The 115,343-nt window shown below is 61.4% G+C and carries 89 protein-coding genes and 3 tRNA genes; 47 read left to right on the top strand and 45 right to left on the bottom strand.

Going from position 1 to position 115,343, the window contains the following annotated elements; translation table 11 throughout:
• The 7 genes from HZC36_10270 to HZC36_10300 all read left to right on the top strand — a co-directional run.
• On the top strand, positions 1-2,439 hold a 2,439-nt coding region (locus HZC36_10270), incomplete at its 5' end, for a caspase family protein (protein MBI5707359.1).
• Positions 2,436-4,577 (top strand): caspase family protein, encoded by a 2,142-nt coding sequence (locus tag HZC36_10275; GenBank protein MBI5707360.1) that lies wholly within the window; start codon positions 2,436-2,438, stop codon positions 4,575-4,577. The genes HZC36_10270 and HZC36_10275, both read left to right, overlap by 4 nt.
• 4 nt (positions 4,578-4,581) lie before the next feature.
• The gene (locus tag HZC36_10280; GenBank protein MBI5707361.1) at positions 4,582-8,220 is read left to right on the top strand and encodes a caspase family protein; all 3,639 of its coding nucleotides are present in this window, start codon (positions 4,582-4,584) and stop codon (positions 8,218-8,220) included.
• A 616-nt stretch (positions 8,221-8,836) separates the two neighbouring features.
• A complete protein-coding gene (locus HZC36_10285; protein MBI5707362.1) occupies positions 8,837-9,484 on the top strand; it encodes an RNA polymerase sigma factor in 648 nt (215 codons plus the stop codon).
• Positions 9,481-12,744 carry a tetratricopeptide repeat protein gene (locus HZC36_10290; protein ID MBI5707363.1) on the top strand — a complete coding sequence of 1,088 codons (3,264 nt, stop codon included), beginning with the start codon at positions 9,481-9,483 and terminating at the stop codon, positions 12,742-12,744. Before HZC36_10285 ends, HZC36_10290 begins: the two co-directional genes overlap by 4 nt.
• A 136-nt stretch (positions 12,745-12,880) precedes the next feature.
• Positions 12,881-14,173: a PD40 domain-containing protein gene (locus HZC36_10295; GenBank protein ID MBI5707364.1), complete on the top strand. Its 1,293-nt coding sequence runs from the start codon at positions 12,881-12,883 to the stop codon at positions 14,171-14,173.
• A gap of 149 nt (positions 14,174-14,322) precedes the next feature.
• On the top strand, positions 14,323-16,623 hold the full coding sequence (locus HZC36_10300; protein ID MBI5707365.1) for a hypothetical protein: 2,301 nt from the start codon (positions 14,323-14,325) through the stop codon (positions 16,621-16,623).
• Positions 16,624-16,766: 143 nt separating this feature from the next.
• Here the strand turns inward: HZC36_10300 and HZC36_10305 are convergent.
• Positions 16,767-16,852: transfer RNA gene (locus HZC36_10305), tRNA-Ser, on the bottom strand.
• Positions 16,853-17,015: 163 nt separating this feature from the next.
• On the opposite strand from HZC36_10305, the gene HZC36_10310 reads away from it, so the two are divergent.
• Positions 17,016-19,427 carry a glycoside hydrolase family 95 protein gene (locus HZC36_10310; GenBank protein MBI5707366.1) on the top strand — a complete coding sequence of 804 codons (2,412 nt, stop codon included), beginning with the start codon at positions 17,016-17,018 and terminating at the stop codon, positions 19,425-19,427.
• 7 nt (positions 19,428-19,434) lie between these two features.
• Here the strand turns inward: HZC36_10310 and HZC36_10315 are convergent, their stop codons facing one another.
• A complete protein-coding gene (locus HZC36_10315; protein MBI5707367.1) occupies positions 19,435-21,369 on the bottom strand; it encodes a beta-N-acetylhexosaminidase in 1,935 nt (644 codons plus the stop codon).
• Between the two features lie 141 nt (positions 21,370-21,510).
• On the opposite strand from HZC36_10315, the gene HZC36_10320 reads away from it, so the two are divergent.
• From HZC36_10320 to HZC36_10330, 3 genes are all read left to right on the top strand, one after another.
• Positions 21,511-22,596 (top strand): GntR family transcriptional regulator, encoded by a 1,086-nt coding sequence (locus HZC36_10320; protein MBI5707368.1) that lies wholly within the window; start codon positions 21,511-21,513, stop codon positions 22,594-22,596.
• Positions 22,597-22,667: 71 nt separating this feature from the next.
• Positions 22,668-22,922, top strand: coding sequence for a hypothetical protein (locus tag HZC36_10325; protein MBI5707369.1), 255 nt, complete (start codon positions 22,668-22,670; stop codon positions 22,920-22,922).
• 146 nt (positions 22,923-23,068) lie between these two features.
• The gene (locus tag HZC36_10330; GenBank protein MBI5707370.1) at positions 23,069-24,013 is read left to right on the top strand and encodes a prepilin-type N-terminal cleavage/methylation domain-containing protein; all 945 of its coding nucleotides are present in this window, start codon (positions 23,069-23,071) and stop codon (positions 24,011-24,013) included.
• A gap of 316 nt (positions 24,014-24,329) precedes the next feature.
• On the opposite strand, the gene HZC36_10335 is transcribed toward HZC36_10330, so the two are convergent.
• Positions 24,330-25,307, bottom strand: a complete 978-nt coding sequence (locus HZC36_10335) for an aldo/keto reductase (protein ID MBI5707371.1) — start codon at positions 25,305-25,307, stop codon at positions 24,330-24,332.
• Between the two features lie 208 nt (positions 25,308-25,515).
• On the opposite strand from HZC36_10335, the gene HZC36_10340 reads away from it, so the two are divergent.
• Positions 25,516-26,541, top strand: a complete 1,026-nt coding sequence (locus tag HZC36_10340; protein MBI5707372.1) for a PD40 domain-containing protein — start codon at positions 25,516-25,518, stop codon at positions 26,539-26,541.
• A 336-nt stretch (positions 26,542-26,877) separates the two neighbouring features.
• Complete coding sequence (rplK, locus tag HZC36_10345; protein MBI5707373.1) at positions 26,878-27,303, top strand: 50S ribosomal protein L11; 426 nt, start codon at positions 26,878-26,880, stop codon at positions 27,301-27,303.
• A gap of 15 nt (positions 27,304-27,318) precedes the next feature.
• Here the strand turns inward: rplK and HZC36_10350 are convergent, their stop codons facing one another.
• The gene (locus tag HZC36_10350; GenBank protein MBI5707374.1) at positions 27,319-28,095 is read right to left on the bottom strand and encodes a rhomboid family intramembrane serine protease; all 777 of its coding nucleotides are present in this window, start codon (positions 28,093-28,095) and stop codon (positions 27,319-27,321) included.
• Positions 28,096-28,149: 54 nt separating this feature from the next.
• On the opposite strand from HZC36_10350, the gene HZC36_10355 reads away from it, so the two are divergent.
• From HZC36_10355 to HZC36_10365, 3 genes are read left to right on the top strand one after another with little or no spacing between them, the layout of a single operon-like run.
• Positions 28,150-28,683 carry a hypothetical protein gene (locus tag HZC36_10355; GenBank protein MBI5707375.1) on the top strand — a complete coding sequence of 178 codons (534 nt, stop codon included), beginning with the start codon at positions 28,150-28,152 and terminating at the stop codon, positions 28,681-28,683.
• Positions 28,684-28,724: 41 nt separating this feature from the next.
• Entirely contained in the window at positions 28,725-29,828 is a 1,104-nt protein-coding gene (locus HZC36_10360) for a Gfo/Idh/MocA family oxidoreductase (protein ID MBI5707376.1), read from the top strand.
• Positions 29,829-29,878: 50 nt separating this feature from the next.
• A complete protein-coding gene (locus HZC36_10365; GenBank protein ID MBI5707377.1) occupies positions 29,879-30,304 on the top strand; it encodes an OsmC family protein in 426 nt (141 codons plus the stop codon).
• Positions 30,305-30,339: 35 nt separating this feature from the next.
• On the opposite strand, the gene HZC36_10370 is transcribed toward HZC36_10365, so the two are convergent.
• The 3 genes from HZC36_10370 to HZC36_10380 form a co-directional block, all read right to left on the bottom strand.
• Positions 30,340-31,227 (bottom strand): polysaccharide export protein, encoded by an 888-nt coding sequence (locus tag HZC36_10370; GenBank protein ID MBI5707378.1) that lies wholly within the window; start codon positions 31,225-31,227, stop codon positions 30,340-30,342.
• Positions 31,228-31,325: 98 nt separating this feature from the next.
• Positions 31,326-32,024 (bottom strand): 16S rRNA (cytidine(1402)-2'-O)-methyltransferase, encoded by a 699-nt coding sequence (gene rsmI, locus HZC36_10375; GenBank protein MBI5707379.1) that lies wholly within the window; start codon positions 32,022-32,024, stop codon positions 31,326-31,328.
• Positions 32,025-32,039: 15 nt separating this feature from the next.
• Positions 32,040-34,052 (bottom strand): hypothetical protein, encoded by a 2,013-nt coding sequence (locus HZC36_10380; protein MBI5707380.1) that lies wholly within the window; start codon positions 34,050-34,052, stop codon positions 32,040-32,042.
• 92 nt (positions 34,053-34,144) lie between these two features.
• Between HZC36_10380 and HZC36_10385 the strand changes: the two genes are divergently transcribed.
• Together HZC36_10385 and HZC36_10390 are read left to right on the top strand one after the other, a co-directional pair.
• Positions 34,145-35,050, top strand: a complete 906-nt coding sequence (locus HZC36_10385; protein ID MBI5707381.1) for a formamidopyrimidine-DNA glycosylase — start codon at positions 34,145-34,147, stop codon at positions 35,048-35,050.
• A 5-nt stretch (positions 35,051-35,055) separates the two neighbouring features.
• On the top strand, positions 35,056-35,313 hold the full coding sequence (locus tag HZC36_10390; protein MBI5707382.1) for a hypothetical protein: 258 nt from the start codon (positions 35,056-35,058) through the stop codon (positions 35,311-35,313).
• A 43-nt stretch (positions 35,314-35,356) separates the two neighbouring features.
• Here the strand turns inward: HZC36_10390 and HZC36_10395 are convergent, their stop codons facing one another.
• From HZC36_10395 to HZC36_10405, 3 genes are all read right to left on the bottom strand, one after another.
• The gene (locus HZC36_10395) at positions 35,357-37,162 is read right to left on the bottom strand and encodes an L-fucose isomerase (protein ID MBI5707383.1); all 1,806 of its coding nucleotides are present in this window, start codon (positions 37,160-37,162) and stop codon (positions 35,357-35,359) included.
• 133 nt (positions 37,163-37,295) lie between these two features.
• Entirely contained in the window at positions 37,296-38,081 is a 786-nt protein-coding gene (locus tag HZC36_10400) for a PEP-CTERM sorting domain-containing protein (GenBank protein MBI5707384.1), read from the bottom strand.
• Positions 38,082-38,246: 165 nt separating this feature from the next.
• Complete coding sequence (locus HZC36_10405; GenBank protein MBI5707385.1) at positions 38,247-39,023, bottom strand: superoxide dismutase; 777 nt, start codon at positions 39,021-39,023, stop codon at positions 38,247-38,249.
• Positions 39,024-39,111: 88 nt separating this feature from the next.
• Here HZC36_10405 and HZC36_10410 point away from each other — a divergent pair, with 88 nt between their 5' ends.
• Entirely contained in the window at positions 39,112-39,585 is a 474-nt protein-coding gene (locus HZC36_10410) for a DinB family protein (GenBank protein ID MBI5707386.1), read from the top strand.
• Between the two features lie 195 nt (positions 39,586-39,780).
• Here HZC36_10410 and HZC36_10415 read toward each other — a convergent pair whose 3' ends face one another.
• The 3 genes from HZC36_10415 to HZC36_10425 form a co-directional block, all read right to left on the bottom strand.
• Positions 39,781-42,774, bottom strand: coding sequence for an indolepyruvate oxidoreductase subunit beta (locus HZC36_10415; GenBank protein MBI5707387.1), 2,994 nt, complete (start codon positions 42,772-42,774; stop codon positions 39,781-39,783).
• 3 nt (positions 42,775-42,777) lie between these two features.
• Positions 42,778-44,388: an indolepyruvate ferredoxin oxidoreductase gene (locus tag HZC36_10420; protein MBI5707388.1), complete on the bottom strand. Its 1,611-nt coding sequence runs from the start codon at positions 44,386-44,388 to the stop codon at positions 42,778-42,780.
• Between the two features lie 487 nt (positions 44,389-44,875).
• Positions 44,876-45,442 (bottom strand): PEP-CTERM sorting domain-containing protein, encoded by a 567-nt coding sequence (locus tag HZC36_10425; GenBank protein ID MBI5707389.1) that lies wholly within the window; start codon positions 45,440-45,442, stop codon positions 44,876-44,878.
• Positions 45,443-45,630: 188 nt separating this feature from the next.
• Between HZC36_10425 and typA the strand changes: the two genes are divergently transcribed.
• Complete coding sequence (gene typA, locus HZC36_10430; protein MBI5707390.1) at positions 45,631-47,454, top strand: translational GTPase TypA; 1,824 nt, start codon at positions 45,631-45,633, stop codon at positions 47,452-47,454.
• A 56-nt stretch (positions 47,455-47,510) separates the two neighbouring features.
• Here typA and HZC36_10435 read toward each other — a convergent pair whose 3' ends face one another.
• The 4 genes from HZC36_10435 to HZC36_10450 all read right to left on the bottom strand — a co-directional run bounded on the left by HZC36_10435 (position 47,511) and on the right by HZC36_10450 (position 50,752).
• Entirely contained in the window at positions 47,511-47,798 is a 288-nt protein-coding gene (locus HZC36_10435; GenBank protein ID MBI5707391.1) for a hypothetical protein, read from the bottom strand.
• A gap of 123 nt (positions 47,799-47,921) precedes the next feature.
• The gene (locus HZC36_10440; GenBank protein MBI5707392.1) at positions 47,922-49,418 is read right to left on the bottom strand and encodes an ABC-F family ATP-binding cassette domain-containing protein; all 1,497 of its coding nucleotides are present in this window, start codon (positions 49,416-49,418) and stop codon (positions 47,922-47,924) included.
• 222 nt (positions 49,419-49,640) lie between these two features.
• A complete protein-coding gene (locus HZC36_10445) occupies positions 49,641-50,201 on the bottom strand; it encodes a hypothetical protein (GenBank protein MBI5707393.1) in 561 nt (186 codons plus the stop codon).
• Between the two features lie 80 nt (positions 50,202-50,281).
• On the bottom strand, positions 50,282-50,752 hold the full coding sequence (locus tag HZC36_10450; GenBank protein MBI5707394.1) for a DinB family protein: 471 nt from the start codon (positions 50,750-50,752) through the stop codon (positions 50,282-50,284).
• A gap of 80 nt (positions 50,753-50,832) precedes the next feature.
• Here HZC36_10450 and HZC36_10455 point away from each other — a divergent pair, with 80 nt between their 5' ends.
• Entirely contained in the window at positions 50,833-52,689 is a 1,857-nt protein-coding gene (locus tag HZC36_10455; GenBank protein MBI5707395.1) for a CocE/NonD family hydrolase, read from the top strand.
• A gap of 60 nt (positions 52,690-52,749) precedes the next feature.
• On the top strand, positions 52,750-54,780 hold the full coding sequence (locus HZC36_10460) for a DUF5110 domain-containing protein (GenBank protein MBI5707396.1): 2,031 nt from the start codon (positions 52,750-52,752) through the stop codon (positions 54,778-54,780).
• A gap of 12 nt (positions 54,781-54,792) precedes the next feature.
• Here HZC36_10460 and HZC36_10465 read toward each other — a convergent pair whose 3' ends face one another.
• Positions 54,793-55,329: a GNAT family N-acetyltransferase gene (locus HZC36_10465; GenBank protein ID MBI5707397.1), complete on the bottom strand. Its 537-nt coding sequence runs from the start codon at positions 55,327-55,329 to the stop codon at positions 54,793-54,795.
• Here HZC36_10465 and HZC36_10470 point away from each other — a divergent pair.
• Positions 55,328-55,798, top strand: a complete 471-nt coding sequence (locus tag HZC36_10470; GenBank protein MBI5707398.1) for a VOC family protein — start codon at positions 55,328-55,330, stop codon at positions 55,796-55,798. The genes HZC36_10465 and HZC36_10470 overlap by 2 nt on opposite strands.
• On the opposite strand, the gene HZC36_10475 is transcribed toward HZC36_10470, so the two are convergent.
• On the bottom strand, positions 55,799-56,176 hold the full coding sequence (locus HZC36_10475; GenBank protein MBI5707399.1) for a hypothetical protein: 378 nt from the start codon (positions 56,174-56,176) through the stop codon (positions 55,799-55,801). It abuts the gene before it with no gap.
• A 24-nt stretch (positions 56,177-56,200) separates the two neighbouring features.
• Entirely contained in the window at positions 56,201-57,283 is a 1,083-nt protein-coding gene (locus tag HZC36_10480; GenBank protein ID MBI5707400.1) for a hypothetical protein, read from the bottom strand.
• A 173-nt stretch (positions 57,284-57,456) separates the two neighbouring features.
• Between HZC36_10480 and HZC36_10485 the strand changes: the two genes are divergently transcribed.
• The 3 genes from HZC36_10485 (at position 57,457) to HZC36_10495 (ending at position 59,790) form a co-directional block, all read left to right on the top strand.
• On the top strand, positions 57,457-57,972 hold the full coding sequence (locus HZC36_10485; protein MBI5707401.1) for a hypothetical protein: 516 nt from the start codon (positions 57,457-57,459) through the stop codon (positions 57,970-57,972).
• A 467-nt stretch (positions 57,973-58,439) separates the two neighbouring features.
• Entirely contained in the window at positions 58,440-58,781 is a 342-nt protein-coding gene (speD, locus tag HZC36_10490; GenBank protein MBI5707402.1) for an adenosylmethionine decarboxylase, read from the top strand.
• A 16-nt stretch (positions 58,782-58,797) separates the two neighbouring features.
• Positions 58,798-59,790, top strand: coding sequence for a spermidine synthase (locus HZC36_10495; GenBank protein MBI5707403.1), 993 nt, complete (start codon positions 58,798-58,800; stop codon positions 59,788-59,790).
• Between the two features lie 9 nt (positions 59,791-59,799).
• Here the strand turns inward: HZC36_10495 and HZC36_10500 are convergent, their stop codons facing one another.
• The 5 genes from HZC36_10500 to HZC36_10520 all read right to left on the bottom strand — a co-directional run bounded on the left by HZC36_10500 (position 59,800) and on the right by HZC36_10520 (position 68,421).
• Positions 59,800-63,207, bottom strand: coding sequence for a hypothetical protein (locus HZC36_10500; GenBank protein ID MBI5707404.1), 3,408 nt, complete (start codon positions 63,205-63,207; stop codon positions 59,800-59,802).
• 312 nt (positions 63,208-63,519) lie between these two features.
• On the bottom strand, positions 63,520-65,541 hold the full coding sequence (locus HZC36_10505; GenBank protein MBI5707405.1) for a hypothetical protein: 2,022 nt from the start codon (positions 65,539-65,541) through the stop codon (positions 63,520-63,522).
• A 33-nt stretch (positions 65,542-65,574) separates the two neighbouring features.
• Positions 65,575-66,015 (bottom strand): acyl-CoA thioesterase, encoded by a 441-nt coding sequence (locus tag HZC36_10510; GenBank protein MBI5707406.1) that lies wholly within the window; start codon positions 66,013-66,015, stop codon positions 65,575-65,577.
• Positions 66,016-66,121: 106 nt separating this feature from the next.
• Positions 66,122-67,687 (bottom strand): putative N-acetylmannosamine-6-phosphate 2-epimerase, encoded by a 1,566-nt coding sequence (locus HZC36_10515; protein ID MBI5707407.1) that lies wholly within the window; start codon positions 67,685-67,687, stop codon positions 66,122-66,124.
• On the bottom strand, positions 67,684-68,421 hold the full coding sequence (locus HZC36_10520) for a uracil-DNA glycosylase (protein ID MBI5707408.1): 738 nt from the start codon (positions 68,419-68,421) through the stop codon (positions 67,684-67,686). Before HZC36_10520 ends, HZC36_10515 begins: the two co-directional genes overlap by 4 nt.
• A 128-nt stretch (positions 68,422-68,549) precedes the next feature.
• On the opposite strand from HZC36_10520, the gene HZC36_10525 reads away from it, so the two are divergent.
• The 3 genes from HZC36_10525 to HZC36_10535 all read left to right on the top strand — a co-directional run bounded on the left by HZC36_10525 (position 68,550) and on the right by HZC36_10535 (position 71,518).
• A complete protein-coding gene (locus HZC36_10525) occupies positions 68,550-69,644 on the top strand; it encodes a GNAT family N-acetyltransferase (GenBank protein MBI5707409.1) in 1,095 nt (364 codons plus the stop codon).
• Positions 69,645-69,701: 57 nt separating this feature from the next.
• Positions 69,702-70,373: a glycosyltransferase family 2 protein gene (locus HZC36_10530; protein MBI5707410.1), complete on the top strand. Its 672-nt coding sequence runs from the start codon at positions 69,702-69,704 to the stop codon at positions 70,371-70,373.
• A gap of 92 nt (positions 70,374-70,465) precedes the next feature.
• Positions 70,466-71,518 carry a TIGR03790 family protein gene (locus tag HZC36_10535; GenBank protein MBI5707411.1) on the top strand — a complete coding sequence of 351 codons (1,053 nt, stop codon included), beginning with the start codon at positions 70,466-70,468 and terminating at the stop codon, positions 71,516-71,518.
• On the opposite strand, the gene HZC36_10540 is transcribed toward HZC36_10535, so the two are convergent.
• Positions 71,491-73,455: a hypothetical protein gene (locus tag HZC36_10540; protein MBI5707412.1), complete on the bottom strand. Its 1,965-nt coding sequence runs from the start codon at positions 73,453-73,455 to the stop codon at positions 71,491-71,493. The genes HZC36_10535 and HZC36_10540 overlap by 28 nt on opposite strands.
• A 69-nt stretch (positions 73,456-73,524) precedes the next feature.
• Positions 73,525-75,642 carry a glycine--tRNA ligase subunit beta gene (locus HZC36_10545; GenBank protein MBI5707413.1) on the bottom strand — a complete coding sequence of 706 codons (2,118 nt, stop codon included), beginning with the start codon at positions 75,640-75,642 and terminating at the stop codon, positions 73,525-73,527.
• 287 nt (positions 75,643-75,929) lie between these two features.
• Between HZC36_10545 and HZC36_10550 the strand changes: the two genes are divergently transcribed.
• Positions 75,930-76,364, top strand: a complete 435-nt coding sequence (locus HZC36_10550; GenBank protein MBI5707414.1) for a helix-turn-helix transcriptional regulator — start codon at positions 75,930-75,932, stop codon at positions 76,362-76,364.
• An 11-nt stretch (positions 76,365-76,375) separates the two neighbouring features.
• Here the strand turns inward: HZC36_10550 and HZC36_10555 are convergent, their stop codons facing one another.
• The 4 genes from HZC36_10555 to HZC36_10570 form a co-directional block, all read right to left on the bottom strand.
• Positions 76,376-77,383: a stage II sporulation protein M gene (locus HZC36_10555; GenBank protein ID MBI5707415.1), complete on the bottom strand. Its 1,008-nt coding sequence runs from the start codon at positions 77,381-77,383 to the stop codon at positions 76,376-76,378.
• Between the two features lie 70 nt (positions 77,384-77,453).
• On the bottom strand, positions 77,454-79,034 hold the full coding sequence (locus tag HZC36_10560) for a M28 family peptidase (GenBank protein ID MBI5707416.1): 1,581 nt from the start codon (positions 79,032-79,034) through the stop codon (positions 77,454-77,456).
• A gap of 186 nt (positions 79,035-79,220) precedes the next feature.
• A complete protein-coding gene (locus HZC36_10565; protein ID MBI5707417.1) occupies positions 79,221-79,706 on the bottom strand; it encodes an MgtC/SapB family protein in 486 nt (161 codons plus the stop codon).
• Positions 79,707-79,754: 48 nt separating this feature from the next.
• Positions 79,755-80,120, bottom strand: a complete 366-nt coding sequence (locus HZC36_10570; protein ID MBI5707418.1) for a VOC family protein — start codon at positions 80,118-80,120, stop codon at positions 79,755-79,757.
• Positions 80,121-80,246: 126 nt separating this feature from the next.
• Between HZC36_10570 and HZC36_10575 the strand changes: the two genes are divergently transcribed.
• Complete coding sequence (locus HZC36_10575) at positions 80,247-83,267, top strand: caspase family protein (GenBank protein ID MBI5707419.1); 3,021 nt, start codon at positions 80,247-80,249, stop codon at positions 83,265-83,267.
• A gap of 27 nt (positions 83,268-83,294) precedes the next feature.
• Here HZC36_10575 and lexA read toward each other — a convergent pair whose 3' ends face one another.
• The 4 genes from lexA to HZC36_10595 all read right to left on the bottom strand — a co-directional run bounded on the left by lexA (position 83,295) and on the right by HZC36_10595 (position 86,152).
• Positions 83,295-83,924 carry a transcriptional repressor LexA gene (lexA, locus tag HZC36_10580; protein MBI5707420.1) on the bottom strand — a complete coding sequence of 210 codons (630 nt, stop codon included), beginning with the start codon at positions 83,922-83,924 and terminating at the stop codon, positions 83,295-83,297.
• A 208-nt stretch (positions 83,925-84,132) separates the two neighbouring features.
• Positions 84,133-84,852, bottom strand: a complete 720-nt coding sequence (gene ccsA, locus HZC36_10585) for a cytochrome c biogenesis protein CcsA (protein ID MBI5707421.1) — start codon at positions 84,850-84,852, stop codon at positions 84,133-84,135.
• Positions 84,853-84,857: 5 nt separating this feature from the next.
• Positions 84,858-85,535 carry a heme exporter protein CcmB gene (locus HZC36_10590; protein ID MBI5707422.1) on the bottom strand — a complete coding sequence of 226 codons (678 nt, stop codon included), beginning with the start codon at positions 85,533-85,535 and terminating at the stop codon, positions 84,858-84,860.
• A gap of 38 nt (positions 85,536-85,573) precedes the next feature.
• Positions 85,574-86,152 carry an ABC transporter ATP-binding protein gene (locus HZC36_10595; GenBank protein ID MBI5707423.1) on the bottom strand — a complete coding sequence of 193 codons (579 nt, stop codon included), beginning with the start codon at positions 86,150-86,152 and terminating at the stop codon, positions 85,574-85,576.
• Between the two features lie 54 nt (positions 86,153-86,206).
• On the opposite strand from HZC36_10595, the gene tmk reads away from it, so the two are divergent.
• Genes tmk through HZC36_10610 form a run of 3 tightly spaced genes read left to right on the top strand, consistent with a single transcriptional unit; the run spans position 86,207 to position 88,427 of the window.
• Positions 86,207-86,818 (top strand): dTMP kinase, encoded by a 612-nt coding sequence (gene tmk, locus HZC36_10600; protein ID MBI5707424.1) that lies wholly within the window; start codon positions 86,207-86,209, stop codon positions 86,816-86,818.
• A gap of 50 nt (positions 86,819-86,868) precedes the next feature.
• The gene (locus tag HZC36_10605; GenBank protein MBI5707425.1) at positions 86,869-87,957 is read left to right on the top strand and encodes a hypothetical protein; all 1,089 of its coding nucleotides are present in this window, start codon (positions 86,869-86,871) and stop codon (positions 87,955-87,957) included.
• Positions 87,954-88,427: a 6,7-dimethyl-8-ribityllumazine synthase gene (locus HZC36_10610; GenBank protein ID MBI5707426.1), complete on the top strand. Its 474-nt coding sequence runs from the start codon at positions 87,954-87,956 to the stop codon at positions 88,425-88,427. The genes HZC36_10605 and HZC36_10610 overlap by 4 nt, the downstream gene beginning before the upstream one ends.
• Here the strand turns inward: HZC36_10610 and HZC36_10615 are convergent.
• Genes HZC36_10615 through HZC36_10625 form a run of 3 tightly spaced genes read right to left on the bottom strand, consistent with a single transcriptional unit; the run spans position 88,424 to position 92,837 of the window.
• Entirely contained in the window at positions 88,424-89,047 is a 624-nt protein-coding gene (locus HZC36_10615; GenBank protein MBI5707427.1) for a hypothetical protein, read from the bottom strand. The genes HZC36_10610 and HZC36_10615 overlap by 4 nt on opposite strands.
• Positions 89,048-89,093: 46 nt before the next feature.
• Positions 89,094-89,693: an HD domain-containing protein gene (locus HZC36_10620; protein MBI5707428.1), complete on the bottom strand. Its 600-nt coding sequence runs from the start codon at positions 89,691-89,693 to the stop codon at positions 89,094-89,096.
• Positions 89,694-89,744: 51 nt separating this feature from the next.
• A complete protein-coding gene (locus tag HZC36_10625; GenBank protein ID MBI5707429.1) occupies positions 89,745-92,837 on the bottom strand; it encodes an alpha-mannosidase in 3,093 nt (1,030 codons plus the stop codon).
• A gap of 120 nt (positions 92,838-92,957) precedes the next feature.
• Between HZC36_10625 and HZC36_10630 the strand changes: the two genes are divergently transcribed.
• A complete protein-coding gene (locus tag HZC36_10630) occupies positions 92,958-93,932 on the top strand; it encodes a DNA-processing protein DprA (GenBank protein MBI5707430.1) in 975 nt (324 codons plus the stop codon).
• Here HZC36_10630 and tdh read toward each other — a convergent pair.
• Positions 93,919-94,947, bottom strand: a complete 1,029-nt coding sequence (gene tdh / locus HZC36_10635) for an L-threonine 3-dehydrogenase (protein MBI5707431.1) — start codon at positions 94,945-94,947, stop codon at positions 93,919-93,921. The two genes, HZC36_10630 and tdh, sit on opposite strands and share 14 nt — an antisense overlap.
• Positions 94,948-95,194: 247 nt before the next feature.
• Positions 95,195-95,698 (bottom strand): DoxX family protein, encoded by a 504-nt coding sequence (locus HZC36_10640; GenBank protein MBI5707432.1) that lies wholly within the window; start codon positions 95,696-95,698, stop codon positions 95,195-95,197.
• A 109-nt stretch (positions 95,699-95,807) separates the two neighbouring features.
• On the opposite strand from HZC36_10640, the gene HZC36_10645 reads away from it, so the two are divergent.
• Entirely contained in the window at positions 95,808-96,275 is a 468-nt protein-coding gene (locus HZC36_10645) for a MarR family transcriptional regulator (GenBank protein ID MBI5707433.1), read from the top strand.
• Positions 96,276-96,500: 225 nt separating this feature from the next.
• Here the strand turns inward: HZC36_10645 and HZC36_10650 are convergent, their stop codons facing one another.
• The 3 genes from HZC36_10650 to HZC36_10660 all read right to left on the bottom strand — a co-directional run bounded on the left by HZC36_10650 (position 96,501) and on the right by HZC36_10660 (position 99,197).
• Positions 96,501-97,622 (bottom strand): hypothetical protein, encoded by a 1,122-nt coding sequence (locus HZC36_10650; protein MBI5707434.1) that lies wholly within the window; start codon positions 97,620-97,622, stop codon positions 96,501-96,503.
• A gap of 203 nt (positions 97,623-97,825) precedes the next feature.
• Positions 97,826-98,212 (bottom strand): SelB C-terminal domain-containing protein, encoded by a 387-nt coding sequence (locus HZC36_10655; protein MBI5707435.1) that lies wholly within the window; start codon positions 98,210-98,212, stop codon positions 97,826-97,828.
• A gap of 31 nt (positions 98,213-98,243) precedes the next feature.
• Positions 98,244-99,197 carry a N(4)-(beta-N-acetylglucosaminyl)-L-asparaginase gene (locus tag HZC36_10660; GenBank protein ID MBI5707436.1) on the bottom strand — a complete coding sequence of 318 codons (954 nt, stop codon included), beginning with the start codon at positions 99,195-99,197 and terminating at the stop codon, positions 98,244-98,246.
• 141 nt (positions 99,198-99,338) lie between these two features.
• Between HZC36_10660 and HZC36_10665 the strand changes: the two genes are divergently transcribed.
• The 7 genes from HZC36_10665 (at position 99,339) to HZC36_10695 (ending at position 106,136) form a co-directional block, all read left to right on the top strand.
• Complete coding sequence (locus tag HZC36_10665; GenBank protein ID MBI5707437.1) at positions 99,339-100,058, top strand: hypothetical protein; 720 nt, start codon at positions 99,339-99,341, stop codon at positions 100,056-100,058.
• A 50-nt stretch (positions 100,059-100,108) separates the two neighbouring features.
• Positions 100,109-100,831: a hypothetical protein gene (locus HZC36_10670; protein MBI5707438.1), complete on the top strand. Its 723-nt coding sequence runs from the start codon at positions 100,109-100,111 to the stop codon at positions 100,829-100,831.
• Positions 100,832-100,864: 33 nt separating this feature from the next.
• Positions 100,865-101,980 (top strand): beta-lactamase family protein, encoded by a 1,116-nt coding sequence (locus HZC36_10675; protein MBI5707439.1) that lies wholly within the window; start codon positions 100,865-100,867, stop codon positions 101,978-101,980.
• 11 nt (positions 101,981-101,991) lie between these two features.
• Positions 101,992-102,972 (top strand): ABC transporter ATP-binding protein, encoded by a 981-nt coding sequence (locus HZC36_10680; protein ID MBI5707440.1) that lies wholly within the window; start codon positions 101,992-101,994, stop codon positions 102,970-102,972.
• An 88-nt stretch (positions 102,973-103,060) separates the two neighbouring features.
• Positions 103,061-104,389, top strand: coding sequence for an ABC transporter substrate-binding protein (locus tag HZC36_10685; GenBank protein ID MBI5707441.1), 1,329 nt, complete (start codon positions 103,061-103,063; stop codon positions 104,387-104,389).
• Complete coding sequence (locus HZC36_10690; protein MBI5707442.1) at positions 104,341-105,267, top strand: sugar ABC transporter permease; 927 nt, start codon at positions 104,341-104,343, stop codon at positions 105,265-105,267. Before HZC36_10685 ends, HZC36_10690 begins: the two co-directional genes overlap by 49 nt.
• Positions 105,268-105,281: 14 nt before the next feature.
• On the top strand, positions 105,282-106,136 hold the full coding sequence (locus tag HZC36_10695) for a carbohydrate ABC transporter permease (protein ID MBI5707443.1): 855 nt from the start codon (positions 105,282-105,284) through the stop codon (positions 106,134-106,136).
• Between the two features lie 210 nt (positions 106,137-106,346).
• Here HZC36_10695 and HZC36_10700 read toward each other — a convergent pair whose 3' ends face one another.
• The gene (locus tag HZC36_10700; protein ID MBI5707444.1) at positions 106,347-107,780 is read right to left on the bottom strand and encodes an SLBB domain-containing protein; all 1,434 of its coding nucleotides are present in this window, start codon (positions 107,778-107,780) and stop codon (positions 106,347-106,349) included.
• A gap of 68 nt (positions 107,781-107,848) precedes the next feature.
• On the opposite strand from HZC36_10700, the gene HZC36_10705 reads away from it, so the two are divergent.
• The 4 genes from HZC36_10705 to HZC36_10720 all read left to right on the top strand — a co-directional run bounded on the left by HZC36_10705 (position 107,849) and on the right by HZC36_10720 (position 112,798).
• A tRNA-Gly gene (locus HZC36_10705) sits at positions 107,849-107,922 on the top strand.
• A 105-nt stretch (positions 107,923-108,027) separates the two neighbouring features.
• Positions 108,028-108,102: transfer RNA gene (locus HZC36_10710), tRNA-Gly, on the top strand.
• An 81-nt stretch (positions 108,103-108,183) separates the two neighbouring features.
• Complete coding sequence (locus HZC36_10715; GenBank protein MBI5707445.1) at positions 108,184-111,168, top strand: PSD1 domain-containing protein; 2,985 nt, start codon at positions 108,184-108,186, stop codon at positions 111,166-111,168.
• A 106-nt stretch (positions 111,169-111,274) separates the two neighbouring features.
• On the top strand, positions 111,275-112,798 hold the full coding sequence (locus HZC36_10720) for a DUF1501 domain-containing protein (protein MBI5707446.1): 1,524 nt from the start codon (positions 111,275-111,277) through the stop codon (positions 112,796-112,798).
• Positions 112,799-112,871: 73 nt separating this feature from the next.
• On the opposite strand, the gene HZC36_10725 is transcribed toward HZC36_10720, so the two are convergent.
• Positions 112,872-115,244, bottom strand: coding sequence for an arginine--tRNA ligase (locus HZC36_10725; protein ID MBI5707447.1), 2,373 nt, complete (start codon positions 115,242-115,244; stop codon positions 112,872-112,874).
• Between the last annotated feature and the right edge of the window lie 99 nt (positions 115,245-115,343).

Below are 115,343 nucleotides of genomic sequence, written 5' to 3' on the forward strand. Positions count from 1 at the left end.
GGTCATGCGTTTTCGGTAAGTTCCGCTGTTTATTCGGCTGACGGAAGGCGAATCCTGACTTCGGCCTGGGACCATACCGCCCGAGTCTGGGATGCCGGGACGGGCAGAGAGCTGATGAAGCTAGAGGGCCACTCCTGGGGCGTCCCTTCAGCTGTCTATTCGGCCGACGGAAGGCGAATCCTGACTTCGTCCTGGGACAAGACCGCCCGAGTCTGGGATGCAGGAACGGGCAGAGAGCTGATGAAGCTAGAGGGCCACTCCGACGATGTCAATTCCGCTGTCTATTCGGCTGACGGAAGGCGAATCCTAACTTCGTCCCGGGACAAGACCGCCCGAGTCTGGGATGCAGGAACGGGCAGAGAGCTGATGAAGCTAGAGGGCCACTCCGGGCGCGTCTTTTCCGCTGTCTATTCGGCCGACGGAAGGCGAATCCTAACATCGTCCTGGGACCATACCGCCCGAGTCTGGGATGCAGGAACGGGCAGAGAGCTGATGATGCTGGAGGGCCACTCCCACTTTGTCAGCTCCGCTGTCTATTCGGCCGACGGAAGGCGAATCCTGACTTCGTCCTGGGACCAGACCAGCCGCATTTGGGACTCAGTTACGGGTAAGCAACTCTGTTCCCTAATCTCCTTCACCGACGGCACCTGGGCCGTCGTGGACCCCGATGGCCGCTACGACGCCAGCAACGGAGGCGACATTCAGGGCCTTCATTGGGTGTATTCCGACCCCAAGAACCACATCCTCGAACCCATCGAGCTCAGCCAGTTCAAAGACCTCTACTACGATCCCGGTCTTCTGGCAAAGAAGCTAGGCTTCAGCCCAGAGAAGCCCCGGCAGGTGCCGGACATCAAGTCCGTTAAGCTCTTCCCAACGGCGAAAGCCACACTCAGTTCAAACCACCAAAGCGCCCACGTGGAGATCGCCGAGCAAGCCGGCGGAGGGATCGGCGCATACAAGGTCTTCCTGAACGGATCGCAGATCTTTGAAGGCAAGGCGCCGCCGGGAGTCAAGAAGCACACCCTCGACCTCGATCTCAGGCCCTATTCCAAGCGCCTTATCCCGAAGGACGACCTCGCCAAAGGCCAAAGCAACAAACTGGAGGTCTTCGCCTATAACGGCGCCAACTCGCTCTCCAGTCGAGGGGTCGAGGTAGAGGTCCCAGCTCCCGCAACCAAAGGCGGTCCCCCCAAGCTCTTTATCGTGGCTGCCGGGTGCTCGGACTATGAGGGTGAGGCCCTCGACCTCAAATACGCCGCCAAAGACGCCGTCGACTTCGCCAAAGCGCTCACGTTTGCCTCAACCAATCTTCTCGGCGCAGACCGCGTAGAGACCACGATCCTCGCCACCGGAAAGGCCGTCACCGGCTATGAGGAAGCCAGCAATGAGAACATTCGTTCATTGCTCACTGCCCTGAAGTCGAAGGCAAGCGCCACGGACACGGTCGTGCTCTACCTTTCGGGCCATGGCGTTGCCCGAGCCGGCGAGGACTCGGACTACTACTATCTGACCAAGGAATCGGGTCTTGCCAACCTCGACCGACCTGAAACCCGGTCCCAGCTTGCCATCTCGGGCAAGGAGCTCGCCGATTTGCTGGCTGCTATCCCCGCCAACAAGAAGGTCCTGATCCTGGACACCTGCGCGTCGGGCGCGGCCGCTCCCGACTTGACCAAAGGGCAGGATGTGGGATCGGACATCAAGCGCGCGTGGGAGCGGCTCAAGGACCATGCGGGCGTCTATGTCCTGGCGGGATGCGCTGCAAGCTCGGTCAGCTATGAGGCGACCAACGTGCGTCAAGGACTACTCACGTATAGCCTCCTGGAGCCTTTGAACAAAGTGGATCCCCAGGTGCTGAAACTCACGCCGGAGGGAAGCTACCAGCTCGAGGTTTTGCCATGGCTCAGCTACAGCGAGCAGCGCGTGGGAGAACTGATCCAACAGCTTCAGCTCAGCGGCAGCCAGAAACCGGAGCTCAAGCCGGCGGCGAGAGCCCAGTCGTTTCCGGTTGGGCAACTCTCAAAGTCGGACGCGGGGAAGATCACCTTGGAACAGCCCAAAAAGGTGGTCCTGATGCGGGACTTTGAGAATGCGGAACGCGAGGACCCCCTGAGGCTTTCTTTTGCCATGGATGAGGCCCTAACCAAAGCCAGCGCCGAAGGGGCCTACGGCATGATCTACTGGCCCACGGTCCGCGACCACCCGACCGCCCACGTCTTGCGAGGTGAGTATTTAGAAAAGGACGGGGTCGTCTCGCTCAAGGTGTTCGTGCAGGCCTATGTGACGGGTGCAGACGGCCAGAAGTCCCGCAAGACGGTGAAGGAGTTCAGCGTGGCCGGTTCAAAGGACAAGCTCGCCGAGCTATGCAAGACCGTACTTGCTCAGGCAGGAAAAGAGCTGTGGGCTCCGAATCCAACCGCATCCAAGGTGTCGCTTCGATGACGAAAACCTGCCTCTTGGCGGTTGCTGCCGCGATCACGGCCGGAGTGAGCCTGTTTGGCGGCTCCGCCGAAAATGCGCCCGTCGCAAACCGCTACGCGCTCCTCGTCGGGATCAGCGACTATTCCAAGGGCACGAACCCAAAGGACGGTTGGAGGAGCCTCAACACGGGTCCCGATCTGGTCCACCTAAGGCGCGTTCTGGAGGAGAGCTATGGGTTTCAAAACCTCCTGGTCCTCGAGAATTCGCAGGCGACTCAGGAGGAAATCAAGAAAGCGTTCCGGTCCCAACTGATCGAGAACGCGAAGAAGGCGGCTCCAGGCTCATCTTTTGTGTTCTATTACACCGGCCACGGGCACCAGGTCTGGAACCAGAAAGATGGAGAGCCGGGCCGTGACGCGGAGCCCGACGACAAGGATGAGTGCTTGGTGACCTGGGTGTCCGCTGCAGGTCAGAGCAAACCCGATGCCGAGCGCCTGAACGAGATGTACCTTCGCGACGACGATCTGAACGCGCTGCTTCGCGAACTCTCCGCCGCCACCGGTGGCAAAAGCAGCATCACTGTAATTCTGGACAGCTGTCATTCGGGCACGGGTGCCAAGGGATTCGCCGAGCAGAAGGGCAGAGCGTGGAGCGACGCATTCGATCCCCCAAGGCCACCGGAACTCGGTGCCGATCCTTCGGCCCACGGTCCCTTGGCCACGCCTCAAGGGTCGCAAGACGGCGAACAAAGCGGATGGAGCACGGAAGAGGGCCTCCCGAAAGGAGTCGTGTTCGTTTCCGGCTGTGAGAGCGGCCAGTTCTCCTACATGATGGACGACAAGGCTGAAGGCAGCGTCATGACCTACTTCCTCTGCCAAGCCCTTACGGAAGCGGCGATTCCGACTGCCGCAGCGTCAAATGCCCCGGCCTTGGACGAGGTGACTTACCGTTCGATCCACGAGTGGGTTCAGCCGAGGGTCACGGGCAAAATGCCTGCGCAATGGCCCCAGGTTGAGGGCCCGATCGACACGCCGATCTTCGGCGACGGGAAGCCCATCGCCTCCCGGCCCTATCTTTTGGCCACTAAGGCCACCGGGACCAACCCGATCACGCTGACGTTCGCATCGGGGAAGCTGCGAGGAGTGACCGAAGGTTCGACCTACACGCTTTTCAAGCCCGGCTCCAACGTTGATGCCCCTGCAAACCGCATCGCTGAAGTAAAGATCATCCCCGGGAGCGTAGGGATGTTCGAGTCCCAGGCTACGGTGGTCCGTTTCACTGGCCCACCACTGGAGGCGGCAAAGATGGTCAGCGCCAGGGCCATGCCCAAAGAAATTGCTCTGCCGTTGCGGCCCCTTGCCGTTTCGCTTGCCAAAAGCGACCCGAGGTTTGAGGCGATTGCCAACCTGCCTTTCGTTCGGGCAGAGACCACGGAAGGCAAAGGCGACGTCGCCTTGGCTTCCGTGGGCGGCAAAAAGGTCTGGCAGCGCTCGACTGGCATGACGCTGCTCGAGGATTCAGCAGATTTGGAAGCCATCACGGCTCGGCTGCTTGCCGAGTGGCGCTGGCAGGAGTTGACCCGGCTCGCATCTGGCCCCAATGCCCCAAGGGTCAAGGTACGGCTGGTGCGGGTGAAGCCGGGAATGCCCAGAGTCGAGACGGGTGAGGTCGTCGGCCCGGATCTCATTCTCCCAAGCAGTGCAGAGCCTGGGGGCGTCGAGACGCTCTTGGAGGGCGATGAAGCCTACGTGGTTTGCGAAAACCGCTCCTTCAAACCCCTTCATGTGGCGTTACTTTACTTGCTCGTCGATGGGAGCATTAGGGTGTATCCGGACCCTGCGCGCGGCGTGTTCGATATCCAGATCGAGGGCGATGGGAAGCCGCGCAGAATCGCATTCCTGCGTAACGCGGGGCACTACTTGACTCCAAACAAGGTGGACCGAGAGGTTTTCAAACTGATCGCGAGTGAGAAGTACATAGACCTCACTGGCGTTGCTTACGAAGCAAGCGAGCGCCCGAACACGAAGGGTGACAAGCACGGACTGCAGGACCTGCTTCTTGGCATCCGTGATGGCCGGTCGAAAGGTCCCGATGTGGAGTTCGATGCGGGAGCAAGCTTTGCCGTCTCGGATTTGACTCTGGTGACGAGGAGAAAATAGGGACTTGATACGAAGACATGTTCTGAAGATTGGTCTGGCCATTGCCGCGCTGTCGCCGCTCGGTGGCTCGCCGACAGCGGCGAAACAGACTGCACATCCCAAGCCAGAACAGGAACTGCGTCTCCTCGTTTCCGATATGCAGATTGTAATAGCCCTAGACGTGTCCCGGGACGGCAAGCGGGTGTTAACCGGGAGCACAGATTCTATCGTCAGGCTCTGGGACCTTGAATCCGAGAGCGAAGTGCTGAAGCTCGTTGGGCACACAGGCCAGGTGTGGTCGGTTGCCTTCGCATCGAATAAGACAATCGCCGTCACAGCGTGTGATGACGGGACCATCCGCAGATGGAGCTTAAAAACAGGCAAGGAGATCAGTAGGATCACGCTCAAGGGAGGCGCCGGCAAAGTCATCTCAGTGTCGCCGGATGGCAAGCGCTGCTTGGCAAATGGACTTCGCGGGACAGCCATTCTATGGGATCTTGAAACGGCCAAGGAACTAATGGTGCTTGATGTCCCCAATGATGCAGTGCACTCGGTCGCGCTCTCCCTGGATGGCACGAAGGCACTAACAGGCAGCGTTAGCGGTCCAGCCCACTTTTGGGACTTGAAGACTGGAGAGGAGCTCTTCAAACTCGATGGGCACAGGGGCCTATCCACGGTCGTCGCGTTCTCCCCGAACGGAAAACTGGCCCTAACCGGCAATTGGGACAAGACCGCATTGCTATGGGATCTGGTCGCGAAGAAGATCGTCTGGAGGCTCGCAGCACACACTCAGATGGTTACTTCGGTGTCCTTTTCCGATGACGGAACGAAGGTGCTGACAGGTTGTGCGGATGGAACTGCAAGAGTGTGGTCGGTCGCAACGGGCAAGGAGATCACCAGGTTTTCAACCAACAACAGGGGCGTTACCTGCGGGATGTTTTTGCCCGGCGGAACACAAGCTGCTACGGGCGGTTATGACAAGACAGTCCGAATCTGGTCGACCCAGACCGGAGCAGAGGTAAAGGCCTTGAGAGGCTACTGCGAGGGCGTGAGTTCCGTTGCCGTGGCAGATGGCGGCAAGCAAGTCGTAACGGGAGGCACCGAGGGCTACTTCCATCTTTGGGACTTCGGAGCCGGAATGGAACTGCCCAGACGCGGTTTGCGGGGTGAGGCAATCCCATCCATTGCCATTCTTCCCCAGGCCAGGCAAGTTCTTGCCGGCTATGCACGAGGTCCATCCAAGGTCTGGAACATAGACACTGGAGAGGTGATTCGAGAGCTGGCAGTCGGCGATCGCGGTGTCGTCAAGGTTGCTGTGTCACCGGACGGAACCAAGGCACTTACGGGTTATTGGGAAAAGTCCGTGGGCCTATGGGACCTCGCCTCAGGCAAGGAGTTGCTGAAGATCGACGGGCTCAAGTCGTGGGCCAGTGCAGTTGCGTTCTCTCCAGATGGAACGAAGGCCATTGTTGGGAGCCTCACGTCCGCTTACTTGATCGATCTTACGAATGGCGCCAAGGTTCAGACCCTAGATCAAGGCAGAAACCTTGTGCTCTCCTGCGTGTTCTTCCCCGATGGGAAGCGTGTCCTCATTAGTGGAAGCAGGGGAAGCTCTGTGATATGGGACCTCTCGACGGGAGCGACGAGCCATACCTTAAGCGCAAATCCTGACATCGTATTCTCCTCTGCAATCTCTCCCGATGGCGCCTTGGCATTAACAGGTGGACTGGATGGCGTCTTGCGTCTCTGGGATCTGGAGTCGGGGGGGCTGCGGCACCAGTTTCTTGGGCATACAGGACGCATCGATGCAGTTGCTTTCTCTAACGGGAGTAACTTCGCGGTCACCGTCAGTTCCGACAACTCCGCCCGACTCTGGGATCTCAGCACTGGCAAGCAGATCTGTGCTCTGTATTCCTTCGACGATGGCAATTGGGCGGTAATCGACCCTGAGGGCAGATTCGATTGCTCGGACGTTCAAAGCACAAAGGGCCTGCATTGGGTTTATGAAGACCAAGCGAAAGGGGTTCTGGAACCCATAGACTTAGCCCAGTTCGCGCCTTACTATCAAGAGCCCGGCCTGCTTCGGAAGATCTGGAAGGGCGAAAAGCTCGGACCAGTGCCGAAGATCGAGGACGTGTTGCTCTATCCCAAGGTCGAACAACTGAAAGTGGACAAGGGGATCGTGTCCTTCAGCCTAAAGGACCAGGGCGGCGGGATTGGGAAGAGCAGGGTTCTCGTCGATGGAATGGAGGTCAAGGAGTTTGGTCCGGGAGCAAAGCACACGTTCGACCTCTCCAAAGTGCTAGAGGGGAGGAAGGATGCCCGTGTCTCGGTCGTCACCTACGACGCAAAGAATTTCCTAGCCAGCCGTTCGGTCGAGGTGGAGTCCACAGTTCCAAAGGAGTCGGCACTTTCAAAGCCAGCAAAGATCGTCGCCGTGGTCGGAGGAATTGAGACCTATAGCTCGGAGAGACTCAAGCTCAACTACGCCGAGGACGACGCGATCGCCGTTGCGCAAACCCTCATAGCGCTTGCAGAAGGCCTGAAGGCGCCAATTAAGATCTCGCTGTTGTGCTCTGACCCTGCCGCCAAAGGTCTGCCAAAAGACAAAGTCACCGTCCTGGCCCCAAGCAAGGCGAACTTTGAGAAGGCGTTCTTGGATGCCGCAGCTGCGGCATCCGATCCCCTGGACCTGTACCTCGTATACCTTTCGGGCCATGCAACGGCTCTTGGCACCCCAGCGAAGTACTTGTATCTCACCCAGGAGGCACGAGGCGGGACGCCGGAGTATTTCTCCCAAAACTCCATCCAGAAGCAGCAGGCCATCTCAAGCGATGAACTGGTTTCTTGGATGGGGTCACGCAACCTCAGGGCTAAGAAGAGGGTGATCGTTCTGGACACTTGCGCCGCCGCCGCGGCAGAAGGCGTCGTCGTGGCCATGCGAAACGACGATCCCAGTCAAGCGCGAGCGATCAGCGCCTTTCAAAGCCGTACTGGAATGCACGCGATTCTCGGGTGTCCATCGGACCTTTTTAGCTATGAAGCGCCTGCCTATCGCCACGGGCTCCTGACCGCAAGCCTCCTCAAGGCAATTAAGAGCCAACCATTGGGCAACGACGCTTCGCCCGACGCCGTGCTCGTGGACCGTCTCTTTCAGTTTGCGCGGGATGAGACCCCAAGAATGGCTGCTCGGCTTGGCTCACGTCAATCGCCCTCCGTGATCGGCGGCGACAGCTTTCCGATCGGGTTCTTGAATGACGAACTGCGAAAACAGATTCCGGCAACCGACCCTTCGCCTGTGTTCGTTAGGCCGACACTCTTCAACCCGGACGAGGGCGGCGACACGATGAAGCTCTCGGATGCCCTTTCAGAAGCGCTGAACGAGATGGCCCTGGCCACGCGTGGACCAGGCAACGTAGCCCCGTTTGCAGTCTTCAGCGACCGATCCCAATTGCCCGATGCCTACAAGATCCAGGGCTCGTACACCGTTTCTGGAGACAGCGTTACCCTCAGGATTTCCCTGTGGCAAAACGACAAGAGGCTGGAACCCGTGCTGACCGAAATCAAGTCCATCAAGTCCGAGGCAGTTCGGGATGTGTTAAGCGCAGTGAAGGCCTGGATGGACCACCGTCGCGCTCCGGTGCTGAGCGCCGCGAAGCGCTGATCGCTTGGGATGGCGAAGCACTCTCTATTGAGAAAGCTGCACCAGGAATGTGTTGGGCCGGAGGCGCTCGACGATTGCCAATGGGAATTGGCGGAGAGAGAGGGATTCGAATTCCCCTCGTTGAACCTGCGAACCTGCAAGCCCTGCCTGATTCGAGGTTCCCAGGTTCCCAAGCATCCGGTAGATGAGCGTCGATGACAACAGGCTTTGACAACAGGCAAATCATCATTTAGATTCATTGCGCTTGCGACGAGAGATTGTGCATAGCAGAGCCTCACCGATTCCCGCAATGGGATGCGCAGTGTTGGAAACAGCCCCGCACGAAGCTCTGGAGGACGACTCCAGCACTGGGCAGAGCGACGGATGAAACGGACTACGATTCGCACCTGGCTCTGACCTGCGGAAGGAGACGCCGTGTCCCGTCGACCAACATCCACACTCTTCACTAAGTGAAAACACTGAGTTGTTCCGGGGGGTAACTCGCGCGAATGAGGTCTTATACTCGGTGAAGGCGAGCCGGACGCTTGCGATCCTAACGATCGTCACAAGTGAACAAGGCTATCAGCTGATTGATTCTGCTGGTTGCTTGTGGTCAAACGACCCCGGCGTCGAAGCTATGGCAATTGTTGAGGCGACGAAGCTGCCGCAGGCAGACGTGACCCGCGTGCATCGCATGGCACGCGGGGACGAGGAAGCGACGCGGGAGGTGATGGATGCGCACCTCGACCCGCTGTTCTGCTTCGTCCGGCGTCGAATCGGGGGCTCGGTCGAGGACGCGGAAGAGATCGCCCAGGACACGCTGCTGACCGCCTGCGAGATCGGACTCACCTACGACGGCTCGTGCTCGGTGACGACCTGGCTCTGCTCGCTCGCGAGGCTTCGCATCAGCGACTTCCTTTCGCGAGAGGGCCGCCAGAAGCGCATCCCCAAGGAGATGCTTGTGAGGATTGACGACGATTCGAGAAACGCTTTGCGCTTGGCTCAGGACCCGGACGCGAACCTGGAGCAAATCGTAGACCAGATGGACCGCGTCAAGATGGTCCAAGCGCTGCTCGACACGCTGACCCCCGAACAGCGCGAGGCGATGACTATGCGCTACGTGGAGGAGTTCTCCGTCGCCGAGATCGCGCGTATCATGGGCCGCTCGGAAAAGGCTGTCGAGCGCCTTCTCGAGCGCGCCAAGGAGAAACCCCGCAAAGAGATGCTGCGGTGGCTCGGCGAGGCTGAGTTCCGAGTGTTGTGCCTGAGTTTGTTGGCGATATGAACGTTCAAGACCTGAGACGCGCGTTTCTGGACCTGCTGGCCGACCTGCGGTCGGCGGGCAGGGGCGCGTCTCAGGGGGCGATCGGGGAGCTGTTCGACAAGAGACTGCCGGCCATGTTGTCGGCATTCGACGGGCACGGCGGGGAAACGGTCGCTCAGACGTCTCGCGACCGCATATTGATGACGGTGGTATCGACGACCAGGGCGCGCATCGAGCTTCACGGAGAGCCTTCCGCGTCGATGAACGGCCATGCCCACGGCATCCTCTGGCCTTGGCAGCCAGCGACACAGCCGCGTCCGGCAGCCCGACGATGGTCCTGGGGGCTGGGACTTGCCGGCGCGGCGGCGCTCCTGATGGTGGGCTGGATGTTGTACACGGCCCTCAACAAACCGGTGATCGTCAAGCAGGATGAGAAGTCCGGCACATCCGTTCCCATCCCCAAGGCACCCGAGAAACGCCCGGATGGCCCCATGGTCAAGGGCGGCACGCCTCCCGAGAAGAAGCTGGTGCCGAAGCCGGGTCCCAGGAAGCAAGATCAGCGGGTCGCCGTCACACAGCCGGAAGTCGGCAAGCTGGACTCGGTGATGGGCGAGCCTCTAGTCTACGCCCCCGGCAGCAAGAAGGGAATCACAGCCAGGCCCGGGATGAAGGTGGCGATGGGCTCGACCATCGAGACCGGGGACGCGGACAAGCTGGAACTGAAGTTCACGGACGGCACGGTGCTGCGGCTCGACTTCAACACCAAGATCGAGATTCCGAGGGCAGGAGGCGCCAAGGTCACTTCATCGCTTGTCAGACCGGACAGCATCACGCTTGCCGAAGGCCGCCTCTACGCCATGGTCACCCACCACGAGGACGGGGCGCACTTCAAGGTGGAGACTCCTGCCGCCACTGCCGAAGTGCTGGGCACGGAGTTCGGGCTGACGGTGGAAAGGCTAGCGAAGAAACAGGACGGCCCCGACTACAAGACCACCTTACAGGTCAAGCAGGGCAAAGTCAGATTCTTCAATGATCTCGGCGAGAGGACCGCGACCGACCTCACGGAGATTTGGGCCACTGAAGACTCCATGCCGACCGCGCCAAAACGAGTTTCCAGCGTTGGCACGATCAGGCTGTCGGGATCTCATGTCATTAGGGTAATGACCTCGCGCATGACCTATGGGGAGTCGTTCGAGTCGATGGCTGGATCGATTGGCACCGTTGGGTGGCAGATTTATGCCCTGGCCAACAGCAAGGTGGGTATTTCCAAGCGTGAACCAAAGGGCCCAGTTGGCAGCGTCGGACTACGCCCCACCGATCAGGTTTTCAGCGTAAACGGCCTGCCTGTAAGGGGCGACCTTGCCACCTGGCTCACCGTTGCCGAAAGAGCCGGAGGCACAGTGACTTTGGGTGTCCTGCGCGAGAATCGGGTCTTGGTACGTACGGTCCAGGTTCGCGCTGGGCACCCTGACGCCGATTCGAATGCGCGCGGCTACTCTACGGCGCTTAGGGCGGCCACGTTGCGGGCGCTCAAGGATAGAAACGAAGCGGGAAGGCAGGGGCTGGGCCTACTTGTAGACGAGTTCGCATCCGCTGCCGCAGCGAACAACCTCGGAGTGTCCCATGAGAGCTCGGACGATATGGCGCGGGCAATCCGCTATTATCGACTGGCGATTGATCGTAACCCGGCTTCTCCCCTCTTCCATGCGAACTTGGGTCGTGCGCTCTATAAGATTGGCAACCTCAGGCGAGCAACTGAGGAATTCGGGGAGGCTTCTGCCCTTGCCCCAGCCTGGCTCGAAGCGAAGAAGCAGTGGATCAAATGCCTCTACCTCACGAACCGAGCCTCGGAAGCGCTCGATGAGGTCCAGAAGCTACTTGATGCTTCCCCAAACTCCGCCGAGTTGCTCGCACTGAAGGGAGAGGTGCTCACAGTCTTGGGTGATCCCCAGCAGGGGATCGATGTGCTCACTCGGTCCGTTTCGATTGACCCATTTGATGCCCACGCATGGTTTGAGCTGGGTGAAGCCCACCACGACTTGAAGAACCTCGCAGAAGCCGAGACCGCTTTCAGAAGAGCAACCGAGATCGATCCGGCCGATGCGGGGCCCGAAAACAACTTGGGTGTCGTACTCATGCAGGCTGGAAAGCTCAAGGAGGCCGAAGCTCACCTTCGGAGAGCCGTCGCGATCTATCCCCGTTGGACCGTTGCGGTCAACAGTCTAGGAAGTCTGCTGTTTGATCTCCAGCGTTACCGAGAGGCGGAGGAGTGCTTCCGAACGGCTCTGGAGATTGAGCCTTCCAACATGCTAGTTCTCGGCAACCTTGGCAACGTGCTACGGCAGACAGGTCAGGTAAAGGAGGCGGAGAAGCTGCTGCGAGGAGCTATCGAGCGAAGCCCTGGCCACCCGGCCCCGTACGACATGCTCGGCCTACTTCTTTGGCAGACCGGGAGGCCGGCAGAAGCCGAAAGGTACGCGAGGGAAGCCTGTCGATTGGACTCCGGCAACGCGCTCGTCCACGTCCGGCTGGGCGTCATTCTTGGCGCGTTGGGCAAGGTTCAGGAACAAGAGCAAGCCCTCCAAGCCGCCGTTGCCGCCGAGCCTAACAACTTCTACGCGCATGACAACCTGGGAGCGCTTTTCTCGGGCATGGGACGCTGGGCCGAAGCAGAGAAGCACAGTCGAAAAGCAATCGAGCTGAACCCCAGGTTCCCTGGGGCATACAACAACTTGGCTTGGTCGCTTTGGATGCTGGGCCGATCCGAGGAAGCGATGGAGGCCTTTCGCAAGGCGATCGCGCACCCTCGCAGGGAAGCGCTCGCTTTCGTAGGCTTTGGAGACATCCTGCTTCGGTCAGGACATGGCGCCGAGTCGGTAGAAGTCCTTCGAAAGGGCACTCGGGCCTTCCCCAAGGACGCCCTGGTTCACGCGATTCTGGCGCTGACCATTGCTCTGACGTCCGGAGACCTCGATGAGGCGCTTCGGCTTGCGCAGGCGGCGACGGAGCTCGATCCGCTCCTGATGGAAGCACGGGCTATCCTCGGGACCGTCCACCTCCATCGCAATGAAGTGGCGAAGGCCGAGGAGCATCTGTCCGCTGCGCTTCGGGGAACGGCCTTCGGCAGGTCGGGGTTCTCTGCGATACGGTGGGCGGACCTCGGGCTCGTCTACGAGCGCGGCGGCAGAAATGATCTTGCGAAGGGAGCTTACGGGGAAGCTCTCCGACTCGATCGCAACGAGCAAAGAGCCGTAGAGGGCCTCAAGCGCCTCGGCGGATAGCCGTTCTGCCCAAGCTTCTTACCAGGATTCGTGCTTGTTGGTTCGGCGCGGGGGGAATCGCTCGAGAACGAAGTCTTCAAGGTCCGAGGCACCCAAAGGCTGGCCAGAGGGCCAAACCCGGAGGGAGAAGAAGACTATGAAGACCATCGTTCAACGACTCGCCGAATTCGGGCTCTGCGCCGCCCTGCTGGGCGCCGTGCTCGCCCTTGGCCCTGTCGCCGAAGCGCAGAAGGGCGGCACCAAGCCTCCGACGCCCACAGGTCTTACCGCAGCCGCCGGCCAGCTAAAGGTCACGCTCAGTTGGAACGTCAGTTCCGGCGCGACCAGCTACAAGGTCAAGCGCTCGACCGTATCGGGCAAGAATTTCGCCGTGATCGCGAGCCCGACGACCACGGGCTACATTGATTCCAACGTGGTCGGCGGCACGAAGTACTACTACGTGGTCTCCGCGGTCAACGCCTACGGTGAGAGCGCCAACTCGACCCAGGTCAGTGCGACGCCACAAGCCGCTGTGTTCGACCCTGCGATCGCGTTCAGTTCCGGCGGGTTCTTGAAGGCCATCAACGCGGACGGGCAGTGCCCGACGCTCCTTACCAGCTACACGGTCGGCCGGCCCGCCTTCTCGCCGAACGGCCAGAGGATCGCGTTCCTCGCCGGCTCTGGCGCCCCGCAAGGTATGGGCCTCTACGTCATGAACAAGGACGGTTCGGGCCTCTACAAGGTGCGCCCGATCAACCAGTTCTTCGTTTCGGGCGGCTACGCCTACAACGCTCAAGTGGATTGGGCGCTGATGCCCGACGGCGTCGAGCGGATCGCCTACACGGACGTCCAGCCCAACGACGGCGATTACTCGGTGATGCTCACCGATCTGGCAGGGACGGAACTCCGGGTGGTCGGGCCCTGCTCGTCCGTAAACGGCGCGTGTATGTCGCCTTCCTTTAGCGGCGATGGCTCGACGATCTTCTACACGACGATTTCGGGAGACAACAGCTTCTGGTCCGGCGACATCGTCGGCGTGCACTATTCGACGCTCGGCGGGCTCTTGATCGAGCAGAGCCGAACCAACTGCGTGTACGGCGTGGCTGTCAGCCCGTTCTTCTTGGAGTCCCAAGGAGGCGACCCCTGGCTGTTCGACAGCGTTTCGGCGTCGCGGACCGGTAACAAGCTCGTCGTCGAAGCCTCTCGCTCTTCGAGCCTGGTTTCAGACATTTTCGTGATCGACCTGGACGATCCGACATACCGTCTGCAGCTCACGAACTCGCCGACGGTTCAGGACGAGTTCCCCGCCTTCAGCCCTGATGGCTCGAAGGTGGCGTTCAGCACCGTGATCGGCAGCAGCCGGGTGATCGCGACGATCCCCGCAGCCGGAGGGACTGCCACGAGCCTCAGCTCGACGGGCAACCAGCCCGCCTGGAGACGACAACCGTAGCGAGGAGCGCGGCCAATCGAAGCGCGGGCCGGAAAGGGCCGGCCCGCGCTCTTTCTCAAACGAATTCACACAGCGAGAGGGACCTGAAACAACATCCGGCGCGCCGGTCGGCCGTGGCCCGAGGAAGCGCCGAGGAGGAAGCACACACCATGAACGCTAATCGAAACCACTTGTCAGCGGCGGCCCGTCTGGTCGCGGCGCTCCTCGTCACCGCCTGGGGGCTAACCGGCTCAGCGCAGGCCGCGAACCTGAAGGTGCCCCAGCAATACCCCACCATTCACGCGGCTGTCGCAGCAGCTCAGCCTGGCGACAGGATCGTCCTTGCGAACGGCACACACTTTGCGGACGACGGTACTGGCACCATCGTGCTTGACAAAAGCCTCACGATCCGGTCGGCCTCAAACGACCCGACCAAGTGCATCGTGGATTTCACGGATAGCGCAACTTCCGAGTACTTCAACTTTGGCTTCTTCGTTGGCAACTTCTGGGGCGTCGGTACAGTTCTTCCAAACACAATTGACGTGTCCATTTCTGGCATAGGCTTCAGGAACGGGTACGTAGGCGCAATCCTGGTGGAAGAACAAAAGCTCACGGTTACGGATTGTGCTTTCTCCGATCTTGGAGTCAAAGGCGGATATCCGACTTCGTACGGCGCAATAGCTGCAATCCGATCCGATGTCTCCGTCAACCGGTGCCGGTTTGAGAACAACTCGGTTGGAGGACGCTACCCCTATTCGGGAATCGATACTCTATCGGGGTGCGTCGTGGCGGTTGGCGGTTCCTGTAGGATTACTGCTTCGACCTTTATTGGCAACGAGGAGCGGTATGGCATGAGACTGACAGGAACGGCTGTTTGCACATTTGGGACGCTCGCTGAAATCTCCAATTGCGAGTTCATTGACAACCGTGCCGAGTCGCCCGGGCCGATGACCGATGCAGCAGTTACAGTGTTCGGTTCTGGCAAGATCAACGGATGCTTGTTCCGTAACAACGCCGGCTGGGTTGGCGGCGCAATCTACGCGCGCAGCACTGGTGTCGATAGCCTCGGGGTTCAGATCTCGGGATGCTACTTCGAAGCGAACACTGCTTGGCAGGGCGGCGCGATTTCCGGAAATGCGGTCATTGCGGATTCCACGTTCAGCAATAACGTTGCGGCGAGCCCGTATTCGGGTGCCGGCGGATCGGGTGGAGCCCTCGCTCTGGGCGGGTATGGAAAGGCCATGAACTGCACATTCACTGGCAACGCGGCCGACTATGGAAGCGCCGTGAGCTTGGGAATTGCCGTCCTCCAGAACTGCACGTTCGCAGGAAACGGCGCGACGCTTACTGGCGCCGTGTACAGCGAAGCCCTGACCCACTGGGACACCAACACCTACCCCCAGCCTGTGATCGCAAACTGTGCATTCTGGGGCAACCAAGGCCTGAGCATTTCTCGAAAGGCAGACTACACGGACGGTACACACAGTTACGAGTACTGGGACCCGCTGGTCCAGAACTGCCTTCTGGAATCGGCCAATCCCCTCTTCGTAGACCCCGCCAACGGCGACTTTCGGTTGCAGCTCGGCTCGCCGTGCATTGATGCGGGCAATGCGTCACTGCTCCCGCCCGACATCTTCGACCTGGACAAGGACGGGAACACCACCGAGCCCTGGCCCTACGACATGGACGGCAACGTGCGCGTGTGGTCGCCCGTCGGAGGCCCGCAGCTTCTCGACATCGGCGCCTACGAGTACGTCCAGAACACCGACGTCGGCCTGGCGGTCACGGCGCTTGCCGCCGGAGACGCGACGCTCACGTTCGACGCGGTCACGACGGCCGGCAACACCACGGTGCAGACCCTGATCGGCGTGCCGCCGGTGCTTCCGGCGAACTTCGCTGTTCAGGGCGCAACCTACTACGAGATCCAGACCACAGCCACCTACTCGGGGAGCATCCAGGTGCGGCTGCCCTACACGGGGCTGACCAACCCCAGGATCCTCCACTTCGAGAACGGGGCGTGGGTGGACGTGACCACCAGCGTGGATGCGCAGTACGTCTACGGCACGGTGACGAGCCTGTCTCCCTTCGCCGTGGCGGAGACAAGGGGCTACCCGGTGGAGATCGACATCAAGCCGGCCTCCACGGTCAACAGCATCAACCTAGGCTCGAACGGCGTGATCCCGGTGGTGATCTACTCCTCGGAGACGTTCGACGCGACGACCATCGACCCGGCGTCGGTGCTGCTGGCGGACTCCGGCATCAAGGTGCGCGGCAACGGCACTTACCAGTACTCGCTGACCGACGTGGACGGAGACGGGCTGCGGGACATGGTGGTGCAGATAAGCACCGTGGGCATCCAACTCTCCCAGGGCGACACCGAAGCGGTGCTGACGGCCATGACGCGCCCGACGACCGAACACCCTCAAGGCGTGCAAATCATCGGCATCGACACCGTGAGAATCGTGCCGTAGAGGGCGCGGCGCGGTTCATCAGGGAGGAGGAACCGAGGGGGCCCGGCCATACGGTCGGGCCTCTTTGCCCGCTGCTCTCTGCAGCATTCGGGTCCGCAGAGAGGCTCTGACAACAGCCGAAGGCCAGTAATAGGTTCATATCCTGGCGGAGAGAGAGGGATTCGAACCCCCGGGACTTGCGCCCAACGGTTTTCAAGACCGCCGCAATCGACCACTCTGCCATCTCTCCGGCGCAGATGATACCGGAAGGAGGTTCGGGGGACGGGAGACTGGGAGAAGATGGGATGAGTCGGTGAGTAGGTGAAAGGGTGAGTGGGTTAAAAGGGGAGGGGAACCGGTTAACCGCCACCCGGCCAGAAGGGCAGGCCGCTCCTCGCCCCGAATCTCAGACCATGCACTTCTTGGCAGCCGCAATGCTCGTCTCAAATGGGATGGCCACACCAGTCGATCACCAGATCCAGAGCAGTGCGCTCACCCTCTGGTACCGCCAGCCCGCCAGGAACTGGAACGAGGCGCTTCCCATCGGGAACGGCCGAATTGGAGCGATGGTGTTCGGCGGCGCCGAAGAGGATCGACTCCAACTCAACGACGACACGATCTGGGAAGGCGCTCCGAGCGACCGCGTGAACCCCAAGGCCAGGGCCGCGCTCGACGAAGTCCGCCGCCTGATCTTTGCCGGCAAGAACGAAGAAGCCGCGAAGCTTGCGGGATCAGACATGATGGGCGTGCCCCCCACCATCGAGTCCTACCAGACCTTGGGCGACCTCAAGATTCGTATACCGGAAGCTTCATCATCGCCGACCTATGAGCGCTCCCTGGACCTCGATTCTGCCCTTGCCACGTCGACGTGCTCCTATCGTCAGGGTCTCCTGACGCGGACAGCCTTTGCGTCAGCAGCTGACGATGTGATCGTCGTGCAGCTTCGCTCGGTCGCCGCCGGACCCTTGAACCTTGAGGTCTTGCTGGAGCGCTCTGCCAATGCGAAGACCACGGCGCACGGCTCCGATGGCCTTCACCTCTCAGGGCGCGCAGGAGATCGCGGCGTGAGGTTTGATGCCTTGCTCAGGGCAACGGTCGAAGGCGGCGCGGTTCAAGTGGATGGAAGCCGGCTGCTCGTGCAGGGGGCTCAGGCGGCCACGCTCTATCTGACCTCCGAGAGTGACTACAACCTCAAAAACCCCGCAAAACCGCTCACCCGAGATCGGCTCGAAGCTTGCCAGAGTGCTTTGGATGCGGCGATGAAGAAGCCGTACAGGAAGCTCCTTTCCGACCACGTCATCGAGCACCAGCGGCTCTTCCGCCGGGTCCGGCTGGACCTTGGCGCCCACCAAGAGGACCGGATTCCGACTGACGTTCGGCTTGCCGAGGTTCAAAAAGGCCGAGACGATCCCGCGCTGGCGGCGCTCTATTTTCAGTACGGGCGCTACCTGATGATGTGCTCGTCCAGGCCGGGCGATATGCCCGCGAACCTCCAGGGGCTCTGGTGCCAAGACATGAAGGCGCCTTGGAACGCGGACTACCACACCAACATCAATCTTCAGATGAACTACTGGCCCGCCGAAGTCGCGAATCTCTCGGAGTGCCACACCCCCCTCTTCGACCTGATGAACGAGATCGCCAAACCTGGAGCCGACGTCGCTAAGCGCATGTATGGCGCGAGGGGTTGGGTGGTCCACCACCTGACGGATGTGTGGGGCTTCGCGACGCCCGCCGACGGGGTCTGGGGTGTGTGGCCGGTGGGTGCGGCCTGGCTCGCGCAGCACCCTTGGGAGCACTTTCAGTTCACACGGGACCGCAAGTTCCTGAAGGACCAGGGCTATCCGCTTATGCGAGGCGCGGCGCTCTTCTTGCTCGACTTCCTGGTTCCTGCGCCCGCTGACAGCCCGGTTGCGGGCAAGCTGGTGACCAATCCGTCCCATTCGCCAGAGAACGGGTTCCGGAAGCCCGATGGGACGACCTCGATGTTCACCTACGCCGCGACCATGGACCTTGAGATCGCCCACGACCTTTTCACAAACTGCATTAAAGCGATCGACGAGCTCGCCAAGAACCGTGCTGGGTTCGACAAAGACCTCCGAAAGGAACTTTTGTCGGCGCTGCGGCAGCTTGCCCCACTGCAGATCAGTCCCAAGACTGGAAGGCTCCAGGAATGGGTCGAAGACTATGATGAGCCGGAGCCGGGGCACAGGCACATGTCCCACCTCTTTGGGCTCCATCCGGGCCGCCAGATCTCCCTGAAGGGAACCCCTGAATTGGCCGCCGCCGTCCGCAAGTCCCTGGAATATCGGCTCTCGCACGGGGGAGGCCACACCGGTTGGAGCCGTGCCTGGATCGTCAACTTTTGGGCGCGTTTGAGAGATGCTGAGAAGGCCCACGAAAACCTCACCGCGCTCTTTGCGCATTCCACCTTGCCCAACCTCTTCGACAACCATCCGCCGTTCCAGATCGACGGAAACTTTGGGGGATGCGCGGGGATCGCCGAGATGCTGCTGCAAAGCCACGAGGGCGGGCTCGCCCTGCTGCCGGCTCTGCCAAACGCCTGGCCCGAAGGCGCGGTCGAGGGATTGAGGGCAAGGGGCGGCTTTGAGGTCTCGATGGTGTGGTCCGGGGGCGTTCTGAGCCAAGTGGGCATCAAGTCTCTGGCTGAGACGCCCGTCTGCAGGCTGCAGGTCCCGACAAATGTCGCGGTTGCATCCGCATCGGTCGATGGCAAGGAGATCACGGTGCGAGAAACCGGCGGGTGGATGAACCTGACGATCCGCAAGGGAAAGTCGGCAATCCTCAAGATCAAGCCTCGAACCTAAGGGGCCGCTACCAGTTGCCCACGCGCCGGACCCGGATGTCGCCGTAGGAGTCGGTGCCGCCGTCTGTGCGGGCCGTAATGCGGAGAGAAACGTGGGCTATGGGCGGGAGCTTGGCCACCTTCAGCCTGTAGCGATTGCCCTTGTTGACACTGCCTGTAGACCCATCGTGAACGTCTTCAGCAACGACGCGGCCATTCACGACCAGTTGCACCGACTGGATGTCCAGCCGGCAATCGCCATAGGCGTATTCGAGCAGAACCTCGTAGATTCCAGGCACACGATCGAAGGACTTAGCGGGCCAATCGACCGTTCTGCAGGACTCCCCAAAGGTCTCGGGCGACCAGCTTCCCAGTTTGGGCGGAGCTGGAGGGTCTATGGGATGGTGGCGTACCCCCATGGCGTCCAGCCGTGCGACGTGGGCTTTGAGCCTTGGCAGGAACTTAGCATAGGTGGGTCGCTCCATTTCGGACCAAACCACTTCGCTGAACACGCTGAGCCTCGGGAAGAGCTGATACTCGGCGATGTCCCAGGTTGGGATCGCCTCGGTCCATAGGGCGCTCTGAGCTCCCAAGACATGATGCTTCAAGTCAGGCTCAAGCTGATTCGGGACCGGCTCATAGGACCAAAGCCGCTCGAGGCCGAGCTTGCCCCAGGGGCGCTTGAGCTCCAGTTTCGGGTCACTGGTCTGGGCTTGGTCGAAGTAGCAGAAGGCTGCGGGAGACATGATCACGTCGTGGCCCTGGCGAGCCGCTTCGATCCCCCCGGCCTCGCCACGCCAGCTCATTACCGTGGCTCCCTGCGCGAGAAAGCCCTCCAGAATCTCGTCCCAGCCGATGAGCTTTCGCCCCTTAGAGGCCAGATAGCGGTCCATCTGCGAGATGAACCACGCCTGAAGCTCTTCTTCGTTTTTGAGGCCAAGGCTCATCATCTTGGCTTGCGCCCGCTCGCTGGCCTTCCATTGGCCCTTGGGCGCCTCGTCTCCGCCGATGTGAATGTAGCGGGAAGGGAAGATCGCCAGGACTTCGTCTAGGACGTTCTGCATGAAGCGGACCGTCGAGTCTTCCACGTTCAGGACGTCGACGTGCGTGCCCCAACCCGTGGCCACTTCGAGTGGGATGCCGGTATTCCCCAGTTCCGGATAGGCCGCGATGGCGGCCTGGGAGTGGCCGGGCATTTCAATCTCGGGGAGCACCGTCACGTGCCTTTGGGCGGCGTACTTGACGATTTCACGAAGGTCGCTCTGTGTATAGAAGCCAGAATGCGGCTTCCCTGAGAACTCGTCGGGCGCATCGTTGACTTGGGTGTCCCTGCGCTTGCTTCCGATCTCGGTGAGCTTTGGATAGCGCTTAATCTCGAGCCGCCAGCCCTGATCGTCGGTCAGGTGCAGGTGAAGCACGTTCATCTTGTGCATCGCGAGAAGGTCGATGAACCTGAGAATCTTGGGTTTTGGGAAAAAGTGCCGGGCGACGTCGAGGTGGGCGCCGCGCCAGGCGAATCGGGGCCTGTCTTCGAGCGTCAGGCAGGGGAGTTTCCACTGGCGGCCCCTTGGTTTGGCCGAGCCAAAGGAGGAATGCGGGAGCATCTGCCGCAGAGTCTGAACTCCGCAATGGACCCCCGCAGGTGTCGAGGACTCAATTCGGATCCCACTTGGATCAACGTGCAGCCGATAGCCCTCGGAGCCGAGCGTCGAAAGCCGCTTGTCGAGAATCAGACGAATGCTGCGAGAGCCTTTGGCCCGCTTGCCGGGCAAGGGCAGTTTGGCGGGCTTGCCGATCCAATGCCTAAGCAGCGAAGCCTCGTTCGCCAGGCCAGGGTCTGCGACGAGGCTCGTTCGGCGGTCGAGGATGAAGGCACCTGGCAGCGGGCGCGCCGTTGCCGGCCTCGGCAGAAAGCAGGACCCTTGCCCGGTGAAGAGAATGGAAAGCGCCGCAAGCACAACCATGGTTTCGCTACTAGAGTGACACAACTTCTATGTAGAAGCGGTGCATCGCGTGTATAATCAACTTGTCGGTTGGACCAGTTCGGACCTAAGCGCTGGCCGCAGGCGCTTTTGCCCGCAGACCATCGGGATTTCGATTCAGTCATGGCAAGAGCGCAACCCAAGTATCTCCGACTCCACGAGCAACTCGCCGCCCGCATCGACCGCGGGGAATGGCTGCCCGGAGACCGTCTGCCCAGCGAACCACTGATTGCCGAAGAGTACGGCGTCGCGTACATGACCGTCCGCAGCGCGATCAGCCAGTTGGTGCGCACGGGGCAATTGCGCCGCATCAGGGGTCGGGGCACCTATGTCGTTGAGCCGGAACAGCCGGACGTGCGCCCGGCCATTGGTCTGCTCTTGGCGGCAAACTGGCACAGTCTGGACCCGTTTTACTTCCCGCCGCTGGTTTCCGGGTTTGTGGAAAAGGCGGAGCAGTTGGGCTATCAGGTACATCTGGCCGACCGGTCTGAGCCGCTGCTTGAGATCTTCCGATTCCGCGAACTGCACGTGAGCGCCGTGGCCTGCGTTCTAGTGGACGAGGAGGATCTGGACGACGCTCATGAGCTTTGGGACAAAGGTGTCTTGGTGGTAGCGATCAACCACTACGGAGGTTCGCGGCGAGTTCCAAGCGTGACGGCAGACAACCAAGGCGCTGCCTATCTTGCGGCCAGACAACTGGTTCAGCTTGGGCACCGATCCTTTGCGTATCTTGCCGGGCCCCCCTGGAATCTCGACGCCAAGGAACGGGGCAAAGGCGTGCGCCGCGCGCTGCGCGATTCAGGGATTCCCTCCGATTCGCTGCTGGTCATGGAAGGTGGCTTTTACGAGGAGAGCGGTTACGCGCGCGGCAAGGAGCTTCTCTCGAAAGACGAGCTTCCCACGGCGGTGATGTCGGTCAGCGACCTCGCGGCGATTGGCTTTTTGCGGGCGGCGCACGAGCTGGGAGTCCGGGTGCCAGAGGACATCAGCGTTTTCGGATTTGGGGACTTTCGGCTCTCCGGATTTGTGCGGCCGGCGCTCACGACGGTGCGCCTGCCGATCAGCGAAATCGGGCGGCGAGCAGCCGAGTCGCTCATCGACCAGGTCCGCGGAATGAGGCCAGACCCTATCACCCTCGAGTGCTCGATGGTACTTAGGGAATCCATCGCTCCACCGAGGTCCCATCCGTTCCCTGGAAAATCTTCCTGATCTCTTTGCACCGCCAAAAACCTATGCTATACTCGTGTTGAACTTCTATAGAGAGGTGAGTCAGGATCGACATGCGCAGTACCATGCTCCTCAAAGTCGCTCTCGCACTTGCCGTCGGCGTTTTTGCCGCGGCCTGCGACAAGGACACCAACAACGCGACCCCCGACACCGTGGCGGAAGCCCAGAAGCAGCGGGAGCAGATGATCGATAACGACAAGACCATGACGCCGGAACAGAAGGACGCCATGAAGCGTGCCCTTCGGATCACGCCGGGCGGTCCTCCGGGATCGAACCCCAAAGATCGAGGCAGCAACCCAGGCAAGTAGCGTCTGAGCCGGAGAATCGTCATGCGAAGAAGCATCCGATCAAAGACACCTTGGAGTTTTCTCCGGGCATTCCCCATGTCCCGGGAGATTGATTCACGGACCCGAACCGCGGAGCCACGAGCTTTTGCGTGTTTGGAGGAGTTGAAATGACCCTAACACACCCACACAAGCGCCGCTTCCTTCGCGGCTTTACTCTCATCGAGCTGCTGGTCGTGATCGCGATCATCGCGATCTTGGCCGCCATCCTGTTCCCCGTGTTCGCTCAGGCTAAGAGCGCCGCCAAAAAGACGCAGTCCCTCTCCAACATCAAGCAGTTGGCGATGGCGGTGATTATGTATATGGGCGACTACGACGACGTGATCCCGATGTCGGAATACGACAGTGGCGACCGCTATATCAGCTGGGCCACCATGGTCGATCCCTACATCAAGAGCGGCAAGAACCTGCCCAACACGAACTCCGGGATCCTCCAGAATCATGCCTCCGATGGTCTGTATCGCAGCCCCGGCAACCCCGTTGGCTATCAAGACGGTCCGAGCTCTGGCTCTTTCAGCTACGGCGTTCACATGTCGCTGTTCGTGTCCAACTACTACGAGTCTTGGGCCGGATATCCGGGAGTCGACACGCCCGCCAACCCCGGCGTGCCGTACAACTTCCTGGACGCGCCCGCCGACAAGATCATGATGATGGAGAAGGGCGCCAACGACCCGGCAGCGGGCTGGAACTACCCGTTCTTCCACGACTGGCAGCAGATGTGGATCGGCCCGATCTGCACGACCGCCGGCGACCCCAACACGGTCTACCGCGACGGCGTCGAGGCGTACACTCCTGGAACCACGGTCTATCACCCCATGTTCGACAACGACTGCCCGAGCTGGTGGAGCGGCGGTTGGGAGTGCGCGGCGCACGCCCGCTATCGCTTCAACCGCAACGCCCCAATGGCCTACATGGATGGCCACGCCAAGACCATGACCAAGGGCGCGATCAAGTGGTTCAAGAACATTTGGGTCGACCGACGCAATATGAACCACTACAGCTGGTTCTATGACTATCTGAACGGCGGAGGCTGGGGCTTCCCAGGCATCCACTAGTTTCGTTTCACGCGGGAGCGCGGGCAAGTCCCGCGATCATTGCGGACCTGCATGAACGAGTGAGGCGGGCGGCTTGCCGTCCGCCTCTATTTGCTTGTGCGCCTTCCTCGTTCACGGGCCTTCCCGGTGCCCGATGGGTGGGAGGAAGGGATGGAGGCCATACCCCCTAAGTGGGGCCATGTTGATCCCTTCACCCGGTTCGTTAGCGCTCAGGGACCTCTCCCCGGCGGGAAGAGGAGGCAGCTAACCCTACGGTTATCGCGTGGAGGGTGGAGGTTCGGGACCGGGGTTTTCGTTCACCGCCCCAAAGGACCGGCTATCTCAACGCCTCACAGATGAACGCCAGGTCGTCCGAAGTCAGCTCCCTGCCATCCGCCGTCAGGTTGCAGGCCACTTGACGTTCGTTCCTGAACCCCGGGATGACGCAGGCCACGCTGGGCTGGGCGAGGATGTAGTTGAGCGCGATCGCCGCGAGGTCTTCGGTCTTTTCACCGAAGCGGGCCTTCAGCCTTGCGAGCTTTGGCTTGAGCTCCGAGAGCGCCTCGGCGGAGAAGGCTCTTGAGTTCAAGCGGTGATCTCCAGGCTCGAACTGGGGCGGTGTCGAGGCGTCGTACTTGTCGAGCAGCCTCGCCTGCGCGAGCGGGCTGAAAGCGACAAACGAAATCCCGCGCTCTTGCATCAGGTTGCTGACCCGCGAGCCGGGACGCACAAAGTGATCGTCCAAGGCGTGGGCCCAGCTTTGCAGGACCGAGGGTTTGAGCTTAGGGACGATGTGCTCGAAGTGGTCCTCGGAATAGGCCGATTGCCCTTTCAGCCGGACCTTTCCCTCATCGACCAGGCGGTTCATCACCTCGATGGCGCCGTCCAGGTACTTCCAGTTCTCGCCAAAGTCGCCGTGGTGGAAGTAGTAGATGTCGATGTGGTCACGCCCCAAGTTGATGAGCGACTGCTCGCACTGGTGCCGGATGTGCGCGGGCTCGTAAGCATGCTCCGCCGTGCCGGGGAACCAGCCGATTTTTGTGGCGATGACGAAATCGGTGGATTTCAGGCCAAGCCGATCGAGCACCCGCCTGAGCATCTGTTCGGCGCGGCCGTTGCCGTAGACGTCGGCATTATCGAAGTGGTTGACGCCACGGTCCACGGCCACCTTGATCGCCTGCGTGATTTCGTCCTCGTCGACGTTGGCCCAGCCGTTGGGGTTGCCGTTGACCCAGTTCAGGCCGCCCATGGTCCAGCAGCCGAGGCTGATCTCCGACACCTTGACGCCCGAGGTTCCAAGTTCGCGGTACTTCATAGCATCAGTATGTCGAAGGCGAGCTCAGAGCAGGGAGGGGCTCGCTGCCCGCGGACAAAGGCTTGCCGGCCATTTGGGAAGTCTGTATCCGGACCCTCGGTGAAGGAATCTATACAAAATTCTCCAGTGCCCGGTTCAATCAGCAGAAATGTGAAATCGCCCTCAGAACGGCTAGGCCAGGCTCGTTCAGGTCTAGCACCATTAATCCATGCTCACGTTCCTCGCGCCAATGCTCCTGGCGCAGACACAGGATTCAGTTCTCGTTGGCGACAACCCCAAGGAGCCTCACCTCAGAAACGTCCGCCAGCTCACCTTTGGCGGCCAGAACGCCGAAGCCTATTGGAGTTTCGACGGAAAGCAGATCGTGTACCAGACGCGACAGCCCGAGTGGCCGGATGAGCAGATCGTGGTCATGAACGCCGATGGATCGGGCAAGCGCCTGCTTTCTACGGGCCTGGGCCGCTGCACGTGCAGCTACTTCACTCCCGACGGCAAGTGGCTCTATTTCAGTTCGACCCACGATAGGAACAAGGGCGCGCAGACCCCGGTGGACCACTCCAAGGGCTACGTCTGGATGGTCAATCCCCAGTTCTCGATCTACCGGGTCCGGGCGGACGGTTCTGGGCTGACGAAGGTGATCGACAAGAACGCCTATGTGGCCGAGACGACCATCGATCCAGGCGGAAAGTACATGACCTGGACATCCAACTTCGAGGGCGACCTCGAGATCTACCGCTCAGACCTGAACGGCGGCAACGTGAAGCGCCTCACCCGCAACGTGGGCTACGACGGCGGCCCGTTCGTGAGCTGGGACGGCAAGAAGATCGTGTATCGGCGGTATGACCTAAAGACGCAGACAGAGGTGGACGACTACCGAAAGCTCCTGGCCGAGAACCTGGTCAGGCCTTCGAAGCTGGAGGTCTACATGATGGACGCGGACGGTAAGAACCCCCGGCGGGTGACCAGCCTCAACTGCGCCAGCTTCGCACCGTTTCTATCGCCAGACAACCAGTGGATCATCTTCTGTTCGAACTTCGGCGACAAGAAGGGCCGGGAGTTCGACCTGTGGCGTATCCGGGTGGACGGGACGGACCTCGAGCGCATCACCCGCAGCCCAGAGTTCGACGGGTTCCCGATGTTTAGTCGCGATGGGAAGCACCTGGTCTTCGCGAGCAACAGGAATGGCAAGGTTCGCGGCGAAACAAACGTGTTCGTGGCGGACTGGATCGAATAGCGTCGGGTAACATGTCGAAAGTACTGGAATGCGTCGGGGCTGTCCCGAGTACGTCGAGACAAATGGCATATTCTAGTTAGCGTCTTTTCCCACCTAAGCCTCCTTAGTCCTCTGCCCCAGGACGGGAGGCTTAGGGTATCCTCTTCATCCCGGCCGGGATGACGCTTCCCCCTCGCCTGGTTGGGACAGCAGATCGTCGAATGACGAATGTTGGATTTTAAGTGTGGAAATCGGGACCGGCGAATGCGTGCTGAGAGCGTGTGCCAATCCACCGCCTTCCGCGTTTGAGATCGCGACTCTCGTTACTCCGTCACTCGACATCCCAAGGTAACCGCCATGGCAAAAAAGATTTCCAGCGTCATCAAGCTCAACATTCCTGCCGGAAAGGGAACTCCTGCCCCGCCCGTTGGCCCAGCGCTCGGCCAGGCCGGCATCAACATGATGGAGTTCCTGAAGAAGTTCAACGAGATGACCCAGCCCCAGATGGGCTATGTGCTTCCCGTTGAGATCACGGTTTTCGAGGATCGGTCGTATGCGTTCGTGGTCAAGCAGCCGCTGACCACTGACCTGATCAAGCAGGCGATCGGGCTGGAGAAAGGCTCCAGCAACCCCCGAAAGGAAATCGTCTCATCGATCGGAAAGGACAAGCTTCGCGAGGTCGCCAAGAAGAAGATGGCCGACTTCAACACCTCCGACGAGGAGATGGCGATGCGGATCGTCGCCGGCTCAGCGCGTTCGATGGGTGTGAAAGTCGAGGACTAAGTCCTTCGGCGAGCCTCACTTTTCGTCGCCTGAAGGGCCCTCGAGGAGCCTCTTCAGGCGTTCCTTTTCGGCTCGGTCCCTCTCGCGGCGCTTGACGTCGTCGAAGTACTCCTTGGAATAGAAGCCCGCGCCCCGAACGAAGTCGTTGCCTTTTGCACCCCGCTCAGGGATCCCAGGGAGCTTCATTCTACGTGTGCCAAGTGACCAGGCGAAGACGAGCGGCAATGCGGCAAAGACTGCGAGCCCCGGGGCGTAGCGCATTTGGACGCTGTAGGCCCCGAACAGGACGAGCAAGGCAGCGAGCCAGGCGATCGCCCGACCACTTACCGGTACTACAAAGAAGAGGAGCATCCGCGCGCTCGCGTTGCGCAGCCCCCAGACCATCGTAAGGCCCGCAAGAGGCACCCAGGGACCGATCAACAGGCCGTCTGCGCCGAGGACCTTGGAGCCGACCCAGAACGTGATGGGGCAGAGCAGCGACTCGACCAGCCAGAAACTGGCCAGCGCTTTGGTGCCTATATCGCGCTCCAGGGCGCCGCCCATCGTCCAGAGCCAGTAGCCCGCGAAGAGCACCGAAACAACGCCCGAGTCGCAATAAGCGTAGGTCAGGGCGGTCCACGGACGCGAGCCGAAGAGGTTGGTCTGAAAGCGGAATGCCTCAAAGGTCCGGAACGAGCGGTCAAACCAGCAGAGCAGAAACCCGATCAGAACGGCAGACACGATGACGGTCGTCGCCGGCGCGCCGTTCCTCAGCTTGAAGTTGCGGAAGTCGTTGGGGTCTCTCGTGACCATGGGTGGATGCCTGTTCATGATTACTTACGGCTCGGCCAGGGCATTAGGACCCCTATGCTGAAACGATTGCGGCGATTTCAGGGTAAATCCTATCGGCGCGCGCGATTGGCGCAAGGTGGAGTGTTGCGGTACTACGTCGTGTTTCCAGATGGCCAACGGTTCGGTCCGGCGGACCTGCAGACGCTGCAGCTCTGGGTGGCCGAGAACCGGGTGGGGCCGGCGACCCTCCTTGAAGAGGAGGGGACCGGGCGCTCCATACAGGCCTACGCATTGCCGTCGCTGGGTTTGAGCCTTTCGCAGCCTGGCCCGCAGCCTGGCCCGCCCTCCAACCAACCTTACGCTGGCTACTATCGGCCCGATCTCTATCAAGCGCCGCAGGCCACAGGATTGGAGACGCGTTGGGCGTGGGTGCTCGGCGCCTTGGGGCTCTTTTGCGGCCAGTTGGCCAGCATCGGCGGAATCGTCCTGGCGATCATCGGCCTCACGAAGCGGCAGCGGGGGGCGACGGCAGCGCTTGTTTTTTGCGGCGCGACCTTCATCCTTCACACAGTCTGGGGCTTGGCGCTCGGTTCGATCCTGCGGTTTTAGGGGCTCACCGTTTCGTTGGGTCCGCCGGTAAGCTCGAATTCATGGGAACGTGGAACGTCGGCGTCGTCGGAGTCGGAAACATCAGCGGCATCTACCTAGAGAATTTGGGCGCCTACGCGCGGACCCAGGTCGTCTCCTGCGCGGACTTGGACATGGACCGCGCCAAGAGCGTGGCTGAGGCCAAGGGTATCCCGAAGGCCCAAACGGTGGACGCGCTCTTGGCCGATACGGAGGTTGATGTCGTTCTCAACCTGACCGTTCCCAAGGCGCACTACGCCGTCTCAAAGGCCGCACTGGAGGCCGGAAAGCACGTCTACGTCGAAAAGCCGCTATCGGTGAACCGAGATGAGGCGCGCGAGCTGAAAGAGCTTGCCGATGCGAAGGGCTTGAGGCTGGGCTGCGCGCCGGACACGGTGCTTGGCGCGGGAATTCAGACGTGCAGAAAGCTCATCGACGACGGCGCGATCGGTGAGCCCGTAGGCGCCAACGCGTTCATGCTCTGCCCGGGACACGAAAGCTGGCATCCGTCCCCGGAGTTCTATTACGAGAAGGGCGGCGGTCCGATGCTCGATATGGGCCCCTACTATGTGACCGCATTGGTCACGCTGTTGGGCGGGGTGGGCAGCGTTTTCGCCGAGTGCCGAACCCCCCGCGCCACGCGCACCATTACGAGCGAGCCGAAGAAGGGGAAGGTCGTTCCGGTAGAGACCCCTACCCACATCGTCGGGCTTCTTTCGTTTCAAAACGGTGCGGTGGGGCAGATCACAACGAGCTTCGACGTGCAGCGCACGACGCTGCCATGCATCGAGGTCTACGGGTCAGAAGGCTCGATATTGGTGCCCGATCCGAACGGTTTTGGCGGCCCCGTCAAGCTGTTCCGCAAGGGCGAAAGCGACTGGCATGAGGTTCCGCTGACCCACGGTTTCGCCAAGAACTCGAGGGGCCTTGGCTTGCTCGACCTGGTTTGCGCCATCGACTACAGTAGGCCGAACCGGGTGGACGGCGGCTTGAGCTATCACGTGACCGACGTGATGCTGAGCCTCCTCGACGCTTCGGACAAGGGGACCAGGATGGCCCTGAACAGCGCCGTAGAGCGGCCCGCCCCGATGCCCGGGGCCACCGACGAACGCGACCTTCCAGGATAGCAGCTGGTTCTGACCAGCAAGTACAGATTCAGCCCTGCGATACTTAGGGCATGAGGATGGATCTGGAATGGAAGGGCGACCTCGCCTTTGAGATCACGGACGCCGAGGGCGACAAATGCATGATGAACAGCGACCGGGATGCCCCGAGCCACCTGAAGGGCCCCAGCCCCATGCAGGCGCTTGCGGCTTCGATCGGCGCATGTGCGGCGATGGACGTCATCGCGATCCTCAAAAAGAAGCGTCAGGAAGTGACGTCGTATCGCGTCGTGGTTGAAGCTGAGAGGGTGCCCGAGGGCACTTACCCGCGCCCGTTCACGTCGGTGGCCGTCAGGCACATCGTGAAGGGCCGCAACCTCGACGAGGCGGCCGTGAAACGAGCGGTAGAACTCAGCGAACAGAAGTACTGCTCTGTGGCAGCGACGCTGCGGACGTCACCGCCCATGACGCACGTTTACGAAATCGCTGAAGCGAGCTGAAACGCGGCGATAAACCACGAAAGGCACTATTCAACCTAGAACGGGTTGAACCCAAAGATCCCCTGTCGGGAGAGCAGGTTGAAGATCCAAACGGTGTTGACCGCTCCGGAGATTTCGCTGATAGGAGGCGTCTTCGTCTTTGAAATGAAGACGATATCGCCTGGCCTGAGCGTGATGTCCTGCGTGAAATCGCCTTTCATGAAGAACTTGACCAAATCGCATTTGATCGGCCGGTATTGGTCGTTTTGGCCTGCGATCGGCCGGAATACGATCGTCTCGCTGAACTTGGTCCGCCCCGGGATCTCGCCCCCACCGATCGCAATGAGGTCGGTCAGCTTCATCCCGTCGCGATAAGGATACTGGCTCGGCCTTTGGATGGTGCCGATCAAGTTCACGTGGTTCCGAGTGTCCTGCGGGACGAAGAGTTCGTCCCCGTCTTCGATTTCGTAGTTCTGCGACGTATCCGCCCGGTTCAAAAGCGAATAGAGGTCGATGGGGATCTGCTCTTGGGATCGTGCTTTCCTCAAGGTGGCACGGTAAGGGTCGGCTCGCTCGGTGTCGAGTGCGGCTCGGCCCAGCAACGTGACGATCGTTTCGCCCTTTCGAATCGGAAAGCTTCCTGGTTGCCGAACGGCGCCTATTACGGTTGCTTTGAGCTCACGAAACCGGATGATCGTCACCGAAACGCGGGGGTCTCGAAGGCGAAGCCTTTGGATGTAGAGCTGAGTGAGTTCGGCGGCGAGTTCGTCGATAGTGCGACCCGCTGCCTTGACGCTTCCCACGAAGGGTGCCGCGATGTTGCCATCGTAACCGACTGGCACCTGAGAATCCACTTGAGTTTCGTTGTAGACCTGAATCCTAAGAACGTCTTCAGACTGAAGCTGATAGGTCGGGGATTGTCCAGCCGAGAATGACGCAAGCATCGTGAGCAGCCCCAGGCAACATGTTGCGAGGAGCCAACTACGGCCGTTATTGATCAGGTGCAACGCACTCACCATAGGTTCGAACCAACCAAGCTCCCTTACCTTACCCCAACATCGTGCCCAACCTTGCGCTTTCCTTCAATCACTAAGGTCCATTCGCCCTTCTCCGGCACTTGCTGTTGAGACGGAACAGAGGGCAGAGTGGATCGAAAAACCTGCTGATGAAGCTTGGAAATTTCACGACAGATGGTGTAGCGGCGCTCGCCCAATGTGGAGTAGGCAGTCTCAATGAGATTCTTGGCTCGAAACGGGCTTTCAAACAGGACGATTGTGAGCGGACTATCTGTAAAAGCATCCAACTCCTTTCGGACTGCCCCAGCCTTTCTTGGAAGATAGCCGAGAAAAGCGAACCGCTGGGCGTAGTAACCGCTGAGCATCAGCGCCGTGGTCACCGCGCTGGGACCTGGGATGGCGTCCACTTGCTCGCCGGCCTCATACCAGAGGTCTGCAAGGTGGGCGCCGGGGTCGCTGATCCCGGGACAGCCTGCGTCGGTGATCAAGGCCACCGAGCCCGCGCTCTCGATTTCCCGCAGCAGCGCTCCATACCGGGACTCTGGCGTATGGTCGTTGAGCACCACCATCCGCTTCTTCGTGTTCAACGCGGCCTGCAGCTTCGCACTTTGGCGCGTGTCCTCCACGATCCAGAAGTCCGCTGCGATGAGCGTCTCGGCGGCCCGGGGTGAGAGGTCCCCGAGGTTGCCGATCGGCGTCGCGACAAGGATCAGCTTAGCCGGCATCGGCCACCTGGCGCCTTACTTCCCACCTTTGCCTGCGTTTGTTGGCGGTGCAGTGCCCTGGCCCGTCGCGCCTGGCTGGCCAAAGGTGCTGCCACTTTTGGAGCCTGCGCTGCCCGTGCCGCTCGTTCCCGCCTTGGCGGCCGCCTTGTCTTTCTCGGCTTGGGCCTTGGTCTCTTCTTCCAGCTTTTTGCGCTCGGCCGCGGCCTCGTCGTCCAGTTTCTTCTTCTCGACCTTGTACTTCTGGATCAGTGCCGCGACCTCGGAGACCTGCGCGTCGGTGATGAAGCCGAGACCTTTGGCCACCGACATCTGGGCTTGGATTTGCTTGTTCAGGGCTTCACCTGTCGGAGAGTAGTCCTGGTTCGACTCGGCCTGGCTCTTAAAGAACTCAAACGCTCCGTTGCGGTAGGTGTCCAGGTTCTCGTTGACTAGCTTGAGCGACTCCGCGTCCACCCCTGCGGCGGCAAGTTTGGCGTTCATCGCGTCGACCCGCTTGTAGTTGGCGATGGACTTCTCGTCGTAGGTGAATAGAAGCTGAGCCGCTGAAGAAACCTGTTCGAGCGCTTCGTCCGGCTTCTTCTGGTCGATGAGGAGGTTCGCAAGCTCCATCCGGAGGTCAAGGCTATCCGACATGGTGAGGATGTCGGTCAGCACTTCCACGCGGTCGGCCTTGAGCTCGTTGCGCTGCTCGTCGCTTGAAAGCTTCCAGAGGTCCTCAAACGCGCCGTATTCAGCCAGCGTCGCGGGGCGCTCGTCCAACCCGCCGCCCTCCGCAAGTACAGCCTTGGCGTCTTCGTAGGCCTTTTGAAAGGCCTCGCGACGTTTGGCTTCATCGGTCGCCAGGTCCGGGTCCGCCTTGGCTTCGGCCCAGTCAAAAATGGCCTTGAAGCCCTTGGAGGTCCACTTCACCGTCCCGTCCTTCTTCGCCTTGACGACGCGGTTGTAGACCTCGTTCGACGCGTAGCTGTCCTGCAGTTGGCTCACTCGCTGCGCCTTGCTCTTTTCCCAGTCCTTTGGCAGGCTCGATCCCAGCCGAACCAGGCGATAGATCGCCGCACCGGACCCGGTGTCCACAATCGCCGTCGTTTCGCCCGGCTTCAGGCTCAATATCGGCTTGAGGTTTCGGTCGTGCTCCAGGTTCGAGCGTTCGTAATCGATCGTCGATTCGCTCTTCGTCTTCTTCCCCGGCGCCACGGGATCGTCGCTGAACTGGTTCATCGCGGCCTCGAAATCCATGCCGCCATCCAGCGCCGCCTTCACCTTCTCCATGCGCTCGCGCGCGGCGGGAAAGTCGGGCCGATTCGGGTCTTTTTTGAACGCATCGGCAAAGACGCGCTTCGTGATCCAGGTGTCATAGCTCTTCTTGATGTCGTCATCGGAAAACTGCTTGCCGGCCTTGAGCTTGCTCACCAGGGCGATTTGGATGACCTGGCGGTACATGGTTGCTGCTTTCTCTGGGTCCTGAAGGTCAGCCTTGATCTGCTCGGCCTGCTTCTCTTTGAACTCGCTGGGCGACATTGAATGCTTGTTTTTGAAAGCAAGGGCAAAGTCGGCTTCCGACTTGCCCACTCCGAGGGTTTGCTTTTCAAAGGCGATGGTCTGCTCGGCTTGCTCGGCTGCAACCTTGTTGACTTCCTGGTCGAGCGAATCCGGCTCAATGGAAATGCCGTTCTGGGTGGCCAAATATTCGAAAACCGCGTCGTTGGCCGCAAAAGAGACCGCCCGGCCGAAGTTCTGGGCGACGATGGCGGGATCGGGCGACTCCCCAAGCTGGCCGGAGAGCTGGGTGTAGTAGCGGTCCACGGCCTCAGCGGTGATCGCGCGATCGCCTACAGAGCCGATGGAGGTCTTGGGGCCCTCGGCCATGTTCGGCCCGCCCGTACAGTTGCCGGACCACAGGAATCCGATGATGAGCATCAGGCCCACAACGGCCGTGATGATGGTGCCGCAACCGGATTTTTCGAAGAAATGGCGAGTTTTCGTAATCGACACAGGTTCCACCGCGCGCTCATCGAGCGCTTCAAGCAAGGGTTAAGTATGACACGTCTGGAGCTTGAGCCGAGTTCCCGATGCGTCATTCCGTAGAGGCTCCTTGCGCGTTCTACAATGGAACCGGAGCCATGCCCGAGTTGCCTGACGTGATGGTGTATGTGCGCGCCCTGCGGCAGCGCGCGGTGGAACAATCCCTGACGGAGCTGAGGGTCTGGAACCCGTTCGTGCTTCGCACGGTCGATCCGCCAGTCTCGGCGCTGAAGGGTCAAACGGTCCTCGATGTGCGGCGCTTGGGGAAGCGAATTGCCGTCGGGTTTGAAGACGATCTGTGGCTGGTGATCCACTTGATGATCGCCGGAAGGCTCCGCTGGTTTGAGCCGGGCAAGGGGCCCAAGGGCAAGCCGCCAAAGATCTTCCACGCCTCGCTTCAATTCGAGACGGGCATGTTGGTCTTGACGGAGGCCAGTTCGCACAAGCGGGCGTCGATCCATGTGGTGAGGGGCGAAGACGCCCTCGCTGCCCATGATCCAGGCGGTATCGAACCCCTGGAGTGCAGCCTCGAATCGTTCCGACAACAAATATTGTCGGAGAATCGTACCCTCAAGAGGGCGCTCACCAACCCCAGAGCCTTCAGCGGAATTGGCAACGCGTATTCGGACGAGATTCTGCACGCAGCACGGCTTTCTCCCCTAAGGCTCACACGAAGCCTCGCCGCTGAGGAGGTGGAGCGCTTATGGAGTCAGACCCGCCGGACACTTTCCGACTGGTCCGAGAAGCTGTGGACCGAATTTGGCGGCCGATTCCCTGGACCTGGCGAGATCACGGCGTTTCGCCCCGATTTCGCCGCCCACGGCAAATTTGGAATGCCCTGCCCGGTGTGCGGCTCGCCCATTCAGAGAATCCGCTACGCCGAGAACGAGACGAATTACTGCGCCAACTGCCAGAACGAAGGCCGGCTGCTCGCGGACCGCGCTCTATCCAGGCTCCTGAAGAGCGACTGGCCGAAGACGCTCGAAGAAATGGAGGGGGGGTAGGATCGGTGAAGCCGGAACGAGCCGTTAAGGTGCTGCCCTGGATCACCTGCATGCTGGCAGCAATCCCGTCGGTATGGCAGTTCGTGGTCCGGCCAGTGGTCAATGACCTCGATGAGTGGGGCAAAGGGCTGGGCGAAGCACTCTACATTGGGCTTCCGTTCTATTTGTCGTGGATTTTGCCCTTGGGTTATGGCGTTGGATGGCTAATCCGGCACTGGATCCTGAAGAGGAGGTCGGTACGGGCCGATTCACCCACTTCGTGAAGTGGAGAGCGATAGCGAGGATTCTTTAGGCGCGCTCCTCCCTTCACCCATACAGCGGCCCGTAAGCCGCACAAGCCCGAAAATCCGCGCCAATCGGCTCATTGACCCCAAACCTCGACCACACTGCCGGCTGGAACACCCGATCCTGCGGCACGTTGTGCATGTCCACCGGAATTCGCAGCATCGAAGCCAGCGTCATCATGAGGTCGCCGACATGCCCGTAGCAGATCGCGCCGTGGTTGGCGCCCCAGTTGTTCATCACGTTGTACACGTCGTCAAACGGGAAACGGCCGTTTAGCACGGGAACGAACCAAGTGGTGGGCCAGGTCGGACTGGTCCTTTCGTCTAGAGCTTTGTGGACATCCTCCGGCAACTCGCCGGTCCAACCTTCTGCGATCTGGAGCACGGGGCCAAGGCCGTGGACGAGGTTCAACCGGGCCATCGTGACAGGCATCCCTTCGCGGGTTGTGAAGTCGGTTGACCAGCCTCCGGCGGGGAAGTACCCGAGGTCGCTGGTACACCACTTTGTCGCGTTCAGGCAGCGCTCGGCATCTGTTCCGGTGACGGCCCACCAGGGCTTGAGAACGGGCTGGCCGTGGCTGTTTTGTTCGCCTGTCCAGTCGAGAGCCGCCGGACCCGAGTTGATGAGGTGCAGAATGCCGCCCTCTCCGCCCCCCGAGAGCGAATAGTTGGCGACGCGCTCGACCGAGCCTTGGCTCCAATAGGTGCGGACATCGGCAAAGAGCTGGGCGGACCCGGTAAGCAGGTGCCCGAAAAGCATGGTCGCGCCGTTGAGCGAGTCGTTCTCGGTTGCGACGATGTAAGGCTGCCGGATGCCGTTCCAATCGAAGCTGGTGTTGAGGATGGCCTCCATAAAGTCGCCATTGGGAAGGTGGTCGGTCCACTGACGCTGGCCCTGAAACCCACCGGCGATCGCATTCCGGCCGCGCGCCTCTTCCTTAAATCCCATGTCGGCAAGCTTGGGGTTGCCAACCATCAGATCGCGCGCGATCAGCGCCATTTTGACGCTGGTCTGCCAGTCTTGGTCCTTCTGTTCTCGGGTCCGCTGCTTCTCAGGGGCATTCCAGTCCTTGCCTTCCTTACAGTGCTCGCGGCTCCAGGCCATCGCCTTGCCGAACTCTTCCGGGTCGAATATCCCTCGCTCCATGCGCCGGATGAACTCGGTCATGTCCACCGATTCGACCCTCATGCCGAGATAGCGCTCGAAGAAACTGTGGTCCACGTTCGAGCCGGCGATGCCCATGCTGACCCCGCCCATGGCCAGGTAGCTGTTACCGCGCATGCTCGCCGCAGCGATTCCTGCGCGAACGAACTTGAGGATTTTCTCCTGGACGTCGTCCGGAATGTCGGTGTCGCCGAGGTCTTGAACGTCCTTGCCATAGATGCCAAAGCAGGGAAGCCCCTTCTGTGCATGCCCGCTCAGCGTGGCTGCCAGATAGACGGCGCCGGGCCGCTCGGTTCCGTTGAACCCCCAGATGGCCTTGGGCCGAAGGGGGTCCATGTCCATCGTTTCGGTGCCGTAACACCAGCAGGGCGTGACGGTCAAGGAGACGCCAACGCCTTCTTTCTGGAACTTGGCGGCGCACTCGGCCGCTTCGGCCGCGCCTCCGATACAGGTGTCATGGACGACGCATTCCACCGCGAGCCCGCAGGAATGAAAGATGCGCTTTTCGATGAGCTCTTTGGCGGCTTTCGCCATCGCCATGGTCGGGCCCTCGAGCGACTCTCGGACGCCGCCGTAGCGCCCGTCGATGGTGGGGCGGATTCCTACTTTGGGAAGGGCGGTCTTGAGGCGATTTTCGGGGCGTTGGACTTTGAGCGTTGCCATGGCTAAACCTGCTTCCCAGTTTGCCACAGACGGCCCAGCCCGGCTTAGGCGGCAGCTAGACAAATCGAAGCGGGCTCAAGGGAATAGCCCTTGAGCCCGCCGGTCAAATGCAGCTTGCTTTCGCGGTTGCGGCCTAGCGGCGCTTTCGGGCGAGGGCCACAAGGATCCCGCCGGCAAATACCAGAACGCTCGCGGGCTCGGGTACCGTGCCGACGATCTGGAAGGCAAAGTCCTGTGCGTGAACGTCGTCCACGACGTCGTACCAGCCACCGTGGAACGCGGTGTCAAAGGCAGAAGCATTGGCGCCTGCCTTTCCGCCTTGGCCAAGGTAGGTGACGAGCGTCATCGTGGGGCCGGAGCCAAGGGAGCCCGTGGCGGCCCAGACGACGGCGTAATGGCCTTCGCCCAGTGACACGTCGACAGCGGCGTCGATCGACATCAGCGGCCTGGTGTTGTTGGCAAACCCTTCGGTCTCACCCATCCGATAGATGTTTGTAAACGAGGAACCTGAGAGCCGGTTCGTGGCGTCGTCGCCAAAGACGAGCGTGCCCGTGGTAGGGTCCGTCGAGCTCGTGGGGTTGGCGTAGATCATGACGTAGAGCCCCGTCATGGTGGACGTCGTCGTGGAGCCCTTCTGATAGCCGAAGAAGGTCATCTGGTCGATGTCCCAGGTCTGGCCTGCAGCGACTTCGAAATCGTCAGAGACCCAGAATCCGCCGGCTTTGTTCGCGGTGATGCCGGCCACGGCGAGACCCAATGTGTCGTCCTGGACCAGGCTGGCGTCCGCGCCGCCGGAGGCTGCGCCGGCGTTGGTCACCATGGGGCCGTTATCATAGAGAAGCGTCGCCTGCGCGGCAACTGCTGTAGCGAGAAGGGCGCTAGCAAAGAGCACCCGCGTCCAAGCACGATTCAACACCATAATTCCTCCGTCATTTCCAAGGGCCCGCCACCTCATGCGGCCGCGGAGCCAATAGCGGACAGCAAGACTGCTGTCCATCTCACCTAATACTGTAAACCATCCGAGGCGCTTGTGCCAAGCGCTTCATGAGAACACAACCCTAACCCGTATTTTTGCCTGCCAAGGTTAGGGAAGCAAGACGGCTTCGCCGCGCCGGTTCACCGCATCCCAATCGATGACCTTCAGGTAGGCGTCGATGTAGGCGCCACGGTTGGTGGCGAAGTCCAGATAATAGGCGTGCTCGTAGACGTCGAGCGCGAGAACCAGCGTGTGGTTCCAGATCGGGAAGGTGTTCTGCGCGTCGCCAAGGTAGTTGAAAACCCGCTTCTCGGCATGGTCGTAGGCCAGATAGACCCACCCGCGCGCGGCAATTCCGGTGGCTTTCAGGTCGGCGGCCCAATTCTCAAAGGAGCCATAGGCCTCCTTGATCAGGTCGGCGACCTTGCCGGTAGCGGGTCCGCCCTTCCCGCCAATGGTGTCGAAATAGACGTTGTGGTTGACGAACCCTTCGTAGGCGAACGAGTAATCGGCCTTCAGCGCGCGCATCTGGCTATAGATCTGGTTGGCCTTGGCGGGGTCCGGCACACCCATCTCGGCGAGGGCGGTGCGGATCTCGTTGGTCTTTCGAGCGTAGCCCTGCCAGAGCTTCAGGTGTTCGTCGTGGGTTCTTCGACTGATGCCGACGCTCTCCGTCGTATAGACCTTTTCAGGAATCGCGGAGGGTACTTCGACGAGCTTGGGTCCAACGGTGGTTTCCATGGTTTTCTCGCTTGCGGGCGCTCCAAGAGTGGCGCTCAGAGCCGTCAGGTTGGGGGTCAGCGCCGCTCCGGCACAGGCCTGAAGGAGGCCACGCCTGCTCCATTTGGAGGTTACCGCAGGCTCGCTATTGGGGGCGTCTGACACCAATTCATACTACCTTGTCAAGATTAGCGGCCGCAGTTGGTGAGGAGAGTCCCCAACGTCCCCATGCCGGTTCGGTTAGAATCCGCTCATGAACCCGTATCTGTTTCCATCGCTCGACAAAGGACCGATCGTGATCGAGCGGCTGCTGGGCCTGATCACCCCGGACAAGGTGGACCGGCCGACGCATCCGGGCCGCTTCACGCCCCGCGAAGTGGTGGCACACCTCGCGGATTGGGAGCCAATACTCTTGGGCCGAATGAAGGCAGCGTTACTGGATTCGGGATCGAGTATTGAAGGCATCGACGAAGGGGAGCGGGCGCTCGCGATGAACTACGCTTCCCTCGATTGGAGGGCTGAGGCCGGGGCCTACGCCGACCGTCGGAACGCGACCATCGCTTGGCTCAGGAACCTGAGCGAGGGCGACTGGGACAAGTTTGTCGTGCACAGCGAGCGCGGAAAGCAGACCATCTGCGACCAAGCCAACCTCCTGCTTGGGCACGATCTGTATCACATCGAGCAGGTCCTAGACGCCGCGGTGGGGCGGTCGGTCGGCACCTGGTGAGGCCCCAGTTTCATTGCGAGGAACGCTGTACAGCGGAATCGGTCCACTCGAGCAAAGGCGTTGGGGCGTTGAGGCACTTGAGAACTGGAACATTTGGACATTGGGGCTCCTGGCATCCGAGCGGGTCGGGTGCGCCCAATCTGTGTAGCCCAGGCGTGCCGCCTGGGTAGCCCCACCGCCACCTTGTAATTGGGCCTATCTCCTCAACCGGTGCTCCATCCACCGGCGAAGTCGCAGCACGGCCTCGTCGGCAGATCGAAACACAGGAATTTCCAATCGGCGGATGGCGGCGGCAAGCGGGTCAAACTGGGCGCCGCTGTCCACGACGAAGACCACCGGCTTCCCGGACGATAGCCATCGCTTGGCAAGTTCGGGGAACGAATCGGCCTGCCCAAGATCGGCCTTCAGAGTCTTGAGCGAAGGCGCCAGCGGCACACAGGACACCACCACGCAGTCCACGTCCTTCGAATCGAGCGCAAGCCGCACGACCTCGTCGTAGACCCGCTCGCTCGCCATGGGGGTGAGATCGAGGGGATTCCTCGGGTTCACAATCGAGTCAAGCCCGTGGGCCGTGAGAATGGCCCCGATGCCGGCCTCCAGGTCCGGGGTGAGCTCCGCCAGGCCCGCGCGAACGCCATTCCGCTCATGGCCCGGGTCGGCCGCAGCGCCGCTGCTTCCTAGCGCGTCGGCCACTGCCACGGCCTCCATCCCCGCGTTCGTCATGCAGAGCACCCTGCCGCCCGAAACCTGCTTTTGGTCGAGCAGCACCGCCAACTCCAGAAGCTGGGAGAACTCGCGAAAGCTCTCGGTCACCAAGGCGCCACTTTGTTCCAGGGCAGACTGGCAGATGTCGTAATCGCCCGCGATTGCGCTGGTGTGGCCCTGGGCGGCGGTTCGCCCCGACTCGGTTCGGCCCGCCTTATAGAAAACGATGTTGCGCCCTGCCTCTGCCAGCCTTTTCATGGACCGGGCGGCTTTTAGGCCGTCCAGCGTCGAAAAACCCTCCAAGTAAACGCCAATAGTGGTGATCTCCGGCTTCGACTCGAGGTAGGCCAGCAGGTCGGAGAGTGAAACATCAGCCTGGTTCCCAAGAGAGACCGCCAGCTTCGGATTGAAGCCTTCGAAGCTGCTGAGCCGGGAGACGACGAACGCGCCGCTTTGCGAGAGGATCGCTACGGGCATGGAAGGCAGCGACCTGCCGCTTGCCAGCTTGTCGTCTGGGACGAAAAACGTGTCATAGGGTCCGGAAGCAGACCTCACGCCAAGGCAGTTCGGCCCCAAGAAGACGGGCCCCTCAGGCTTGGCCCTTGCTTCAGACAAGGCTCGCGCGACCTCGGCGCGGAGCGCTTCGGTGCCCTCGGTCTCCCCCACACCACCCGATATCAGAATGGCGGACCGCACCTTGCCGGAGTCCGTTGCTGAACGAATGACCTCGGGGAGCGCCGAGCTCGGGGTGCTGACCACCAGCAGGTCCACAGGCTCCGGCAAAGCCTCGATCGAGGGGACGCACGAGACACCGTCAATCACCTCGACGCCTTCCTTGACGCACCAGATTCGCCGGGCGTCAAACCCGCTGCGCAAAATGTTGCCCAGGATGACGCGCCCCAGGCCGTCGGGCTTGGAAGGGACGCCGATGACGGCGATGCTGCTCGGTTCGAGCAGGTTCGCAACGCTCTTTTTGGGCCTAGCGGGGGCATCTTTGGCGGCCGGCTGCAACCGGCCCCGCCCATCGAGGGGCACGGGCTTTTGGCCCACGAACGCGAACGGGTTGACCTCCAGCTCGCCGATGTCTGGCCCCTCTTCACCGCGATCGACGCAGAACTTGCGAGCGATGGCGATGAACGCGCCGAAACAGCGCAGCAGTTCGCGATCCTCGACCACACGCTTGTGCCCTCTGGCCTGGCCCGAGAGAAGCTCATACGCGACCGTTTTCTTGAAAAGATCCAAAAACGCTTCCGCATCCACTTCGAAGGCGAGCGCCTTAGCGGCTGCAATTCCGGGCCGTAGTTTGGAGGCCAGAAACTCGGTTTCAAGCCCGCCCAAGCCCGCCGCAATCACGGGGCCAAAGTCGCGGCTGGCGCGGATGCCCACGAACAGCTCGCTGCCCAAACCTCCGACTTCGTGCTCGACGAACTCGACGACAAGGACGCCCGCGACGGAAGAGGTTTCCGCGTGCCGGGAGACCATGCGGTCGATCGCCAGCTTAACCGCCTCGATCTCTTTGGGCACGAAGAGCACGGCCTTGGCTTCGGTTTTGTGGATGACCTGCGGCGAGACCAGCTTCACCACCACTTGCTGTCCGGAAAACTGGGCCAGCACCTCGGGCGAGATCGAGGAGCCCTTGGGGACGAAGGCATGACGTGGAGGCGCGATAGCGCCCACCAATTCGATCAGCCGGTAAACCTCGTGCTCGTAGAGCTGGCGCCGCCCTTCGGTATAGGCGTCCATGAGGATGCTCTCGAACGCGTGTGCTTCTGGACCACTCAGGCCAACGTCCGCGCTAGGTTCCCCCGCAAACACGGGGGCTTCATCGGAGGCGAGCATTTCAGCCGGAATCTCCTCGATCCAGCTTCGGACGCTTCGCGGGAGCGCCCCGTTGGCGAGCGCGTCGACGTAGGCCGAGGCCGCGGTCCTGCCAAACCGCAGCGCGCGAAGGTTCACGTCGATGAACCGCTCGCCCTTGCGCTGGAAGACCCTCTCGATGGAGCTTTCGATTTCGGAGGCCGAAAAGGGAAGAAAGGGCAGTGCCGCACCGAGCGCGGCGACGTTTGCCGCGAGCGTGCTACCGGCGGCACGGCCGAGCTTGTCCATGTCGAGCGCGACGTGGTTTCGGAACGCGGTGATGTGGTCGAGCACCGTCTCGATGGGGGGATAGTCGTTGATGTTCGCGACCGCGTTCGTGTTGGCGACAATTGCTCCGGAGGGCTTGAGCATTGGTACGTAACGCAGGGCTTCCAAGGGCTCCACGGCTAAAACCAGGTCCCCTCGCCCTGCAGGAATGAGCTCACTATAGATCTCGGAATCGGAGATGCGCAGGTGCGAATAGACGGCTCCGCCGCGCTGGGACATGCCGTGCGTTTCAGCTTGCTTGACGTGAAGGCCCTTCTCGATCGCCGCTTCGGAGAGGATCCGCGCAATCGTCAGGATGCCCTGGCCACCCACACCGGCGAGAATGATGTTGAGCTGCATGGCCTACTCCTGCCCTCCGGCTGCGGCGCTTGCGGCTTCGATCTTGGCGGGTTTGAGCCTAACGCAAGCCCGGCGAGCGACGACCACGCTCAAGCCCTCGTGGGCGATTCCCTCCTTGATGGCGGCGACGTTGGCTGCGTGGTGCTTGGGCAGGGGGTCGAAGTCGAGCACGTGCTTCACCCCAAGCCCCCGGATGATCTCCATGAGCCCCTCGCCCGTCGCCATGGAATCTTGGGCGCCAGTCATCGCGGTGGTCGCGTTGTCGAGGATCATGACGGTGATGTTCGCGTCCTCGTGGACGGCCCCCAGCAACCCGGCCATTCCAGAATGGGCGAAAGTGGAGTCGCCGATGGTGCAGAGCACGGGATGCCTTCCGGCACGAGCGGCCCCCATCGCCATCCCAATTGAGGCGCCCATGTCTACGCACGAATGCACCGCGCTAAACGGCGGCATGATGCCCAGGGTGTAGCATCCGATGTCGCCGAACATGAGGGGGTGATCATGGCCTGCGGTCGCGTCGATGATTGCGTTGAAGGTGCTGGAATGCGGGCACCCCTTACAGAACTGTGGGGGCCTGCCTGCGACCAAGGAGTCTGCAGGCATCCCTTCAACTTGGGGTATTCCAAGCGCCCTAGAGACGATGTCCGGCAGAAGCTCGCCATCCAGGGGAAGTGAGCCCTCCAACTTGCCCCGTATCTGCTTGCCCGGCACCCCATAGAGTCCGCATAGGCGCGACTCGATGAAGGGGTAGCCCTCTTCGAGGACCACGATCTCGTCGCAGTGGTCCACGAGCTTGCGAATCAGGTTGCCCGGCAGCGGGTATACGCCGACCCGCAACAGCGAATCGGCTGCGTCCTCGCCGACGGCTTCGCGAACGTAGTTGTAGGCCGTGCTGGTGCAGAGGACCCCTCGCTTGCCGGCGAGCCGCAGCCGGTTGAACGGCGACTCTTCGGCAAACGCGAGGAATTGTGCCTGCAAATCGAGCAAACGGCGGTTCCTGCGGCGCGCGTTGGCGGGGACGAGCGTCCAGTCATTCGGGTTGGGCAAATCGAGCAGGACCGACCGCCGCTCTCGTTCGTTTTCCTCGGGCAGAACGACGGTCGAGCGACTGTGCGCGAGTCGGGTCACGAGCCTTAGCAGCACGGGGGTCTGGAAACGCTCCGAGACCCGGAATGCCTCGCGGACCATGTCGTAGCACTCTTGGTGCGTACTCGGCTCGAAGCAGGGGATGCGCGCGAACTCGGCGTAGAACCTGGAATCCTGCTCGTTCTGGGAGGAGTGCATGCCCGGGTCGTCAGCGACGGCGATGACGAGCCCGCCGTTGACGCCTGTCAGTGCGGAGCTCATCAGGGGGTCAGCGGCGACATTTAGGCCGACGTGCTTCATCGTGACCAAGGCGCGCTTGCCGGCATAGGACATGCCGAGCGCCTCTTCAAGGGCCACCTTTTCATTGGCGGACCATCTGGCATCCAGGAACGGCGCGAAGATCTGGATGGACTCGAATATCTCCGTCGAAGGGGTTCCGGCATAGCCGAAGGCGCCCGCGACACCGGCGTCGATGGCCCCCCAAGCGACCGCTTCGTCGCCCAGGAGCAGCTCATACCTTTCAGGCATGCACAAGATGTACCTGGAAGTGTGGTTTGGCTAGTGGGGGCCAGAGCCTGCGCCGCGGTTTGCGAGTGGGCGCTCGACTCTCACCAAGCCCCAAGTTGAACCTGAGTGCTCCGTTTGCGGAGCAATGGTGAGATCCGAATCTCTACTTTTTTGTTTGCGTCAATGAGTCGCTGCAGCTTCGAATCGAGTTGCTTCAGCGAGCTTCATTGGGACTGTTGAAGGCTGGCTTGCCAGGTTTTGCCGGAGTCGTTCCGGAGCCTAACGACATCTTTCTCGGAAATCGGGTCGGCGGTCGCCTTCAGGTTGGGTCGAGGCAGAACAAGCGAGGGCCGGGAGCCGACAGGCCAGGACCGGCCTCAAGGCCCATGGGCGGAAGGGGGTGCGCGGAGGAGACGGTGGTTTGGCAATGCACCCAAGCCCCCGATGGGATTAACCACGGGGGCATGGGCATTGAGTCCTCAGAAGACTCATCTGCAGGATGGCCAGACTAACCTCGGCGTGAACGCTTCCGACCGAGAAGCACCAGCCCGGCACCGACGACGGCCAAGCTGGCCGGTTCGGGCACAGCGCTGACTTCAAAGTTATCCCAGTAGATCGAGTTCGGGAATGGGCCTTCGCCTGAGCAGATCACGTAGGCGATGCCGGAACCGGAAACAGACACCGGCCCTGCAGGCCCAGAAGCGCCTCCATAGAGGACGGAGTCGGTATCGACCACGACGTCCGAAGCGTTGTACGCGGTCAAGGTTTGGGATCCGTCATCGTCCGCGCCGAAATCGCCGAAGTAGGCGGAAACCGAAGTAACGGCTGACGAGAAGTCCACTCGCATATTCGGCCGGGGGTTGGGGGAAGACGAAATGAGGGAAGCGCCGCCAAAACCTGAGAAGCCAGTCGACGTTACGGTGATGCCTTGGCCGCCCGAGGCGGTCGCGGTCAAGCCGGAAACGGTCTGCGAGACGGTGCCGTAATCGCCTTCAGAGAGGTTTTCCCAGTCGAAGACGATGGCTTGCGCGCTAACAGCCGACGCAAGGACAGCTAGAATTGATGCTCTTTTCAACACAATGATCCTCCGTGGTGCGGCAGAACCCGCGCCACGGCTAATAGTATAAGTCTGTTTGACAGATCTGGCGACAAACTGGCTGAATCCAGGCAAAAATGGCAGGTGCGGACGGTTAACGAAGATACAGAGGCGCGCCTCTCTTTATAAGCCAGCCACGACGCGCCAAGGTACAATCTCATCTCCCCATGCCCTCTCAAATCCGCAATGTCGGCATCATTGCGCACGTCGATCATGGCAAGACCACCCTCGTGGACGCCATCTTTCGGCAGGCGGGGCTCTTTCGCGCCAACCAGCACGTGCACGACCGCGTCATGGACTCCGGCGACCTGGAACGCGAGAAGGGCATCACCATCCTCAGCAAGGTCGCGAGCGTCCACTACAAGGACTACAAGATCAACATTGTCGACACTCCAGGCCACGTGGACTTCGGCGGGGAGGTCGAGCGGGTGCTCAGCATGGTGGACGGTGTGCTCCTGGTCGTCGACGCCAATGAGGGCCCCATGCCCCAGACCCGGTTCGTGCTGAAGAAGGCGCTGCTGAACAAGCTCAAGCCGATCGTGTGCATCAACAAGATCGACCGTGAGGGAGCGAGGCCGCTCGACGCCTACGACAAGACTATCGACCTCTTCATCGACCTTGGTGCAAGCGAAGACGACATCTTCTTCCCACACCTCTACACCAGCGGGTCGGGGGGCTTTGCACGAGTCTCGCCGGATGGCTCCGAACACGACATGCGCGAGTTGTTCGAGATGATCGTGAATGCTGTGCCGCCGCCGTCGGTCGAGCGTGAGGGTCCGGCGATGCTGCAGGTCAACAACCTCGACTACTCGGAGTATCTGGGCCGGATGTTCGGCGGCAAGCTGCTGCGGGGCTCGATCAAGGTCGGCGACCGAATGGTCCGCTCGCGAGAAGGCAAGCAGCTCTCGTTCGGGGTCACCAAGATTTGGACTTACGAAGGGATCGAGCTCAAAGAGATCGACGAAGGCAAAGCCGGCGAGATCGTGATGCTCTCGGGGCTCGATGACGTGCAGGTCAGCGACACCCTGAGCGACGCCTCACAAGTCGAGGAAATGGCGCCCATCGCCGTCGAGCCGCCGACTTTGGCGATGAGCTTCTACGCGAACATTTCGCCGCTCGCCGGGCGCGATGGCGGAAAATTCCTGACCATCCACAAGATTCGCGAGCGGTTGGAGCGCGAGGCCAAGATCAGCGTGGCGCTCAGAATTGACGACACCGCTCCGCCCGAGACGGTCAAGCTGAACGCGCGCGGCGAATTGCAGCTTGCCATTTTGATCGAGACCATGCGCCGCGAGGGCTACGAGATGGCCATCAGCCGCCCGGAAGTGCTGCTCAGGCGCGATGACGAGGGCGTCAAGGAGCCCATCGAAGAACTGGCGCTTGAACTGCCGGACGACTCCGTTGGCCCGGTCATGGAGGAGCTTAGCCGCCGAAAGGCCGACCTGCGCGATATGGCCCGCAACGAGCATGGACGCGCCAAGCTGATCTATAGCATTCCCACGCGCGGCCTGATCGGGTTTCGGTCGATGTACCTGACCCTTACTCGTGGTGAGGGCTTGTTGGCGCAGATGCTCCTCGGCTACCAGCCTTATCGCGGCGAAGTGCAGTCCCGATCCAGGGGTTCGCTCATCGCCAAGGACCCGGGCAAGGTCACCCGGTACGCCTATGAGGACATTCAGGAGCGCGGCCAGCTCTTCTGCCCAGTGGGCACCGATGTCTATGGCGGCATGATCGTGGGCGAGTGCTCACGCGACGAAGACATGGTGGTCAACATCTCCAAAGAGAAGGCCGCCAACAACATGCGATCCTCGACTTCCGACCAGACCATGGCCCTTGACCCGCACAAAGATTTCTCGCTTGAGCAGGCGCTGGCTTGGATCCGTGACGACGAGCTCCTGGAGGTCACGCCAAAGTCTCTGAGATTCAGGAAGAAGATCCTCGATCACAGCGAGCGGCGAGTTTCTGAACGACGGTCCGAGATCACTGTTTAGCCTTGGCCGCCATCGACTTCGGCTACGGCAAGGCGCGATCCCCCTTCATTAAGGGCCTAGTCCTCAGTAGTGCCTTTGACGCTGTCGATCCAGTCGGCAGCTTCTTCCAAACCATGCTCTTTCATGGCTTTGGCAAAGGCCCCGTTCTCATCCATCACGAGCCGTTGATAGGCCGCCTCATCTTCGTAGGCATGGACGGCCGTGGCAACCTCGCCGTCGAAGATCGTGTTCAGGAACACGACCCCGGGTTGGGCTCGGAGCATCGTTCGAACCTGTCTTGACTTGTTCTTGACTTCTTCTGCCTTCCCGGGTTTGGCGCGCCAGCGCGAAATGACCATATACATGGGCGGACTTCTCCTTGTGTCTCGAGTTCCCGGCCCCAACCAATGCCGTATCGGCCGGCAACAGTGACAGTCTAGTATAGATTCAGTTACAGGGGAATGCAACCTGAATCGGATCAGTCCCCCTCAAGACCTCGCTACTGCGCCGAGCTGCTGAGACCCCGTCGCGATCCGCTCGATGAAGGCCGCATCGTGGCTGGTGAAGACGACGGCCCCAGGGAACTGAAGGATCGCTTCCTCCAGCGCCTCCATCGCCGCGACGTCGAGGTGATTGGTTGGCTCATCGAGCAGCAGGACGTTGGCGGGAGAGAGTAACAGAGCCACGAGTTCAGCTTTCGTCCGCTCGCCTACCGAGAGCACGCCAACCGGCTTCTCGGCGGCGACGTTCCTCAGCCCCAAGCACGCAAGCAACGTACGCACAGAGTCCTCATCGCCCTCGATTGCTTCGGCGAGAGGCAACTCAGCGTCCAGTCGTTCTCGACCCTGGGTGAGATAGGCCGCCTTGGCGTCCGGCGCCCATAGCACTGTGCCGCGGTCCGGCGCGATCTCGCCAAGCAGGATCTTTAGGAGCGTAGTCTTTCCCGAGCCGTTGGGCCCGAGCAGCGCGACTCGTTCACCGGCACACACCGTGAGGTTGAGTCCAGAAAAGAGTTCACGATCGCCAAAGCGCTGCCACAGACCGCGAACGGTGACGGCGTCCGAATAGCGCAGCGGCCGCGAACTGAACCTGAGCGACACCTCATCGGGATCGAAGGGCTTTTCGGTTCTCTGAGTCACAACCTTTTCTGCCTTTCTCCTGAGCGCGCGTGCCGTCTTCGCGATTTTGGCTTCCTTGGCCGCATAGAACGGCGAGTGAAAGGGATCGTAAGTCTGGCCCGATGGGCGCTTCGTCATCGAGACGGCGTGGGCGATCGTTTCCAGAGCAACGCGCTTGAGGCGCCGCTCCTCCTTTTGGCTCCGCTCGTAGGCGGCGCGCTGCTGGGATTCGGCCAGGGCTTTGGCCTCCCTCGCTTCGCTGTAGCCGCCGGCGTATTCGGACAGCCCGCCGCGATTCAGTTCGAGAGTGCGGTCGGCGACGGCGTCGATCACGGCCCGGTCGTGGCAGACCATGAGGCAGGACCCTTGCCAGCCGAGCAAGAACCGCACCAACCAGTCCTTGCCTTCACGGTCTAGGTGGTTCGTGGGCTCGTCGAGAAGCAGGATGTCCGGCGACGATGCGGCGGCGCGCGCGATCTCTGCGCGGACCCGTTCCCCGATGCTGAAGTGAACCGCGGGTTCATCAAGGCGCGAGGGCAGAATGCCCAGCTTGGCGATCGCTCGGTTAAGCTGAGCCCTGGTCGCGCCGTCGTGGCCCGCGGGAAGCAGGGCATCCACAAGGGCTCCCTCGACCCGCGTCGCCACATCCTGAGAAACGTAGGCCAGTGTCGCGCCGTCCTGCAACACCACACGGCCGCTTCTTGGCGAGAGTAAGCCCGCGAGAATCTGGATAAGGCAGCTCTTTCCGGCCCCGTTTGGGCCGATGAGGCAGACAAGTTCCCCTCGGTCGACGGAGAGGTTCAGTGATTCGAAAAGAGGGGCAGAAAGCGGCCCGGGCTGATAGGAAAGGTGGAAGGCTTGTAACAAGGGAAACTCCTGGCGATGACGAACGGCAGGGCTCGAACCCAGGTATGTGTGGGCTCTGAGCAGGTGGCCGAATTCAGGAGTTGTCTGTCATAGCGGTCGCGCGGGCGACGACGAGATTATAGCATAGGAAGTTCTGTGTCCCACCCTGACCTATAGGAGCCCCTCCCTTGGTTTTCGCGAAGCGGAAACTGAGGGAGGGGTTGGGGTGGGAGACCAGGGGAGCTATACGGCCGCCGCAGCCGCTTGGGGCCACATCCAGCCAAACACGGCCCCGGTGATCAGCCCGTAGACGATGCCATCAAAGAGGTAGGCCCAGAACCCCGACTTCGTGGTTCCATACCAAACAGTCCCCGGCATCCACCCAAACGTGTAGGCCATGACCGCAGCCACGCCGGTGATACGGAACACGTGCATGAAGTCTCCGGACAGGTTCATCGCATGCGCCTGATACGCCACGAACACGCTCACCAGCAGGTTGATCACGAACATAAGCCCCAGGTTCCTGCCGAAGCTGAACGGCCCGCAAAGCCGGATTGTGCCCATGGGCCCGGTCTTCATCTTCTCCTGAATCTCGGGCGATTTCATCGTCTCCGAGGTGCAGTAGGGGATCATGTATTGTCCCGGGGGCACCCCTTGGAGAGCCTCGTCGACCTTTGCCTCATCGGGGAGTTGGCCGTAGTCTCCCTTGTGGAACGGAAGCACCATATGAAAGACGCTGCTGGCTACAAAGACGAGCGCGGCCGACACGACGATCGGCATCCATAGCTCGGTAAGGAAGCCCATGTTTAACCTCCGGTATCGTCCCCAAAACTAATCTGGACGCTACAGTATAGATACGGGCTAAAAACCTCGAAAGACTCCCGCTAGAACTTCCAATGCATAGCGTCATCGCCGGTCAGCGTCTGAATGTAGGCAAGCTGGGCGTCGTGATAGATCGGGTGCCGCACGGCGATGCTCGCAATCTCCAGAGCTGAAGTCTGGCCAGACGGAACCATGATCGGGGTCTCCATCTGGTCCTCCGGGAACGTATCCCAGGCAGCAAGCAGTTCGGAGAGCGACGACTCCAGGTCTTCGACCATCTGCTGCCTGGTGGTGTAGCCCTCGGGCGCCTTGGTCCAGGGCATGGGGGTCCATGGGTCGGGCACCTCGCCGCGCAGCCGCTTGGCGATCCGCCGGGCCACAAAGGAGACCTCAAAGCTGAGATCGGCGGGCGTCCTCGCGCACCCCCCGGGACTTTGCGTAAGCTGATCTTCAGGAATCGCTTTCAGGTCGTCGAGAAAGAGATTGGTGTTTTGGCTCATCCCATCGCGGATGTACTGCTTCAGACTGGTCATGACGCAGGATCATACCGAAAGATGGTGAGTTCCGAGTTCCCCCAGGAGGACAGAGCCGCTGTCCGGCGAAATCTGGACCCATGATCCGAAAGACCACGTTCACCCTGGCCCTGTTCATAGCCGTCTTGTCGACTTCTCCGGCGCAGAGCAGCTACGTTCGCGAGCATTTCAATAAGATGGAAGTGCAGATCCCGATGAGGGATGGCGTCAAGCTGTGGACGACCATCTATGCACCCAGCGACGCGGGGGCGGCAACGCCCTTCCTGATGATGCGCACCCCCTACAGTTGCGCTCCCTACGGCGCCAACAACTATCGGGATTCGCTGGGCCCGGAGTTCACCTTCACACAGGAGCGGATGATCTTCGTCTATCAGGATGTTCGGGGGCGGTACATGTCGGAGGGCGGTTTCCAATGGATGACGCCTTATATCCCCAACAAGAAGCCTGGGCAGGTGGATGAGGCAACGGACACCTGGGACACGATCGATTGGCTGCTCAAGAACGTGGCCAACAACAACGGCCGAGTAGGGGTTTATGGCACGAGTTTTCCCGGGCATTACGCGGCACAGTGCCTGATCGAGCCGCACCCCGCGCTAAAGGCCGTGAGCCCGCAGGCGCCCATGGCGGACAACTGGCTTGGCGACGACATGCACCACAACGGCGCGTTCTGGCTGCCCCACGCCATGGGTTTCCTCTCCGGATTTGGCGTCAAGCGAGACGGCCCGACCCAGCGCTATGGTCCACGCGCCTATTCGATGGACACTCAAGACGGCTATGACTTCTACCTCCGCATGGGGCCGATCGCCAACGCGTTGACGAAGTACAACATGAACCGCATCGAGCTCTGGAAGAAGTGGGTCGAGCATCCTGATTACGATGCGTATTGGGCGCCGCAAAACGTGCCGCAGCACCTAAAGAAGGCAGGCAATGTGGCCGTGCTCATCGTCGGAGGGTGGTGGGACGCGGAGGATCTGCAGGGCCCCCTGAAGATCCATGAAGCCATTGAGAAGTTCTCACCGCAAAACAACACGAAGATCGTGATGGGACCCTGGTACCACGGCTCATGGAACGGCGGCCCCGGCACGTCGCTCCACGACATCCAGTGGACCACCAAGACGGGCGAAGACTTTCGAGCCAACCTGCAGAAGCCGTTCTTCAGGCACTATCTGCTGGACGCCGATGCGCCGAATATTGCAGAGGCAACGTTGTTCGACGTCGGCGCGGACAAGTGGCGTGAATTCAGGCAGTGGCCCACAAAGGACGCGAGGGCCACATCCTTCTACTTGGGCCAAGGGGGCAAGCTCGGGTTCACTGCCTCGACGGCCAAAGGGCTGTTTGAGGAATACCTGAGCGATCCGGCCAAGCCGGTGCCCTCCTCAGGCTCGATTTCGCCTGGCATGCCTCGGCAATACATGATCGAGGATCAGCGCTTTGCCTGGACCCGGCCGGACGTGCTCACGTTCAGCACGGGCGACTTGGCCAAGGACACCACGTTGGCTGGACCGGTCAAGGTCTCCCTCTTTGTTTCGACGACGGGCACCGATGCCGACTTTGTGGTGAAGCTGATCGACGTGTTCCCGAACAACTCCGGCGCAAAGTCCCCGCGCGAAGCCAATTACCCGATGGGCGGATATCAGATGCTCATTCGCGGTGAGCCGATGAGGGCCCGTTACCGGCAGTCGTGGTCAAAGCCGATTGCGATGAAGCCGGGCAAGGTTGAGAAAGTGGAGTTCACGATGCCTGACGTGGTGCACACGTTTGGCAAGGGCCACCGGATCATGGTGCAGGTTCAAAGTTCTTGGTTTCCGGTGATGGACCGGAACCCACAGACCTTCGTGAACATCATGACGGCCAAGGCTTCCGACTTCAAAAAGGCGACGCACCGAGTGTATGTGTCCGGCAAGACTCCAAGCCGGCTGATCGTGGGTGTTCTATAGGCCAAGGGAGAGCGACAACGCCAATGACAGGGCTCGATCGAATCCACTAGACTGATCGCGATGGTCGGGATACTTGTGGCGGCGGGGCTGGGTGGTTCGATGGGAACATTGGTGTGGAAACCGGTAGCACCTGGTGTATGGCAGGCTCAGGTCGGCAGGCGAGACCTTCCGACCTTGATGACGGCGGCGGGAGGAACACCCGCCAAGGTGGGTTTGGAGGGCCTTGGCAGAGGGTTGGCAGCCGATTCCGGCTCCTCAGGAATGGCCGCCGGAGGATTTGCTTCGGCCCGCATCCCGATCGAGCCCTCCGAAAAGATCTACGGGCTTGGACTTCAGATGCACGGGCTGAACCGGCGCGACGGCATCTATCGGCTGCGCGTCGATCACTATTCCTCGGGCAACGAGCGGCTGCATGCTCCGGTGCCGCTCTATGTGAGCAGCCGGGGCTATGCGGTGCTCTTCGACACATCGCGGCCCATCACAGTGAGTGTCGGCATTGGCAATCAGCGCGGCGCTCCAAATCCTCCAGCCCGCGACCGAAACACCGATCCGGCATGGGACGCACAGCCCTTCTCGGGCGCTGTGGAAGCCAGCGTGCAGGGTCCAGGACTCACGATCTATTGGTTCGAGGGCCCAACCCCAATGCAGGCCGTGCAGCGCTACAACCTGTTCTGTGGGGGTGGCGCCATGCCCCCGCGCTGGGCGTTAGGGTTCTGGCACAGAACGCCCTCGCTTGCGGACCAGAACGCCGTGTCAAGCGAAGTGTCGGAGTTCGAGAAGCGCGGCTTTCCGATCGACGTGATCGGCCTGGAGCCAGGATGGCAGTCCAGTTCTTACCCTTGCACCTTTGAATGGAGCGCTAAGCGCTTCCCGAACCCGGGGCGGTTCGTGAAAGACATGTCCGTAAAGGGAGTTCGCGTGAACCTTTGGACCAACCCGTATGTGTCCGAAAAATCTCCCATATATGAGGCATTGGAGGGCCATTTTGGCAGCCACATGGTTTGGCTCGGCGCTGTTCCCGATATGATGCAGCCCGCCGCTCAGAAGACCCTGACGGACTACTTCCAGAACGAGCATCTGCGGATCGGCGTCAGCGGCTACAAGATCGACGAAGTCGACGGCTTCGACAATTGGCTTTGGCCCGACCACGCGGCGTTTCCTTCGGGGCTCTCGGGGGTTCAGATGCGCCAGGTGTACGGTCTGCTTTGGCAGAGAACCCTCGAAGACCTTTATCGCAAAGAAGGCAGGCGCTCATTCGGGCTCGTTCGCGGTTCGAACGCTGGATCCAGTCGATTTCCCTATGCGATCTACAGCGACACCTACGACCATCGCGAGTACCTCACAGGCATGATCAGTACGGGGTTCGCCGGCGTGCTCTGGTGTGCAGAAGCCCGAGATGCCGCAAATGGCGAGGAATGGGTTCGCCGGATGCAGACGGCCGCCGTCTCGCACATCGCCCAACTCAACGCCTGGGCGTCGGGGACGAAGCCCTGGAGCTTCCCAGGGTTTGAAGACGCGGTGCGCTCGGCTATGAGACTTCGAATCCAGCTCGTGCCGTACCTGTACACCGCCTTTGCGAAGTACCACTTCGAAGGTCTGCCCGTCATTCGTCCCATGGCCCTTGTCGACGGCGGCCAGGAGATGGACCAGTTCCTCCTGGGAGACGACCTCTTGGCGGCCCCGATGCTTACTGGTCAGAGGTCGCGCAAGGTGCGGCTCCCAAAGGGTCGCTGGTTTGATTTCCATACCGGGGTCCTGGTTGGAAGTGGGGAGACGATCGAGGTCCAGCCCGGTCTGGAAACGATTCCCCTCTTCGTTCGGGACGGTGCGCTTATCCCCGCCTTGCCCACAGGCGTCAAGAACGCGTCCTATGGGGAGAGCGAGCCGTTCGAAGTTCGCCGCTATGGCGCCGCACACGCTCGAGGGTGGCTCTACGACGACGATGGGACCAGCTTCGCCTATGAGCAAGGGGCCTATGCGATGCGCGAGCTTCAAGTCGGAACAGATGGGGCGCTTGTATCGAACCTGAAGTCTGGGAAACCGTCGCTTGGCGGCCGAAAGCTCAACCTAAGGGCGATGGGTGGCACGTGATACCGGCCATTGTCAAAGCTTGATCGCCATGACCGCATGCGCGAAGTCAAAGTAGGGGACCACCCGCTCGAACGACATCCCCAGCTTGCGCGCGAGCGCCATGGAGGGCTCGTTTTCCGGGCGGATGAGGGCAATCGTACGTTGGGCGCCGACCACATCCCTGGCGTAGTTCAGGCAGCCCAAGGCTCCCTCAAAGGCATAGCCCAACCTCCAGAAAGGCCGGTGGACGATCCAACCCAGACCGAGTTCGGTGGTCTCCCCGACCTCCTGGTGTAAGAGCCCGATTTGCCCGATGGGCTGGCCAAGAGCGCGATCCAGAGCGAGCCAATAGCCGTAGGAGTGATCGCGATAGCGTGCCCGGTGTCTCTCGATCCACTGCTCGCACTCCTCAGCGTGATAGGGCCTCGGCCAGAAGCGCATGACCTCGGGATCGCCGAGCATTTCGACAAGAAACCCTAGGTCGTTCCACTCCAGCTCGACCAGATCGAGCCGTTCGGTTTGGAGGATCGGCTTGCGCATGGCCTCTGGCGCTATTATGAAGACCATCATGGAAACTCCTTCACCCCTCAAGGGCTTCAAACTGGCGCAAGTCGCGATGGGTGTTCGCGATATCGAGGCCGCTTCGCGCCGATGGGCGGCGGCTTTGGGGGTTGACGTGCCGCCGGTGATTGAAGTGGATTCGGGCGACAAGGTGCGGATGCGGTATCGGGGTGTGGCCTCCGAAGCTCGAGTTAGGTTGGCTTTCTTTGATCTAGGCGGGGTGCAGCTCGAACTGGTCGAGCCGGTGGGTGAGAACAGCGCCTGGGAAGAGGGGCTGGCGCGGAACGGGGAGTCCGTCCATCACTTGGCGTTCTGGACCGAGAACATGGTTCAGTCTGCAGAAGACCTTAAGGCTCACGGCGTGACCCTGATCCAGCGCGGCGACATGGGAGAGGGACAGTACGCCTACTTCGACGCCTACGAACCGTTTGGCTGCATGATCGAGCTCCTGGAGCGAAAGAGGTCGGGAGAGGTTTAGCTATCGACCTGTTTCGGAACTCTCGGTCGGCTCTTCCCGCCCCTCCCGTCGGCCTATCTCGCGGGCGCAAAGCGCCATCAGAAGCGAGACGAATCCAAACGCCAACCAGTAGAGTGGCGACTTGGCAGGAACCAGCAGCCAGTAGAGGGCCATCGCAAAGAAATACAGGCTCATGACCCGAAAATAGGTACGCAGGTGGCGTCTTGGAGTTAGGAACCCGAGCCCAACGGCAAGGCCGAGCCCGGTCATCCCAATAAGGTCTGACAGGATGCTCGTTGGACTTCCCAGCCCAAAGACGCCGACAATTCCCAGGACTGTCAAACCAACCAGAAAACGCAGCCAGTCTTGCATCCGGAGCAGCCGATCGCCTGCTTCCATGATCCCATTCTGTCTCTGTCGCACCTAGGAGAGATAGGCCTTGCTCGATTTCCAGTCCGGTTCGCGGCCGGAGTAGAAGGTCACCACGATGCTGTTGGCCTCGGGACTCCGGCGAACCGCTGCCTGGAGCCGATAGTCGTCTTTAAGTTTCTCAGCCATGCGGCCGAGGGTCAGCAGGTACGAATCGTCCACGACCTTTCCGCCTGCCCCAGGCTTGTACTGAAGGATGACGCTGTGCCCAAGGACGCCGGCGGTCTCAAACGGCTTCCTGGCAACGATGAAGTCCTTCTTGTACTTGCTGACGAGCTTCTTGCAGGCGCGATAGGTGGACCCCTTGAAGAGGGAGAAATCCAGGGGGGTCCAAACCCTGGGCCGCTTGGCGACCAGCCTAAACTGCGGCCGAACCCCATAAAGCGAGGACACATAAGCTTTGTGGGTCGTGAAGAAGATCGAGGTGAGGTCGCCCTCGCGCTCAGTTTCCGCCTTGATCTTGTACTGCCTGGCAAAAGCGTCTGCAATCAGCGGCACGATGCGGTCGTAGGTCGCCTGAATCCCTGCCTCGTCTTCTCCTTGAGGTTGAGGGTAGCGAAGCAAGATCGCGAAGCCATGATAGTCTCGCTCGATCATGACGAGCCGCGCTGCGAACGGCTCGCGAACGCGAAACCCTTTGCTGACCAGCGTCTTGCCGAGCGCGAGGAGCGCGCGATAGGCTTTGGGCTGCATAGCGAGCCATATCCGTTCCCTCAGGCCCAGCTTTCGGTCGGTTTCAGGCTCGCCCGCAAGCAGAAACTCCGCGCGGGCCGAATCTTCCTTCCACTGAACTTGCATCTGCAACTGCTTGCAGATGGAGAGCGCCCTGCCATACGCCTCCACACGGTCCTTGAAGGCCTCGGGAAACCCGGCCTTGGGCGACCGAAAGTCCACCGAGTGCCCAATGCCGACGGACTCTCGTTCAATGACTCGCGGAACGACGTCGCTGGAGACGCGGTAGTCCAGTACGGCGCCGCTCTCCTCCAGATGCTCGATGAACTGCCTAACCGATCGGCCCGCCCTTTCGAGCCGATGGGAGTCGGGGGAGATGGCGATGGCGGTCGAACTTGTACTCACGGTGCCTCCTTGGCAACTCTGCGGCGCGATGCGAGCTTTTCAGATTGTATAGGAAAGTACTGGTTTTGAGAAGTACTTCTTGCAGGTTTACGAGTGCATCTCGCAAAGGTGTCGGAGGACGCCGGTGGGCGGAGGCGTTGACACGAAGCGCCGCCGACTTCCATGATCAGGCGGTGAGCGCCCGCAAGGAAACCTGGATTGGCTGCCTCGTCTATGGAGGGTTCGGCTCCATCGTTTTCGGCTTCATGATGCTGTGGGTGTTCACTCTGGGAGGGGCTCTCAGATTCCTCAACAGCAAGGGCTCAGACGGGCTGATGTACGCGTTAAAGGGCCTTGGCTTCGTCCCTATCGTGGCCGGGGTAGCGATGGTCGTGTCCGGGCTGGTTCAGGGGTTTCGGGCGAGCCGCGCCGCTCAGGTTGGGACCGGAAAAGCGGTCTATCGGGACCCTGGTGTTCGGGTGATCGCCAGGTTTGGGCTGGACGACGAGGGCCGGACGATCTTCGAGGGCTGGCAGATCGAAGATCAGAACAAACCCAGGTACCTGGTGAAGCTCGAACACTCGGATGGGCGCGTCGCGGAGTATTACACGCGTCCGGAGGTCTGGGCACGCTGTGGCGAAGGGATGCGCGGAGAGGCGCTGTTCGACGGTGGCTGGCTGGGCGGATTCGTGCCCCGCATCGGACCGTAGGATAAATGCTGGGAACGCGTGATCCGCGCCGCCGAACTTGACACCCCCACCCCCCTGTGGTAATATTCCCCCGCTTCGCGGTTAGCCGTGAGGCTGGTAGGGTAGCGTGTGAGCCCCGCTGGTTTCTGCGCACGGATAACTTTGTGAGGTCGATGTGATTGGTCCCGATTTTTGTTTTCAGTAGCTTTGTCGCCCTGGCGGCCATCGCATTGGAGTCCGATCGACGGACTCCGCTTTCCCCCACACCTAGCCTTTGGCAGCGGCTCGGCTCCTGGTTGGTCCGCTTGTTCACGCTGGGACGTTCAGGCAACGCGCGATCAGCCGTGATTCTGGCCGCGCCCGTGGTTACCCGCGAGCCCGGCTGGACCTTTGTTCGGTCTGACGACGTCGCGGCGTTTGAGGAATGGCTCGGCCGTGACGAGCAAGGTTTCCCCGTGGATGAGGGCGACCCGGCGCTAGGCTCGCACCTGCTCATCGAACTCTACGGTTGTCCGGAGCAACTCCTGACTCGAGTGAACACTGTCGGCCAGGCCATGCGCCATGCGGCGGACGAGAGCGAGGCAACAACTGTCGCCACAAGTTTTCACGAATTTGAGCCCTATGGCGTCAGCGGCGCGGTGATCATTCAGGAGTCGCACTACACCATTCACACCTGGCCCGAGCACGGCTATGCCGCAGTGGACCTCTTCTATTGCGGTGGCACCATCAAGGTCCACCGCGCGATCGAAGTGCTTCAGAGCCGGTTCCAGCCGAACAAGATGAAGTTCCTCGTTGTCCGTCGAGGGCTTAAGAGTGAGGTTGGGGGGTAAAAGGAGCCAGTCGGACGTGTCCGACAAGTCCGACCTGTCTGACGAGCGGGACCGAACTGCTCGACTCTCGGTTACCAAAATGACCCAACAATCCACCGGCCTTTTCATCACTGAGACGCACACCGATGCCATGACCTGGCATTTCACCGTCGAGAAAATGCATCTCAGCGGGAGAACGCAGTACCAGGAATACCAAATCTGCGACATTCCAACCTTTGGGAAGACCCTCTTCCTCGATTGGAAGATCCAGAGTTCCAGCCTCGACGAATTTATCTTCCATGAGTCCCTCTGCCAGCCGGCGATGACGGTACACCCAAACCCAAAGAAAGTGGCCGTCTGCGGAGGCGGCGAAGGCGCCACGCTGCGCGAGGGGCTTTCGCATAACACGGTCAAAGAGGCCGTGATGATCGATATCGACGAGGAGCTTGTCGGGATGGTCAGGGAGCACATGCCCGAATGGCACAAGGGGGCCTTTGACGATCCGCGAACTACGCTGCTTCACACGGACGCTCGAAAGTACCTCCAAGACAACAAGGGCGCGGGGTTTGACGTGGTCCTAAGCGACCTGCCCGACCCTCTCGAGGCCGGTCCCGCGGTTTACCTCTTCACGAAGGAGTACTTTCAGATTTGCGCCGACGCCATGAGCGACGACGGAGTGCTCGCGCTCCAGGCCGGCTGCGCGAACATGGCGTATCCCTACTGTTTCGCGGCGGTGGCCGCCACGCTGGAGTCGATGAAGGAGACGTATAAGTACGTCCGGCCCTATGCGGCGTTCATCACCACCTTCCAGCTTCCGTGGGGGTTCGTCTTGGCCAGCAAGAAATACGATCCGCTCGATCTGGACCAGGAGGAAATCGCGAAGAGGTTTCTGGCCCGAGGTGTGAAGAACAAGTTCTACACGCCTCGTTACCACCAGGCGCTCTTTACGATGCCTGACTACCTCGAGGATGCGATCGCCAAGCACGGCCGGGTCCTCACGGACAACGAGCCGTTCATTTGGAGCGCCTGAGTCGGGTCGCTACCGAATCTCCACCCGCTGCGCCGACCGCAGCATCACAGGGCCCATCAACCCAGAGGCCAGTAGCTTCGAATCCTTGTGGTAGTAGCGCCACGTGGTGAAGGCGACCCGTCCCGTCTTGGGCCGAGGTTCGCCCTTCTTGTACCAGTCCGGCCAGTCTTTCAGATGGTTGCCCTGCCACTCGACGTCCGGAGGAAGCTGCTCATCGCCGATCAGCCGGTTGGGCCACAGATTGGTGACTTGGACTTCCAGAGTATTCGACCCCGTTCGAATGAGACCCGTGACATCGACGACAAACGGTGCTTTCCACAGAATGCCGAGCGGCTTGCCGTTCAGCTTGACCTGCGCGAAGTTCTTGACTTCGCCAAGATCAAGGAAGACCTTTCGGCCGGGCCCGAGCACCGCCTTGTCGGCGACGAAGAACTCCTTCTTGTAGGTCGCGGTGCCCGAGAAGTACTTGATGCCGGGTACGTCGCTCTCAGTCCACGAGAGGAGCTTCGGAAAGACCGCCTTCGGTGGTGCCCCAAGGTTCGGTGCGAAGGCCACATCCCACGCGCCGCCTATCGCAAGGTCCTGCGCGCCGGACTTGACCTGAAGCGTTCCCTTAGTCCCGTCGCTGTACTGCATCCTATAGGTCCCGCCCTTTATGGGGACCAGAGCCGCACCGCTCGACTTGCCGAGTATCGTATAGGAGGCCGACTTCGGCCCGCCGGGCAGTTGAAGGAGCACAACGGTCTGGTTTTCGCCGACCGTCTGGACCAGGGTTCGGCCGTCCACCGAGTAGTCGATCGTGAGTTGCTTGACGACGTTCACCACCGGATCGCCAAAGTTGCCGTTGGTGGCTTCGATTTCGGTCGCTCCTTCCTGAACGAGCCTTCGGACCACGTCCGTCACGTCGGCACCGCGGCCGTCTGCAGTCCCGTAGCGCGCGCTTCGAATCTCGATCTTGTGTTGAGCCGCGGAGATGCGTTCGCCCTCGCGCTCGAAGGAAACCAAGTGCCGAGGCCCTTTGGCCGAGATCGGCTTTCTGAAGATGACGAACACCGATTCGGCAGGCTGGAAGCGGAGCGAGACGATGGTTCTTCCTCCCTCTTCGCGCCAAACGGGTGCCGGCTCTATTTCGCCGGTCTCAGGATGCCAGAGCTCCGGCAGCTTCCCGGACACACGAAACGTGCAGTCTGCGTCGGCTTGGCTGTAGCGCTGATTCGAGACGAAGTAGGCTTCCGCGCCCGAGATGTTTCGATGGATATACGCGAGCTTGGTGGCCGCGCCGAATCCGCGGAATTCGAAGTCGGGAGGCGTGGCCGACGTCTTCAACACCTCAGCCAAGGTCGCTCCCCAGTAAACCGTTCCCTTGCCATATCCGCGGGAGGTCTTGGTCTTGCCATCCAGATCGCCCCATACCTCTGCGGCGATCTTGGCGACCTCTTCGTCGCAGGCGGGGTAGTTGACGAGACTCGGGGACTTCTCAGGTCTTGGACCCACGATCGTCGCGCCGTCAAGCACCAGCTGGCGGACCCGTCGCAAGGTCTCCGGCGTCATGAACTTGGTTTCAGGCATGACCAGCACGCGGTAGCTCATGCCGTCGGGCAACACCACCCGCCCGTTCTTCACGGTGGCACGCTCGCGGATGATCGTCGCATCGCAGCCGTCGTAGTCATAGCCGGCGGGGAGCTTGGGGTTAAGGTTGGCTCTGGAGGGAAGGGTGTTCGGCCCGTTGTCCCCATAGAAGTAGAGCGTGTCGGCCACGAAAAGGCCCTGCTGAAGCATGGATTGGCATCGCGCGACATAGGTCAGCCAAGCCGGCGCCAGGTTCCACCAGGTGTTGTGTCGATCAAGATGGGATCCCCACGGCCCCATTGTCATTCCGGGCTTGAGGTCCATCCACGGCTGCATGGCGTAGCGGTGGAAGATGTACCGGTTGATCCCTTGCGTGAACACATAGTCGCCGAGCGCCTTGATGGAGTAGGGCTCGACTGTGTACCGTCCCTCGCCCTCACCGGCGGTAAACGCTTCGGCGCCAACAATCTTCTTCCCGTAAATGTGGGCTGCAGAGGAGGCGATCTTCGTAGTTTCCATCGCACCGCCGCCGATCCAGAACTCGCCCATGGGGATGTCGGCCTTGCCGCCTGCTTGCAAGTCGTCGAACCCGCCATTGCCGTAGGGCTCGTTAGAATATAGGATTCCAGCCTTGCGGCACATCTCGCCAAAGGCGGCGAAATAGTTGTCGGTGAACATGTCGGCGATGGTCCTGCGGAAATCCCACAAGAAGCGCTCGGTGACCTCCTTGCTTTCGACGCCGACGCCTGCGACCGTTGGCAGATACGCCATCAGATCATAGCCCCGCCGTTTCTGGAACTCCTCGCGCATCCTCGGGGTCCAGTTCTGGCTGCCCACTTCATAGCTATCGATGAGGGCGTTGTTGAGCGACTTGCCCGCCAGGGGCCCTGCGTCGGCGAGCACCTTGGCCATGATCCCGTCCCAGTGCGTCTGCAGCGCCTCGCGGCTCAGCTTGTCCACTTCGAGGCCATCGCCTTCAGGCGGTGAAGGGTGGTTGTCCTTGCCTGTGGGCACGTGGCCCATCCTTAGAATCGTCCAGTTGCCTTCCGGGACGTTCCAGGTCAGCTTGCCGCTGGCGTCCATCTTGCCGGTGAGAAGGAAGAAACCCTCCTTAGGGACATGGAGGCCGGCGGCTCCGGGCGTGAGGTCTGGGTCGAGCCCGTCTTGGCGGTGGACGCCGGTTTTGCCGAGATGGACGGACTGAAAGAGGTTTTCAGGTGTTAGGGTGTTCAGGTTTTCAGGCCATGCCGTGCTTGGCTCCACAACTCCGGTTGCCTGACTACCTGAAAACCTGACAACCTGAGAACCGATGTCCTCTCCCTCCGTCGGCGTCCGGAACGCAAAAGCCGCGATGTCCTTGTAATAGTCCACTTTGGCGTACACATGCGGCGCTTTTGGCATCGGCAGCACTTCCTCGAAGTGCTTCGGCCCTTCCACCTGCACGCTCGACCACGCGATCACCTGCATGGCGTTCTCGGGGGTGATCCAGGGACCGCCGCTGCTCGACCAGCCCGCGCAGTTGTGGATGCAAAGCTCGATGCCAAGCCGCGCGGCCTCTTGGACGGCCCACTTGGTCATCTCGCGCCACTGGGGGCTCATGTAGCCCACGGGGCCCTTGGGGATGCTCTCGGGGACGGTGAACATCTGGGCGCCGCCGATGCCAGCGCGCTTCATCGCCTCAAGGTCGGCCGTGATGCCCTCCTTGGTCACGTTGCCGTTCATCCAGTGCCACCAGGTGTGGGGCTTGGCGCTTGCAGGTGGATGGCGGAATGAATCTACCAGGGGATCTTGGACTGGAAAGGCTCTGGGCGCGAGGGTGAAGGCGAGGCAGAGAGTGACGGCAAGCATCGTTCCTTTCAGTTCTATCAAGGGCGCCAAGATTCCTGGTTGAATCAGCTAGCTCTTGGGCCGCGAGATCTCTCGAAGCAAGAGCGACGCTGCTACTCCGGCTCCGAAGCCAAGTAGTGCCATGAGCAAGACTCCTGATACGGGATCAAGGCTCCTTCGTTCAGCCATTGGGTATCCGAAGGTGAGCAGGGATCCGATGAGGATCATCCCAGACCCTGCGAGCAGTAGAAGGACGCCCTCGACTTTCAGGACAGAGTTCCAGAGAATCAAATCTCTTGTAGTCCCTCCATAAGGTCGCAGCCTGGCGAACCCTTAGCCGCCACGGGGCTTGTCCGCCTCTTCGACCACCACTTTCGGCGACATCTCTTCCAGGTAGCACCGTGCCTCAGCCACGGTCCGCTTGAACCAATGGCCCGTGGGGCACACCAGCGGGAACCACCAGGCGCTCGGCCGGTGCGCCGACTTGCGAAGCCCCTTTGACGCGATGATGGCCGACCGGATCAACCGCAGGCGCTTGAGTTCCGCCTCGAGCTCGATTTCGCGCCTGCGCTCATGGATGCGCGACACGCTCGGATCCTGGACTAACCTCTTTTGTTCGCGCAGGAGGGCATGGACGCGCTCGCGGATGACCGCGCATTCATGAATCAGTGCCTCGATCTCCGTCCCATACGATCGGCGCTTCTCTATGTCCTGATCGCTGGGCGTCTTCTCGAAGATCTTTTCACGAAAATGGCGTCCTTTCTCGATCTCCAGTTCCTGGCGCCGGTGCCTGAGTGCCTTTGCCTGCTTGTAGAGCTCGAATCGTTCCCATTTGAGCTTGCCTACCTCGTCGCGGACAGTCGCGAGCCTTCCGTGAAGCGACTCGTATTCCTTCGCGAGCGTGTCCCAAGATCCGCCGACGTGGCCCGCCAGGAAATCCACCAAATCCATCGGCCTTCGTAATTCGCCGAGGCGATCGAGCAGATTCTCCTGCTCGCGCGCGACGAGTCGCCACCGGTTCGCAAAGCTCGGCGAACAAACCTCTTCCGTTCCAAAGGCGCGTGCGAGCGGTTCAGGCAGCTTGAACCAGGAACAGCACCCTTCAAGGGCATCCCAGGGCTCATACTGCATTCTCAGAATCGGGTGCACCGGGAGCCCAATACCGGCTTGATCGAGTAAGGCATGGAAGCGTCTTGAGTGCTTAACGTAGGAGCTGGCGCCCTCGTGAAACACGAAGACGAACTCGTGCCCGAGCATCCCGATCAAGCTGACGGCCTTGCCGGTGAGCACACAGTTTGGTCCGAACTTGTGCTCAATGGCCGCTGCGAGGTCGCGAAGCGTGCGCAGGGGCTGCTTCAGCGAGATGAACTGCGGAACCGGCGCCATGACGATCAACGCCCGATTACCAATCCGCAGCGTCCCCCGGCCCACGCCGGGAATCACAAGTTCGAATGGGATCGCTCCTGATCCGAAACGGTCCAGTGTGTAAATCTCGGAACCCTCCAGCGCCGAATTGTAAGCGGCGGCCGCTTCGTCGCGGGTCTCCGGATGCAGGTAGCGCTCCACCAGCTTGAACCTTGGAAGCGAATAGGTGTCCAAATTGAAACGAAGAAGCTCGCTGGTGGCCGTGGTTTCCAGAGGCAGCTTTGCACCCTCGGCATCGAGTCCCGCACAAAACGCGTAGATGTCAGGCAGGAGAATGCGATAGAAGTCAGATAGGGTCTGCGCGCTCGCTGATTCGGCATGACGATCGAAGATGGCGATCAGGTCGCGTGCCCGAGCGAGGCTCTCTTCTTTGCCTGATCCGGTGATGCAGGCGAGCGTTTCCTCGATCGCCCAGAGGAACGTGGCGCGAAGGGTCGGCAGGAGTTCGGCGAGCGGCAGTTCGCTCACGACCACCTGGTCTTTTCCGAGGGCCACGATTCCTTTCCAGCCGTAGGCTGCTGAGGCCTCGTCAAAGATCCCAGGGCGCCCCCGTCCGACCTTAACCAGGTTCAAACCAGCCGACAAGAAATCTTGACGGTTGATGACGGTCTCGGAGCCAAAAAGCGATGAAAACTCTCCGGCTGCGCTCCAGAGGCCACGTGTCGTGGTTGCGTTGTGGGGGAGTGCTTCGAAGCCGGATCGGCCTTCGGCCTCGCCGGGCAGCTTGGCGAAATAGTCGGTATCGTGAACGCCCGCGACCAACGTGCGCGGTTTGCCGCTCTTCGAAGCCGCAAGCGCGATGCCTGCCTTCATGGGCTCATCCCACAGCGCGGTCTGGCCCAGGGCGAGCAGCTTGGCGGACGGCGCGACGTCATCGAGAAGCGCCAGGGCCTGGTCAAGGTCCATCGTGCGGGGACATTCGGGCTGCATCAGTCACAAGACTATACGCCAAGACACGGCAGGCTATGGCGAGAGTTGGGCCTCCTGGGCATTCATGTTTGGCGGCCGGCCAAACATCTCTAGCAGGTCCAGGGGAATGGAGATCGCGCGTTTTTCGGCTCCGACGAGGACGTGCCAGGTGTGGCCCTCGGTGACGACCTTGCCAGAGGACTCATTGGTAATCGCATATCTGAACTGGATCGAGGCGCGCTTGACCTCCCCTAGCCAGACCTTGATCGCAATCATGTCGTCGTAGTGCACCTCCCCCTTGTAGCGAAGGTGAACTTCGACAACCGGCAAAAAGAACCCGCGCTCCTCGAGCCCCTTGTAGGTGAACCCCCGGTCCCGGCACCAGGCTCCGCGGGCCTGCTCGATCCAGAAGAGGTACATGGCGTAATAGGCGTGGCCCATCTGGTCGGTCTCGCCGTAACGGACTCGAATCCTCTCGATCGTGGGCTCGTGCATCGGGCGGGTTTACCCGCGAACTGGTAATTGATGCAGAGGACCTGCTTTCGGCCCCGGCGAACGCTTGAGCGTTCGCCGGGGCCGAAAGGGCTTGGTTTGCACAGCCTCAAGGCAGAGACTCGAACTTCTCCCCGTTTGCTTTCCAGGCTGCCATCCTCTCGGCAAGATCCACCGGAGGAAAGAGGGCGAGCGCAGCCGCGCCATAGAGCCCGGCATCCGCGCCAAAAGGGGACCGAACGATTCTTGGCCAGACCCAGGCGTTCTGCCACCCGAGGTCATCTGCGGAGTGGGGCTGGGCGGGATTGGGGGCGTCGGCACCCCAAAAGCACTCTTTGGCGATGCCCTCGACGTCGAGCCAAGGCGCCAATCCCACGCCCCCGCAGATCACGATGACATCAGGCATCGTCATGGCTTGGAGGGTTCGCAGGGCCTGAACCAGGGCCTGCTTGGCCCCATCTCTTTGGCTTTCGCTCGGGTTGGGGCTTAGTGCAGCTCCGCCCAGAAGCTCCTCAAAGGTCTTGCCCGTCGAGGTGGGCAGGTCGTTGAGCTTCAGGGTTTGGCCTCCAAACCCCATTACTAGGGACCCAAGGTCCACCAGACCACACCCGACGCCGGTGCCCAGGGCCAAGGTCGCCACTCGGCGGCCAGCGAACTCGGGCAGACACGCGTGTCCCCAGGCAGTGGCCAGGCCGTCGTTGAGCGAGATCGTTGGCAAGCCAAAGCCGCCGAACCAGGTGCCGACATAGTTGGGCACGATGGCTTTGGCTTGAGTGACTGTTCCTCCGAGACGAGGCTCAATCGTCCCTCCGGCAGAGACCCCAAGACTCTGAACTTCATGCTCCCGGATCCGCGCCATTATCCAGGCGGTCCTTTCGTTGCTCGCGGCCGGAAGCGCCACCCGCTCCTGATGCAGTAGCTTCCAATCCACCGAGAACACCCCAAAGCGGAGCCACGTGCCTCCGATATCCACAGCGCCGACATTGCCATGGAAAGGGAGCGCCTTTAGAAAACGCTCGGTCTGCTTGACCGGATCGTTGAGCGCCCCGCCGACCACGACGCCCGCCGCTCCAATGCGGAGGGCCAACTGCACCTGGTGAGGCTCCGCAAACCGCCCTTCTGCAAGGACTGGAACGCCGATGTACTTCACCAGATTGCGGACGAGGCCAAGGTCTGGGCCGGCCAACACCGTTGTTCGCGGGGTGTAGCCACTCAACGTTGTGGAAACTAAGTCGGTGCCGCTCTCCACCGCATAGGCCGCTGAAGCTTCACAATCGCAGTCTGCTAGTGCCAGCGCGCCTCCTTCATGAATCGCCTTGATCAGATCGCCGAGGCTTGCCGAACCGGGTCGGGAGCGCGCTGTGCCGTCCAGGGCGATCACTTCGCACCCGGCCCGAAGAAGGGCCTCGACCTCTTTCAGGGTCGGCGTGATGTAGACCTCCGAGCCTGGATAGTCCTTTTTGATCAACCCAATGACCGGGAGCCCGGTCGCGGCCTTGATGGCTCGGATGTTCTCGGTCCCCTGCGCACGGATGACCTTCACGCCCTGCCCTGCGCTGGCGAGAGCAATCCGGGCGAGCGTTTTCGGGTCTTCGAGGGGCGAATTTGGGGAGGCTTGCGCCGAAGCCACAAGCGGGCACTCGATCAGCAGATTCAGAAGTTCAGCTCGAGTCATCGCGCGTTTTCGAGCTCAAAGAGGGAGGTCTGGGGTTGAATCGACACGGCCTTCGCTTCTTCCACGAGTGCCGCCTCGGCCACTCCGGTCCCAAAGACAAATGGCCTCAGCAGTCCAGCCGCTTCCTGTTCGGCGAGTCTGTTGGCTGCCGCCCACGCCTTGGCGATGTCGGCGACCATCAGCGAAAAGCCCCCATCGTTCGTAGCGCTCCGTTGCCGGAGTACATAGGCAGGATGGAGGGTCGCGATCGCACACCGAGCATAGACCGAAGGGAAAAACCTCCCACGCTCTTTGGTGATGCCGAAGTCCTTTTTGATCAAGTTCTTGGCGCTGGGCCCCCCGATGCTCAGCACCACCATCGGGGCGAGGGCTCGAAGTTGCGGCAGCAGCCACCGGCGACAGGCCTCTGCTTCCGAGTCTGTAGGGGCGCGGTTCACCGGCTTGTCATTCACCCAGTCGCATGCGCGGCATTTGACGATGTTGCAGATGTAGACGTGCTCGCGGGTCAGGCCATTCTCAAGAAGCGCCTGATCGAGGAGTTGCCCCGCCTTACCCACGAACGGCCGCCCTGTCTGGTCCTCCTGCTCGCCCGGACCCTCGCCGACGAGCACCAGTGGCGAACCGGCTTTCCCTTCGCCGAACGCCACGTTGCGACGCCGCTCGGCAAGGTGGCAGTCACGACAGGTCAAGGCCATCTGCCTGAGCGGTTCCAGTTCGGCTAATCGGTCGTTCATCGGCTTACGCTTTCAAGCATGGACGATTCGACGGGTCCAGGCGCAGGTGTCTGTGGAAAACTCAAATTGGCTAGGGACTCCTAGCAGATTGTCCCGGGACTACCTCCTCGACCATGCCACAATACACCGTGCTACGCACCACGGTCTACGAGGGGTCCGATTGGCAGAGCCAGCTTTGTGATGTCTGGCACGACCTCGCGGACGACTCTTCCGACGTGACGCCTTTCCAGACCTGGGAGTGGCAATCCACGTGGCACCGGGTGCTTGGACCTCGCAAACAAGCCCACATCTGGACCCTCTGGGACGGGAAGGACCTGATCGGGCTCTATCCGATGGTCCGAACCGGCGGCCCATGGAAGGTGCTGCGGCCCATGGGCTGCGGACCCTCGGATTACTTGCATCCGATCGCGCGGCGACGCTGCGAGGGGCGGGTGGCCGAATCGCTCACCGGATACCTGTCTGGGATGAAGAGCACCCAGATCGTGGATGTCCAGCAGCTCAGGGAGAACAAGGAGTTCGCCGTTACTCAGGCCAAGTCGTGCGAGCCTTCGGGTGCTGTCTTGAATCAGGCAACCTGCCTGGTGGTCGACCTGCCGCCAAACTACGACGTGTATGTTTCCGGGCTCAGCAAGAGCCTGCGCTATGACGTTAGGCGCCTAGACCGACAGGCTGCGGCCCGAGAGAAGCTCCAGATCGACACGGCCACACCGGACACCATCGACCAGGGCATGGCCGCGTTGTTCGATTGCCATCTGCGGCGGTGGAAGAAGCGCGGTTTGCCCGGCGCATTCCTGGGCAGACGGCTCCAGCGGTTTCATCGCGAATGGGCCAAGATCGCGGCAGACAACGACTGGATGCGGCTGAGCGTGCTCCGGTTCGAGGGTGAGGTCATCGGCGCGATCTACGCGATGTCGCTCGGCCCCACATGCTATTTCTATCAATCGGGCTTTGATCCCGGAAAAGGGTCTATTTCGCCTGGGACGCTTTTGGTCGCCCACACCATTAGGCAGGCCATCAAAGAGGGCCGGACGCAGTTCGACCTCATGCGCGGTGATGAACCCTACAAGCGAAGGTGGAAACCCCAACGTTCCTACACCAACTTGCGCCTGCTCGCGCCCTCCGATTCCTTGCGCGGGCGCTGCGCCAAGGCCTGGATGGGGACCGAATTCAAGATCGAATCGAACCTGAGAGCCAGATTGGAGGGCAAAGGGCTCGTTGGCTAACGCGGAGCTTCCGCGAGCTCCAAGGCACTTCGCAAAGCGTAAGCTCTCATGGTTGCGGTGATCATCCCAGCGAAAGACGAAGAGGCCCGCATCGAGCGCGTGCTTCGCGCCGTGTCGTTGGCCAAGCTGCCCGATGAGGTGATCGTCGTCAGCGATGGCAGCAAGGATCGCACGGCCGAGGTGGCTAGGCAGGTGCCCGGCGTTCGCGTTGTGGACCTGGCCCAGAACCGCGGAAAGGGAGGCGCCATGGCGGCGGGCGTGGCCTGCACCAAGGCTGAAATCGTCGCGTTTGTCGATGCCGACCTCGACGGACTGACCCCGATGCACGTGGACCTGATCATCCGCCCATTGATGGACCACTCGTGCGACATGTGCATCGGCGTGTTTCGGGGCGGGAAGTTCTGGAGCACCAGCGCGCAACGGGTCGCGCCCTACATCAGCGGGCAAAGAGCCATGCGTCGGGAACTTTTCGAGGGCATTCCGTACATTAGCGAAATGAGAATGGGAGTGGAAGTCGCTCTCAACTCGTATGCCAAGCGGCAGCGGGCCAAGGTCATCCGTGTGACGCTTCGGGGCGTGAGCAACACGTTCAAGGAGCAGAAGATGGGCCTGGTGCGCGGCACGGCGGCAAGGGCAAAAATGTGGGCAGAGATCGGACGCGCCGTCGTGCGCATGAAGAAGCAGGAGCAGACGCGAAGACCGGGCAGGCGCCCAAGGAAAAAGCGGTGACGGCCGCATATTTGGCAGTCGCGTGGCTCGCGTCCGGCTGCGGAAACGCACCCGCCAGCCCCACTCCTCCCAGAACGCCTGCGGAGAGCGCGATGCGGCTCGTCCTTGGCCCGGAGCCCCTGCAGGTTCCCGCCGATTCCAAGCGGGTTCTGGTCGTCATCAATCTTGCCAGCGATGATAGCAAGGCGGTTGGCTCGGCGTACGTCAAGGCACGGAGCATTCCGCATAGCAACGTAGTGACGCTTACAGCCTCGCTGGAAGAGAAAATCACCGCCAAAGAGTTCCGGGAGACCCTCGAAGGGCCGATCCGCGAAAAGATCAAAGCCCTAAAGCCAAAGCCGGACTTCATCGTGCTCGCCAGGGGATTGCCCCTGAAGTACTGGGACAAGGCGACGATTTCGGTCGATGCCGGGCTTTCGACCATGGAGATCAGGCGTGACCCCATCACCACGATCAAGGATGAGGCCCAGGTGCGCAGTTGGATCAGCCCGTACTTCGGGAAGAACGAGCCATTCTCCAGTGAGAAGTTTGGGTTTTATTTGGTGACGCGCCTTGATGGGTATTCCCTGGACGACGCCAAGGCACTGATCCAGAACTCCATGAACGCCAAACCGTCAAAAGGGCCTTTCCTGATCGACGTCGACCCCGGGAGGGTCCGTCCAGGCTACGATCGAACGCATGACACCCTGATCGAAGCCGTCAAGGTGCTCAGGAAGAAAGGCTTCGCCGTAGAGTTTGACGAGTCGGACAAGTTTGTCAGCGGGTCGTCTCCGGCCATGGGCTATGCCAGTTGGGGGAGCAACGACGGCCACTACCTCATCAGCAACTACAAGGCGATCAAGTTCCAGCCTGGTGCGATCGGCGAGACGTTCGTCTCCACCAGCGCTCGAACTTTCAAACCCGTCACGAGCGGACAAAGCGTCATCACCGATCTGATCCACAGCGGCATCACCGGAATCAAGGGTTATGTCGATGAACCCTACACGCTGGCCATGGCGCATCCGGACATCCTCTTTGACCGATATACCAGTGGTTACACCTTGGCCGAGAGCTTCTACATGGCCTCGATGATGCTCAAATGGAAGGACTTGGTGGTCGGCGACCCGATCTGCAGGCCCTATGCGGCCGCCGGTTCCTCGAAGTGACCAGGCAAGGGATTCGTCTCGCGGACTGCCGATTCTGGAGCCTCGCTTCCGCCTTGGCCCAAGCTGGAAACTCGCGCTCGATAGGCCAGAGGGACCCTTGTGGTTCCATCGCCAACCGGGATTCCGACGAGGGAGGCCATTGCGGCGCTTTCGTTGGCCCAGCTTTCCGCCTGCTTGCGATCGAGCCCAGGCAGAAGGACCAGGAACTCCCCTTCGGCCCGCGACGCGATGAGTCCTCCGGGCGGCAGTTTCGCGCTTAGCCTCTGAACATACGCCCGTGCGGCCTGTTCCAGGGCGGGTACGCCAAGGGTTTGCGCTTGCCGCTCCCGCTGGACAGGAACAAGCTGCACAACCATCGACGCTGGGCTCCGGGTCAGGGCTTCCCGGAGCTCCGACAAGGGGGCGATTCCACCTTGGAGCGAGTTGCCTTCAAGTTGAAGCAATGCTTGTCCGAGTTGAAGCGCCGCCATGCGTATCGTGTCAAATTCAAACGCGCCGACCGCGCCAGAGCGGGGCGACGAGGCAGATACAAAGCCGATGACGTCTTCGCCGCGACGAACCGCAACAAGGGCCGCCGAGCGCTGGCGGGTATGAACGACGTCATGAGGACGGACGCGGGCGTCCTCGTGGGTTGAGGGCATCCAGATGTCCGGCGCCCCGTGCGCGGTCCAACCGGTTTCGCCGGTACCTTCACCGAGGGTGAGGGCATCGGGGAGGAGGGTCTTGGCCCCATGAGATGCTACCAGGAGCCGTTCGCCGTCGTCAAGCCAGGTGATCACCAGGTTCTCGATGCTGCAGATATCGCGAAGCGCCAGCGCCGTGCGCGCCGCGAGGTGGTTGCGCGTTATGGAACCCCTTAAAACTGAAGCCAGTTCGAACTGGGTCTCTGCGCTCAGGGCACGCTTTCTGTAGTTCTGGAGCCGAGCGTCGTGGGCTAGGGAGCTTGCCAGATCGACCGCGACCTCATTGCAGGCATCCATCGCCTCCCGAAGCGCAGAAGCCTCGCCAAAGAGGGCTAGGAGCCCCACGACCTTTCCCTCGAAGATCAGCGGCAGGTTAGCCGAGCCGCCCGATGCATGCGCCAACAGCGCTTCTTCTTCTCCGTCCGAGGCCGAGCGCAAAACCTGCTCGCGCGCAAGTCGGAGGTTTGAGGGAAGTCCTGCATCCTCGATCAAAGCCGGCAGAGTTCCCTCGGATGCCGTGAGCGTAAGCCGATCGCTCAGCGATGACGGTTGAAAGACGGCGACGCCGCGAAGGTCGTGAGCCTGGCGAATGGAGCGCACCAGCCGGTCGGTGAAGGTACCTTTTGTGCCGATCAGCAGCTTGTAGATGTCGAGCGCACGCGATTCCCGAGCCCGGAGGCTGGACAGGTCGCGGTATTGGTCCCTGAGCCTGCGGAAGCTCTCGCGCAATTCCATAAAGGCCTCGGGCGGCGGTCCCTGCTCGATGGAGGCCTGAACTTCGGCTTCGACAATCGGCCGGCTCTCGGTAACAACGATCCTGCGATGGTTGAGCAGCAGCCCGATCGTGAGCACGGCTGCCATCTGCCCATAGAAGCTGGCGGCCGGCTCCTTGCCGGGGTGAAAGATCGCGAAAGCTAACGCGAGACTCGAGGCCGCCAAAGGCGCCATAGCGGTTGGGAGCGATCCGAACCGAGCCGCAGCATAGGCGATTGGCGCCAGAACCAGGAAGCCAAACTGGTCCAGGTGGCCGGTGGAGGCCAAAGCGAAGGCGATCCAGACCGCATCGAGGGAGGCGAGAATCCCCGCGCCACCCGCGTTTCGGTGACCCGTGTTGGTGGCGATTTGGGTCACACAGCCGAGCAGACAGCCCGTCGAGGCGAGCAGAGCACAGGCGATCCAGGTCGTCCCGCCGCCAAGCGACACGGCGACTGGCCACGCCACCGCCACGAGCAGCCTGACGAACAATTCCACCATCAAGCTATTTGTCGGCAGAATTGCCGGGATTTTAATGCCGATTCGCCCTCCCGGCGCGGCTTAAGGGCGCTATCCCTCTTGCACAAGCAGGCTGAAGTCTCCCGCATGCGCCAGGACGTCGCAAGCGGCGTTGGCCAGGTTCAACCGAGCTGTGCGGACGGCAACGTCGTCTACATTGATCATCGTATTCTCGAAGAAGGCGTTGATCGGTTCGTGTAGGGTGAGGAGCGTCTTGGCCAAGCCTCCAGCGTCTCTGGAGACCGCTTGCCCTGAGGCTGTCGGTCCGGTTGTCTGGAGAAATTTCAGCAGCGCTGTCCCGCTCTCGGAATCAAGTGTGGCTGGATCGATCGCTTCGATCGGCGTGAGGCGAGCGAAGTCCCGGCCTTTTCGAGCGGCGTCAGCGACGATGTTGATGGGACGAGTCGCAGTTTGAACGAGGCGACGGTCCTCCGCAAGGATCTCAAGGACTTCGGTCCGAAACAGCACGCCCTGAGGACCGAGGGCAGGAGCTTCAAGGCGGTCCAGGTGCAAGTTGCATGGGGCCATTATCGCGGCGGCGAGACGGTCTGGCCGCACGTCCTTGAGCACGACCTCGTAGCGGTTGGCAAGGAGCTCGGAGGTACTCTCCACGACCGATGTAGTGAAATTTACACCTTGCTGCTCGTAGGCTGAAGCCGCGTGTTCCAGGAATTGCTTGAGGTTAGGGAATCCACCGTCCCACCCAAGGCAGGCCTCGATGATCTGCGTGGCTCCGCGCCGCAGACCTATCGGATCGCTCGAACCCGAGGGCGCAAGACCGATCCCGAGGTAGCCCGCGAGCTTGTCTATCTGGTCTGCGATCAAAAGCCTCATCGCAGTCCGCCTTGAAGCGCCGGCCAGCGCCAGACAGCGCTCAAGGTCGTATTGAGCCGCAATAGCATCGCAAACAGGCTCAGGCAGGCCCTCGCGAAGCGCATATTGCCCTCCCACAATCCCTTGCAGGGAGGCCAGCTCACTCACCAGGCCGGTGCTCAGGTCAGCTTTCGCATATAGCCCGGCCAGTCGCGCCCACTCCACCTCTTGAGCCGCGCTGTTGGCAACATAAGTAGCGGTCGCTATACCTTCGCAGAGGCTTGCCAGGCGGTCTGCCCGCTGCCGGATGGTGCCTAGTGACTCCTGGAAGACGATGCCGGAGGTCTTCTCCAGGAACCCCTCTAGCGAGTGGCGCTTGTCCTCCTCGAAGAAGAACCGCGCATCGTTGAACCTCGCATTCAGCACCCACTCGTTGCCCGCGCGAACGGTGCCCTCTTCCCCTCCTCCACGGATAGAGATAAACCCGTTGGTGACCTTGCCCTGCGCGTCGCGGATTGGGAAGAAACGCTCATGCTTGGCCATCGCGGTCACGAGTACCGGCTCCGGGAGCTCCAAGAACTCGGGCCTAAACCTTCCCTCGTGAGCTTCGGGCCACTCGGTCAGATAGACGTTTTCCTCGATGAGCGCGGGTCGCAACTCGGGTGTGCCGGAAGCGCGTTCCTTAGCCCCATCGACGATGCGTTTGCGGCGCACCTCAGGATCGGGCTCGACATAGCGCGCCCTCAGTTCCGCCAGCAGCTCCTTCAGCGTTCGTGCCCCAAACGGTTCGGGATGGAAGAAGTGGTGCCCTCGGCTCTCGAGACCGGCAGTAACGCCCTCCACGTCAATCGGTACGCAAACGCCGCCAAAGGACGCCAGGATCCAGCGGATCGGCCTGGCAAAGCGCATCCTGGAGTTCCCCCAGCGCATCGACTTCTCAAAGGTCAAAGCCCGAATCGCTTCCGGCAGCACTTCTGCGAGCACCTCAAGGGTCGGCCTGCCTGGGATGGACTTGGAGACCCAGGTGTAGCCCCCTTCCCGGCGGACCTGAGATGACTCAACGCCCATGCTCTTGCAGAAGCCCAGCAAGGGGCCCGCGGGGTTGCCACCGGCGTCAAAGGCTGCCTGCTCCGAGGGACCGCGCTTTTCCTCGGTCTTGCCGGGCTGCTCGGCGGCAACATCTTCCCAATGAACGATGAGCCTGCGGGGAGTCATGAAGGGGCCCTGCCCCTCGCGAAACGCGATCCCCCGCTCGGCCAGGCGCCGGCCGACGTGCCCCTTCAGGTCGTGGGCGGCCTTTTCGACGAAGTTGGCGGGCAGTTCCTCGCATCCAAGCTCAAGCAGGAGTTCCGGCATCGGTGGGTGAGTTTACCGGTGCGGCCGCCATCGTCGGGGCGGCGCCAATGTGATTCGGGATGCGGGATCGAGATGCCTCAACCTCTTCCGAAGTGAAGGCTTCAAAAGTGAATCTCCAGGATTGTGCTTCCGGCTCAGACAAGGCGGAGGCATCCAATGGGCATCTCCAGGTTCAAAGCCTTCACCTCGAAAGAGGCGAAGGCATCTCACACACCATGACGTAGATTCCTTCGGGGTAGCAGGCATGTGATGGCTCCGGATCGAGGCGGATGAGCTCATAATGGCGCATGGACGCCGATCAGCCGGTGACGCCGAAGGAGAACCGAAGAAACGGGCCTTGTGCCATAGGCCTGTCCCTGTCCAGGGTCCCGGCGAAGCGATGGGTCACCCGCACGGGAGTGATGGAGTGTCTGCTGAAGGCCAAGGAGATGCTGGACGCCTGCCCGTCGGAAGCGGTGAGCCTGGAATCTCTCGCGAAAGAGGTTGGGCTTTCCGCCTTCCATCTGCAGAAACTCTTCAAGAGCGTGTATGGCGTCAGCCCGAGCGCCTATCTTTCCACAGCGCGGATGGATCGGGCGCGGTGGCTCATCCTCCACGAAAACAGGACGGCAACCGAAGCCTGCGCTGATGTGGGATTCAGCAGCCTCGCCAGCTTCACCCGGTCGTTCCGAAAGCGCTATGGCATCTCGCCGGGCACGCTGCGTCGCGGCAAGCAGGCATGAGGCCGCCAAGATCAGTCGAGGCTCACCATGGCCTCCCTTGCCGAGTCCTCCTCCGCGAGGTCGCCGCTGCGTTTGTAGCCCACCCAGAAGATCCCCCATGCAAGAGCCGAGAACGCCGCGAAGAGAATCTTCGCGATCTCCGGCATGAGGGGGTTGAAGCTGAAAAACCCCTCGATTGGCGCAGCAATGTACATCATAAGCACCGCGGTGCCCAACAGGACGACTGCGTCTTTGCCCGCAGCCTTCAAGGCTTCTCCCCTCTTGCGGCGCCCAGGAGCGATGAGAGCCCAAGCCATCACATAGCCCGCGGAACCCGAGAGCACCAGGCCGCTCAGTTCGGTCACGCCGTGAGGCAGGATGCGAATGAGCAGGTAAGCGCCTCGCCCGACCTTTCGCGTTTCGAAGTAGAGCGAGCCAACGAGCGCTCCGTTGTTGTAGAGCAGCTGGCTGGTCACAATGCCAAACGAACCCGCTGCGGAGGCACCAGTGACAACCGAAGCGAACGGGTTGTTGCTGCTGTAAAAGAGCGTGCCCGCAAGGGACTGGCCCGCGTCGCGGGGCTCCATCTCTCCGTGCGTCCAGCCTTTGAAGTTCTCTTCAACTTGGGGTGGAACGAAGTGATTCCTGAGGTCCGGGCGGAAGGCGAGCATCGAGAACGCGAAGACGGCGGACCCCAAGAACACGATAGCGCTGGCAAGAACGAAGGGCCATCGGCGCCGAACGGTTCTCGCGCTGACCTCGGGCAGTCGTGCCAGCGACCGCCAGATCGAGGGGCGCGGCGGGCGGTAAATCTGGGAGTAGGCCCGTGAGCAAAGGTCGTTCAGGAAAGCGATCAGTTGAACGTTCGAGCTCTTGGTCCTTGCCAAGGAGAGGTCTGACGAAACGGCTCTGTAGAGCCGCACAAAGTCCTTCAGCTCATCTGGCTTGAGGTTCGCCGGCGACACGTCGGCCCTGTCGCAAAGCATAGCCAGGCGCTTCCAATCCTGCTCTCGGCTGTTGAGGAAAAGAACCTCGTTCACGACGAGCAGAGGGTACCCGCCATGGCCCTATGCAGGAGCCGGACGCTGCACCACATCCGGTTAGCTGCGCTCACTTGCCCGGTTTGTTCACCTTGGGGCGGGCAGGGTTGTTGGCAATTTGCCAGCCGATGGCATAGATGGTACGGCCGACCCTTTCCATGCGCTGAAAGTCGATCTTCCAAACCTCGTCGCCGGGCTGGTGGTAATCCTCGTGCACGCCGTTGAAGAAGAACGCGATCGGGATGCCCTTCTGGGCATAGTTGTAGTGGTCGCTGCGGTAATAGAACTGCTCGGGATCCTTGGGATCGTCGTACTTGTAGTCGAGCCGGAGGTTCAGGAGGTCCTTGTTGACCGAGGCGACGGTGTTCCCCAGATCGTCCGAAAGCATCCGCGAGCCGATGACGTAGATCGAGTTCCCGTCAGCAAGGTCTTTGTTGGCGGGTTTGGTGTCACCCGGGGCTTTCGAACGTCCCACCATGTCGATGTTGAGCTGCGTGACGATCTTGTCGATGGGTACGGTCGGGTGTTCTGCAAAGTGAGCGGATCCCCAGAGCCCCTTTTCTTCACCGGCATGCCACACAAAGAGCAATGAGCGCTTGGGCTTTGGTCCGACTGCGAAGGCGTGGGCGATCTCCATCACCGAAACCGTGCCCGACCCGTCGTCGTCCGCACCGTTCCAGATGTGGTCGCCGGGGCCCTCACCGTAGGTTCCCACGTGATCGTAGTGCGCTCCAAAGGCCACGAATTCGGACTTCAGTTTGGGGTCCGTGCCACGGACGATCCCGACGACATTGCGGTACGTTAGCTTCTGCTGGGTCCCTGCAATGCTTAGGGAGGCCGAACGGTTCGGCGAGATCGAAACGGATGCGCCTGGGTCCTGCTCACGGATCCGTCGCCTCATCTCGTCAACCGTGAGCCCGCTTCCGGCCAGGATCGCTTCGGCGGCCGAGCCTCTGAGCAGAACGTTGGGCACGCCACCGCCGATCGAAAGCGTCGCGCCTCCACTCTCGGGCCCGATGATCAGTAGGGCCCTCGCGCCTAGTTTCGTGGCGGCCCGGGTTGGGTCTTCGACATCGGGAATCTTGCCGCCGTAGACGTCCTCGGCGGGTAGACCTTTCGGAAGCCCCGAGATCACGAGCAATATCTTGTCCTTAACATCGCGCCCCGCGTAGGGGTCGATTCCCCTGGAGGGCGCCCGGAATCCAAAGCCAACGTATTCGATCGCGCCCTGCACCGTTGCGGCGGGAAGGTAGGCGTCAAAGTCCTTACCGGCCTTTAGAGTCACCGAGCCGATCGTCAATGTGGTGTTGGCCTCGTCCAGCTTGGGCACCGTCGTTGAGATGTTCTGGAAGTAACTCCCGTTCTCAGCGCCTGGCTCAACTCCCCAAAGTCTGAGTTGAGCGGCAATGTACAGCGCGGCAATGTCCAGCCCCCGGCTGGGCGTGTTGCGGCCTTCTAGCAGATCGTCGGCGATGAACTCCAGGTGAGCCCGCAACCGATGGGCTTTGATCTCTTGATTGGCGCCGAATTTTGGAGGGGCAGCCGGTGCCGCCGTTGCCTTCGAGGTCTGTGCGGCCTTGGAGGGTGTCTGCGCGGCGGTGACCCCGAAGGCGAGGGCGAGCAGGAGGAGGGGTAGGAACGAGCGTTTCATGGGGACCCCCGCGCCCCCCTGACGGAGACTGCTGAAATCGGTGTGGCCCAAGGGTCCAGCCTAGGTGGCCTTGGTTCATCGAGGGTAGTCCCCGAACTCCAAGAACAGCCCTTCTCAACAGTCCCCATTGGGGAGCAGCGTAGCTAACGATACCGAATCGCTCGCCGCTTCGGTTCCTCCTCGCTCTTAGTTTGGGATGCTATTGGAAGCGCTTTCCTTGTGCTTGCCATGCCCTGGGTCGAACTTCTCGATCAGGGCCAGGGTAAGGAGCGCGAGAACAGTCGCACAAGCCGCTACCAGAAGGAACGGTCCGGCGACGCTCACGCACATCGCGATGCCTGCCGTAGCCCAGATGCTGGCCGCCGTCGTGAGCCCGATGATCTCGGTGTCGTGCCGCAAAATGGCGCCCGCGCCGAGAAAGCCGATTCCGGTGACGACCTGCGCGGCTACGCGACTCTCCTCGCCGCCCATGGCCCTGCCGGCCTCAGAGAACAGGATCACCCCGATCGCCACGAGCATATGCGTCCTCACACCGGCAACGTGGCCGCTCCGCTCGCGCTCCCAGCCGATTATTCCTGCAAGCAGTGCGCCGATGCCGAGCTTGATCAGCAGTTCGAGCGCATGGGATAGGGACTCTGGGTCAAGCAAGCCGTCGAAAAGGTGGATTTCCATTCCTCAGGGAAAGGACGAATACGGTTAGGAGTTAGGTGTCCTGTAGACTCAATGTACGGTTCCAACCGGCTCCGAGAGCAGCACCGCGTAGCCGTCTGGATCGGCGATGAGCATGGTGCGCTCGCCCCAAACCGCCATTTCGAGGTCGCGCAAGACGGGCACCCGGCCCTTTTCCAGGAACTGGGCGACTTGCGGCAGGTTCTTGACGCGGAACTTGATGACCAAGCCCACACAAGGCTTTCGCCCCGACTCGGCTCCGTCTTGAGGCTGCTGCACCAGGAGAATCTCGGTCGCACCCGTGCCAAGGTAGGCGATCCGACTGCCATCCGACGAATCTTGTCCCCGGATCGGCAAGTCGAGCATTCCGTGATAGAACTCGAGGGACCGATCCAGGTCCTGAACGTCCAAAATCATGTGCGAGAAGTTGGTGCACCCCATAACCCTTCGCCAGTGCTAAGCTTTTCGCTCTTGGTTTTCCAATTCCTTCAACGAATTTCACTGGAAATACGGGGTTCCCGTGCTGAAATAGGAAAGAGGACGATGACTGCGCGAACACTGACCACTCTTGCACTTGCCGGGCTTGCCCTCGCGCCACTCGCCGGCTGGGCTCAGATCCAGCGAACGGCGCAGCAGGACACACCGGTTGCCCAAGCCAAGCGATGGGCGCTGGTCGTCGGCGCTAAGGACTACGAATTCTATTCTCCGCTGGACTACGCGGTGAACGATGCAACGGAGTTCGCGCAGACGCTCGTCGAAACCTATCGCTTCGACAAGGACTCCGTGGCTCTGCTGACCGAAGAGCAGGGCCCGAGAAAGACGCCGACGGTGGGTCACATCAAAGGCGAACTAGCCACCATGCTTGCCGACAAGCGGTTCAGCAAGTCGGACCTCTTTGTGTTCTTTTTTGCTGGGCACGGTGTAGGCAAGGACGCCAAGGACTACCTGCTCCCTACCGATGCCCGCCCCGAAAGCGCGACAGACGTGGGCCTTCCGGTCAGCTATATCTTTGAGAAGATCAAGGACGCAGGCCTCAAAAACGTCCTGATTATCGCGGATGCCTGCCGTTCCGGTGGAGAGAACCAGTTTGGCAAAGAGCTTCAGGAGCTCGGCCAGAAGTATAACCTTGCGGTTTTGCTCGGCTGCCAACCGGGCAGACGATCCTATGAGTACGGCGCTTTGAAGCACGGCGCGTTTGCCTATCACCTGCTCAAAGCGCTCACGAAACCGGAACTCCGAGATGCCAGCTCTGGGGCTTTGTGGGCGTCCAAGGTCAGCGAGTACGTCCAGAAGAGCGTCTTCGACTACACCGAGCGCGATTACGGAGAGGCGGCACAGCGCCCCGCCACGTGGAACGACCCAACCCGCGACATCCTCCTCGGCGCGTTTCTGCCGAAGGATTTCTCGAAGGAGGGCCTGCAGAAGCTGCAGGAGCAGGCCAAGTCGCTGGACAAGGCCACGCGGGCCAACGCCCTCATCGAATATGGCCAAGCGCTTTTTGACGAAGACCGCTATGCCGAGTGCGTCGAGGTTTTGAAGACGGTCGAATCTCTCGACGCGTTGACGGCCAGCGCCATGTACACGCTGGGTGTGGCGCTGAAGCTGATGGACAGAACCGGGGAGTCGGCCAAGGTCCTGGAGAAGCTGAGCGGGATGGAGAGCGAGGGCTACTACTCCCAACTTGCAATACTTTCGAACCCTCAGCGCGGCCTCTCGGACGAGAAGAAAGTGGCGGCTGCCGCGGAGCTCTGGTCCATCGACAAGTCCTGGTCGACGGGGATTCTGGTTTGGAACACCTACCGACAGATGGCGCCTCAGGACAAGTACATCGCGTTTCTCAAGGAGTTTGCCGCCTTGGAGGGGTTGACGGACCGGCAGAAGCACTTTGCGGAGGGCGACTTGGCGATCTTCACAAGTCGCTACCCTGACGCCGTTGAGCACTTTCAGGCCGCGCTGAAGGCCAAAGGCGATTCGCCGTCTTCGTTGATCATCCGGCTGATGCTTGTCCCCCCGCTCGAGATATTGGGCAAGACGAAGGAGCTCCAGGCCCTCACGGAAAGCGCGCTCAGGGATGCCGATCCCGCCTACTGGCTGATCCTAAAGGCGCGCTTGGCCAAGCAAGCAGGGGACAAGGATGCCATGGAGGCGGCCCTGGACCAGGTGCTAGACAGCCGGCCGGACTCCGATCAGTTGCTGCAATTGATGCATTTGGCCGGGGTGCGGGCGTTTGTCCTGAAAGACAAGATCCATCGAGAGGCTTCCCGGATGCCCTATTCTTGGAAAGCTCAGCTCGTAGACGCAATCGCGAGCATTGTCGAGCTGTTTCAAAAGCACGGCGAACAGGACGGCCAGAAGGCGCTTGAGGAGGCGGTCAACAAGGCGGGCCAATATGCGGACGACGAAATCAGATTCATGACCGAAGCGTTCGCGATGATGGACAACTTGATCGTCGAACTCGCGGGCCAGAAGGGCATACCGGTCGAAAAGGTCGCGCAAATCCAGAACCTGTATTTCTCGATCATGCTGGGCTTCGTCGGCCAGTTCGGCAGCTATGACGACGCGTGGTACCAGCTTCTCTACTTCGCGCTTTCCACCGAGCGCTCGGTGCAGCTCGACCGGATCTTCTCGAACCATATCGGGCCCCAACTTAAGCCTGGCGCCGTGAACGGCTCGCTGAGGATGTACCTGCTGCAGACAGCCATGTGCGTGGGCAACGAGCCTCTGATCGAGAAACTCCTTTCCCAGGGGGGCCTGCTGCCGACGGATCGGGTGGACGCCACCTGGCTCTACAGCGCCTACCTGGCTTCGGTGGACCGATTCGCCGAAGCCGAGAAGCTGATCCAGTCGGCGCCCAGCCCAACCGCGGGCTTCCAGCCGCTGTCGATTGCCCTGAGAGCATGGTTCGATGCGCGCGCGGGCCGCAAAGACGCCGCCAAAGCCAAGCTTGGGGGGCTCGAGCCCGACGGGCTCCAGGTCTCTGCGCTCATGGGGCTTGCGTACGCGGCGCTTGGAGATTGGCAAAAGGCCGAACCTCTCCTATCTCCCTCAAGATCGGCGCGCAACTGGTCGATGACCTTCATCCACGCGGCGGCGTGCAAGGCGCTTTTTGCCCGCGCGCTGGAACGGAAGGACTTGGAGACCGCGGACTCACTTGCCTATGAGGCTGGGCTGTCCCAAGCGGGGAACAGGCTATTCAACGGTTTCCATTTCGGACTTGAACCCGATTTGGGGGGCTATCGCGGGACCGTTTCCTTCTCGGTTACGATGGGTGACGACCGTTTGGAATCGGAGCAAGGGAGCCTGTCGCTGACGTTTGAGGTGGGCGGCAAGGTCACGGGCACCTATGAGTCCGCCGAGGGCAAAGTGCGCACGATCGCGGGGGCCATCGACGCGTTTGGCAATCTGACCGGAAAGGTGAGGGGCGAGGGCAAGGAGTTGGATATCGCCGCGAAGCTCGCGCCGTCGGATCGCTACGCGAAGATGGCCCAGCTCAAGCAGCCTGGGCAGCTCATCCTCCTCTATGACAACGAATACCGGACGGTCTGGATCGCCACCCCCAAATAGGCTGTACCACTTGGCCAGCGGGCCAAGCTAGAACGCCATGCCGGTGTAGTCTCGGATCAGACCCACCACCTTGCCGATGACTCGGGCGTCCTCGCGTCGGACCTCGATCGGCTCATAGGCGGGGTTGCTCGGCATCAGCTTGACGCCGGTCCTGTCCATGTTCAGGCGTTTCACGGTCGCCTCTTCGCCGAGGAGCACCGCAACCAAGTCGCCGTGATTGGCGGTCTGCTGCGGCTTGATCACCACAAGGTCGCGGGGAAGGATGCCCTCGCCGGTCATGGAGTCGCCTTTCACTCGAAGAAGAAAGGCCTTCTCAATGTTGCGAACCATGTCGGAGGGCACCGGGAACATCCCCTCGACGTGCTCGATGGCGTCCACCCCGTAGCCAGCCGCAATGTTGCCCACCAGGGGCAGCATGATCGTGCGGGTCGAAGGCAGCATCGAAGGATGCACCAGTTTGATAGATCGAGGCGTGTTCGACCTGGCGATATAGCCCTTACGTGAAAGGGCGTCGAGATGCACTGTAACTCCGCGCAGGGAGCCAATGCCGAACTGCTTCCCGATCTCTCGGATCGAGGGCGGATAGCCCTCCTGCTGGATGTAGTCCACCACGAACTGGAGAATCTGTTGCTGTTTTTGTGTGAGTGCCTTGGCCATGGCTGTTCCCCCGCAAGCCCTTCTGAGCCCGTAGACGAACTATACAGTTAATTTGTCTACATGTCAAGGGGCCATGAATGCATCTTGTGTCTGGCATAGGCCAATGGGCGGTTCCGCGCGGCCGCCAACCGGCAACGTGCGAAGCTCAACTTAGCCAGAGGCCCGATCGAGCAAGGCGTCCAGGTCGGCCTGAGCCTTTTTGACGCGCCTATCCACCATCTGCAGGTACAGAAACAGGCCGAACCACACCAGTAACGGCGGAACCGTCGCGATCATCCAGTTGTCCATGAAGCTCCTCTATTTTGGCCTCGATCAGCGAGGCCCGAACCGAAAGGCGATAAATCCAGATCGAGACGCCCATCACCATCAGGAAGATGGACCAGTACACGACCTTGTACGTGGGGTCGAACGTGGTGGTGAGCTTGGTCTCGGGGTGCAGGCTGACCGTGGACGGCAGCCTGGGATAGACGAAAAGCAGAAAGAGAATGGGCATCAGTGACGCCAGCTCGTAGGCAGCGGCGACGGTTGCTCGTTTGCGCTCGTCGGTGAACCCGGATCTGAGCGCGAAATAGGCCCCGATGATCAGCATGACCAACAAGAAGGAGGTCTGGCGCGGGTCCCAACCCCACCAGGCGCCCCACTGCATCCTGGAAAAGAGGATTCCCGTGATAAGGGTCAGCACGCCGAGAACCATCGTCATGTGCTGGCAGACCGCCGCCCGAATGTCCCAGTTAAGGTCCCGATCCATCAAATAGCGGATCGAAAAATAGGCCCCGGCGAACAGGAACAGGGAGCAGGCGATCGCCTCGGGCAGATGGAAGAAGACGATGCGAGCGAGGTCGGGCTCGCTGAACCCGCTGGCTGGCGGCGCCTTGAACGAGGCGATGATCCCGGCGCTCATGCCGAGAAGCAGGATGATTCGTCCCAATGTCTTCAATTTCTCCAAACTACGCCAAAAAGGTGAGGACCGACGGCAAACATGGCCACTCCGTATCCCCAGAGCGCCATCGCCGAGTTGAACCCGTTGCGCACGATGCCTTCCCCAAGCGCGACTCCGGTCGCCTCGACGGCCACCGCCAATACGGGAACAAGCAGGGGCAGCGAGACCGTTCCCGCGAGGACGTAACGGTTCGCGCCTTGGGCGACAAGCGCCCCACAAAACGTCACCGTCGCCGCGAGAGCCACGCTGCCTCCCAACATACAGAGCACGTAGAGGCCTGGCTTGATCGCATAGGGGCCGGTCAGAAGCAGAAACAGTGCGCTGAGCAACGCCGCGGAGGCCATCATGAGCAACAGGTTGTAGAGTGCTTTGCCCCAGAAGACGGCGCTGGGCCGCGCGATCAGCCGAAGCAGATCGCCGGTGCCCTGCTCTTCTTCAGTAATGAAGGTCCTGGGCAGCGAGGCGACGGCACTGAAGAGCAAGGTGATCCAGAGGATAGCCGCCGCGATGCCAGGGACGAGCCTCATGTTGGCTGCGGCAAAGGAGGCCGTGAGCACTGCACCGACGTTGAACAGGAACGCGGTCAGCAGGCCGCTCTTGCTTCGGAATTCCGTCCGCAACTCCTTGCGGAGCACGGCAGAGACGTCCTCCGTCCAGGTCCCGTTAGGCAAGGCTCAGCCTCCCATAGGGCCCCAAAGGCAATTGAAGGTCACCCGATGGTGATCTCATGGGTGCCAAGCCTCCGTTCTTGGGGGTCGTTGGTGGCGACGATCAGCACGCCCCGTTTGCGCTGTTCCTCCGCCACCCAGTCGAGGTTGGCTCTGCCTGCCTCATCCATGCTGGCGCCAGGCTCGTCGAGCAAGAGAGCAAGGGGGTCAGGCTGGAGCGCGATGGCCAATTTGAGCCGGTTCCTGAGCCCCGTCGAGAGCTTCCCGGCAAACTGATTGCGATGGCTGCCAAGCCCGACTTTCCCGATCAGCTCGTCGGCGCGCGGGGCGCAAGCTCTCAGATGCGCCGAAAGCTCGAGATGCTCGAGCACGGTGAGGTGCGGGTAGACGGCAAGGTCCAGGGCAGAAAGGGAGAGGGTCCGGCGAGGGTCGCCCTCAGGCAGAATCACTGAGCCTTCGGAGGGGGGCACCAGGCCTGCGATGACCTTGAGGAGCGTGGACTTGCCGGCGCCGTTGTTGCCCAGCACGACCAGCGAATCGCCCTTCTCGAGCGTGAAAGAGACGTTTCGGAAAAGGGTGCGGCTGCCAAAGCGCTTCCCCAACTTCTCGACCGTCAACACCGCCTAAGTATGGCTCAGAAGCGGATTGCCGAACCCAAGTATCATCCGCGAGAGATGTTCGTCACGTTTGAGGGCACCGAGGGTTCCGGCAAGAGCACCGCGCTCAAAGCGATCGCCGATGCCTTGGAGCGCCGCGGCCACACCGTGGTCTGTACCCGGGAACCGGGCGCAGGAACCTTCGGGCGCTCGGTCAGGGAGCTCTTGCTCCACGGTGAGGCCCTGTCACCTTGGGCAGAGCTGTTCCTGTTTCTGGCCGACCGGGCCGAGCACGCCGACAAGGTGCTTCGGCCGGCCCTGGAACGCGGCGACGTCGTGCTCTGCGACCGCTATGGCGATTCGACCGTGGCCTATCAGGGCCACGCAAGGGGCCTTCCAGTCGAGAAATTGCGGGAACTGAACCGCCTGGCGACCGGCGGACTTCGTCCGGACCTCTCGCTGCTCTTTGACATCGAGCCCGCGATCGGTCTGGCCCGACTTTCAGCGAAAGATCGCCTCGACGGCGAGCCGCTTTCGTTTCATGAAGCGGTTCGGAGGGGATTCCACGCTGAGATGTCGCTCGATCCTGGGCGGTGGGTGGTCATCGATGCGGCGGCGTCTCCCGATCAGGTGGTGGGCCAGGCACTTTGGGCGATTCAAGCGCAATTGGCCAAAGAAATGCCCGCGTAAAACTGCTGGGGCGCGCTTCGGCGTCCATAATCCATAGGTACGGCGGCTGCATGATGCTGATCTTTTTCGCTTTGTTATCCTCGGCTCAGGTGAGCGACCTGCTCGACGACTTTGAACGGGCTATGAAGAACACCCGATCGCTTTCGGCGGATGTGGTGCTCAAGATCGGCAGCCAAGCCACGGGCAGCGGGACCTTTGTGATGCAAAGGCCACTGCGGCTGGCGTACAAGATGAAGATCGGGGCCGCCGACTACAGCTTTATCCAGACCGAAAAGGCGATGCTCGAAATCGAGCATACGCAGAAAACATACCGTGAGTATCTTCCGTCCGACGGGCTCTACCTGCCAGACTCGGGGATCACCACAATCCCGCGCTTTGGCTTCCCGGTGGCCTTCATGCGCGGGTCGCTGAGAAGCCTGATCCCCTCCAACGCCAGATTTGAGCCGGCTCAGACACTCGAGAACGGCCAGACGGCGCTCACTTCCACGTTCTCTACGCCTCGCGGCACCTATGTCGTGAACGCGCGACTCGACAAGGAGGGGCGCCTCGTGTATGCCTCGACCGCGCCGAAGGGCAGTGAAGAGTCGGAGGCCGTCTCGATGGCGTTTTCGAACTTCAGGATCAACGACAAGCCGGCGGCGGCCGCCTTTTCGATGGCGCTTCCCGTGGGCTACGTTCCCGACGTGCTTCCGATGCTGGCCGAGTCGCTGAACGTGGGCGATGCGGCGCCCCTGACAGGCTTTGGACCGGCAAAAGGAGGGAAAGGCGACCTGAAGGCGCACGTTTCGGGGAAGCCTGCCCTGCTCATCGTCGGTCCGCCCGACTGTGAACCCACGCAAAAGCTGATCAAGAGCGTCGCGGGCTATTTGCCCAAGATCACCAAAGCGGGCAGCACGGCGGCGGTCTTGTGGTCCTCGCGTGGGTCCTGGAGCGGCACACCCGCAGGGCTCCGAGAGTTTGTGGGTTCGAAAGAGAGCGCGGCCGACCGCTTCAAGGCGCCGGCCAGCCCCTTTGCCGTCGCCATCGACAAGCGCGGAAAGATCACACAGATTTGGGTCGGATTCGATCCGGACAAGGCCGCCCAATACCAGGAAGAGATTTTGGCCGCGCTGAAGGGCGCGCTGCAGCCGCCGAAATGAACGAAGTCTCAGGATCGCTTTGTGCCAGGGGAAAGCGGATCGCCATCGTGGTCAGCCGCTTCAATGAGTATGTGACCAAACCGCTCGCCGAAGGCGCCATCGACGAGGCCCGGCGCCACGGCGCCGAAGTGTCTGACCTGGTCCACGTTCCTGGCACCTGGGAGATTCCGCTGGCCGTCGCGGCACTTCTCGACCGTCCTGAAACCACGCGGCCCCACGGGGTCGTGGCGCTTGGGTGCATCCTGCAGGGCGCGACCCTACACGCTCAGCTCCTGGCGCAAGACGTCGGAGAGGCGCTGTCGCTTCTTCAGGCGGAAAAGCGGGTCCCCGTCACCTGGGGCATCCTAACGCCCGACACCCAGGAGCAAGCCATTGAGCGGGCGGGCATGAAGCTTGGAAACAAGGGCCGCGAGGCCACTTTGGCGGCGCTCGAAATGACGAGCGTCGTCGATCAGATTGTGGAACGCTAAGTCCTGTCGACCCTGACGCTGTCAAGCACGCGGCGGGCTAGCCCTTCCTGCTCGGCGTCTGCCGTTCGAAACATCGCCGAAGCCTGCCACAGCCGGTTTCGCTCGCCGTAGATCACGATCCAGTAGCTAACCGGTTTTGCTTGGAACTGGTACCACGTCTCCAGCCGGATGCCGGGAACGCCGTCTGACTTGAGGTCGACCCTCTTGAAGCGAAGCTCGGTGATGCCCGTGGTGGCCTTGAGGTTTCCGAGAGCGCCCTGAGCCGCCATTTCGAGGTCGACGTCGGAGTCCACAGCGTATTCGTTGTAGGCAAACCGGAAAATCATTCCGCCGTGCTGCAGCCTGCCCGCCTGCTGGCTTTCGAGGTTCTTGATGGTGCCGGGCCGGATCTCAGAACTGACCTTCTGCGGGTCCGCCGGGAGCTCTGCCGACATCTTGGCCCAGGCGATGATGCGCCGCTTCCACTCGGTTTGAACGGGATCCTCTGATATGGATCCCACAGGGGTCGCGGCCAGCCACGCTCCCGCGCCACCGGCGCCTTGGCCAAGGGCCGGAGTCTGGGACCCGTGTCCCCAGAGTCCGGTGGCCAAGGTGGCGGTCAGGAGCAGGTGTGCAAACATCGTTCGATTCTCTATTGTCGGACGAATCCGCCCGGCAACCGTTCCATTATCTCGCAGGAATCCCTTCGAGACCAAGGGCGACGGCGTTGCTGCGCATCGCTTCGAGCATGTTGGCGATGTGGGCGTCCAGTTCCAGGCCGATGCCTTCGGCCCCGGAATAGACCTCCTCGCGGTGCACTCCGGCGGCGAACAGCTTGTCCTTGAGCTTCTTGGTGACGCTTTTCACCTCCACCTCGTGGATGCTCTTGCTGGGGCGCACGTAGGTCACCGCAGAAATGAACCCGGAAAGCTCATCGCAGGCATACAGGTGCTTTTCGAGCAGCGAATCGCGGGAAAACTGGAGCCGGTCGTTGTGGCTGCCGATGGCGCGAATGAGCACGGGATCCCAACCCTCCGATTCCAGGAGCGCCATGCCCCATTCGGGGTGGGCTTCCGGGTGCTTCTCATAGTCGAAGTCATGGAGTATGCCCGTCATCCACCAAAGGTCCCGATCGACTGTCTCGCCGTTGCGGTCCATGGCCTCGGCGCCCAGCTTGTCCGCGTACCACTCCAGCGCGGTCGCGACGCCCAGGCAGTGCCGCCGAAGCGAGTCGGAATCGGTGTGCGCGCAAAGGAGGTCCCATGCCTCCTGGCGGGTATTGGGCATGGGGGGATATTACCGGACCCCAAATCCAGGTGGATTTGGGGTCCGCCAAGATCAACTTGTCAGTCTGATCGTCAAGATCTCAAACGGCTTGTACTCAAAGTTCACCAGGCCGTCCACGATTTCCAGCTCTTCCAGCGGGTTCTCTTCCAGATCGCAGAGCCAGGCCTCCTTCGGCAGTCGTGCGCAAGCCAGCTCGGCCGTGCCGCGGGCGTTGTGGCACTCATAGAGCCGCACGATCATCGCCTTGCCGTCCTCCGACCGCTTCACCGACTCGACGACCAGGTTCCGATCCTCCACGCTCACGAACGGCGGCAGCGCGCCATCCAGGCCCTTCTTCGACTTCAGGAATGCGTGCCGCACCGGAGCGTTGAGCGCATAGGCCGCCTGAACCACCCCGCCGTAGTTGTAAGGCCCGAAGTGCGGATAAAGCACGTAGGTGAACCGGTGCCGGCCCATGTCGCACTCGGGATCAGGCGCTTTTGGCGAGCGCAACAGGGTCATGCGCATCACGTTGCCGTGCACGTCGTGGCCGTACTTGCAGTCGTTGAGCAGGGCTACGCCCTGGTCGCCCTCGCTCAGGTCCACCCACTTCTGGGCGGGCACCTCGAACCGGGCCACGTCCCAACTGGTGTTGTAGTGCGTCGGTCGCTCGACATTCCCGAGCTGGATCTCGTAGGTGGCTTTGAGCGCGTGGACGTTCACCGGGAACGCCACCTTCAGCATCTTGTTCTCCTCATGCCAGTCCACTTCGGTATCGAAGCGGATGCCCGGCGTGGGCCCAAGGCTGATGCGCTGGCGGATCGTGCTCTTGCCGAACTTCTTGACCACTTCGGCGGCGACGCGCACGGGTCCGCGCTCGACGATCTCGAACGACTCGCTCTTGAGCAGGTCCTTGCCGGTTTCAAAGGCGAACGGGTCGACGTCCCAGGCCGACCAGAAGAGGGGCTGGTCCTCGAAGAGCTGGAACACGTTGGCGGTCTTGCCTGGCGCGACGAACTCGCTGCCGTCTTCAAGGCTTTGGATACCGAGAACGTTGCCGTTGCCGTCGAACCGGACGGCCCATTCGGCGTTCTCGATCTTCCTTGCGGCCGCTTTCAGCCGCGCCTTTTGGCCGAGCGGCGCCTCGCTGAGATCGCCCACCGCCACAGAGCCCAGCGCCGCGCTGGGCGTCGCGAACACGAGCTTGCGCTCGCCAAACTCCTCGACGAGCTGCACGGGAAGGACCTCGTCCTCGGTCGAAAGGCTCGCCGGGGTCCAGTCCTTGGTCCAGGGCACCGCAGCCTGTGCGGGCACGGTGGAGTTCTGGAACAGCGCAACGGGGCAGGCCATGGCTTCCGTGTTCATCTCGCCGCCGATGGCCTGAAGGCTGGACTCGATCTGCCGCCCGGCGATGTCGGCGACGATCGCATAGTCGCGCGCGGCGTCCTTGTAGACCTCGTTGACCGACGATCCTGGAAGGATGTCGTGAAACTGGTTGAGCAGGGTCAGCTTCCAAGCCGCTTCCAGGTCGGCGGCTGGGTAATTCTTGGGGAAGCCGTTGGCAAAGCAGGCGAGCAGCTCGGCGTCACGCAAGAGGAATTCGGAGACCCGGTTGCCCTTTTTGGTCGCGGCCTGGCTGGTGTAGGTTCCGCGGTGAAGCTCGAAATAGAGCTCGCCGGCCCAGGTGGGCAGGTCGCGGCTTCTTGCTTTGGCTTCCCTGAAGAAATCGAGCGCTTTACGCCCGAACTGCACGTCAGGAAGCGCCGGCGATAGGCGCGCCCGCTGGATGAACTCCAGGTGCTCTTCGGTTGGGCCGCCGCCACCGTCGCCAAACCCAAAAACGTAGAGGCTGTAGTCGCTTCGGGCGTGGTCGCGGTGCTTCCGGACGCTCTCCAGGATCTCCTTGGGGGTGCAGTTGCCGCAATAGGTGTCGGCGGGCGGGAAGTGCGACCAGATTTTGGTGCCATCGATGCCCTGCCAGTAGAAGGTGTTGTGCGGGAACTTGTTGATCTGGTTCCAACTGATTTTTTGCGTGAGGAAGTACTTGATGTTGAACTTGGCGAGGATCTGGGGCAATGCGGCCGAGTAGCCGAACACATCGGGCAGCCACATGTCCTCCGTCTCATAGCCCAGCTTTTCGCGGAAGTAACGCCGCCCATAGAGGAACTGCCGGATGAGCGCCTCACCTCCCGAAAGGTTGCAGTCGGCCTCCACCCACATAGAGCCGACCGGCTCCCATTGGCCCTTTTTCATGGCGGCCTTCACGCGGGTTAGGAGCGCCGGGTACTCCTTCTCCAGCCACTCGTATTGGCTGGCCTGACTGTGCACGAACACGTAGCCGGGGTATTGCTCGATGAGCGCCAACTGGTTGGCGGCCGTATGCGCCATCTTGAGGTGGGTGATCTCCAGAGGCCAGAGCCATGCGGTATCCAGGTGCGCGTGGCCCACCGGGATGACGGTGTGGCGGTGCTCGCCGGTGAGGCTGCCCAAGGCGTTGCTGAGGATCTTGCGGCAGCGCCGGACGGAGTCGGGGTTTGCGGCATCAAACAGGTTGCAGACGGCGTTTTGCGCCCTCAGGATGGCATGAAAGGCGGGTTCCCGGTCGTCGAGCGCCTCAAGGAGGTTGCGGCAAAACGCCATGTCGTAGGCGAGGCCTTTGACCTCTTCGTCGATCACGACAAGTTCAGCGCCCTGCACCTCTTCCACCAGGCTTTGGCGGGGAAGCTCGGCTCCGTGCACCCGGCACTCGGGGTTACGCGAGTAGGCCTGGATCAGGAACGACACCGATGAGCCGGGCTTCTGCGAGCCGGAAGCTTGGCCGAGCGCCATCACGTGGTGTTCGCTGTCAAGACCTTGGACGGGAGCATTGTTCTTCCAAACGGTGCGCTCTCCACCCAGGTCCGCCTTTAGGCCGATCTTCTTTCCCGCGAACCGTTTTGGCACCTCGCCCGTCACGCGAAACCAGAAAACCTTGTAAGCGGGGCCATAGCGGTGGCCTTTGGCGACCCTCTTCCATGGGCCGGCCTCAGCGTCTTTCTGGGTGGCATGAGGGACGGAGCAGAACTCGATGGCGAGCGGTTCGGTGTCGGGATGGAAACGGCTTTTGAGCTCTCGATCGATGAACTGGTGGATGCGGCGAACGGTGAGGTCGGTGTGCTTGAGCATGGCGGGGTGCGGCGAGTTTACCGAGGCGCCTGGAATGGTGATGCCCCGCCCCCCTTGGGTATCGAAGCGCGAAACCGTGCTTCGCGATGAAGGAATAGCACTTTAGTGTACAATGTTGGGGTGAGTGAGTCTTGCGGTAGACGGGGCGGCAGCTTCGACCTTGAACGGGGGCTTGTTGAGGACCACAGCGCGATCTTGGCGGCGCTATACCTTCGAGGGGCCGTCACACCCTTCCAGCCACCCCCACGCAGGGCCTTGGAGGTGCGCTCGGCGTTGCGACGGGCCTGTACCGGCCTATCGGGAGCCGCCAAGGTTCTGAGGGACTCGGGCCTCTATGAGGAGGCTTGCGCCCTGGAGGCGCCAGGTCTCTTGGGCTGGGCTCAGCGCCAGGTCGCAAGGGGCCGAGTGCTGACGGCATGCTGTGCGCCCTATCCGTTTGCCTGGGAGTCCAAGCTCGACTTGAGCGCTCCTCCCGCGCTGTGGCGGGATGGTCTCGTTTCCTCTAGGCCCCTTGTGGCGGTTGTGGGGAGCCGAGTCGCCTCTTGTGAGGCGCTCCGCTTTGCGTTCGAGTTCGCGTCGCGGGCCGTGGAGGTTGGTTTCGGCGTGGTGTCCGGCGGCGCGAAGGGCTGCGATACCTGGGCGGCAAGGGGCGCGCTTCAGGCGTGGGAGTCTTTGGGGGCAGAGATGCCCTTTCTGCAGGAGCCGGTTCCGCTCGTGGAGATCCACCCGATGGGCCTTGCCCTGCGCCCGTCCCGGAGGCCGGGTTGCGCCCTCTCCGCCGCCGCCCCGCGCGAGCCGTTTCATCCGCTTCGCGCTCGCGAACGCAACGTGTGGATCGCGGCGATGGCGCATGCGCTCGTGGTGTGCGAAGCCCGTTTGGGTGAAGGTGGCGCATGGTTTGCGGCATCCAACGCCTTGAGATTGAAGCTGTGCCCAGTTTACGTGCGAAAGGATGCGTCAGATCCTGCGCTTGCGGCCCTGGCCTCCCTTGGCGCGATGCCTCTGGAGACGCCTGATCGGCTGCCTTTTGCCTTTGAGGTCTTTCGGGCGCCCGTTCGCTCTCCCGCTCTCTCGCAGGGGCTCAATCGAACGTGAAGACCACCTTGCCGGCTTCTCCAGCCTTCATGATCTCCATCGCCTTGGCAAACTCGGTGTAGTGCATGGTGTGGGTGACCACGGCGCTCACGTCGAGCCCTTTATTGAGCAACAGGTCCTGCATTTGGTCCCAAGTCCCCCAGAGCCTTCGGCCCACGATGCCCTGAAGGTCCACGCCTTTGAAGATCACGTCGTCCAGCCTGACGCCCTGCTCGGCATCGGCAAAGACGCCGAGCAAGCTGATGCGGCCCCCGGGCCGGACGGAGCGCACTGCGAGGTCCAGGGCAGACGGATGGCCACTCATTTCCAGCACCCCGTCAAAGCCGCCCGGCGCGATGCTGCAGAGCTTGGCGTCGAGTTCCGGGTCACGGGAATCGAGTACATGCTCCACTCCCACGTTTCGAGCAAGCGCCATGCGATAGCGGCTGACCTCGGTACCGGCCACCACGGCGGCGCCCAGCGCCTTGCATACGCACGCGGCGAAAAGCCCAATCGGGCCCAAACCGGTGATCAGAATCGCCTGGCCCTGGATCGGTCCGGCCATCGCTGTGTGGACGCCGTTGCCCAAGGCGTCTTGGAACGCGGCGATCTTGGGCGGAATGCGCCGATCAGTCGGCCTCGCATTGTCCTTGGGCACCACCACGTAACTGGCAAACCCGCCATCCACATCCACGCCGAGGATGCGCGTGTTCACGCAGACATGGCCCTGGCCAAGCTGGCACTGTTTGCACGTTCCGCACACGATGTGGGACTCCGAGGCGACAAAGTCGCCGACCTGACGGTCCGTGACGCCTTCGCCCACCTCGACGATCGTGCCGCAGAACTCGTGGCCGATGATGCGCGGCGGCTTGATGCGGCCCGCGGACCAAGCGTCCCAGGAGTAAATGTGAAGATCGGTGCCGCAGACCGAGGCGGCTTCGAGTTTGATCTTGACACAACCCGGCCGGACCTCCGGCTCGGGGACGTCGATGAGCTCCACGCCGGGAGCGGCCTGCGTCTTTGCGATGGCTTTCACGGGGCTTGAGAGTACCGGGACCTTGGGCGAGTCGGTGAGGGGGTTAGGGATGAGTGGATGAGTCGGAGAGTGGGTGAGTGGGTGAGGGGACGGAGTGCAGGCATCGTCGCCTGGCTTTTGAGCCCACGTAGAGAGTGAGATGAAGAGATGAGGAGATGAGGGGATGAGGGGATAAGCGCAAGCACCCACCAGTAGGGCGGCCCCCCAAGAATGGAGGGCCGCCAATGGAGGTTGAGGTGCTCCGGGGTCAAGCTTGTTGCAAGCCTGGCGCCGAATGGGCCGAATGCGGTTGCGTTCGATTCACAGAGAGCCGACCGGCGATCCAGCGGTCCACCGAGAGCGCGCCGGAGCCCTTGATCGCGATGAGGGCTGAAAGCGCGATGGCAAGAAGGTGAAACTCATAGCCCTCACCCGTTTGGGTGCCGGTCCAGTTCATGAAGAACCCGTTGGAGCCGTGCACCAGCACCGCGGCGACGGCCATCGAGACTCCGATGCCGAGCGCCGAAAGGCGGCCAAGCAGCCCAAACCCCAGGAGAATTGCGCCGAGAAACTCTGCGGCGAAGTTCAGGTAGGCCAGGGGGGCAGGAATCCCCAGCTTCTGGGTCATGAATCCGGCGGTTCCGGCCAAACCATAGCCGCCAAACCATCCGAGCACCTTCTGTGCTCCGTGCGGGAACATGACGGCGCCAAGGGTCAGCCGGGCGAGAAGAAGGGTCCAGTCGTTCGTCGTTTCAAAGGTCTTTTTCAGCATTGGTTCGCTCCAAAGATAGTTGCGTATACAACTATTGACAACACAATGATAGCACCTTGTTCCGGGTTTTTGTTGCAAATGCAACTAAATTTTTCACGATGAGGTAAAAATGATGACAATGCACGAACTCACGGCCTGCCAGAGGGAAGCCTGGAGGAGGTTTTTGACCGCCCACGCGCGTGTGATCGAAACTGTGGACAAGGCCCTCGCCGCCGAGGGGCAACCCTCGGTGGGCGACCTCGAAGTGTTGGTCGTGCTGCGCTGCGCACCCGAGCGCCGACTCCGAATGAGTGAGTTGGCGGCGCGGGTGGCCCTGAGCCGAAGCGGACTGACGAGGCAAATCGACCGGCTAGAGCGGCTTGGGCTCATCGAACGCGCACACTGCCCGAAGGATCGCCGTGGCACCTACGCTGTCTTGCTCGGTGCTGGGCTCCAGGCCGTCGAGGCCGCCATGCCAGCCTATGTGCAGGCGATTCAGGCCTCGTTTATCGAGCCCATGGGCGGCGCGATGAAGGGTCTGGCGACGGCGCTTGAGGGGCTTCTCGCGGAGGACCTCCGCACCGGCGCGTGTGACTGATCCGGCGAACCGGTCAACGCGGCTGTTCCGAAGCCTCGAGCGCCGGCCTCACCCATGGCCTTCCCAAATGGGGCGTGGCGAGCGGCGGCTTCAATTTGAGAACTCAAGTCTCAAATCGCGATTCACGAATCTCAGATTGCGAATCTCAAAGCCCAGATATCGAGAACTGGAACCAGGAGCCCACATTGCGGATCCCGAATCTTGAACCCGCAATCCGCAATCGACTTAGCCCGCGATGATTTCGACGTTCGCTCGCGGGACCATCACTTCCTGGCCGTCATCGAGCCTGGCCTTCAGGACGCGCACGTGTGTGCCGGACTCGACCACCTGAAGCGTCGCCGGCAGATCGGTGACCGTCCCAAGCTGGCCGAAGTAGGGCTCTCGGATGACCCGGATCGGCGTTCCGGCCGTGAGCTCGCCGCCGGATTGCGCGGTCTGGGCCATGGCGGAGGTCTGCTCCAGGGGCACAATCACCTCCGGCCGGATCACGCCCGCGCGGATTTGGGTGGCGCCGTTCATGCTGGCACGCTTGCCCTCAAGAGACAGGAAGAGCTCGAACGTGCGCTTGGCCATCGGCAAAAAGCCAAAGCCCTCCGTGACCATCAGCGTCACATTGATCGCCTCCTGGCCGGTGATCGCGACGCCGATATCGTAGCCGAGGAACTGGATGAGATCCTGGTCGCGAAGGCCGCCCGCCACAATTCCCGCCACCCCCACTTCCGAGGCGCGCTGCATGGCATCGAGGGTCATTCCCGCACCGCCGATCAACACCTTGCCCTTGTCCTCGGCGTGGATGTTGTCGGCTTTGAGCACTTGATCGTGACTTCCGACGGCCACATGGATTGTCCCGGTCGTTTCGCCTCCGACGCCGAAAATGCCCTGGGCCATGGCGCCCCGTGTCTCCACGATTGCCCCCTCTTCCGGTAGGACTTCAGCGATCTTGCCCGTCACGTAGCCTGTCACGTCGATAGGGATCGGGTCCTCGCGGACCAGCACGTTGCCCGTCACTTCGGAAATGGACTCGATCGTGCCCGCAAACGCACTGGCGATCGTCTTCTTCCCCATGCCCAGAAAGCCTTTGGTCTCGAGGATCACCTGGTCTTTCGCAAGAGTCTGGCCTACCTTCATTGGGAACTGCGACGGCACGTCGCGCGGCTCGATGCCATAGAGCTCGGCAAACTTGATGGTCTGCAAGATGCCGGGAAGCAGCGCCCGCGCCACGACGGTATCGGGCTGGATCGGGTCGCCGATTTTGACCAGCACTTCGCCGCGGATCGGCAAACGACGAACACGGCGGACGATCACGTCGCCGCTGACGGTGAGACCAGGAGTGTATGCGCTGCCCATGGGTTGGTGAGTGGGTGAGTGGGTGAGTGGGTGAAAGGGTGAGGAGGTGTTCAGGTTCTCAGGTCTTCAGGTTTTCAGGTCTTCGGGCTCTCTGGTAGTCAGGTTTCGGAAGGCAAGTGGATCAGGTTGTAAGTTGCGATTCCTTTCTCCCAACCCTTTAACCGTCGCACCTCGCCCTTCGCTCTAGCGAAGCGAGACCGATTTTACTCGCTCGGCAGAAATCGCCGTTGGCCGCCGTTCTTCTCGGTCCAGCCTTGCGCGTCAAAGTACTCCAGAATGCCATACGCCGTTTCGCGTGAGCACCCCATCAGGTCGCGCCAGGCAGCCACATCAAACTCCCGGGAGCCGAACCTGTCTTTGCCCATCGCTGCCAGCCGTTCCAGGGTCTTAACCGCAAACCGGAACCCGTTCGAAAGGCGAACGATCTCACCCGTCTGAACCCCTATCTCCAGGATCCCGTCCACGGCCTGCAAGGGCACTTTCATGGTCCACACAAGCTCCTTCGGGCTTGGCGGCTTGGCGTCACCAGCATCCATCAGACCGATGACGGCATCGAGAAACGTTCTCTGTTTGGGCTTCAGGTCGGACATCTATCGGTGGGGTTGTGTGCCCGGTGCGGGTTCAGGGATGGGGCATGGCGTGAGGCACGGCCGCGCCCAGAGGCTCGACCGTTCGCATCTGCATTTCTCCGTCGGTGCAGACCCAATAGGGGAACGGGTTGGTCGTGGTGGCGGCGCCGAAATCGCCGTCGCTTCGTAGCGCCATCACGACGCACATATGCGAGATGTTCGCCTCCTGCCGCCGGAGCATCTGAAGAATGGTCGCCTCACAGGCTTCCTGGGCGGAGCGGCCCTGGCGCATGAACTCAACGGTCCGGAAGGTCGCGCAAGCCTTCCAGAGTTCTTCGCCCTTGCCAGTCGCGCCTGCGCAGCCCACTTCGTCATCGGCGTATATTCCCGCTCCGATAATGGGCGAATCCCCGACGCGCCCCGGGATCTTCCACGCCCAGCCACTCGTCGAGGAGGCTGCCGCGACGTGGCCCACAAAAGGTGAGGATGGTGAGGATGGTGAGGGTTGGCCCGGATGGCTCTCCCAGCCCAGCATCGTGATCGTGTCGCTGTGGTCCTCATAGATCGAGTGGATATAGGACTTGGCGTAGGTGTCCGGGTTTGCCAGCCAGTCGTTGTAGCGCTCAATGCTGTGGGCCGTTTCCAGACACCGGGGCCGAAAGCCCTTCTGAATTGCAAATCGCCTCGCTTGGTCGCCGGCGAGCATCACATGAGGCGTCTCTTCCATGACCTTTCGAGCGACTGAGATCACGGGAACGATGTTTCGGACGGCGCACACCGCGCCGGCTGAAAGGTCTTTGCCGTCCATGATGCTGGCGTCCAGCTCGAGTTCGCCGTCGGCGTTGGGATAGGAGCCGAGCCCGATCGCAACGAGCTCCGGGTCGAGCTCGCAGGCAGTAAGGCCGGCTTCGAGGCAATCCAGGAGGCCCCCACCGGCTTGACGCCGGCTCCAAGCGGCTTCGATGCCGACTCTGCCCTGCTCCCAGGTCGAAAGAAACGTGGTCATGACCGGAGAGGATACCTAGGGTTCGGCGATGATGAAAAGATGGTGTGCTGGGATGAAGAGAACGGGGCGCCGGAGTCCCATCATCTCTTCATCTTCTCATCACAACATCAACGGGCAGGTCCATCCCCCCATAATAGGTCAATGTCTTCGGATGACCTCTTTCGCCTGTGGCAGCTTCACCTCGTCGATAAGGCCATTCTTGAGATACGGTCTCAGGCCGCTTCGCTCGATCCGGGCAAAAAGCTCATGTCTGAGATCACCAAGCTGGAAGCCCAGGCGAAAGAAGCTGACGACACCTATAAGGCCCTTCATGGCGAACAGACTGATATCGAGCTGAAGCAGAAAGGCATCGACGATAAGGTTAAGAAATTCAGTCAGGACCTCTATGGCGGAAAGGTGGTGAACCCTCGAGAGGTGGAGAGCTTTCAGAAGGAGATCGAGTTACTCAAGAAGCAGCGGGGCGACCTCGACGGACGCCTCCTCGAACTCTGGGACCTAGTGCCGCCAGCCAAGAAAGAGGCCGATTCGGCCCACGAGGCGATCCAAACCAAGAAAGCCGAGCTCGCCGACTACCAGAAGCGGGTTGTCGCCCACAGGGCCAAGCTCGAGGCGGCCTTCAAGGAAGCGACCGCCAAGCGGCCGTTGGCGCTCGAAAAAGTGGACAAGGGCATGCTTGCGCGGTACGAATCCATTCGTCAAAAGCATAACGGACTCGGCATGAGCCGCATCGAAAAGAACGGAAGCTGCGAGCTGTGCGGAACCCTCTTGCCGCGAAAGACGATCGAAACGGCCAAAGAGGGCCGCTGGGTAACGTGCGAAGACTGCCATAGAGCCCTCTACTGGAGCGAGAGCATCGTGTGAGGGAAAGCGAACGGTGAACAGTGAGAGGTGAAGGGTGGAGGGCGAGAAGTGTGAGGCGACGGGCCACTGAAATCGGCACGCTAAGGGACTGGGTCGGCAGACTGCCTGCCCTCTTGGTCTTCGCGCTCGCACTTGCCGGGTGTGCCAAGTATCCGTCGGGCGGCTCCGTCTCGCAAGGCACGCGCCTCATCTTCAGCTTCACCCTTGCCGAGGCGCCCAATCCCAACTTTGTCTACTTGGTGGCGGTGAGGCCCTCGGTTGAACTGAGCCCGACCACCCAGGGCCCCATCCCGGTTATCGCGCCCCCTTGGGGCAATGGGTTCGTCGCCGGAAACGCAACGCATTTCGTCCGCTGGGACGTCGCTCAGGCGCCGGACTATCTCCTCTACAAGTTTCAGGACGTGGACCTCCTGAACTACCTCGCCATCGGCGTCCCGGTGACCTACCACCTGCTTCAGCCAGGCGAAAAGACCATTCGGTTCGAAATCCTGCTCAATCAGCTCGTCCCGGCCGTCGACGCGTCCCAATACCAGTCGATCCAGGTGAACTTCTTCACGATGGACAACGTGCCCCAGGGCAGTGGCGGCTCGAAGGTCTGGGACGCGCTGGGCGACAGCCAGCTCCCTGGCGGCGTGAACCAATACGTCACGATCCCGATCAAGCTGAGCGGGATCTGGGACAATCAGCGCTTTCAGGACCTCGAGCCGCCGAACGACGTCGCCGACCCAAGCCTGGATATCGTGGATTGGTCGGTTGAAGTCCGGCCGGGCTGATCCCGCGCCTACAGCCTTGGGCATAATGGGCCCATGGTCCGCCTAAGCCGACGCGTTGCACTCCCCCTGCTATTGGCTTGCATCGCTGCTGCCCAAACCGGGGTGACAGCCACGCTCCAATCGCGGCAAGCTAAAGCCGAGGCGTTCGTCAAGGATCGGCAGAAGCAACTGGGCATTCCGGGGCTCTCGGTGGCCGTCGTCGCCGACGGCAAGCTCACTTGGCAGCAGGGGTTTGGGTTCGCCGACCTTGAGAACAAAGTTGCGGCTACGCCAAGCACGGTCTATCGTCTTGCGTCGATTTCGAAGTCGATAACTTCAGTCGCGGCGCTCAGACTCTGGGAGCGGGGCAGACTCGATCTTGATGTGCCCATTCGCACCTACGTTCCCACTTGGCCCGAAAGCCAACCGGCAGTCTCAGCGCGCCAGTTGATGGGGCATCTCGGAGGCGTGCGCCACTACAAGGGCCGAGAGGCCGAAAGCACGCGCTATTACCCTACGCTGACCCAGGCGCTCGAAATCTTCAGGAACGACCCTCTGGTGGCTGAGCCGGGGACCAAATACTCGTACACCACCTATGGCTTCACGCTTCTGGGGTGCGCGATGGAGTCGGCGGGTGAAGGAACGTTCGAGTCCTTGCTTGGCAATCTGGTGTTTGGCCCCGCCGAGATGAGATCGATCCGCGTCGATCGCGTGACGGACATCATCCCTAACCGGGCACAAGGCTACGCCAAGGGCCCAAACGGCCAGATCGAGAACTCCGGCCTCGCCGATACCAGCTACAAGATCCCCGGTGGGGGGCTGTGTTCGACTGCCGGCGATCTCGCCAAGTTCGCCATCGCTCTCATGGACGGCAAGCTGCTTAAGCCCGAAACGCGCACGATGATGTGGACCTCCCAGAAGACTTCGGACCGTAAGGAGACCGGATACGGCATGGGTTTTGGAGTTGGGTCCATTAGGGGAGTCAAGGCGGTCTCACACTCGGGCGGCCAGCAACGTGTTTCGACCTACCTGCTGATCATTCCATCAAAGCGCTTTGCGGCGGCGGTCATGACGAACCTGGAAGGGGCCGATGGCGCCTCTATCGCACGGGGACTGGCAGAGGTCTATTTGCCCGAACTGAAGCAGCCCAAGCCGGCTTCGCGGCCATAATGCAGGGGCCCATGGCACTCCTCGAAGTCACCGACCTCCACGTCGACATTGGCGACGCGCACATCCTCCGTGGTGTCGGCCTGCAGCTTGAGGCGGGCAAGACCCTGGGAGTCGTCGGCGAATCGGGCTGCGGGAAATCCATGACGGGCTTCGCGATCATGGGCATGCTTCCATCCACGGCCAAGGTGACTCATGGCGAGGTCGTGTTTGATGGCCGAAACCTGACGGCGCTTCGCCCCAGGGAGTGGCTGGACATTCGGGGCCAGCACATCGCCTTGGTCATGCAGGACCCCTTCACCAGCCTGAACCCGATGATGAAGATCGGCGACCAGATCGCCGAGGCGCTGATCCTCCATCAGAAGCTGCCCCGCGGCCCGGCGCTGAGAGCCGCGATCGAAATGCTTGAAAAGGTCGGGGTGCCTGCACCGGAAAGCACCGCCAGCCGCTATCCCCACCAATTGAGCGGAGGACAACGCCAGCGCGTCGTGATCGCCATTGCCTTTGCATGCAAGCCCGAGGTGCTCATCGCCGATGAGCCCACCACCGCGCTCGACGTGACGCTTCAAGCCCAAATCTTGAAACTCATCAAGGAGCTTCAGGACACCAACGGCACGGCGGTGATGCTGATCTCCCACGACATTGGCGTCATCGGGTCACTGGCGCACCGCATTTCAGTGTTCTATGCGGGAAGGGTGGTGGAGGCAGGCACGGCGGAGGACGTGCTGAAGCACCCAGTTCATCCCTATACTTCGGCCCTGCTCGCGGCCCTGCCGCGAGTGGGACAAAGCAAGCTAGAGTCGATAGCGGGGCAGCCGCCCGATCCCCGTCATTTGCCGAGCGGCTGTTCGTTCGAACCCCGGTGCAAGTTTCGATACGATAGATGCGCCGTCGAGCCGGGGCTTCTGCCTGAAGGGGCGCCTCACCAGGGCGCCTGTTGGCTGGCCCAAGATGCAGGCAAGCAACCGCTGAAGACCGTAGAGAGCCGCGATTGAAAGTCAATCTGCGCGCTGAGCGGGAAATCCGGGCATAATCGGGGAAGGCGCCGTTTCAACGGGGAAGTGAGGCGCCAATTAGAGGTCAATGCCGATTCCCTGGTTCAAGCCCGCCCTGCTCCTCGCCTGCCTGCTCCTAGCTGTCTGGCACAGCGAGAGCATCGTCGTTCCTCCTCCAACCAAGGGGCGCATCGTCGTCAAGTACTGGGAGAAATGGACAGGGTTTGAAGGGGATGCGATGCGTACCATCGTGGACGACTTCAACAAGTCCCAGGATCGTATTTTCGTCCAGTATCTCGCAGTCAGCGCCGTGAACACCAAGACCATGCTGGCCTCGGCCGCGGGCGTGCCGCCGGACGTGGCGGGTCTATGGGACGGTGACGTGGTCCCGTTTGCAGACTCCCGGGCAAGCATCCCGCTCGACGACTATTGCCGCGAGTTCGGGATCAAGGCAGCGGACTACATTCCAAGCTATTGGGACATCTGCACCTACAACAACCACGTTTACGCGCTTCCAACCACCCCCGCCTCGACGGCGCTTCACTACAACACCGACCTCTTCAAGCAAGCGGGACTCGATCCCGACAAACCCCCAGTCACCACGGAAGAGCTGTCAGCGATGTCGGACAAGATCACCAAGAAGCGGCCCGACGGGTCGATCCTGGTGGCCGGTTTTCACCCTTCGGAGCCGGGATGGTGGAACTGGTGGTGGCTCCACCTGTTTGGCGGGGCGCTCTGGGACGGCGAGAATCTGACCGCCAACAGCCCGGAGAACATCAAGGCATTCGAATGGATTCAGTCGTTCTCGAAGAAATACGGCCCCCAGCAGCTCCACGCTTTTCGGACCGGGTTCGGCAACTTCTCCTCACCCCAAAACCCCTTCATCGACAGCAAGGTCGCGATGGAAATTCAGGGCGTTTGGATGGCGAACTTCATCAGCCAATATAACAAGAAGCTCAAGTGGAAGGCCGCGCCGTTCCCTTATCCCAAGGATAGGCCCGACCGCGCCAATTCGACGATGGTGGGCTTGGACGTGCTCGTGATTCCGGCAGGCGCCAAGCACCCCAAGGAGGCGATGGAGTTCATTCGCTACACCCAGACCCAGCCTGCCATGGAAAAGCTTTGCCTCTTGCAACAAAAGCACTCGCCGCTCGCCAAGGTCTCGCCCGAGTTCTTCGCCAAGCACGCGAACCCCTACATCAAGCTCTTCACGGACCTGCCTTGGGGCAAGAACTCGTTTGCGATTCCGAAGGTCGGCATCTGGTTTGAATACAGCAACGAGGTCAACGCCGCATTCGAGGCGGTCTACCTGATGCACAAAACCCCCAAAGAAGCCTTGGATTACGTTCAGGCCCGCATGCAGCCCAAATGGGAGCATTACAAGAAGATCCTCAAACTTCGGGAGGAAGCGAATTGACCGCCAAACGTAAGGAGGCCTTCGCAGGCTTGGCTTTCGCCTCTCCATGGTTCATCGGGTTCACGGTCTTTCTAGCCGGGCCGCTGCTGATGTCCATGTACTACAGCTTCTGCGACTACTCGGTCCTGCGGAAGCCCGTGTGGGTCGGCGGCGACAACTACGCGGAGATCATGCACGACGAGGTGTTCTGGCAGGCGCTCAAGAACACGTTCGTCTATGCGGCCATTTCGCTGCCAATGGGGCTGGTGGTCTCGATCGCGGTCGCGCTGCTGCTGAACACCAACGTCAAGGGCATGGCGTTTTATCGAACGATCATCTATCTGCCTTCGCTTGTCCCGACGGTCGCCCTTGCAGTTTTGTGGCTGTGGATGTTCAACGGCGAATATGGGCTGATCAATGAGACCGCTAAGCGCTTCGCGGTCAGCCCGCCGAACTGGCTCGGCGACCCGCTGTGGTCGAAGCCGGCACTCGCGCTGATGAGCCTGTGGGGGGTGGGCGGCGCAGTGGTAATCTACCTTGCAGGGCTCCAGGACGTGCCTCAGAGCCTCTATGAAGCGGCCGATCTCGACGGAGCCTCTCCTTGGCGCAAGACCTGGCACGTAACGCTTCCCATGATATCGCCGGTTATTCAGTTCAACATGATCATGGGCATCATCGGCTCGCTGCAGGTCTTCTCCGAGCCCTACATCATGTTCCCGGGCGGGGCGCCGGAGCGCTCGACCTACATGTATACGATGTACCTCTTCGATAACGCGTTCACCTTTCAAAAGATGGGCTACGCCTCGGCCATGGGGTGGATTCTGTTTATCCTCATCTTCATCCTGACCATGCTCGCCTTAAAGGGTTCGGACAAGCGGGTCCATACGGGAGCGATGTAGTGAAAGAGCGAAGCATTGAGAGGCAGCGCAAGAGGGGCTCCCTGCTCATCCACGGCATTCTTTGGGTCATTAGCGGCCTGTTCCTCGCGCCGTTCCTCTGGATGCTGTCCACGTCCCTCAAGCCGCTCGACCAGACGATGACCAACCCGCCCCAGTGGATTCCTTCCTCAATCCACTTTGAGAACTACTGGAACGCGGTGTCCTACAACAAGGATGTGCTCGGCTACATCCCGTTTGTGGTGTACGGCGTCAACACGCTCGCGCTCTGCATCCTGGTGGTCTCGGGCACGGTGATCTCGAACGCCGTGGTGGCATACGCCTTTGCCCGGCTCCGGTGGCCCGGCCGCGACGTTGCCTTTGCCCTTACGCTGGCGACGATGATGATCCCATTCCCGGTGCTCATGGTGCCACTCTTTGCGCTGTTCCGGAACCTCGATTGGATCGGGTCGTTCCGGCCCCTTTGGGTGCCCGCGTTCTTTGGTGGCGCGTTCAACATCTTCTTGCTCCGCCAATTCTTCCGCACCATTCCGTTCGAACTCTCGGAGGCGGCTAAGTTGGATGGATGCTCGGAGTGGGGCATTTTCACAAGAGTCGTTCTGCCGCTGTGCAAGCCCGCGTTGGCGGTCGTCGCGCTCTTCAGCTTTCTGGGCACGTGGAAGGACTTTCTGGGCCCGCTCATCTACCTGATGGACCAGAAGAGCTTCACGCTTTCGCTGGGTCTTCAGTTCTATCAATCTCAGCACGGCGGCACGCAGTGGAACCTCCTGATGGCGGCCTCGACGATTATGGTGGCGCCGATCATCATCCTGTTCTTCTTCACCCAGAAGACCTTTATCAAGGGGATTTCGGTCACGGGGATCAAGGGCTGAGTTAGCCAGTTCTTGCCTTGGGGACATGCTATGAATCCTTCTGCGAAGGGCGAAGGGCGAAGGGCGAAGGGCGAAGCCTTCAGGTGTGGGACTCTGGAGGGTGAGGCTCCGTCCGAGCGAGCCCTCCTAACATCTTTTCGGCTCGTGTGCAAACTCCCTCGCCCCTTGGGGAGAGGGCCAGTGAACGAAGTGAACTGGGGTGAGGGGGCCTTACTTACCACCCCTCGACTGGTACAGCGTATCGAACAGCAGCGCACCGCTCAGGAATTGCGCCAGAGTCCTTAGCGTCAGGCCTTTGGGCTCGCCAAACAGCACCACGTCGCCTGGCAGCACCTCTGGATTTGCCGTCAAGTCGCCCCTCTTGATGAACTCGTCCAGATTGTAGAGCTTCGCTGCATACTTGCCGTCTGCCCCGGGGCGCAGGATCTGAATGCGCCGCAACGTCCCGTCTTGCGTCAGGCCGCCACACCTCGCCAGCAGGTCCGCCAGGTTCATCTTGATGCCGTCGCGGAAGAGGATCTTGCCGCCGGCGTTGATCGTGCCAAACGCATAGAGGTAACGCTCGTTGCGCTCAACCCAGAAGAAGTCGCCGTCCTGGAGCTTGAAGTCGGACGGTTTCTGTCCGGTAAGGGGACCCGTAGCGTCCACACGCATCACCTCGCCGCCCCTGAACAGGAGGACGTTGTCCAGCCTCCCAACGTCGGTTGCGCCCTTGGCTTGGAGCATTAACTTGCTCAGCGGCATCGTCTCGGGGACAACGACTTCGCCCTGACTGTTGATCTCGCCGCCCAGATAAACCTTGATGACCTTGGGGGTGTCGAGCATGACCACGTCCCCTGCCTGAAGGATCAGACCGCGCTGGTTCCTGTCCATCTTGGCGGGAACGCGAAGCATTTCGGGGCCGCGCCGGATCAGGAAGTAGCATTCCTCGATCGTCATGAATCCTGGAGGGGTGAACCCGCCGATCTCGGCCATCGCTTCATAGATGTCGTGGCCCTCCCGAATCTTGACCTCTCCACCCTTGCCAAACGGCCCCATGAACCAGACTTTGACGAACGGCTTCGGAAGAAACGCGATGATGTCTTCGGGCTCGAACGTCCCGTTCCAGGCGCTCTCTTTGCCCTGCAAGATGCCCCATAGGTCCAGGCGCATCGTTTGCCCGCTGGCGCGGTAAAGGATGATGTCGAGAAGGTCTGGCTCCGAGGGAAGCGACACCATCGCGACGAGCTTGCGCATGTCAAGGGCTGGGATCAGGTCGATGGCGCCCGACCCGCGTTCCGGGCCGATCAAATAGATCTTCGGCAAACGCTGCCCGCGCAGGACCACGTCCACGATCGGGTTCTTGAGCGTCTCCTTCAGCTTCTTCGTGACCACCGTCTTGAGCTCGGCGATCGTCATCCCCTTGACGAACATCCGCCCGAGGGCGCGGTCGTTGATATAGCCGTCTTCAAAGACCGTGAACGTGCCCCCGTATCCGTCGTGACTATAGACAAGGATCGCGAAGGAGTCCCCCGGCATCAGGCGCGGCTCAGCGGCGGTGCCGTGCGGGTTTGTCTGGCCGAAGGCAATGAGGCTCAGCGCCGCGAATACCAGGGTCAGGCCGAGGCGGGTCCAGAAGCATCGAAAGACAGACGAGGCAATCATCGCTATGGGATTGGACGGCTCGGGCGGCGGGTTGGCACCATGCCGAGCGGGTATAACTTTCCCCACGAGCGGGCGTAGCTTAATGGTAAAGCTCCAGCCTTCCAAGCTGGCCACGTGAGTTCGATTCTCATCGCCCGCTCCAGACGATTTGGGATTTGAGATTTCGGATTTCGGATTGGGGACGGCCCGCCGGCACGGCCCAGGCTTGACAATCCGCAAGCCGCAATCTACAATCCCAAATGGAGATGCGGGCGTAACTCAGTGGTAGAGTGGCTGCTTCCCAAGCAGCAAGTCGCGAGTTCGAGTCTCGTCGCCCGCTCCAAATCTCCTTTCCGAGTCTGATTCCTTACGAATTGGTAAGCGAATCGTCGTATACTCGTTTCGTCTCCAGACACACGGGACCATGCTGACGATTCGAACCGCTCTTGTCTCCTCCTGCCTCGCCGTTGGGTTCGCCGCTTTTTCGGCGACTTCGATCGCGCCGCCGTCCAACAAAGCGCCCCAAGGCTCCAAGAATAAGCCCTCGCCGCCTGAGGCCACCGCGCGCAAGCTCGAATACAACCGAGACATCCGGCCCATCCTCGTCAAGCACTGCTTCGTCTGCCACGGCGCCGACAAGGCCGCCCTCGCCAAGACCGGCAACATGAAGCTCGACACCTTCGAGGGCGCGACCGCCGACCGGGGCGGCCACGCCGCCATCGTGCCGTTCAAGCCCGACGAGTCGTTCCTGCTCAAGCGCATCAATCCCGAAATCCCCGAGATGCGGATGCCGCCCCCAACCGCCGACGTCCCGCCGCTGACAGACGCCGACAAGAAAACTCTTCGGGACTGGATCGCGCAAGGCGCGAGGTATGAGATCCACTGGGCGTTCAACCCGCCGAAGTCGCACCCTATTCCGCTGGCGCGTAACCCGAAGTGGCGCAAGAACCCAATCGACGGCTTCGTTGACGCGCGTCTTGCCGCAGCTGGCCTCAAGCCAGAGCCGGAAGCCGACCCGATCACTCTCATTCGCCGGGCGACGCTCGCGCTGACCGGACTACCCCCGACCCCCCAAGAGGTCAACGCCTTCCTCTCGGACAAGGAGCCCGACGCCTACAGCCGACTCATCGACCGCTTGCTGGCGAGTCCGCGCTTCGGTGAGAACCAGGCGCGCTATTGGCTTGACGCCGTACGCTATGCCGACACCCACGGCCTCCACATCGACAACGAGCGAGCGGTTTATCCCTATCGCGATTGGGTGGTTCGCGCCTTCAACCAGGACCTGACCTACGACAAGTTCACCACCTGGCAGCTCGCGGGCGACCTCTTGTCGAACCCGACCGACGATCAGTTGATCGCCACCGGGTACGTGCGCATGAACCCCACGACCGCCGAAGGCGGCGTGATCGAAGCGGAGTTCCTGGCCAAGAACACCATGGACCGCGTGGACACCACGAGCACCGTTTTCCTCGGGCTCACGATGGGCTGCACGAAGTGCCACGACCACAAATACGACCCGCTGACGATGAAGGACTACTACTCGATGTATGCCTTCCTCGACAGCACCGAAGACACGCCTCTCGACGGCAACCTGAAGCTTCACCAGCCCGTAATGAAGGCTCCGGACCCCGAGCAGGCGCGCAAGCTCCGGGCGCTCCGGCAGCAAATGGACAAGCTCGAGGCGGCGGCCAGTTTGGAGCAAGCCAAAGCCTGGGCGGCGACCTCGGCGCCTGAACTCCCAACGACGTCGGCTTGGGAGTACTCGGGACCCTATGTCGGCAAGACCTTCGATGAAGCCCATGACACGGCCTTTGCGCCCGAGTCTCCGGCAGGGGGGGCGGTCTGGAAGGTCCGCGACTTGAAGCTGGACGCCGGCGTGGGGGGCCTGATTGGCAAAGACAACGCGGCCGGGTACGCGCGCGGCACGCTTCGCTCTCGGGTGGCGACGGCCGTAGAGGCCAAGGTCAGCAGCGACGACGGGATCAAGGTGTGGGTGAACGGCAAACTGATCCATGACAACAAGGTGGCACGCGCTCTCAACCAGAGCGTCGACACCATCAAGCTGCCGCTTCAGGCCGGCGACAACACGATCCTCATCAAGGTCTCCAATGGCGGAGGCCAGGACGGCTTGCTTTTCAGCTTTGGCGATGCGCAAGCGCGACGGCTAAGCAAGCTCAACGAATTGGCCTCAAAGCCCGCCCTGCAACCCGACGAGCGCAAGGACCTCATCACCGGCTATCTGGAACTCGGGCCTGTTTCGCCTTCGGCCACGGAGTATCGAAACGCCGCTGCCGCCTATAGCGCCGTCGATACGGCCGTCCCCTTCACCTATGTGGCGCGGGAGATGAAGGAGCCGCGAAAGACGTTCATCCTGAAGCGTGGCGCCTATGACCAGCCCGGCGACGAAGTGACACGGGCGGTGCCCGCGGTCTTTGGCACGCTTCCGCCAGGAGCACCCAAGAACAGGTTGGGGCTCGCCATGTGGCTGACCGACCCGAAGAACCCTTTGGTCGCAAGGGTCATCGTCAACAGAATCTGGCAGCAGCACTTTGGGGCCGGGATTGTGAAGACCAGCGAGGACTTTGGGACCAAGGGCGAATGGCCGAGCAACCCAGAGCTGCTGGACACTCTCGCCGTGAAGTTCGTCAAAGACGGCTGGAGCATCAAGAAACTCACCAAGCTGATCCTGACCAGCGAGGCGTACAAGCAGGCCTCGACCGTCTCGAAGGCCAAGCTTGCGAAGGATCCAGAGAACCTGATGGTGTCGCGCGGGCCGCGGTTCCGGCTGGACGCTGAAGTGATTCGCGACACGTCGCTCTATGTGTCGGGCCTCTTGGTCGAGCAACAGGGCGGAAGAGGTGACAAGCCCTACCAGCCACCTGGACTCTGGGAGATCATCGCGTACCCGATCAGCGATACGGCGAGATACGTGCAGGACCACGGCGACGCTCTCTACCGCCGGAGCCTTTATATGTTCTGGAAGCGGACCAGCCCGCCGCCGACGATGATGCTCTTCGACGCCCCCATGCGCGAGGCCTGCGTGGTGCGGCGATCGCGGACGAACACGCCCACCCAGGCCCTGGCGACGCTCAACGAAACGGGCTTTTTTGAGGCCGCGCGCGCAATGGCGGCTCGGGTGATGCAATCCAAGCATGGAGATGAGGCGCGGATTGCGTTTGCCTTTCGGCTTGCGACCTCGCGTGCCCCGTCGCCTGCCGAGCTAAGGGTTGTCAAAGACTATCTGGCTCAGGAGCGCTCCCGGCTATCAAAGAATCCACAATCCGCCATGGATGCACTCGAGGTTGGTGAATCGCTTCGCGACACGAACCTGCCACTGACCGACCTTGCCGCTTGGCAACTCGTGTGCAACCTGATCCTGAACCTCGACGAGACCCTTACGCAACACTGAACCACATACCTGTAGCCGCAGGCTTCAGCCTGCGCTGACAGAAACCAGACAGCAGAACCGAACCCGTAGCCGCCGGCTTCAGCCGGCGCTGAGAGACGAAGAAACCATGGACCCTCGACGCGAACTGGAACTGATGATGACCCGAAGACAGCTCTTCGGGAAGGCCAAACTCGGTATCGGCACGGTGGCCCTAGGCTCGCTGCTCTCGAGCGACCTCCTTGGCGCAGCCAACCAGGGCGCCAAAAAGCCGCAGCGCTTTGGCGGCATACCGTCATTGCCCAACTTCGCTCCGAAAGCCAACCGCGTGATCTACCTGACGATGAACGGCGGTCCGAGCCACATCGATCTTTGGGACTACAAGCCCAAGCTCGACGAGACGTTCAACCAAGACCTGCCCGACGAGGTTCGCCGAGGCCAGCGCATCACCACCATGACCAGCGGCCAGCAGCGCTTCCCGCTCTGCCCCAGCCGCTACAAGTTCCAGCGCTATGAGAACAACCAGGACGGCATCTACGTTTCCGAGCTGCTCCCCAACACCGCCAAGGTCGTTAAAGAGCTGACGGTCATACACTCGATGTACACCGAAGCGATCAACCACGATCCCGCGGTGACCTACATCCAGACCGGCAGCCAGCTCCCCGGGCGCCCGAGCATCGGAAGCTGGGTCAGCTATGGCCTTGGCACCTTGAACAAGGACCTGCCAACCTACGTCGTGCTTCACTCCACGTGGAGCTCCAGGGCCGATGCGCAGGCCGTCTTCACGCGGCTTTGGGGTTCGGGGTTCCTCCCCAGCGAGCACCAGGGCGTCGCGCTCAGAAGCCAGGGCGATCCTGTATTGTTCCTAAGGAACCCTGATGGTGTGGATGCTGCCAGCCGACGAAAGATGCTCGATGCCCTCGGCAAGCTCAACAACATGCAGCTTGAGCACTTCGGCGACCCTGAGATTGCCACGCGCATCAGCCAATACGAGATGGCCTATCGGCTGCAGACCAGCGTCCCAGACCTCATGGACATTGGTAAGGAGCCCGAGGACACCTTTGAACTCTATGGCGAGGACGCGAGGAAACCCGGGACCTTCGCGGCCAACTGCCTGCTGGCCCGACGCATGGCCGAGCGGGGCGTGCGGTTCATCCAGATCTTCCACCGCGGGTGGGACCAGCATGGCAACCTGACCGGCGACCTGCCGCTCCAGTGCAAGGACATCGATCGCGCCTGCTATGGCCTGATCACGGACCTCAAGCGTAAGGGCATGCTCGACGACACGCTGGTGGTCTGGGGCGGGGAGTTTGGCAGGACGACCTATTGCCAGGGGCCGCTTTCGCGTGAGAACTACGGCCGCGACCACCATCCGCGCTGCTTCACGATGTGGATGGCGGGCGGCGGCTCCAAGGGCGGCACGGTTTACGGACAGACGGACCCCTACGGCTACAACATCGTGGACAAGGATGGCGCGATCATGGACCCGACTCCCGACCAGTTCAACCCCGGCGCGGTACACATCCACGACCTGAACGCCACGATCATGAGGCTCTTGGGAGTCGACCACACGAAGCTGACGTACCCCTACTCTGGAAGGGACTTCCGCCTAACGGACGTCCACGGCTTCGTGGTCGACGACCTGATAGCGTAGTGAGTAACTCCCTCTGCGCCCCTCTGCGGGTCTCGGCGTCTCTGCGCGAAAGCACCAATCCTTGCCAAACAACTCATGCCGCGGGCTCGGCCCTCTCCATCCTCTCCGGCGCGGAGATGCCGAGAAGCTCAAAAACCGCCCGCAGCCCCGTCCGCGCGGCCTCACAGAGCGCCAGCCGTGCCTGTGAAAGCTCCGGCTCCTCGGGCTGGATCACCCGGCAAGCGTCATAAAACCCGTGGTACGCCCGCGCGAGGTCCATCGCGTAGGTCGTCAGCCGGTGCACGCCGTAATCTTCGGCGCATCTCCGCACCTCGAACGGCAGATCGAGGATCTTCTTGATCAGGGCCAGTTCTTTGGGGTGGGTGAGGAGGGAGGTGTTCGGGTTCTCAGGTGTTCGGTTTTCAGGTGCTCGGTGTTCAGATCCCGGATTTGAGGGCTCGCCCGCCTGAACACCTGACAACCCGACAACCCGAAGACCACTCTCTGCCGCCTTGGCGATCACCGAGCAGATCCGCGCGTGAGCGTACTGGACGTAATAAACGGGGTTCTCGTCGGACTGCTTCTCGGCCAGATCCAGGTCGAAATCCATGTGGGTGTCGTGCGAGCGCATCAGGTAGAAGAACCGCGCGACATCGCAGCCGATCCGCATCTGCTCGGCCTCGGGCGCGTTCGGCGCGGCGTTCTTTCCGATTTCGGCCATCAGGTCGCGAAGGGAGTAGATGTTCCCGTCGCGCTTGCGCATCGGCGCGGGTTTGCCGTCCTTGACGAACCGCACGATCTGGAAGATGACCACTTCGAGCCGCTTCTTGGCTTCCTCCAGCGCGGCCTGGCACGCATCGCGCTCAGCGGGGCTCTTGTAGAGTTCGCGCTCAAAGTCGGACAGGTCAGCCGAGTCGGACATGTTCGACTCCACCTCGCCCTTCGCCCCTCGCCCTTCGCCACTTCCCTCTGACTCTTCGCTTCTCGCCTCTCGCCTCTCGCCTTCCCCCTCCTCCAGCAAGGCCCCCACCACCGCCTGGAGCCGCCCGATGTAGCCGTGGTGGTCCGGGCCGAGGATGGTCAGCAGCTTGTCGGCGGGCTGAACGTGGCCCTCGGCGTCGGGCTTGGACCCCCTTCTGAACTTGTCCTTGTGATAGGCGACGTCGCTGGCGATGTAGGTCAGTCGTCCGTCTTTGCGACGCAGCACGCGGTCCTTCTGATCGCCGAACTTGGTCGAGCGCAGCCAAAGAGTGGCTCCCCCTCCTTGACTGGGCGCCACTCTGGCAGTGAGCTCCGACTCGTTCGACTTGTCAGACAGGTCGGACAGATCATCATCGGTGGTCCCTTCATCCCCTTGTCCCTCGGTCCCGGGTTCCTCTTCTTCCTCGACCGGCTGGTCGTGCCGGACGATCTGGTCCGGCTCGCCCTTCTTCTTCAGGATTTCGAGCTGGTAGGGCTCCACATCCGCCGCGCCCTTGGCGTCCAGCTCCTCCAGACATCCCGCCACGGTGCCGCTGTCATGCAACGACTGCTCCGAGAACCACGTGTCGAAAGTGGTGGAGAAGCTGGAGAGGTCTTGGCGCTGCCTGGAAAGCATGATCGCCTGAACCCGGGATTGCCAGACAGATAGCGGCTGTTCATTGAAGTCGTCGAAGCAATCTACTCCGTCCCACGCGTCATGCAGGTCCCTTGCGGCATCTAGAACATGTTCACCAAGATATCCGTTCTCTGGAAATGAGAAGTACTGGTCCGGCTTTTGTGGATGGGTCCACCCCTTCGGGTTCCGCTCCTTGTCGACAACTTCGTAGTAGTGCTGGACGCTCTTGGTAAACAACCGCATCTGCTCGCTGTTCACTCCGTCGTTGATGTAGTACTCCCGGTGGACCGGGTGCCCGGCGGCTTCCAGCACGTTGCACAGCGTGCTGCCGAACGCCGCGCCGCGCCCCGAGCCCACCGTGATGGGGCCGTTCGGGTTCACCGAGACGAATTCGACGTTCAATCGGAGAGGTGCTGGGTGTTGGGTGTTCAGGTTTTCAGGTGAAGAAGCGATGCGCGATGCGCGATGCGCGATGGGGGAGGCGGAGTTCTTGAAGCCCTCGACTCCGAGCTCCAAGACCCTCGGCACGTGGGCCGCGACGGCCGACGGGTTCAGGCGGAGGTTGATGAAGCCGGGGCCTGCGATTTCGGCGGAGGAAATCAGGGGTGCGCTGCTATGCCCGTCCGACTGGTCTGACTTGTCAGACAAGTCCGACGGGGCCAAGCAAGCCACCAACCTCTCCGCGATCTCGCGCGGGGGCTTGCCGGCGACCTTGGAGGCTGCCAGCGCGAAGTTGCACGCGAAGTCGCCGTGGCTGGGGTCCTTCGGGTCGGCGACCTCGATCGCGGGCAGCCCTTCCGGCGGCAAACAGCCCTCGCGGACCAGATTCTGGACCGCGTTCTCAAGCAAGGACTGAAGGGCGCCGCGCAACAAGGTCCACCCTAGGTACCCGAAGCGGCGTCTCCGTTGCCGGAGTTTGGCATATGCGGGAGAGACGCCAGGGGGATGACGAGTGAAGGGATGAAGAGA

This window comes from Armatimonadota bacterium, assembly GCA_016223145.1.
Taxonomy (GTDB): domain Bacteria; phylum Armatimonadota; class Fimbriimonadia; order Fimbriimonadales; family Fimbriimonadaceae; genus Nitrosymbiomonas.

Bases quoted from the DNA above. Each gene is read 5' to 3' on its own strand.
- HZC36_10675 (MBI5707439.1), top strand. From the start codon at position 100,865: ATGGTCCGCCTAAGCCGACGCGTTGCACTCCCCCTGCTATTGGCTTGC.
- rsmI (MBI5707379.1), bottom strand. From the start codon at position 32,024: ATGCCGGCTAAGCTGATCCTTGTCGCGACGCCGATCGGCAACCTCGGG.
- HZC36_10415 (MBI5707387.1), bottom strand. From the start codon at position 42,774: ATGCAGCTCAACATCATTCTCGCCGGTGTGGGTGGCCAGGGCATCCTG.
- HZC36_10335 (MBI5707371.1), bottom strand. From the start codon at position 25,307: ATGAAGTACCGCGAACTTGGAACCTCGGGCGTCAAGGTGTCGGAGATC.
- HZC36_10420 (MBI5707388.1), bottom strand. From the start codon at position 44,388: ATGCCTGAAAGGTATGAGCTGCTCCTGGGCGACGAAGCGGTCGCTTGG.
- HZC36_10575 (MBI5707419.1), top strand. From the start codon at position 80,247: ATGACTGCGCGAACACTGACCACTCTTGCACTTGCCGGGCTTGCCCTC.
- HZC36_10620 (MBI5707428.1), bottom strand. From the start codon at position 89,693: ATGCCCAATACCCGCCAGGAGGCATGGGACCTCCTTTGCGCGCACACC.
- HZC36_10365 (MBI5707377.1), top strand. From the start codon at position 29,879: ATGAGGATGGATCTGGAATGGAAGGGCGACCTCGCCTTTGAGATCACG.
- HZC36_10370 (MBI5707378.1), bottom strand. From the start codon at position 31,227: ATGCTTGCGTCATTCTCGGCTGGACAATCCCCGACCTATCAGCTTCAG.
- HZC36_10360 (MBI5707376.1), top strand. From the start codon at position 28,725: ATGGGAACGTGGAACGTCGGCGTCGTCGGAGTCGGAAACATCAGCGGC.
- HZC36_10715 (MBI5707445.1), top strand. From the start codon at position 108,184: ATGCTGACGATTCGAACCGCTCTTGTCTCCTCCTGCCTCGCCGTTGGG.
- HZC36_10565 (MBI5707417.1), bottom strand. From the start codon at position 79,706: ATGGAAATCCACCTTTTCGACGGCTTGCTTGACCCAGAGTCCCTATCC.
- HZC36_10465 (MBI5707397.1), bottom strand. From the start codon at position 55,329: ATGATGGTCTTCATAATAGCGCCAGAGGCCATGCGCAAGCCGATCCTC.
- HZC36_10645 (MBI5707433.1), top strand. From the start codon at position 95,808: ATGATGACAATGCACGAACTCACGGCCTGCCAGAGGGAAGCCTGGAGG.
- HZC36_10470 (MBI5707398.1), top strand. From the start codon at position 55,328: ATGGAAACTCCTTCACCCCTCAAGGGCTTCAAACTGGCGCAAGTCGCG.
- HZC36_10650 (MBI5707434.1), bottom strand. From the start codon at position 97,622: ATGGGCAGCGCATACACTCCTGGTCTCACCGTCAGCGGCGACGTGATC.
- HZC36_10550 (MBI5707414.1), top strand. From the start codon at position 75,930: ATGGACGCCGATCAGCCGGTGACGCCGAAGGAGAACCGAAGAAACGGG.
- HZC36_10720 (MBI5707446.1), top strand. From the start codon at position 111,275: ATGGACCCTCGACGCGAACTGGAACTGATGATGACCCGAAGACAGCTC.
- HZC36_10685 (MBI5707441.1), top strand. From the start codon at position 103,061: ATGCCGATTCCCTGGTTCAAGCCCGCCCTGCTCCTCGCCTGCCTGCTC.
- HZC36_10460 (MBI5707396.1), top strand. From the start codon at position 52,750: ATGGTCGGGATACTTGTGGCGGCGGGGCTGGGTGGTTCGATGGGAACA.
- HZC36_10665 (MBI5707437.1), top strand. From the start codon at position 99,339: ATGTCTTCGGATGACCTCTTTCGCCTGTGGCAGCTTCACCTCGTCGAT.
- HZC36_10285 (MBI5707362.1), top strand. From the start codon at position 8,837: ATGGCAATTGTTGAGGCGACGAAGCTGCCGCAGGCAGACGTGACCCGC.
- tmk (MBI5707424.1), top strand. From the start codon at position 86,207: ATGTTCGTCACGTTTGAGGGCACCGAGGGTTCCGGCAAGAGCACCGCG.
- HZC36_10400 (MBI5707384.1), bottom strand. From the start codon at position 38,081: ATGGTGTTGAATCGTGCTTGGACGCGGGTGCTCTTTGCTAGCGCCCTT.
- HZC36_10655 (MBI5707435.1), bottom strand. From the start codon at position 98,212: ATGTCCGACCTGAAGCCCAAACAGAGAACGTTTCTCGATGCCGTCATC.
- HZC36_10560 (MBI5707416.1), bottom strand. From the start codon at position 79,034: ATGAAACGCTCGTTCCTACCCCTCCTCCTGCTCGCCCTCGCCTTCGGG.
- HZC36_10680 (MBI5707440.1), top strand. From the start codon at position 101,992: ATGGCACTCCTCGAAGTCACCGACCTCCACGTCGACATTGGCGACGCG.
- HZC36_10350 (MBI5707374.1), bottom strand. From the start codon at position 28,095: ATGGTCACGAGAGACCCCAACGACTTCCGCAACTTCAAGCTGAGGAAC.
- HZC36_10290 (MBI5707363.1), top strand. From the start codon at position 9,481: ATGAACGTTCAAGACCTGAGACGCGCGTTTCTGGACCTGCTGGCCGAC.
- HZC36_10535 (MBI5707411.1), top strand. From the start codon at position 70,466: ATGCGGCTCGTCCTTGGCCCGGAGCCCCTGCAGGTTCCCGCCGATTCC.
- HZC36_10300 (MBI5707365.1), top strand. From the start codon at position 14,323: ATGAACGCTAATCGAAACCACTTGTCAGCGGCGGCCCGTCTGGTCGCG.
- HZC36_10660 (MBI5707436.1), bottom strand. From the start codon at position 99,197: ATGACCACGTTTCTTTCGACCTGGGAGCAGGGCAGAGTCGGCATCGAA.
- HZC36_10330 (MBI5707370.1), top strand. From the start codon at position 23,069: ATGACCCTAACACACCCACACAAGCGCCGCTTCCTTCGCGGCTTTACT.
- HZC36_10700 (MBI5707444.1), bottom strand. From the start codon at position 107,780: ATGATTGCCTCGTCTGTCTTTCGATGCTTCTGGACCCGCCTCGGCCTG.
- HZC36_10605 (MBI5707425.1), top strand. From the start codon at position 86,869: ATGATGCTGATCTTTTTCGCTTTGTTATCCTCGGCTCAGGTGAGCGAC.
- HZC36_10450 (MBI5707394.1), bottom strand. From the start codon at position 50,752: ATGACCAGTCTGAAGCAGTACATCCGCGATGGGATGAGCCAAAACACC.
- HZC36_10475 (MBI5707399.1), bottom strand. From the start codon at position 56,176: ATGGAAGCAGGCGATCGGCTGCTCCGGATGCAAGACTGGCTGCGTTTT.
- HZC36_10435 (MBI5707391.1), bottom strand. From the start codon at position 47,798: ATGTATATGGTCATTTCGCGCTGGCGCGCCAAACCCGGGAAGGCAGAA.
- HZC36_10615 (MBI5707427.1), bottom strand. From the start codon at position 89,047: ATGTTTGCACACCTGCTCCTGACCGCCACCTTGGCCACCGGACTCTGG.
- HZC36_10310 (MBI5707366.1), top strand. From the start codon at position 17,016: ATGCACTTCTTGGCAGCCGCAATGCTCGTCTCAAATGGGATGGCCACA.
- HZC36_10610 (MBI5707426.1), top strand. From the start codon at position 87,954: ATGAACGAAGTCTCAGGATCGCTTTGTGCCAGGGGAAAGCGGATCGCC.
- HZC36_10410 (MBI5707386.1), top strand. From the start codon at position 39,112: ATGAACCCGTATCTGTTTCCATCGCTCGACAAAGGACCGATCGTGATC.
- HZC36_10340 (MBI5707372.1), top strand. From the start codon at position 25,516: ATGCTCACGTTCCTCGCGCCAATGCTCCTGGCGCAGACACAGGATTCA.
- lexA (MBI5707420.1), bottom strand. From the start codon at position 83,924: ATGGCCAAGGCACTCACACAAAAACAGCAACAGATTCTCCAGTTCGTG.
- HZC36_10690 (MBI5707442.1), top strand. From the start codon at position 104,341: ATGGGAGCATTACAAGAAGATCCTCAAACTTCGGGAGGAAGCGAATTG.
- HZC36_10510 (MBI5707406.1), bottom strand. From the start codon at position 66,015: ATGCACGAGCCCACGATCGAGAGGATTCGAGTCCGTTACGGCGAGACC.
- rplK (MBI5707373.1), top strand. From the start codon at position 26,878: ATGGCAAAAAAGATTTCCAGCGTCATCAAGCTCAACATTCCTGCCGGA.
- HZC36_10570 (MBI5707418.1), bottom strand. From the start codon at position 80,120: ATGATTTTGGACGTTCAGGACCTGGATCGGTCCCTCGAGTTCTATCAC.
- HZC36_10325 (MBI5707369.1), top strand. From the start codon at position 22,668: ATGCGCAGTACCATGCTCCTCAAAGTCGCTCTCGCACTTGCCGTCGGC.
- HZC36_10540 (MBI5707412.1), bottom strand. From the start codon at position 73,455: ATGGTGGAATTGTTCGTCAGGCTGCTCGTGGCGGTGGCGTGGCCAGTC.
- typA (MBI5707390.1), top strand. From the start codon at position 45,631: ATGCCCTCTCAAATCCGCAATGTCGGCATCATTGCGCACGTCGATCAT.
- HZC36_10445 (MBI5707393.1), bottom strand. From the start codon at position 50,201: ATGGGCTTCCTTACCGAGCTATGGATGCCGATCGTCGTGTCGGCCGCG.
- HZC36_10355 (MBI5707375.1), top strand. From the start codon at position 28,150: ATGCTGAAACGATTGCGGCGATTTCAGGGTAAATCCTATCGGCGCGCG.
- HZC36_10515 (MBI5707407.1), bottom strand. From the start codon at position 67,687: ATGACTCGAGCTGAACTTCTGAATCTGCTGATCGAGTGCCCGCTTGTG.
- HZC36_10275 (MBI5707360.1), top strand. From the start codon at position 2,436: ATGACGAAAACCTGCCTCTTGGCGGTTGCTGCCGCGATCACGGCCGGA.
- HZC36_10315 (MBI5707367.1), bottom strand. From the start codon at position 21,369: ATGGTTGTGCTTGCGGCGCTTTCCATTCTCTTCACCGGGCAAGGGTCC.
- HZC36_10625 (MBI5707429.1), bottom strand. From the start codon at position 92,837: ATGCTCAAGCACACCGACCTCACCGTTCGCCGCATCCACCAGTTCATC.
- HZC36_10640 (MBI5707432.1), bottom strand. From the start codon at position 95,698: ATGCTGAAAAAGACCTTTGAAACGACGAACGACTGGACCCTTCTTCTC.
- HZC36_10500 (MBI5707404.1), bottom strand. From the start codon at position 63,207: ATGCTTGCCGTCACTCTCTGCCTCGCCTTCACCCTCGCGCCCAGAGCC.
- HZC36_10505 (MBI5707405.1), bottom strand. From the start codon at position 65,541: ATGCAGCCCGAATGTCCCCGCACGATGGACCTTGACCAGGCCCTGGCG.
- HZC36_10545 (MBI5707413.1), bottom strand. From the start codon at position 75,642: ATGCCGGAACTCCTGCTTGAGCTTGGATGCGAGGAACTGCCCGCCAAC.
- HZC36_10395 (MBI5707383.1), bottom strand. From the start codon at position 37,162: ATGGCAACGCTCAAAGTCCAACGCCCCGAAAATCGCCTCAAGACCGCC.
- HZC36_10455 (MBI5707395.1), top strand. From the start codon at position 50,833: ATGATCCGAAAGACCACGTTCACCCTGGCCCTGTTCATAGCCGTCTTG.
- HZC36_10520 (MBI5707408.1), bottom strand. From the start codon at position 68,421: ATGAACGACCGATTAGCCGAACTGGAACCGCTCAGGCAGATGGCCTTG.
- HZC36_10295 (MBI5707364.1), top strand. From the start codon at position 12,881: ATGAAGACCATCGTTCAACGACTCGCCGAATTCGGGCTCTGCGCCGCC.
- HZC36_10385 (MBI5707381.1), top strand. From the start codon at position 34,145: ATGCCCGAGTTGCCTGACGTGATGGTGTATGTGCGCGCCCTGCGGCAG.
- HZC36_10320 (MBI5707368.1), top strand. From the start codon at position 21,511: ATGGCAAGAGCGCAACCCAAGTATCTCCGACTCCACGAGCAACTCGCC.